Here is a 115343-nt window from a genome sequence, read left to right on the forward strand (position 1 = left end):
GTCCAGCGACGCACCCGGCGCCACGACGACCCCTTCGACCTGCGGGGACGCCGCGAGCACGGCGAGCGGACGGAGCACCTTGTCGGTGCCGGCACGCCCCTGACGCACCGACAGCACCAATTCGGCGCGCGGCCCCTTGACGGGGTCGGCGACCAGTGCCGTGGGGTCGGTCATGGGGTGCGCGGACATGCCGAGGGTGGCGTAGCGGACGAGGGGTCCTTCCTGGTCCTCGCCTCGAAAGCGCAGCACCTCGATGCGGTCCGTGCCGAGGAAGGTGACCGCGGCGCGCGCGTCCGGTTCGCCCAGCGCGGTACACAACCGGGCCTCGACCAGAGGAAGAACATCAGCCATGCGGCGAGCATAGAACTCGTCAGCAGCGGGCAAAGCGGCGCCTTGACACGCCGGGAAACTGATAGTCTTACCCGGTGGTTCGGGGCCGCATGCGCACGCATCGCGTCGGTTCCCGACGTCCCGAAGGAACTCCCTCACGAGGGACCGGCCGGAGGAGGTGGGGCTGTCATGGATCGAAGTCGACCGTGCAGTAGCACCCGCTCTTCCTGCCGCTGAAGCAGCTGGCTGTCCTGGCTCCGGCTGACCGCCACCTCTCGCCCGCGCGCCCTGGCGCGTGTCGCACGGAAGAGCACCTGGCCCGACCGGCCGCCCCTCTCGGCTCACCCGGTCGGCGCACCTGGTCCGTCCGATCCGAATCAGCGACGAAGACCGACACCGCGACGGTGCGGTGCTCCCCGCTTTGTGGACGTGCGAAACATCCTCCTTCCGCCGTGACCGGCCCCTGACAGGGACGGTCTCACGGCCCGTGTGCCGTGCGGGCGGAAGACCGTACGGAACGTCCTCATTCCGGGCAGTTCCAGCCGCCGTGCTGCGCCTCTTCGTCGCTCGTCGCGAAGGAGCCCTGCCATGTCCATGATCCGAGACCTGCGTGCCGTGGTCCGCCCGTCCCGCTCCACGCAGCGCAAGGACACCGGCCTCTACGACACCACCCGCGACTCCGCCACGCCCTCCGCCGTCGTCGACTGCGCCGTCTACCGCGACGGCGTGCGCGTGCCGTCCGACGGGCCGCTGTCGCCGCAGGAGGCGATGCGCCAGGTGCGGCGCGACGGCGGCTTCGTGTGGATCGGTCTGCACGAGCCCACCGAGTCCGAACTGGCGGGCATCGCCGCGGAGTTCGGACTGCACCCGCTGGCCGTGGAGGACGCGGTCAGCGCCCACCAGCGGCCCAAGCTGGAACGTTACGACGACTGCCTGTTCACCGTCTTCAAGACCGTCCACTACGTCGACCACGACCGGCTCACCGCCACCAGCGAGGTCGTCGAGACCGGCGAGGTGATGTGCTTCACCGGACGGGACTTCTTCATCACCGTCCGGCACGGCGGGCAGGGCTCGCTGCGCGCCCTGCGACGCCGGCTGCAGGACAACCCCGAGCTGCTGGGCAAGGGCCCCTCGGCGGTGCTGCACGCCATCGCCGACCATGTCGTCGACGGCTACATCGCGGTCGGCGCCGCACTGCAGGACGACGTCGACGAGGTGGAGACCGAGGTGTTCTCCCCGGGCCGCGGCGGCACCCCGCGCGGCACCGACGCCGGGCGGATCTACCAGCTCAAGCGCGAGGTGATGGAGTTCCGGCGGGCGGTGCTGCCGCTGCTGCGGCCCATGCAGCTGCTCAGCGAGCGCCCGATGCGGCTGATCGACCCGGACATCCAGAAGTACTTCCGGGACGTGGCCGACCACCTGGCCCGGGTGCAGGAGCAGGTCATGGGCTTCGACGAGCTGCTCAACTCCATCCTCCAGGCCAACCTCGCCCAGGCCTCCGTGGCGCAGAACGAGGACATGCGCAAGATCACCGCCTGGGCCGCGATCATCGCCGTGCCGACGATGGTGTGCGGGGTGTACGGCATGAACTTCGAGCACATGCCGGAGCTGCACTGGAAGTACGGCTACCCGGTGGTCATGGCCGTCACCGCCGCGATCTGTCTGGGCATCCACCGCACGCTCAAGCGCAACGGCTGGCTGTGACCGGCCTCGTTACCCTTCTGCCATGACCAGCGAGCTGCTCGACCAGGCCCTCATCGAGGAGGCCAGCAAGAAGTCCGGACTCGTCTGGGTCGCGGCGCCCGGCGCTCCGGCCCGTGCCGTCTGGCACGTCTGGCACGCGGGCGCGGTCTGCCTGGTCGGCGACGGGCCCGGCGAGCAGCCGCTGCACGGCCTGGGCGCCGGGGACACCGTCGAGGTGACCGTGCGCAGCAAGGACAAGGGCGGCCGGCTGGTCACCTGGGCCGCGACCGTCGAGGAGCCGGCCCCGGACTCCGAGGTGTGGCAGGAGACGGCGGCCGAGCTGAAGGGCAAGCGACTCAACGCCCCCGACGCCGCGGCGATGACCGAGCGCTGGGCCCGTGAGTGCCGGGTGCTGCGGCTGGTGCCGACCGGGCGGATCGCGCCGCTGCCGGACGGCTCGCTGGCCGCCGCGCCGCTGCCCACCCCGGCGACGACCCGTGAGCCGGTCCCGGCCGGACTGCCCCGGCTGCTGTTCAAGAAGCGCAGGCGGCGCGGCTGAGCAGCCGCCGCCCGCGGCGGCCGGCGGGTCAGGACGCGGGCAGCTGCTTGCCGTAGTCGACGGTCCGGCTCTTGTCCGGCTCCGTCAGCGACACGTTCTCGTCCCACTCCGAGAAGGTCAGGGTGCCCGCGTCGCCCGCCCGCACCAGGCGCAGCGGATACGGCGTGCCCTCGAGGGACACGTCCAGGGTGCCGCCCGACCCGTCGGAGCCGGTGATCCGGATGGTCCGCGTCCCCGACGCCTCGTGGTAGCCGTCCTTCTCCAGGGTGCCGTGCAGGGTCAGCAGCCCGCCGAGCAGCACCTCCTTGTCGGTGAAGCCGCGCAGCCGCTGGTAGGAGGGGTCGTCCTGGGGCACCTTGACGTACTTGCCGTCGAGTTTCGCGGCGGCGCCGGAGTCCGGGTCTCCGCCCTTGCCGCCGTCGGCGCGGCTCCAGAACGCGGCGTCCGCCTTCAAATACAGCTGCTTGTCCACCCGCAGCAGGTCGAACGTCGTCCCCTGGGAGGTGACCGACCCGGTGCCGCCCTGGGACGACAGCCGCATGTCGAGCTTGTAGGTGCGGCCCTTGGTGACCACGTTCCCCGACAGCCGCACCGAGCGGGCCGCGTCCGCCGCCGCCCGGGTGCGCTGCTGGATCTGTCCGGCGGACAGCTTCCCCACCCCGTTGGTGCCCTCGTCGGGATCCTGCCCCGCGCATCCCGCGAGCCCCGCACCGGCGACGAGGACCAGTGCGCACAGCGTGCCCCTCAGCGCGTTCCGGCGGGTTCGGCCCGGGGGAAGAGCAGTCACAGGTGGCGCTGCCTTTCTGACGTGCGGCGGACGGACGCGGTCGACGCGGAAACGGGGTGCGTCGGGCGGGACGGAGCAGCCCGGTGCGGCGTACGGCAGCGTACCGGTGGCCCGGAACCTTCCCGCGCGCACCCGGGTCCGGTCCGGACGGCCCCGCTCACCAGGGCGCGGCACAACGGAACGGACTAGCCTGAAGCCCGTCCGAGCGGGCAAGCGGAACAACAGGCGCATCACACCCGTCCGATGCCTCGCGCATCACGGATGCAGGCGGCATCACGGAGCAGGAAGCATCACGGAGCAGGCAAAGGAGGCGCGGCCATGGCAGCGGGCGCCCCGCGGATCTTCGTCTCTCACCTGTCCGGCGTCGCCGTCTTCGACCCGAACGGCGACCAGGTGGGGCGCGTACGGGATCTGGTCGTCATGCTCCGGGTCGGGCACCGGCCTCCCCGGCTGCTCGGGCTGGTCGTCGAACTGCCCACCCGGCGCCGCATCTTCCTGCCCATGACCCGGGTGATCGGTATCGAGTCCGGTCAGGTCATCACCACCGGGGTGCTCAACGTGCGGCGCTTCGAGCAGCGGCCCACCGAACGGCTCGTCTTCGGCGACCTGCTGGACCGGCGGGTGAAGCTGCGGGAGACCGGCGAGGAGGTGACCGTGCTGGACGTGTCGGTGCAGCAGCTGCCCGCCCGCCGGGACTGGGAGGTGGACCGGGTCTTCGTCCGCAAGGGCCGCAAGGGCGGCGCGTTCCGGCGCGGCCGGGGCGAGACGCTGACCGTGGAGTGGTCGGCGATCACCGGCATGTCCCTGGAGGAGCAGGGGCAGGGCGCGGAGACCCTGCTGGCCACCTTCGAACAGCTGCGCGCCGCCGATCTGGCGAACATGCTGCACCACCTGTCCGCCAAGCGGCGCGCCGAGGTCGCCGCCGCCCTGGACGACGACCGGCTCGCCGATGTGCTGGAGGAGCTGCCGGAGGACGACCAGATCGAGATCCTCGGCAAGCTGCAGAGCGAACGCGCCGCCGACGTGCTGGAGGCCATGGACCCCGACGACGCGGCCGACCTGCTGGGCGAGCTGCCCGTGGAGGAACGCGAGCGGCTGCTGGGCCTGATGAAGCCCGGCGACGCGGCCGACATGCGCCGGCTGATGGCGTACGAGGAGCGCACCGCGGGCGGTCTGATGACCACCGAGCCGATCGTGCTGCGCCCGGACGCCACCGTCGCCGACGCGCTCGCCCGGATACGCAACCCCGACCTGTCGCCCGCGCTGGCCGCCCAGGTCTACGTCTGCCGCCCGCCCGACGAGACCCCGACCGGCAAGTATCTGGGCACCGTCCACTTCCAGCGGCTGCTGCGCGACCCGCCCTACAGCCTGGTCAGCGCCCTCGTGGACGACGATCTGCAGCCGCTCGCGCCGGACGCGGCGCTGCCGGTGGTCGCCGGGTTCTTCGCCACCTACGACATGGTGGCCGCGCCCGTCGTCGACGAGTCCGGCTCGCTGCTGGGCGCCGTCACCGTGGACGACGTGCTGGACCACATGCTGCCGGAGGACTGGCGGGAGACCGAGTACCACCTGGACGAAGGGGCTGCCTGAGATGGCGGCCGAGCGCGACACCGCCCGGGAGAGACACCCGGCCGGGGCCACCGCCGCCGGACGGCCCCGGGGCGGCCGGCTGGACCAGCCGCGCGCGCCCCGGCGCCGACTGCTGCCCGAGTGGGACCCGGACGCCTTCGGCCGGATGTCGGAGCGCATCGCCCGCTTCATCGGCACCGGGCGCTTCCTGGTGTGGATGACGGTGGTCATCCTGGTGTGGGTGGTGTGGAACGTGGCCGCGCCCGAGCACCTGCGCTTCGACGAGTATCCGTTCATCTTCCTCACGCTGGCGCTGTCCCTGCAGGCCTCCTACGCCGCCCCGCTGATCCTGCTGGCGCAGAACCGGCAGGACGACCGGGACCGGGTCAACCTCGAGCAGGACCGCAAGCAGAACGAGCGGTCCATCGCCGACACCGAGTACCTGACCCGGGAGATCGCCGCGCTGCGCATGGGCCTGGGCGAGGTGGCCACCCGCGACTGGATCCGCTCCGAGCTGCAGGATCTCGTCAAGATCCTGGAGGAACAGCGCGCGGACGGCGACGGGCAGCACCGGCCGGAGGCATTCGGGACCATCGGGGCAGAACACCCCCGCGGGCGTGACCGGGACGACCGCTGACCGGGTCCCGGCGGCGCGGCCCCGGGCCGTACCATCGACGGTATGGCTACGGAAGACGCGGTGCGCGAAGCACTGGCGACGGTGAACGACCCCGAGATCAACCGCCCCATCACCGAACTCGGGATGGTCAAAGAGGTGCGGATCGGCGCCGACGGCGCCGTCGCGGTCACCGTGTACCTGACGGTCTCCGGCTGCCCGATGCGCGAGACGATCACCGAGCGCGTGCGCGAGGCCGTCTCCCGCGTCGAGGGGGTCACCCGGGTCGACGTCTCGCTGGACGTGATGAGCGACGAGCAGCGCCGGGAGCTGGCGGCGGCCCTGCGCGGCGGTCAGGCCGAGCGCGAGGTGCCCTTCGCCAAGCCCGGCAACCTCACCCGGGTCTACGCGGTCGCCTCCGGCAAGGGCGGCGTCGGCAAGTCCTCGGTGACGGTGAACCTGGCGGCGGCGATGGCCGCCGACGGCCTGAAGGTCGGTGTCGTGGACGCCGACATCTACGGCCACAGCGTGCCCCGCATGCTCGGCGCGGACGGCCGCCCCACCCAGGTCGAGAACATGATCATGCCGCCGTCGGCCCACGGCGTGAAGGTCATCTCCATCGGCATGTTCACCCCGGGCAACGCACCGGTCGTCTGGCGCGGCCCGATGCTCCACCGGGCGCTGCAGCAGTTCCTCGCCGACGTGTACTGGGGCGACCTGGACGTGCTGCTGCTGGACCTGCCGCCCGGCACCGGCGACATCGCGATCTCCGTGGCCCAGCTGATCCCGAACGCCGAGATCCTGGTCGTGACGACCCCGCAGCAGGCGGCGGCCGAGGTGGCCGAGCGGGCCGGCTCCATCGCGGTGCAGACCCACCAGAAGATCGTCGGCGTGGTCGAGAACATGTCCGGCCTGCCCTGCCCGCACTGCGGCGAGATGGTCGACGTCTTCGGCACCGGCGGCGGGCAGCTCGTCGCGGACGGCCTGACCCGCACCACGGGCACCTCGGTGCCGGTGCTCGGCTCCATCCCGATCGACGTGCGGCTGCGCGAGGGCGGCGACGAGGGCAAGCCGGTGGTGCTGAGCGACCCGGACTCGCCGGCGGGTGCGGCGCTGCGCGCGATCGCGGGCAAGCTCGGCGGCCGTCAGCGGGGCCTGGCCGGGATGTCCCTGGGCATCACCCCGAAGAACAAGTTCTAGCCTCCCTGCGGCCCGCACAGGGCGTGCGCAAGGGCGTCGTCCCCGCACCGGGGCGGCGCCCTTCGCCGTGCACCGGCGCGGGGCCGGACCCCGGCGGCACTCACCCGGGGCCGGACCCCGGGGGCAGCTCACGCCGGGCCGGACCCCGGGGGCAGCTCACGCCGGACCGGACCCCGGGGGCAGCTCACGCCGGACCGGACCCCGGGGGCAGCTCACGCGGGGCCGGGCCCCGGCGGCGGATCAGCTGTACGCGGTGAGGTCCTCGACCACGGCGAAGCCGAGGCCGTAGGCGCTCATGCCCCGCCCGTACGCCCCCAGGTGCACGCCTCGCGAAGTGGTCCCGGCGAGCACCCAGCCGAACTCGGACTCACGGTAGTGGAAGGAGGACGGGACCCCGTCCACGGGCAGGGTGAGCGTCGTCCATTCCGGCCCGGACAGGTCGTCGGCGAGCACCCACGCGGTCTCGGTCTGCTGCTCCAGCCAGTCGTCGCGCAGGGCGTGGTCCATCTGCAGCGGCCAGCTGAACGACAGCAGCCCCACCCCGGCCAGCCAGGCCGCCGAGGAGACGGAAGTGGCCTCCAGCTGGCCGGTGCCGTCGGACAGCCGGCGCTCGGGATGGGCGGCGACGGTGACGACGACCGCGAACTTGTCCCTGGGCTCCTCCGGGGAGCCGGAGACGAACTCGTTGCGCACCGTGGGCTCGTCGCCGTGCCCCAGCGACCCGTGCTCGACGGTTCCGTCGGCGGAGACGCCAACCTGCATCAGCCTGCGCGGGCCGGTGAAGGCCGCGTCCAGGCCGTACCAGGGGAAGGGCGCCAGCAGGTAGTCGTCGAGCGCACGCCGACCGGAGGGACGTGAGCCGTCCTCCTCCGCGGCCGGTGCCTGCGCGACCGCCCTCTGTGTCGTCTCCATCTGCCCGGACGCCTCCTCGCTCTCGCCGGACCGCGGCCACCCGCCCCCCTCGGGCGCATTGACGCGGTCCGCACAACAACTCGGCAGCATATCGAGCCCGCCTCGGGCATTCGGGCATACGCCCGGTACATGGGGCGCCGGACGGGCCGCGTACGCCCCCGGTGGCGCATCCCACCGGGTGACGCGGGCCCCGGACGGGTCAGGCCGTGCGCCTCAGGTGGCGTCGGCGTCGAAGGGCGGGTGGTCGTCGCGGGCGGGGCTCGCCGGCCTCTTGGTCAGCTCGACCCGGCCGCCGGACGCCGAGGAGGACGAGCCGGACGTGTCGGGGCCGGTGTCCACGCCGTGCACCGCGTCCGCGACCTCGGCCATCTCCTTCTTCAGGTCGAAGCCGCTGCGGATCTCCTTCAGCCCCAGGTCGTCGTTCTCCAGCTGCTTGCGGATGAACGTCTTCGGGTTGAGGTCCTCGAACTCGAAGTCCTTGAACTCCGGGCCCAGCTCCCGGCGGATGTCCTGCTTGGCGCTCTCCGAGAACTCACGGATCTTCCGGATCGTGCGCATCACGTCCTGGACGACCTTCGGGAGCTTGTCCGGACCGAACACGAGCAAGCCCAGGACGATGATCGCCGCCAGCTCGGGCAGTCCTATGTCGTTGAACACCTGAAGCTCCTTGCGATGTCCGTGGTCCTCGGGCCTCCGGTGGTCCGGTGGGTGCGGGATCTTTCCATGGTCCGGGCCGGGTCCACGGTACCCGGCCCGGGTGTCCCCCCGGTACTGTCCCGCAGGGTCGGAGTGCCGGTGCCCGACGAGGTTCGCCGCCCGTTCGCCTGCCGGACACCGCACGTTGGGCCGTTCGGCCCGCCGTGCGCGAGGAGCGTGTGACGTCGGCGTCAGTCACGGACCGGCACCGCCCAGGGGCGACGAGGGTCACCGCGCGGGTGCACGGGGACGTGTCCGCGGGCGCTCGGGAACGCCTCCGCGGCGGGTGACGCCGGATGCGCCGGCCGTGCACGCGGGCGGGCGGCCCGGCGCCGGTCAGCGGGTCGCCGTGGAGCCGGGCGACGTGGTGGGCGAGGGGGCGGCGGACGTGGGGAGCTGGGGCGCCGCGAGCAGTCCGGGTGCCGTCAACCGCGGGTCCCCCGACCACGCGGCCAGGCCGAACGGCGGCCGCATCAGCAGCGGGCGTATCTGCGACGACAGGGCCCCGGCATCGGCCGCCGGGAGGGACGGCGCGGCGAGGGGCTGTATCGCCTCCTGGGAGCGCTCACCGGCCGGCTGGGGGATGCCCGGGAGCAGCGGGGCGGACTGTGCGGTGGGCGCGGTCGTCTGCGCCTCGGGGGCGAAGACCCGTCCCTGTGCCGCCGTGGACGCCCCGTCGAGCGGGCGGCGCCGTGTCGTCTCCTGGGTCGTCGCGGCGGCCGTCCCGGCCGGGCTGGCCGGCGTGACATTGCTGCCGGAGCCCGAGCCGCCGCGGGCCTCCACGGCCGTGCCGCCCGCGGTGCTGCCGGTCACCCCGCCCAGGGCGATCGCGGCCAGCGACACCGCACCGGCGGCGACGAACGCCATCCGCAGGCCGCGCGAGGAGGAGCGCTCCGCATCGGGCCGGGCCACGGGGTGGACACGGAACCCGGAGGAGGGTTCCGGCTCGGGCTCGGCCGGATGCGGACGGGCCGGGAGGACGCCGAACGCGAACCGCTCACCGCGTCCGCCCCCGAACACTCCGTCGTCCCCGAGCCGTCCGGACGGCCCGGGGAACGGGCTGCGCAGTCCTCCTCCGCCCAGCGGTCCGCCGCCGCTGCCGGGGTCGCCCGCCCAGGCCAGCCCGTTGAGGCGGGCCAGGAGGCTCTCGGAGGGCGGCGGCGGGGCCGCCTGGGCGAAGACGCTCTTCAGCCGGCGCTGGGCGTCCACCTCCGCCTTGCACTTCGGACAGGTGGCCACGTGCGCGAGCACGCGTTCCCGCGCGTCGGGCCCCAGCTCGCCGTCCACCAGGGCGGACAGGCGGTCTCCCAGATGCTGCTCCGCGAGCCGCCGCGCGGCGGGCTCCGATCGTGATCCACTCACGCGGTCGCGCCCCCTCCCCCCAGTGCGGGAACGCGCGGCACGAAGCGGCGCCGCTGGGCGCGGGCCTCGGGCGAGCGGTGCGCCAGGGCCTTGCGCAGCTGGGAGCGGCCGCGGTGGATGCGGGAGCGGACGGTGCCGAGCTTGACGCCCAGGGTGGCGGCGATCTCCTCGTAGGACAGGCCCTCGATGTCGCACAGCACGACCGCCGCGCGGAACTCGGGCGCCAGGGTGTCCAGGGCCTGCTGGATGTCGGCGTCGAAGTGGGCGTCGTTGAACAGCTGCTGCGGGGTGGGTTCCCGGCTGGCCAGCCGCTCGGCCGCGTCCTCGCCGAGCGCGTCGAAGCGGATGCGCTGCTTGCGGCGGACCATGTCCAGGAAGAGGTTGGTGGTGATGCGGTGCAGCCAGCCCTCGAAGGTGCCCGGGGTGTAGGTCGACAGGGAGCGGAAGACGCGGACGAAGACCTCCTGGGTGAGGTCCTCGGCGTCGTGCTGGTTGCCGGTGAGGCGGTAGGCCAGCCGGTAGACCCGGCCGCTGTGGGTGCTGACGATCTCCTCCCAGGTGGGCGGAGTCCACGCCTGCCCGTCCGCGTCGGTGGTGAAGGTCGCGGTCTGGGCGGGGCGCTCGGCGTGGCTCGCGTCAGCAGCGGTGTCGTTCACGGATTTCGGCCTGCCCGCCGATCCGAGAAAGCGCCGCAGCACTCCTCCCCGATCCACAGGCACGGCCGCACCTCCCCTGTCGGCTCCGGTGATGTCCAGTGGAGCCCCTACCATAGCCACCTCGTCCGTTAGCTCCGGATAAGCGGTTTTACGAGAATTTGACACGCAAGGGTGCGGCTCGTGCGCCGCGTCCGTCGCCCGGGCATCATGTCCGTCCCCTCTGCGCTTCCACAGGCTCACACCGGCCCTCTGCGGCCGCCTGTCCCACCCTGGAAACGACCGGTCCCATCTGGGGGTTCCCGGTCCCAGCGGATACAGTCACGCCCAGGCACACACGGGGACAGGAGAGGGTCATTACCGGCAACCGGCAGGCGAGCTGGGCGTTCGCCGACGCCTATGCCGCCGAGGACGAGGCACTGCGCTGGGCCCGCGACCGAGCCCGCGAGGCGGGCCTGCGCTCGGTATCACCCAGTGCGGGGGCCACGCTGCGCCTGCTCGCCGCCGCCGTCGACGCCAAGGCGGTCGCGGAGATCGGGACCGGCACCGGGGTCTCCGGCATCCATCTGCTGCACGGCATGCGTCCGGACGGCGTGCTGACCACCGTGGACACCGAGCCGGAGCACCAGCAGTCCGCCCGCCAGGCGTTCCGCGCCGCGGGCTTCGCCGGCAACCGTGCCCGATTCATTCCCGGACCGGCGCTGGACGTGCTGCCCCGGCTCGCGGACGCGGGCTACGACCTGGTGTTCTGCGACGGGGACCGGCTGGAGTTCCCGGAGTACCTCACGGAGTCGCTGCGCCTGCTCAGGCCGGGCGGTCTGGTGGTCTTCGCGGGGGTCTTCGCGAACGGGCGGACGGTGGGCTCCGGCCCCCAGCCCACGGAGGTGCTGCGGCTGCGGGAGCTGCTGCGCATTGTGCGGGAGAGCGACGAGGTGATGCCGTCGCTGCTGCCGGTGGGCGACGGTCTGCTGTGCGCGGTGAGGCGCTGACGGCCGCACACCGGCCGCGTCGGGTCGCCGCACGGGGCACCGGTCTCGGGGTGCACCGATCACGGGCAGCGCGTGAGGAACGCACGGGCCGATCGCGGCCTGCCGGGGGCGGACCCGGCGACGACGGCCGCCCCGGCACCGCGTACGATGCCGGGGCGGCCGAAAAGGTATGGTCGTGTGCGCGTCAGCCGACGACCTTCTTGAGGGCGTCGCCGAGCGCGTCGGCCTCGTCCGGGGTCAGCTCGACGACGAGCCGACCGCCGCCTTCGAGCGGAACGCGCATGACGATGCCCCGCCCCTCCTTGGTCACCTCGAGCGGGCCATCACCCGTCCGCGGCTTCATGGCCGCCATGCTCGTTCCCCTTCCTGAAACCCAGCTCATCGTCTAAGCCGACGGCCCATCGAAGGGCACGCGCGCGGTCCTCGCCGCAATGGCCCCGGACACGCGTCACCGGCGTCGAACACATTGCTTCCCAGCCATTATCCCGCATCACAGGACCCGATGACCAACATCGGTCCGCATCGCTTGGACAACGCGCGCAGGCAAAACCACCCAATTCGGCGATGGAGCTGCGATACTTCGCCCCCGCCCGCGCGCCCGGCACCCGGCCGGGCACCGTTTTTCTTTGACGCAGGTCACACCGCGGCGTCACGCCAGGGCCGCCGATCTCCGCCATGCTGTCCTTCGACCACCCCGTACCGAGCGGTACGGGCCTGCCGTGACACCGGAGGGGATGCCCCATGGCCGACACCGTGCTCTACGAGGTCAGCGACGGACTCGCGACGATCGTGCTGAACCGCCCGGAGGCGATGAACGCGCTGAACATCGCGACCAAGAACGCCCTCCGGGACGCGGCCGAGGCGGCCGCGGCCGACGAGACCGTGCGCGCCGTCCTGCTGACCGCCGCCGGGGACCGGGCGTTCTGCGTCGGACAGGACCTCAAGGAGCACATCGGGCTGCTGCACGGCGACCGGGAGCGCGGTCAGGGGCAGACGATGACCACGGTCCGCGAGCACTACAACCCGATCGTGCGGGCGCTGGCCGGGGCCGCCAAGCCGGTGGTCGCCGCCGTCAACGGCGTGGCCGCCGGAGCGGGCTTCGGCTTCGCACTCGCCGCGGACTACCGGGTCGTCGCCGAGACCGCGTCGTTCACCACCTCCTTCGCGGGCGTGGCGCTCACCGCCGACTCCGGCGTCTCCTGGACCCTGCCGCGGGTGGTCGGGCCCAGCCGGGCCATGGACCTGCTGCTCTTCCCGCGCAGCATCAGCGCCCAGGAGGCGTACGAGCTGGGCATCGCCCACCGGGTGGTGCCGGCCGCCGAGCTGCGCGCCGAGGCCGAGAAGACGGCCCGCGCGCTGGCCGAGGGCCCGACGGTGGCGTACGCGGCGCTGAAGGAGTCGGTCGCCTACGGGCTGACGCACTCCCTGACGGAGACCCTGGAGAAGGAGGACGAGCTGCAGACCCGGGCCGGGCAGTCCGAGGACCACGCGATCGCCGTCCAGGCGTTCGTGAACAAGGAGAAGCCGGTCTACCGGGGCCGCTGACCGGGCACGGGCCGGCCGCCGTCCCCGGGGCCGCGCGCGGTCAGGGACGGCGGCGGGCCACGCAGCCGGCGAGGTGGTCGTCGACCAGGCCGCAGGCCTGCATCAGTGCGTAGGCCGTCGTCGGGCCGACGAAGCGCAGCCCGCGCTTCTTCAGCGCCTTCGCCAGGGCCGTGGACTCGGGTGTGACCGCGGGGACGTCGCCGAGGGTGCGCGGTGCCGGGCGGGCGTCCGGGCCGGGGGCGTGGGACCAGACGAGGGCGTCCAGCTCGCCGGGGGCCCACTCGGCGAGCACCCGTGCATTGGCGAGGGTGGCGTCGATCTTGGCGCGGTTGCGGATGATGCCGGTGTCGGCGAGCAGCCGCTCCCGGTCGGCGTCCGTGAACCGGGCCACCTTCGCGATCTCGAAGCCGGCGAAGGCGGCGCGGAAGCCCTCCCGGCGGCGCAGGATGGTGATCCACGACAGGCCGGACTGGAAGGCCTCCAGGCTGAGGCGCTCGTAGAGAGCGTCGTCGCCGTGGACGGGCCGGCCCCACTCCTCGTCGTGGTAGGCCACGTACTCGGGCGCGGACAGCGCCCAGGGGCAGCGCGGGGCGCCGTCCGGTCCCGGCACCGGACCGGTCCCGTCCGGCACGGGCGTCCCGGCGACCGGGCCCTCGGCCCCGGGCGGGGTGCGGTGCGCCTCGGTCACGGCTGTTCCTCGGTGCCGGGCTGCTCGGGGCGGGTGCGGGACGCGGCGGCGCGGGCACCGGCCAGCGCGGACTCCAGGTCGGCGATCCGGGCCTCGCGCTCGGCCAGTTCGGCGCCGAGCCGGCTCAGTGCGTCGTCGACGTCGGCCATGCGGTAGCCGCGGACCGCGAGCGGGAAGCGCAGGTTCTCCACGTCCGCGCGGCTCACCGGGCGGTCGGGCGGCAGCGGGTCGTGCAGCCGCTCGGGCGCGGCCTCGGGCAGCGGGCCGTCCCCCTCGCCCCCGCCCACCACGGCGAGCGTGACCGCGGCGACCACGACGGCGAGCGCGCCGACCAGGAACAAGAACATAACCATCGCTTCGGTCCCCACGGAGTCGTCGGACGGGTCGGGTGTGCCAGGGTCGATCGTGCCATGCGAGTCTGACAGTCGGGGTCTTGCGTCCGGATCGGGAAGGTCCGGACGGCAGTCCACAAGGCGGTCCCGCACCAGCGGGCCACAGGCAACGCGGGAAATGAGGTCACAGGGGATGCTCAGGCTGGGCAGGCGTGAGTTCGGCGCGAACGAGCCGGTGATCATGGCGATCGTCAACCGGACCCCCGACTCCTTCTACGACCAGGGGGCGACGTTCCGCGACGAACCGGCGCTGGCCCGGGTGGAGCAGGCGGTGGCCGAGGGGGCGGCGATCATCGACATCGGCGGGGTGAAGGCCGGGCCGGGTGAGGAGGTCACGGCCGAGGAGGAGGTGAGGCGCACGGCCGGTTTCGTGGCCGAGGTGCGGCGCCGCTTCCCCGACGTGGTGATCAGCGTGGACACCTGGCGGGCCGAGGTGGGCGAGGCCGTCTGCGAGGCCGGGGCGGATCTGCTCAACGACGCGTGGGGCGGCGTGGATCCGCGGCTGGCCGAGGTGGCGGCGCGCCACCGGGTGGGCCTGGTGTGCACCCACGCCGGCGGTGTCCAGCCGCGCACGCGGCCGCACCGGGTGACGTACGACGACGTCATGGCCGACATCCTCAAGGTCACCCTGGGCCTGGCGGAGCGGGCCGTGGCGCTGGGCGTGCCCCGCGAGTCGGTGCTGATCGACCCGGGGCACGACTTCGGCAAGAACACCCGGCACAGCCTGGAGGCCACGCGCCGGCTGGACGAGATGGTGGCCACCGGCTGGCCGGTGCTGGTCTCCCTGTCCAACAAGGACTTCGTGGGCGAGACGCTGGACAAGCCGGTCAAGGAGCGGCTGCTGGGCACGCTGGCCACGACGGCCGTCTCGGCGTGGCTGGGGGCCCAGGTGTACCGGGTGCACGAGGTCGCCGAGACCAAGCAGGTGCTGGACATGGTGGCCTCGATCGCCGGCCACCGTCCGCCCGCCGTGGCCCGGCGGGGGCTGGCGTAGGGCGCGGACACGCCGCGGGGCGGCCGCCCGGCCGCCCCGCTTCTGCTTCCCGGCCCCGGCTACTTCCCGGCCTCCTTGGACACCAGCGCCACCGCCTCGTCCACGTCGTCCGTCACGTGAAACAGGGTGAGGTCCGACGCGGACGCCTTGCCCTGGGCGATGAGGGTGCCGGTGAGCCAGTCCACCAGGCCGCCCCAGTAGCCGCTGTCGAACAGCACGATCGGGAAGCGGGTGACCTTCCGGGTCTGGACGAGGGTGAGTGCCTCGAAGAGTTCGTCGAGCGTGCCCAGGCCGCCGGGCAGGACCACGAAGCCCTGGGCGTACTTGACGAACATCATCTTCCGGACGAAGAAGTAACGGAAGTTGAGCCCGATGTCGACGTACGGGTTCAGGCCCTGCTCGAAGGGCAGCTCGATGCCCAGGCCCACGGAGATGCCGCCGGCCTCGCAGGCACCCTTGTTCGCGGCCTCCATGGCGCCCGGACCGCCGCCGGTGATCACCGCGAAGCCCGCCTCGACCAGGCCGCGGCCCAGCCGCACGCCCGCCTCGTACTCCGGGGAGTCCACCGGGGTCCGGGCGGAACCGAAGACGCTGATCGCGGGCGGGAGTTCGGCCAGGGTGCCGAAGCCCTCGATGAACTCCGACTGGATGCGCAGCACCCGCCAGGGGTCGGTGTGCACCCAGTCGGTCGGAGCGCGTTCGTCGAGCAGCCGCTGGTCCGTGGTGCTGGCCTGGACCTGGCTGCGGCGGCGGAGGACCGGTCCCAGGCGCTGCTCCTCAGGTGGCCGCTTGGTGCCCTCGGGGTTGCCCGTAGCCATGTGCGCTCCCTCCGTGTGCGGTCGTTCCGCTTCAGCGTAGATCTCCGCGGGTGACGGGAGGGGGACCTCGGCATGTCCCGCGCGCGGCGCCCCGGTGGATGCTTCCGGGGCGCCGGCCGCCGCCGTGCGGGCGGGGCGGGCCGGTCTCAGCCGGTCAGCCAGGTGCGCAGCCGCTCCTCGCAGGCGAGGATCTTCGCCGTCTCGACGCGTTCGTCCCGCTTGTGCGCCAGGTGGGGGTTGCCGGGACCGTAGTTGACGGCCGGGACGCCGAGGGCGGAGAAGCGGGAGACGTCCGTCCAGCCGTACTTGGGCTGCGGGGTGCCGCCGACGGCCTCGACGAAGGCCGCCGCGGCCGGGTGGTTCAGGCCGGGCAGGGCGCCCGGGCTGTGGTCGTCGACGACGAACTCCTCGACGCCGCAGTCCGCGAACACCTCGTGGACGTGGGCGACCGCCTCCTCGGGCGTGCGGTCCGGCGCGTAACGGAAGTTGACCGTCACGACGCACTCGTCGGGGATGACGTTGCCGGCCACGCCGCCCACGATCCGCACCGCGTTCAGGCCCTCGCGGTACTGCAGACCGTCGATGACCGGATGGCGCGGCCGGTACTCCGCGAGCCGGGCCAGGACGGGCGCGGCGGCGTGGATGGCGTTGGAGCCCATCCAGGAGCGTGCCGAGTGCGCCCGCTCACCCTTGGTCCTCAGCAGCATGCGCAGCGTGCCCTGGCAGCCGCCCTCGACCTGGCCGTCGGAGGGTTCCAGCAGCACCGCGAAGTCGCCCTGCAGCCAGTCGGGGCGGGCCTCGGCGACATGGCGGAGCCCGTTCAGCTCCGCGGCGACCTCCTCGTTGTCGTAGAAGACGAAGGTCAGATCGCGGTTCGGGTCGGGCACGGTCGCCGCGATGCGCAGCTGGACGGCGACGCCGGACTTCATGTCGCAGGTGCCGCAGCCCCACAGCACCCCGTCCTCGTCCAGGCGGGAGGGCACGTTGCCGGCGATGGGAACGGTGTCGATGTGGCCGGCCAGGATCACCCGCTCCGCGCGGCCCAGCCCGGTGCGGGCGACGATGTTGTTGCCCAGGCGGTCGACCGTCAGGTGGGGCAGGGCGCGCAGGGCGGCCTCGATCGCGTCGGCGAGCGGTTCCTCGGTGCCGCTCTCCGAGGGGAAGTCGACGAGCTGCGCGGTCAGCCGCGCGGCGTCCAGCGTGAGGTCAAGCGGGGTGTCGGCCATGTCCTCGACCCTAACCCGCGGTGCGGCCCGCGCCCGCCGGGCGCGCCCGTCGCCGGGCCCGGCGCGCCCCGGCCGGCTGCCGGGTGGCCAACGTCCGGCTCCCCCGGGCGCGTTGAGCTGGGAACTCCTGCCCCCACCTGGCTCGACAGCGGGCTCGTCTCCAGTACCTTGTACCGCGTGTCTGAGCCGTCCCCCACATCGAAACGTCGTGGCCGCCTCCTGAGAATCGGGGCGGCCGTTGCCGTTCTGCTCGCGCTCGCGGGATATCTCACGGTGCAGTACGTGACGGGTGGCGCTGCCCCCGGCTGCAAGGTGGTCGCCGCGCACGGCGACGCGTCGTACGAGTTCACCCCGGAGCAGGCGGTGAACGCGGCGACGATCGCGGCCGTCGGCACCGGGCGGGGCATGCCCGAGCGGGCCGTGACCATCGCGCTGGCGACCGCGCTGCAGGAGTCGGGCCTGCGCAACCTGAACCACGGCGACCGCGACTCCCTCGGGCTGTTCCAGCAGCGGCCGTCCCAGGGCTGGGGCACCCCGCAGGAGATCATGGACCCGACGTACGCCGCCGGGATGTTCTACGAGCACCTCGCCAAGGTGCCCGACTACACGGATCTGCCGTTGACCGTGGCCGCCCAGCGGGTGCAGCGCAGCGGTTTCCCGGAGGCGTACGCCAAGCACGAGCCGGACGCCACACTGCTCGCGGACGCCCTCACCGGGCACTCCGCCGCCACGCTGACCTGCCAGGGCCGCCCGAGCGCGACGGCGACCGCCGGTCCGCAGGCGGTGCGGGCGGCGCTGGTGCGCGACTTCGGGCGGGACGTGCTGCAGGAGGCCGGTGCGGTGGTGGACGACGACGGGGCGTCGCCGTCGCCCGCGGCACCGCACGCCTCGGCCGTGGACGACCGGACCGTGACGCTGCCGGTGTCCGCCGCCCCGCAGGACGGGCGCAGCGCGCGGCAGCGCGGCTGGCAGCTGGCGCACTGGGCGGTGGCCAACGCCTCGGCGCTGCACATCGAGCGCGTCTCCTACGCCGGCCGGGAGTGGACCGCCGGGCTCACCGACGGCGAGTGGCACCCGGTGGACGCCAAGAACGACGACCGGCCCGGCACCGGGGCGGACGCCGGCGCGGTACGGATCACCACCGGACACTGACAGGGCCGTCCCGTGGCCCGGCGGACACGGGGCGCGGGACGGCAGCGAGGAGTGTCGGACGCGTCTGCGCCCGTTCCCCCTGCCGGGTGATCCACGACCCCCCGGCCCGGCAGGGGGAACGGGCTCGCGCACCGCCCGTTCCCCTGGCCCGAACCGCCAGGGCACGCAAGGACGAAAGGATTCCGCAGGCACCCGCCGCGAAATTCCTTTCGTCCGTTTTTGTGTGCAGCAGATCATGCGATGCGCTGCCGATCCTTTACGTCGGCGCACCGCAACCTTTCCGCCCTTCGAGCGGTAGTCACAGCGTCCGTGCCCCGCCGTCCGGCGGGGTCGCGCACGCACGTGTTCACACCCGAAATCTTTCCGCCGAAGGAGCACCATGTCCCTCCCCCTGACCCGCCGGATCGCCCGTGCCGCGCTGCTCGTCGCCGCGGGAGCGGCCGCCGGGGTCGGTGCGGCCGGCTCCGCCTCCGCCGCTCCCACGCTGCCGGTCTCCCCGGACCTGGGCGGGCTGACCGCCCTGGACGGGGCGCGCGTCGGCGACACCGTGGACAGCGCGGCGCAGCACGTCACCGGGGCCGCGGGTGACACCGGCAGCAAGGTGCTGAAGCAGACGGTCCCGGCCGCAGGCAAGGCGGGCGGCGGGCTGGTGAAGAAGGCCGCGCCGGCGGCGCAGAAGACGGCCGGTGACGTCGCCGGCACCGCGGCCGGCGTGGTCGCGGACACCACCACGACGGCGGCCCGGAGCAGCCTGCCGACCCAGTCCCTGCCGTCGGCCGGCCTGCCCCTGGGCGGCTGAGCGGGGGCACGCCCGGCGCGCCGCGCGGACCGGATCCGACGAGCGGCGCGGCGCACGAAAGGCCCGGCGGCACGAAAGGGGCCCGGGGGACGATCCCCGGGCCCCTTCGCCGTTCACACCCTGCGGGGCGGCTACTGCGCCAGCCGGCGCGCCGCCGCCTCGATCCGCTCGTCGGTGGCCGTCAGGGCCACCCGCACGAACCTCTCACCGGCCGGCCCGTAGAAGTCGCCCGGGGCGACCAGGATGCCCCGTTCGGCCAGGTGGGCGACCGTGTCCCAGCAGGACTCGTCCCGCGTGGCCCACAGGTACAGGCCGGCCTCGCTGTGCTCGATACGGAAGCCGTGGTCGAGCAGCGCCCGGCGCAGCACGGTGCGGCGGGCGGCGTACCGCTCGCGCTGCTCGTGGACGTGGGCGTCGTCGCCCAGGGCGGCCACGGCGGCGGCCTGGGTCGGCGCCGAGGTCATCATGCCGCCGTGCTTGCGGATCTGCAGCAGCGGATCGAGAACCGCCGGGTCGCCGAGCAGGAAGGCGGCACGGTATCCGGCGAGGTTGGACCGCTTGGACAGGGAGTGCACCGCGACGACGCCGTCCAGCGAGCCGCCGTTGACGTCCGGGTGCAGGACGGAGACCGGCTCGGTCTCCCAGCCCAGCTCCAGGTAGCACTCGTCGGCGACGACGAGGACGCCGTGCTCCCGGGCCCAGGCGACGATCCGCGTCAGCTCCTCCTTGCCCAGCACCCGGCCGGTGGGGTTGGAGGGGGAGTTGAGCCACAGCAGCTTCAGGTTCGCCGGGTCCAGGGCCGTGGGATCGTCGTAGGCCTCGTGGTCCGCGCGGGCCAGGCGGGCACCGACCTCGTAGGTGGGGTAGGCCAGGCGCGGGTGGGCGACCTTGTCACCGGGGCCGAGGCCCAGCTGCGTGGGCAGCCAGGCGACCAGTTCCTTGGAGCCGACGACCGGCAGGACGTGCCGGTGGGTGATCCCGCGGGCGCCCAGGCGCCGCTCCGCCCAGCCGGTGATCGCGTCACGCAGCTCGGGCGTGCCCCACACCGTGGGATAGCCCGGGGAGTCGGCCGCCGCGATCAGCGCCTTCTGGACCAGCTCGGGAACCGGGTCGACCGGAGTGCCGACCGACAGGTCCACGATGCCGTCGGGATGGGCCGCGGCCGTCTTCTTGAAGGGCTCCAGCTTGTCCCAGGGGAAGGTGGGAAGCCGGTCGGAGACTGCGGACACGGGATCAGGCTCACTTTCTCGAACGGCGCGTGCGCGCGAAGGGGCGCGCCCACGCCAGCGTACGCCCGGGCGGCAGAACACCGCGGTCCCGTACGGAGACCGAACACCGGGGGCGTTCAGGCCGTACGGGACCTGCCCGCGGGACGTCCCGCAGGCGATCGTCCGAGCGGGGTGGCGGCACGCAGCGGCGGGCCGCCGGTGATCACTCGCTCTGCGGCGGCAGCGCGGCCACGAACGGGTGGTCGCGCTCGATCAGACCCAGCTTGCTGGCGCCGCCGGGCGAACCCAGCTCGTCGAAGAACTCGACGTTGGCCTTGTAGTAGTCCTTCCACTCCTCCGGCACGTCGTCCTCGTAGAAGATCGCCTCGACCGGGCAGACCGGCTCGCAGGCTCCGCAGTCGACGCATTCGTCCGGGTGGATGTACAAGGACCGCTGGCCCTCGTAGATGCAGTCGACCGGGCACTCCTCGATGCACGCCTTGTCCTTGACGTCGACACAAGGCTGCGCGATGACGTAGGTCACGCTGTCGTTCCTCCTCGATAGGGCGCTGGCGGGCCTCCTCAGGCTCCGCCGCCTGGCGCGCGGGAGCGCGGCGTCGTCGATGCCCGCCCCTAGTATCTCCGTTCCGTGGTGTGATCCGAACAGGAGGGGTGAACTGACCTGTGGAAATTGCGGCTACAGGACGCTACGAGGTCCGTATCACCGCTTCTGACGTGGGCAAACGGGTCTCCGTCCGGCGCTTGAGCGTACCCGGGGCGACCGGTGAGAGGTTCACCGACACGGTCGGAGTTCTCACATCATGGGACGACGGTGTGCTCGTGATCACACGGCGGAACGGAGAGAGTGTCCGGATCGCGGAGAAGGACCTGGTCGCCGGGAAGGTCGTGCCCGCCGCCCCGGCCCGCCGGCGCGGCCCGGCCGCGACCTGGGAGGAACTCACCCGGGTCACGGCGCGCGCCTGGCCGCCGGTGGAGCGCGAGCGGCTCGGCGAGTGGGAGCTGCGGGCGGCCGGCGGGTTCACCCGGCGGGCCAACTCGGTGCTGCCGCACGGCGACCCCGGCCTCCCGCTGGACGAGGCGCTGGCCGCCGTACGCCGCTGGTACGGCGAGCGCGGCCTGCCCGCGTACCTCCAGGTCGCCACGGGCGCGGAGGGCACCCAGGAGACGCTCGCCGCGCAGCTGGAGCAGCGCGGCTGGACCCGTGAGGTGAGCGTCGAGGTGTGGACCGGGGCACTGGCACCGGTCGCCGACCGGTCCGAGGGCTCCGAGGTGGTGCTGTCCCGCACGGCCGACGCCGCCTGGCGTGCCCGCTACGGGCGCACCGGGGCGGGCGAGGTGGCCGAGCGGGTCCTCCATGCGCGCGGCGCGCAGAGCGCGCCCGAGGTGTCGGTGTGGTGCGCGGCGGTGCCCGCGGCGGCGCCCGGGGAGCCGCCCGTCGCGATCGGCCGGGTGGCCGTGGACGGCCGGTGGGCCACGTTCTCCGCCGTGGAGGTGGCCCCCGAGCAGCGGCGGCGCGGGCTGGCCACCGCCGTCGTGGCCGCGCTCGCGCGCAAGGCCCTGGAGGAAGGCGCCTTCGCGGGTTGCCTTCAGGTGGAGAGCGACAACACCGCTGCGCGGGCGCTGTACGCCGGGCTAGGGTTCGCCGTGCACCACAGCTACCACCACTTCCGTGCGCCGGAGCCGGCGGAGCGGGACACGACCGGTTCGGGCCGCTGACGAAGGGGCACGAACCAGGCATGACTCTCCTTTCTCCTGCCCCTTCTCCCCCACCGCCGCAGCGCTCGGAGGAGCTGCGCCGGCGGTTCGCCGAGGAGGCGCGGTCCGAGCGGCCGGACGTGTCCGCGCTGTGCCTGCTGGTGGCCGCGGCGGCCGACGGCACGCTGGACGAGGCCGGCATGGACGCCGTGCAGGTGGAGCTGGACGATCTGGCCGGGCGGCTGCCGTACCGGCCGGGCGGGCCGCGCGCCTGGGCGCAGGCGCTGTGCGAGCTGCTCGGCGAGCGCTGCGGGTTCCACGGCTGCGGCGCCGACTACCAGCGGCTGCAGTCCTCGCTGCTGCACGAGGTGGTCAGACGGCGGCGCGGGCTGCCGATCCTGCTGTCGGTGGTGTGGATGGAGGTGGCGCGCCGGGCCGGTGCACCGGTGTACGGGGTGGCGCTGCCGGGTCACTTCGTGGTCGGGTTCGGCGCGCCCGAGGAGCAGGTGCTGGCCGATCCGTTCGACGGGGGCCGGGTGCTGACCGGGGCGGACGCCGAGCTGCTGGTGGTCGGGGCGACGGGGGCGCCGCTGCACCCGTCGATGCTGACGCCGGCGGCGCCGCTGGACGTGGTGCTGCGGATCCTGAACAACATCCGGGCGTGGGCGGCGGCGCGGCCCGAGCGGTCGGACGTGGCGCTGTGGGCGGTGGAGCTGTCGCTGCTGCTGCCGTCGCATCCGGCGCGGCTGCGCTACGAACGCGCCCAGCTGCTGGTGCAGCGCGGCGACTTCATCGGCGGGGCACGGGAGTTGGAGGCGTACGCGGACGTCGTCGCCGTGGTCGACGAGCCGACGGCCGAGCGGGTGCGAGGGCAGGCGGTGGCCGCCCGCGCGATGCTCAACTGAGCCCCAAGGCCGGGCGATCCGCTACAGCCAGCCCTTCTCGCGGGCGATGCGCACCGCCTCCGTCCGGTTGCGCACCGCGAGCTTCTGGATCGCCGTGGACAGGTAGTTGCGGACGGTGCCCTGGGACAGGTGCAGGGCCTTGGCGAGCTCGGCGTTGGTACGGCCGTCGGCGGCGGCGCGCAGCACCTGGCGTTCGCGTTCGGTGAGCGGGTTGGCGCCCTCGGCGAGGGCGGCCGCGGCGAGCGTGGGGTCGATGACGCGCTCCCCGGCGAGCACCTTGCGCACCGCCTCGGCGAGCTGGGCCGCGGGCGCGTCCTTGACCAGGAAGGCGTCGGCGCCGGCCTCCATGGCGCTGCGCAGATAGCCGGGCCGGCCGAAGGTGGTCAGCACGACCAGTTTCACCTCCGGCAGCTCCCGGTGGAGCAGGGCGGCCGCCTCGATCCCGGTGCACCCGGGCATCTCGATGTCGAGCAGGGCCACGTCGACGTCGTGGGCGCGGGCGGCCTCCAGCACCTCGTCGCCGCGCCCCACCTGGGCGACGACCTCGATGTCCTCCTCCAGCCCGAGCAGGGCGGCCAGTGCCTCACGGACCATCGACTGGTCCTCGGCGAGGAGGACCTTGATCGTGCTGCTCATGCCGGGGATCCTACGTGTCCGCCCCGCCCAGCGGTACGCGGGCGACCAGCCGGAATCCGCGCTTGACGCGGCCCGCCTCGAGCACGCCGCCGACCGTGCGCAGGCGTTCGTGCAGGCCGGTCAGGCCGTTGCCGGGGTCCTTGCCGGAGCCGCCCGAGCCGTTGTCCGTCACGCTCAGCTCGAGCAGGGGGCCTTCCAGGGTCTGCCGGCGCAGCACCTCGACGGTGCAGCGGTCGGCGCCGCTGTGCCGGATGATGTTGGTGACGGCCTCGCGCAGCGCCCAGGCGAGCGCGGACTCCTTCTCCGCGGACACCCCGTCGGTCGGCAGCTCGTCGGGCAGGTCGGCATGGACCCCGGCGGCGGTCAGGGCGAGCCGGGCGCCGGCGAGTTCCGCACCGAGCCGGGGCCGCCGGTAGCCGGTGACGGCCTCGCGCACGTCGACGAGGGCCTGGCGGCTGACCCGTTCGATGTCGGCGACCTGCTGGGCCGCCTTCTCCGGCTGCCCGGGCAGCATGCGGCCGGCCAGCTCGCTCTTGAGCGTGATCAGGGACAGCGAGTGGCCAAGCAGGTCGTGCAGGTCGCGGGCCAGGCGCAGGCGTTCCTCGTTGGCGGCGAGCTGGGCGACGGTGGCGCGGGCCTCGCGCAGCTCGATCGTGGTGCGCACCAGCTGCCGCACACCGGTCATGGCGAAGCCGACGAGCAGCACCACCAGCAGCATGTAGGACGCCACGGCCTCGTCGCCGCCCGCGAGCCCGGTGGCCACCATCGCCGCGGTGGTCAGCGGGATCGTCCAGTACGCGGTCCGCGCGGGGAAGGTGGCGCCGCAGGCGACGGAGACGTAGACGAACAGGCCGATCCACGCCGTGCCCAGGGTCAGGTTGAGCACGACGGCCAGCGCGCCCAGCACGGTGACGCCGCAGGCGACCACCGGCCCGGGGAACGGGCGGCCCATGTTCCGGTACACCAGGGCGAGATAGGTGGCGGTGAAGCACGCCAGTCCCGCCCAGCCGGCGGCCGTCCCGGCGGCCGTGTGACGGCCGGAGCACAGGTCGTTCACCGGCGAGCCGAGGAAGACCAGCCAGGGCAGGATCCACATCAGCTTGCGCCGGACGTCGGCCCGGTTGCGCGACGGCCGCCCCACGGGCACCTGCGGCTCGGGGACGACGGTCTCGTGGGGCTGCGCGTCGTGCGTCGTCACGCTCACGCCTTCAGCGTGTCCTTTCGATACAGCCAGGCCGCGCCGCCCGTGAACACGGCGAAGAAGACGACGAGGAGCACGACGTCCTTCGCCTGCGGGGCCCGGCCCTGTTCGATGGCCTGTCCGAGAGCAGCGTACGCGTGCGTCGGCAGCCAGGAAGCGATGTGCCGCAGCCACCGCGGGAAGGTGGTGGCGGGCATCCACAGACCGCCGAGCAGCGACAGGCCGAAGTAGACGAGCATCGTGATCGGGCGGACGGCGTCCCCGGTGGCGAGGTAGCCAAGGGCGACCCCGAGCGCGGCGAACACCAGGCTGCCGGCCCAGATCACCGCGGTGAGGGCGAGCCACTGCCAGGCGGCGAGCCGGACGTGTTCGACGGCGGCGGCCACCGCGAACACCACGACGATGGACGGCAGGCTCACCACGGCAGCGCTCGCGGTCTTGGCGAGGACGTATCCGTGACCCGGCAGCGCGGTCAGCCGCAGCTGGCGCACCCAGCCGTTCTCCCGCTCCCTGGCGATGCGTTCGCTGTTGCCGACGAGCACGGCGGTCAGCGCGCCGAAGGAGGCCATGGAGACCATCATGTACCTCGCCACGGTCGGACCGCCGCTGCCGTCGATCCGTGCCCCGGCACCGTACTGCGCGACCACGAGCAGAAACAGCAGGGACGGGTACAGCACCGACAAGAACAGGAACTTGCGGTTGCGCAGGGTGCGGGCGAGTTCCAGCTTGATCAGGCTGCGGGAGGCGAGGGCGTTCACCACTGCCGGGCCTCCTCCTCCGCCTCGGTGAGGGCGACGAACGCCTGCTCCAGTCCGAGCCCGGCGACCTCGAGGTTGCGGGGGTAGAGGCCGAGCCCGTACAGGGCGTGCACGGTGGCGTCGGCGTCGGACGACCGGATGCGCACGGTCTGTCCGTGCACGTCGAGCGTGGTGAGGAACGGCAGCGCGCGCAGGGCGGCCTCGTCGATGTCGCCGTCCAGGGCGAAGCTGATGCGGCGGACGCCGGCCTTGGCCTTGATCTCGGCGGCGGTGCCGTCGGCGAGCAGCCTGCCCCGGTGCAGCACCAGCACCCGGTCGGCCACGGCGTCGGCCTCTTCCAGGTAGTGGGTGGCGAACAGCACGGTGCGCCCCTGCTCGGCCTGTTCGCGCAGGGTGGCCCAGAACGCCCGGCGGGTGGTGACGTCCATGCCGGTGGTCGGCTCGTCCAGGACGATCAGGTCGCTGTCGCCCGCGGTGGCCAGCGCGAACCGCACCCGCTGGGCCTGGCCGCCGGAGAGGTCGTCGACCTTGCGGTCGGCGATCCCGGTCAGCCCGGCCCGGAGCAGCACCTCGTCCACCGGATACCGCCTCGGGTGCAGGTCGCAGGCGAGCCGCACCAGTTCGGCGACGGTGACGCCCTCCATCAGGCCGCCGCTCTGCAGCATGGCGCCGACCCGGCCGGCCACGATCGCCTCGCGCGGTGAGGTGCCGAAGAGGGTGACCGTTCCGCTGTCGGGGCGCTTGAGCCCGAGCAGCAGATCGAGGGTGGTCGACTTGCCCGCTCCGTTCGGGCCGAGCAGCGCCACGGTCTCGCCCGGGTGGAGGTCGAGATCGAGGGCGTCCACCGCCTTCACCGCCCCGTAGGTCTTGGTCACCCTCTCGAACGCCACCACCGCGCCCGCCGGGGCGTGCGCGGTGGTGGCCGAGGACGCATCCGTCGTCGTGCCTGCCGTTGTCATGGCCCCATGCTGTCCGCCGGGGCGGGACGGACGGCAGTGCCGTGCGTCCCGAGTGCCGTATGACAGATGTCATGCGGCCCGGGTGACGGACGGCCTCAGCTGGGGTTGGTGTCGATGACGGCGACCCGGTCGGTCTTGCTCATCAGGGCCGGGCGCATGGCGCTGATGACGTCCTGGACGGTGACGGGCGTCTTCTGCCCCGTGCCGCGGGTGATCAGCACGCCGTCGAAGGTGCCGCCGTACAGCTCCTTGAGCACCGTCTCGTCGTAGGAGTCCACCAGCTTGCCGTTCACCGCCTTGACCCGCAGGAACTTCCACAGCGACTTCTCCGGGCTGAACACCACGGAGTGCGCCGGGTCGGTCATGACGGTGATCTTGTCGGACATCGCCGGCTCGGCGAACTCCTTCATCATCCGGTCGACCTCGGCGTCGGAGACCGTCGGCCGGCGCGTGGTGGTGGGCACCTGGACGGTGGCGGGGGTGCCGGTGGCCACCTGGGTGCGGTACGCCTCCTCGATCGCCTGCACCGAGCGCTCCGGGTCGATGCCCTTGCCCGTCTTGCCGTACACGGGCACGGCCTTGCCCGGCTCGAACGTGATGGTGCCGTCGGACGCCGTCCCGGCGTCGCCCGCGACGGTGTTCAGGGCGGCCCGCAGCTTCTCCTCGTCCACGGGGATCCGCGGCTCGACCACCCGGTGGTTGCCGAACAGCGAGCCGATCACCGAGACGGGGTTGTAGTCGCTGGTGGCGGCCGCGCTGACCGTGGCCTGGGTGTCGAACTGCAGCCCGGCCTGGTCCGGGGTGAGAGTCACCGTCTTGCCGTCCACGGACAGCTTCATCGGCTCGTTGACCCGCTTGCCGAAGGCCTCGTCCAGCTTCTTCACCGCCTCGTCGCGGGTGCCGCCGCCGATGTCGACGCCCAGCACGGTGGTGCCCTTGGGCACGTCGGAGTGGTTCATCAGCAGCCCGGCGCCGTAGGCGACGGCGGCCACGACGACCACGCCGCCGGCGAGCAGCACCAGCTTGCTGCGGCCCTTCTTCTTGGCCGGCGTGCCGGACTGCGCGGCGGAGGGCTGTGGGGGTGTCGGCGCCGGCGGCTTCGCGCCGGGCTGGATGACGGGGATGCCGCTGGTGACGGTGTCCCCGGAGACGTTCTGCGGCCGGGGAGCGGTCGCCGCACCGCCGGGCGCGGGGGCCTGCCGCTGCGGGGTGAGGACCGCGGTGTCGTCGCTGAACCCGCCGTCGGGGCGCGGGGCGCCCGCACCGGCCGGAGCCCCCGGGGAGGCGAACGCGCCGTCACCGGTGACCGGTCCGCCGGTGGGACCGGCGGGGCCCTGCGGGCCTCCGCCCGGCCGCTCGCCGCCGAGGGTGTGGTCGCGTGCCCCGTCCGGGCCGGTGCCGGAGGCGTACGGCGGGTCGTCCCGACGCGGCTCGGCACTGCCGCCGGGACGGGAGCCGGCCAGGGCCTCGGTCACGTCGAAGGAGCCGGTGCCGCCGCCGTGGCCGGGGGCGACGGGGCCGCCGGTGGCGCCGGGCAGCCCGCCGCCCTTGCCGCCGGTGCGGGCGGCTCCGGGGACGTTCATGGAGCCGACGACGCCGCCGGGGCGCCGGCCGGCACCCGGCGCGGCCGTGTCGCCGGACACGGGACCGCCGGACGCCCCGGGGCCCGCGGCGGGCTCGCCCGGCCCGCCGGCGGAGGCGCCGGGGCCGCCCTGACCGCTCTTCTTGACCGGGGGCTTGCGGGGCTGGAACCAGTCGCTGGTCGTCTTCTCCGCCGGACGCTTGGCCGGTTCGGCGTCGCCCTGCGTCGCACGGCCGCCGCCCTGGCCGCCGGGCGTGCGCGCCTGACGGCTGTGGTCCGCCGCGCCCCGGGTGCCGGCGTCCGCGGAGCCGGCCCGCTCGTGCGCCGCCCTGCCCGCGCCGGACGCACCGGACGTCTTGTCCGCGCCGGCCCGCTCGCCCCGCACGGCCCCGCCGGCACCGTCCGTGTCGCCGCCGGACTCGGCGACGGGTTTGCGCACGACCACCGGCGGAATCGGCCGCGACCCAGGGATGTTGATCTTGACGCGGGTCGTCAGCGTGGTCTCGGTCTTGCGTTCCTCCGGCTGCGCGGCACCGCTGCCCGCGCCCGCGCCGTCGCCGGACCCCGACGGGACACCGTAGGGCGGGGTCCCCGACGGGTAGGCGGCTCCTCCACGCCCGCTGGGCCCGGAGGACGGAGTGTCAGTTTCACGACTCAAGGCAGGTTCTCCCGGTTGGCTCCGCCGCCCGTTACGACCTCACAGTACGTGGGAGTCCCCCGGCACGAGCGCAGTGGAGTGCTTGGGGGAGGCTCGGCGGCGCGCACCACCATACTGGCCGCTTCCAGCCTGTTTCCCTGGGCCGTTGGGCAAACCCACACCGGACCCGCACGGGTGCGAAGGGAAGAAGCGGTACGTCACTCGCCAAGTCGGGCGTCAGGGGCGTCCGGTTGCCTCACCCGGCCGAAAGTGGCGCAGACCACAGCGACGGCCATCCCTCCGAGCAGGAAGAGGTAGGATCCGGCGCCCGCCGCGAAGAGGAAGTCGCCCTCCGGGCGGCTGGCGGTGAGCAGCAGCACGGCGATCAGCCAGCCGGCCGCGCCCGCGACCGCGCCGCCCCGGCTGCGCAGCGCCTGCGTCCCGCCCAGGAACAGCCCGGCGGCGCCCGCGAGGGCCAGCAGCAGACCGCCGGGGAACCACGCGGCCTGCACCAGCGCCCCGGCCGCGCCGACCACCGCACCGAGCACGAACAGCCCCAGATACGCGGCCGCCCGGCCGGGCGACGGCGGCTTCAGCGGCTGCACCGGCAGCGGGCCCTGCGGCGGCGGGGACGCGGGACGCCGCTGAGGTCCGCGTCCCGCCGACGTCATGACGCCTCCTCGAGGCCGGCGAACAGATCGGTCAGGGTGCCCGTCCCGGCCGCGCTGCCGTCCCCGTCGCGCACCAGCTCGTAGTACTCGGTGGTGAACAGCGGCTGGGCGAGTTCGTTGGACAGCGCGAAGCAGGACCCGGCCACCTCGATCTGGGTGGCGTGCGCGCGCATCGCGGCGGCCTTGGCGGCAGCCGTCCGGGCGTCGCCCTCGATCCGGGCGGTGATCCGCTCGTCGGGCACCACCCCGGGGACGTCGTCCACCTCGGCGGACGTGTCGAAGGGCAGGTCCGGCAGGTCCGCGCGCAGCTGCGCGAAGGCGGCCTCGGCGACGGAGCGCGGCACCCGGTTCCAGAAGACGCGGGCGATCTGCCAGGGCGCTCCCAGGTCGGGCCGCACGGCCGGGTCGGCGGCCAGCTGCACGGCACGCATGGCGACGCGGTGCGCCTTGATGTGGTCGGGGTGGCCGTAGCCGCCGTTGTCGTCGTAGGTCACCAGCACCTGGGGGCGCACCTCGCGGACGACCGCGACGAGATGCTCGGCGGCCTCGTCGAGACCGGCCTGCCACAGGCAGTCGGGGTCCTCGTTGTCGGGCAGCCCCATCATCCCGGAGTCCCGGTAGCGCCCGGCGCCGCCGAGCAGCCGCACGTCGGTGACCCCCAGCTCGGCCATGGCCGCGTCCAGTTCCTGCCTGCGGTGGGTGCCCAGCGCCTGACCGGTCAGATGCCGCAGCTCGGGCGGGATCACCTCGCCCCGCTCCCCGAGCGTGCAGGTGACCAGGGTCACCAGCGCGCCTTCGGCCGCGTACCGGGCCATGGTCACGCCGTTGTTGATGGACTCGTCGTCGGGGTGCGCGTGCACCAGCAGCAGACGCCGAGCAGGCAGTTCGGTCATGGGTACCAGCGTACGAGGCCCGCCGCCGGCGTCCGCGCGCCCCGGTGACGGACACCGGAGCGCGTCGGCGCGACGACGGCGCCACGCAGGGACGTTCGCCGGCAGTCGCGGACGGGCCGACCGGTCCTCGACCGGTTCCACCCGTGCGCGGCCGCGACATGACGGCACCGGGGCTCGTCGACCGTGCGCGCGACGAACCCCCGGGCCGGCGAACCGCCTGCGGACACAGGCGCGTTGACCGGGCACCGGTGCGGGCGGACCGGAGCCGTACCGGAAGCGGCCGCGGAAGAACCGTTGACGACGCCGGCACGGCACGCGTGGACAGGCAGACGGACGCGCCCCGCCGGGCCGGACACCGCGGAGGATGCCGGCCCGGCGGGCGGCGGCACGGTCTTCAGCTCTGGTCCGTCCTGCGGCGCGGGGAGGCGCTCAGAACTTGAGGCTGCCGATCATCCCCGCGATGTTCGTGGTGAGTTGGCTGATCGTGGGCGCGACCGTGGAGGAGGCGAGATAGAAGCCGAGTAGCATGCACACGAGCGCGTGACCGGCTTTCAAGCCGGACTTCTTGATCAGCAGAAAAACGATGATCGCCAGCAGCACCACCGCCGAAATCGAGAGTGCCACGGCGGCTCACCTCCAAAGATCCCAGGGACGCGGGGGGTTAGGGGGGGTCGGGGTCTTGGTCGGACGGACTGGGAGCAGAAAGATCTGCACAACGGGCAGTGCGTTCATACCCACTATGCGCTAGTGATCATAACTATCCGCATGCGCGCGCAGGCCCGCGCACGGCCGCACAAGGGGGCGCATGGCCAATATGGTCGGGGCATGACGACCGAGCCCCTCTCCTTCCCCCGACGGCACGCCCGCACCCAGCGTTTCACCCTCGGCGCGCCCCGGGCGTTCACCGTCGCTCCCGACGCCTCCCGCGTCGTGTTCCTGCGCTCCGGCTCCGGCACGGACCGGGCGAACGCGCTGTGGTCCCTGGACCTTCGCGATCGCACCGAGCACCTCGCCGCGGACCCGCGGACCCTGCTCGGCGGCGCCGCGGAGGACCTCTCCCCCGAGGAGCGCGCCCGCCGTGAGCGCAGCCGCGAGGGCGGCGCCGGCATCGTCGGCTACGCCACCGACGCAGCCGTCGAATTGGCCGCCTTCTCCCTGTCCGGGCGGCTTTTCACCGCCGAGCTGCGTGCCGGCACCACCCGTGAACTGCCCGTTCCGGGGCCGGTGATCGACCCGCGGCCCTCCCCGGACGGGCGGCACATCGCCTACGTGGCGGGCAGCACCCTGCGCGTGGTGGGCGCCGAGGGCGAGGGCGACCGGGCGCTCGCCGAGCCCGAGGAGCCGTCCGTGACGTACGGCGTCGCGGAGTTCATCGCGGCCGAGGAGATGAACCGTTCGCGCGGCTTCTGGTGGGCGCCGGAGTCGGACCGGCTGTTGGTGGCGCGGGTGGACGATACACCGGTGGGGCAGTGGTGGATCTCCGATCCCGCCCACCCGGAACGTGACCCGGTTCACATGCGCTACCCGGCCGCGGGCACCGCCAATGCTTCCGTACAGCTGTTCGTCATCGGCCTGGACGGGCGGCGCACCGAGGTCGTCTGGGACCGGGAAAACTACCCCTATCTCGCGCGAGTGTGCTGGTCAGAGGAGGTTTCCCCGCTCCTCCTGGTCCAGGCGCGTCACCAGCGCCGGCAGCTGTACCTGGCCGTGGATCCGGACACCGGGGCGACCCGGACGGTGCACGCGGACGAAGATCCAATTTGGCTGGAACTTTTCCCCGGTGTTCCCTGCTGGAGCCCGTCCGGAGAGCTGGTGCGGATCGCGGACGAGGGCGGCGCTCGAGTCCTGATGGTCGGTGAACGGCCGTGGACGGGACCGGAGTTGCATGTGCGAGCGGTGCTCGACGTGGCGGACGGCGATGTGCTCGTGTCCGCCTCGGCGGGGGCCGGGGCGGCGGACGCGGAGATCGGCGAGGTCCACGTCTACCGGGTCGGTGCAGGGGGCGTCGAGCGGGTGAGCCGGGAGCCCGGTGTGCACTCCGCGGTGCGTGCCGGGGACGTGACCGTCCTGGTGTCCGCCACGCCGGACCGGCCGGGCACGCAGGTGCGGGTGCTGGAGGGCGGCACGCCCACGGCCTCGATCGCCGGCCGGGCGGAGGATCCGGGGCTGACCCCACGCGTGACCCTGACCCAGGGGGGCGCACGCCGAATTCCGTGCGCCGTGCTTATGCCTTCGGACTACCCCGATGACACCTCCCGCCGGCTGCCCGTGCTCCTCGACCCCTACGGCGGCCCGCACGGGGCCCGCGTCGTCGCCGCGCACAACGCCCACCTGACCTCCCAGTGGTTCGCCGATCAGGGCTTCGCGGTGGTCGTCGCCGACGGCCGCGGCACCCCCGGCCGCTCCCCCGCCTGGGAGAAGGCGATCCACCACGACTTCACCGCCACCCTGGACGACCAGATCGAGGCGCTGCACGACCTCGCCACGCGGTATCCGCTCGACCTGGACCGGGTGGCCATCCGCGGCTGGTCCTACGGCGGCTACCTGGCCGCCCTGGCGGTGCTGCGCCGCCCGGACGTCTTCCACGCGGGCATCGCGGGCGCCCCGGTCACCGACTGGCGCCTGTACGACACCCACTACACCGAGCGGTACCTCGGCGACCCGGCCGCGCACCCGGAGACGTACGCGCGCAACTCCCTGGTCACCGACGAGGGTCTGTCCGCGCCCGCCGAGCCGCACCGGCCGCTGATGATCGTGCACGGTCTCGCCGACGACAACGTGGTGGTCGCCCACGCCCTCAGGCTGTCCTCCGCCCTGCTCGCCGCCGGCCGCCCGCACGAGGTGCTGCCGCTGTCCGGGGTCACCCACATGACCCCGCAGGAGCAGGTCGCGGAGAATCTGCTGCTGCTCCAGGTCGATTTCCTCCGGCGGTCCCTGGGGCTGACCGGGCAGTCCTGAGGGCCGGGGCGGCGGGGGTCGGGCGCGGACGTGTGCCGTCCACGACGCGGGCCGCCGTACCGGAAGACGGGCCGCGGTACGCGGGACGGGCCGCTGTACAGGAAACGGGGTGCCGTATCGGGGCCGGCCGCCGTACATGGGACGGGCCGGGGCGGCATGGCAACCCCCGGCCCGTCCACGGCACCCGCACGGCCGTACGACGTCCAGCGTGACCCGCGTCCGTGTCGGTGCCGTTTCCGTGACGTTGCCCGCGCGTCAACGAGCCGGTGGCACAGATCATGGGGCGCTCGCCGCGCCGTGGCCGTCCGGCTCCCGGCGCGGGACCGGCCCCGGTGGCGGCTCGCGTTCCGCGGCGAAGTGGCAGGCGGAGTCGTGGGCGGCCGGGCCGCCCTCGGACCGGAACGCCTCGGGCACCGCCAGCACCGGCACCTCGACCGCGCAGCGCGGCCGGGCCTTGAAGCAGCGGGTGCGGAAGCGGCAGCCGGAGGGGATCGCGGCCGGGGAGGGCACGTCGCCGCTCAGCACGATCCGCTCCCGCCGCTCGCGCGCCTCGGGGTCGGGCACCGGGACCGCCGACAGCAGCGCCTGGGTGTAGGGGTGGGTGGGGTGCTCGTAGATCTCCTCGTCGGTGCCCGTCTCCACGATCCGCCCCAGGTACATCACCGCCACCCGGTCGGAGATGTGCCGGACGACCGACAGATCGTGGGCGATGAAGACGTAGGACAGCCCGAACTCCGCCTGGAGCCGCTCCATCAGGTTGATCACCTGTGCCTGCACCGACACGTCCAGCGCGGAGACCGGCTCGTCCGCGACGATGATCTCCGGGCGCAGGGCCAGCCCGCGGGCGATGCCGATGCGCTGCCGCTGACCGCCGGAGAACTGGTGCGGGTAGCGGTTGACGTACTCCGGGTTCAGGCCGACGACGTCCAGCAGTTCCTTCACCCGGCGGCGTCGGTCGCCCTTCGGGGCCACCTCGGGGTGGATGTCGAAGGGCTCGCCGACGATGTCGCCGACCGTCATCCTCGGGTTGAGCGAGGTGTACGGGTCCTGGAACACCATCTGGATGTTGCGGCGCACGGCCTTCAGGGCGCGCCCGGACAGCCGGGTGATGTCCTCGCCCCGGTAGCGGATCCGTCCCGCCGTGGGCCGCTCCAGGCTGCACAGCAGCCGCGCGACGGTGGACTTGCCGCAGCCGGACTCGCCGACGATGCCCAGCGTCTCGCCCCGGCGCAGCACGAAGTCCACGCCGTCGACGGCCTTCACCGCGCCGGTCTGCTTCCTGAACAGCACGCCCCGGGTGAGCGGATAGTGCTTGACCAACCCGCTGACCTCGAGGATCGGCTCCGGGGCCTGTGGGGAGGGCCGGTTCACGGGTTCAGGCACCGGTGCTCCCCTCCAGGCACTCCCGCCAGAAGTGGCAGGCGCTGCCCCGCGTCGGCGAGACCTCGTACAGCGGGGGGACGTCCGTGCGGCACACGTCCCTGGCGATCGGGCAGCGCGGGTGGAAGGCGCAGCCGGGCGGGATGTGCAGCAGGCTGGGCGGCAGGCCCCTGATCGCGTACAGTTCGCGGCCCTTGCGGTCCAGGCGCGGCACGGAGTCCAGCAGCCCCCGCGTGTACGGGTGGGCCGGACGCTTGTACAGCTCGTGCACCGGCGCCTGCTCCACGATGCGGCCCGCGTACATCACCGCGATCCGGTCCGCGACGTCGGCGACGACGCCCAGGTCGTGGGTGATGAGGATCAGACCCATGCCGTACTCGCGGCGCAGGTCCGCCAGCAGGTCCATCACCTGCGCCTGCACGGTCACGTCCAGGGCCGTGGTCGGCTCGTCGGCGATGATCAGGTCCGGCTCCAGGGCCAGCGCCATCGCGATCATGATGCGCTGGCGCATACCGCCGGAGAACTGGTGCGGGAAGTCCCGTACCCGCTGTGCGGCGGCCGGGATCCTCACCCGCTCCATCAGTTCCACCGCCTTCGCCCGCGCCGCGCGGCGGCTCAGGCCCCGGTGCACGGTGAACATCTCGGCGAGCTGGTCGCCGACGGTCATCACCGGGTTGAGGGCGGACAGCGCGTCCTGGAAGATCATGGCGATGGCGGCGCCCCGGATCCGGCGCCGCTCCTGCTCCGGCAGCGTGAGCAGGTCGCGGCCCCGGAAAAGCACCTGGCCGCCGGTGACACGGCCCGGCGGGGTGTCCAGGATGCCCATCACGGCCTGCGCGGTCACGGACTTGCCGGAGCCGGACTCGCCGAGCACGGCGAGCGTCTCGCCGGCGTCGACGGCGTAGCCGACCCCGTTGACGGCGTGCGCGACGCCCTCGCGGGTGCGGAACTCCACGTGCAGGTCGCGGACTTCGAGCAGCACGGCGTGCGGTCACCTCAGCTTCGGGTCGAGAGCGTCGCGCACCGCGTCGCCGAGCATGATGAACGCCAGCACGGTGACCGCCAGGGCCCCCGCGGGCCACAGCAGCGCGTGCGGGGCGTTGCGAACGTAGGGCGAGGCGGCGGAGATCTGGATGCCCCAGGAGACGCTGGGCGGTTTCAGTCCGACGCCGAGGTAGGACAAGGTGGCCTCCAGCGCGATGAACGTGCCCAAGGCGATGGTGGCGACCACGATCACCGGGGCGACGGCGTTGGGCGCGATGTGCCGCAGCAGGATCCGGGGGCCGGAGGCGCCCAGGGCGCGGGCGGCCTGCACATAGTCGTGCTGTTTGGCGGTGACGACGGCCCCGCGGGCGATCCGGGAGATCTGCGGCCAGCCCAGCAGCACCAGGAACCCGACGACCGGCCAGACGGTGCTGCTGGTGACCACGGACAGCAGCACCAGGCCGCCGAGGACGACCGGGACGGCGAAGAAGACGTCCGTGATCCGCGACAGCAGCGCGTCCCAGAACCCGCCCACGTAGCCGGCGAGTCCGCCGAGGACCGAGCCGAGGACGGCGACTCCGGCGGTGGCGCACACCCCGACCGTGACGGAGGCGCGGGCGCCGTGCACGGTGCGGGTGTAGACGTCACAGCCCTGCCCGTCGTAGCCGAAGGGGTGGCCGGGGCTCGGTCCGTCCTGGGCGCGGGCCAGGTCGCAGTGGAGCGGGTTGCCCGGGGCGATCAGCGACGGCCACAGCGCGATGACGACCAGGAAGCAGATCACCAGGGCGGAGACGACGAAGACCGGGTTGCGGCGCAGGTCGTGCCAGGCGTCGGACCACAGGGAACGGGGCCGGCCGGCCGGTGGGCCCGCCTCCGCGGCGCCCACGGTGGCCGCCTCGGCCGCCGCGAGATCCATGGCGGCGCCGGTCCCGGTGCCGGCGATCGCGCCTTCGGGCTCCTGGGGCTGGGGCAGCGACGGCTCAGGCATAGCGGATCCTGGGGTCGAGGACGGCGTACAGCAGGTCCACGAGCAGATTGGCGATCAGGAACACCAGAACGAGCACGGTGACGAAGCCGACGACGGTCTGCGTGTTCTGCCGGAGGATGCCCTGGTACAGCTGGTAGCCGACGCCGTGGATGTTGAAGATGCGCTCGGTGACGATGGCGCCGCCCATCAGGGCGCCGACGTCGGTGCCGATGAAGGTGACCACGGGGATGAGCGAGTTGCGCAGCAGATGCCTGACCACGACCCGGCGCCGCGGCAGGCCCTTGGCGACGGCGGTGCGCACATAGTCGGCGCGCCGGTTCTCGGCGAGCGAGGTCCTGGTCAGGCGGGTGACGTAGGCCAGGGAGACGGAGGCGAGGACCAGGCCGGGCAGGATCAGCTGGTCGAGGGGGGCCTGCGGCGGCACCGACGGTCTGATCCAGCCCCAGCGCACCCCGAGCAGCAGCTGCAGCAGCAGACCGGTGACGAAGGTGGGCACGGAGATCACGACGAGGGTGGCCAGCAGCACGGCGGTGTCCACGGGCCGGCCGCGGCGCAGCCCGGTCAGCACGCCGAGCGTGACCCCGACGACGATCTCGAAGACGACCGCGACCAGGGTGAGCCGGACGGTGACGGGGAACGCCGAGGCCATCAGCTCGAGGACCGGCCGGCCGTTGAACGCGGTGCCGAAGTCGCCGGTGAAGACGTTGCTCATGTAGGTCGCGTACTGCCGCCACAGCGGCTGGTCGAGGCCGAATTCCTGTTTGAGCTGGGCGGCGGTGGCGGTGTCGCAGGCGCGTTCCCCGCACAGGCCGGCGACCGGGTCGCCCATGACGTTGACCATGACGAAGAGCAGCGCGGTGGCGCCCACGAACACCGGGATCATCTGCAGCAGGCGGCGCACGACGTACCGTCCCATGACCGCTCAGCCCACCGTGATCTCGTCGTAGACGGGCACGCTGAACGGGTTGAGGGCCACGTCGTGCAGCCGGTCGGAGTAGCCGGCGCTGCCGTTCTGGTACCACAGCGGGATGGCGGCCATCTCGTCCCGCACGACGCGTTCGGCCTGCTGGAACAGCCGGATCGCGGTGGCCTGGTCGCGGGCGGCGTTGGCCTGGTCGACCAGCCGGTCGAAGGTCGCGTTGGACCACTTGCCGTCGTTGGAGGAGGCGTCGGTGTAGTACAGCGGCTGCAGGAAGTTCTGGATGAGCGGGTAGTCCATCTGCCAGCCGGCCCGGAAGGGGCCCGTCATGCGGTGCTGGGCGATCCGGTTGCGGAAGTCGGCGAAGGTGCCCACCGGGTTGCCGACGCAGGCGTGGTCGTCGCCGAGGGCGTTGTTGATGGAGTTGCACACGGCGTCCACCCACTCCTTGTGCGAGCCGGAGTCGGCGTTGTACGTGATGCGCACCTGGCCGCCGGGCAGCCCGCCGCCCTCCTGGACGAGCCGCTTGGCCTCGGCCGGGCGGTAGGTGCAGGCCCGACCGCACAGGCCGGCCTGGTAGCCGCCGGCCGTGCCGAGGACGGGCGAGGTCCAGTCGGTGGCCGGGGTGCGGGTGCCGCGGAACAGGGTCCGGGTGATGGTCTCCCGGTCGATGGCCATGGACAGGCCGATGCGGACCTTGCGGGCGCCCTCGGTGTTCCACGCCGGGTCCCAGAACGGGAAGGCGAGAGTCTGCAGAAGGCCGGCCGGGGTGTTGATGTAGCGGCCGTCCAGGTCCTTGCGCACGTTCTTCAGCTGGGTGGCGGGGATGTCGTCGACCAGGTCGAGGTTGCCGGCCAGCACATCGGTGTAGGCGGTGTTGCTGTCGGTGTACACCAGCAGGGTGACGCCGTCGTTGCGGGCCTTGTCCGGCCCGGGGTAGGCGTCCCACTTCTTCAGGTACATCTGGGCGCCCTTGGTGTACGACTCGATCCGGTACGGGCCGTTGCCGACCGGCTTGTCCAGCCAGGCCTTGTGGTCGGTGAAGAACATCCGCGGCAGCGGGGCGAAGGCGGCGTAGCCGAGGGTGTCGGGGAAGGAGGAGAACGGCTGGCTGAGCCGGACGGTGAAGGTGCGCTCCCCGGTGACCTTCAGCCCGGAGAGGGTGTCGGCGGTCTGCGGGCCGCGGGCGGGGTGGACCTTGTCGTAGCCCTCGATGTAGCCGAAGAAGTAGGCGTTCCTCTGCTTGTTCTTCAAGCTCGCGCCGTAGTTCCAGGCGTCGACGAAGCTGCGGGCGGTGACGGGTTCGCCGTTGCTGAAGCGCCAGCCGGGCTTGACGGTGATGGTGTAGGTGCGCGCGTCGGTGGTCTCGATCTTCTCGGCGAGCATGTTCTCGGCCTTGCCGGTGCGCGGGTTGTAGCGCTTGAGCCCGCGGAAGATCATGTCGAGCACCTTGCCGCCCTGCACCTCGTTGGTGTTGGCCGGCTCCAGCGGGTTCTGCGGGTCGCCCCAGGAGGCGCTGAGCACGCTGCCGCCGGGGACGCCCGCCCCGCTGCCGCAGGCGGCCAGCGGCAGCACGGCCGCCACCGCACCGGCCGCCCACACGACGCGCGCGGGTGCACGCATGGGCGCCTCCTCGAAAGGGTGCGGTACGGACCGGCGCGCCCGGCCCGGTGTCTGACGGCATGCCAGGTACCGGCCCGGCCTGCACACATATCAGCAGACGATCCGCCGGACGCCGTCGCGCCGCACCGGGAGGCGGCCCCCGGCCTCAGCCGTTCGGACGAGCGGTCCGCTCCCCGCACCGGTGCCGGAAAACGCCGGTTCCCGGCACCCTGACAGCGGGCGCCGGGAACCGGCGGGTGGTGCGGACGACTGCTCAGGCGGCGTGCACGACGTCCTTCTCCTCGGCGAAGTGGCAAGCCGACTCGTGGGCCGCGGGCGAGTTCGTGCCCTTGAACCGCTCCGGCACGGCCAGCACCGGGACCTCCGTGGCGCACTTCTCCTGGGCCTTCCAGCAGCGGGTGCGGAAGCGGCAGCCCGAGGGCGGGTTGGCCGGGGAGGGCACGTCACCGGTGAGGATGATCCGCTCGCGGTGCTCGCGGGCCTCCGGGTCGGGGACCGGGACCGCCGACAGCAGCGCCTGGGTGTAGGGGTGCGTCGGGTGGTCGTAGATCTCCTCGTCGGTGCCGATCTCGGCCATCTGGCCCAGGTACATCACGCCCACGCGGTCGGAGATGTGCCGGACGATCGACAGGTCGTGCGCGATGAAGATGTAGGACAGGTTGAACTCGTCCTGCAGCCGCTCCATCAGGTTGACGACCTGCGCCTGCACCGACACGTCCAGCGCGGAGACCGGCTCGTCGCAGATGATGATCTCCGGGTTGAGCGCGAGACCGCGGGCGATGCCGATGCGCTGGCGCTGACCGCCGGAGAACTGGTGCGGGTAGCGGTTGATGTACTCCGGGTTCAGGCCGACGACGTCCAGCAGCTCCTGGACCCTGCGGCGCCGGTCGCCCTTCGGGGCCACCTCGGGGTGGATGTCGAAGGGCTCGCCGACGATGTCGCCGACCGTCATCCTCGGGTTGAGCGAGGTGTACGGGTCCTGGAACACCATCTGGATGTTGCGGCGCACGGCCTTCAGGGCGCGCCCGGACAGCCGGGTGATGTCCTCGCCCTTGTAGTAGATGTGGCCGGCGGTCGCCTGCTCCAGGTTCATCAGCAGCTTGGCGACGGTGGACTTGCCGCAGCCGGACTCGCCGACGATGCCGAGGGTCTCGCCCTGGTACAGGTCGAAGGAGACCCCGTCGACGGCCTTGACCGCGCCGATCTGCTTCTTGAACAGGATGCCCTGGGTCAGCGGGAAGTGCTTCTTCAGGTCCCGCACCTGCAGGATCGGCTCGCCCCGCTTGACCGGCTTCTCGATCGCGGCGACCGCCTCGTCCTCGGAGCGGGCACCGGCGCCGTCCGCCTTGGAGACGTTCACCTTGGCGACCGGCTGCTCGTCCTTCTTGCTCAGCTCAGCCATGGATCGTCTCCTTCCAGAAGTGGCACGCCGCGGCGCGGCCCGGCAGTTCGGAACCGTCGCGCTCGGTGACCGGCTCCAGCTCGGGGATCTGCGTGCGGCAGATGTCCTGGGCCTTGGGGCAGCGCGGGTTGAACGCGCAGCCGGACGGGATGCGCAGCAGGTTGGGCGGCAGGCCCTTGATCGCGTACAGCTCCTGGCCCTTCTGGTCCAGGCGCGGGATGGAGTCCAGCAGCCCCCGCGTGTAGGGGTGGGCCGGACGCTTGTACAGGTCGTGCACCGGGGCCTGCTCCACGATGCGGCCCGCGTACATCACCGCGATCTTGTCGGCGACGTCGGCGACGACGCCCAGGTCGTGGGTGATGAGGATCAGACCCATGTTGTACTCGCGCTGGAGTTCCGCGAGCAGGTCCATCACCTGTGCCTGGACGGTGACGTCCAGGGCCGTGGTCGGCTCGTCGGCGATGATCAGGTCCGGCTCCAGGGCCAGCGCCATCGCGATCATGATGCGCTGGCGCATACCGCCGGAGAACTGGTGCGGGTAGTCGTCGACGCGGGCCTTCGCGGCCGGGATCTTCACCCGGTCCATCAGCTCCACGGCCCGGGTCCTGGCCTCCTTCTTGGACAGGCCCTGGTGGACCCGGAACATCTCGCCCAGCTGGTAGCCGACGCTGAGCACCGGGTTCAGCGAGCTGAGCGCGTCCTGGAAGATCATCGAGATGCGGCGGCCGCGGATCTTGCGGCGCTCCTCGGCGGACATGGTGAGCATGTCCTGCCCGCGGAAGCGGATCTCGCCCTGCGGGATCTTCGCCGGGGGCATGTCGAGGATGCCCATGATGGCCTGCGCGGTCACGGACTTGCCGGAGCCGGACTCACCGAGCACGGCGAGCGTCTCGCCCGCGTTCACGCTGTAGTTGACGCCGTTGACGGCCTTGACGACGCCGTCGCGGGTGTGGAACTCCACGTGCAGGTCCCGCACGTCCAGCAGCGGGCCCCCGTCCTCCTCGGCCTTCCGGGGCGACGGCACGGCGGAGACTTTCTGAATGGTGGTCACGTACGCCCTCCTCAGCGCGTCTTCGGGTCGAGGGCGTTGCGGACCGCCTCACCGAGCATGATGAACGCCAGGACCGTGACGCTGAGCATGATCGACGGGTACAGCATGATCCACTGCGCCACACGGATGGAGTTGCCGCCGTCGGAGATGTCGTTGCCCCACGACACACCGTTCAGGCCGAGGCCGAGGAACGACAGCGTGGCCTCGGCACCGATGTAGACGCCGAGCGAGATGGTGGCGACGACGATCACCGGTGCGATCGCGTTCGGCATCACATGGCGGAACAGGATGCGGCCGGTTCCGGCGCCGAGCGCCTTGGCGGCCTGCACATAGTCCGTGGACTTCACGGTGATGACCGCGCCGCGCATCACACGGGCCGTCTGCGTCCAGCCGAGGAAGGCCAGCGCGGCGATGACGACCGTGATGGAGCGGTCGGTGAAGGAGTTCAGCATCACCATCGCGCCGAGCAGGAACGGGATGCCCATGAACATGTCCGTCACCCGGGACAGCACCGCGTCGACCCAGCCGCCGAAGTAGCCGGCGATCATGCCGATCACGCCGCCGAGGATGACCACCAGCACGGTGGTGCCCGCGCCGACGAGCAGCGAGGCGCGGGTGCCGTAGATGGCACGGGCGTACACGCTGCGGCCCTGGGCGTCGTAGCCGAGCCAGTCCTCCTGGAACCAGTGCCCGTAGTTCGGGTGCTGCAGGTAGTGGTTGGCCAGGTCCTTGTTGTTCGGGTCGGCGTTGGTGAACAGGCCGGGCCAGGCGGCCATCACCAGCAGCAGCAGGATCAGCACCGCGGAGACGATGAAGATCCAGTTGGTGCGCAGGTCGCGCCAGGCGTCGCCCCACAGGCTGCGGGTCTTGTCCGGCTTGGCCTCGGACGCCTCGGCCCCCGCGGCCGCGGTGGTGGCGGAGGGCACCGCCTCGTCGGCGGACTTGGTCAGCTCAGGCATAACGGATCCTCGGGTCCAGGACCGCGTAGAGCAGGTCGACGATCAGGCTGCAGACGAGGTACACGAGGACCAGGATGGTGACCAGGCCGACCAGCGTGGTGCCCTCGCGACGGGTGATCGATTCGGCGATGGTGCCGCCGACACCGTGGATGTTGAAGATGCCCTCGGTGACGATGGCGCCGCCCATCAGGGCGCCGAGGTCGGTGCCGAGGAAGGTGACGACCGGGATCAGCGAGTTGCGCAGCAGGTGCACGCCCACCACCCGGCGCCGGGGCAGGCCCTTGGCGATGGCGGTGCGCATGTAGTCGGCCCGCAGGTTCTCCGCGACCGAGGTGCGGCTGAGCCGGGCGACGTAGGCCAGCGAGGCGCTGGCGAGCACGATGGCCGGCAGCAGCAGCTGGTTGAAGCTGGTGGAGTCGGTCACCGACGGCTCGAGCCAGCCGAGGTTGATGGCGAACACCGTCTGCAGGATGTAGCCGAGCACGAAGACCGGCACCGAGATCAGCAGCAGGGTGAAGAACAGGATCACGGTGTCGGCGGCCTTGCCCGCGCGCAGGCCGGCGATCACACCGAGCACGATGCCGATGACCGCCTCGATGACGAAGGCCAGCGAGGCCAGACGCAGGGTCACCGGGAAGGCCTCGCCCAGGATCTCGGTGACCGGGCGGCCGCTGGCGATCTGCTTGCCGAAGTCGAAGTGCAGCACGATGCCCTTCATGAAGTCCCAGTACTGGACCAGAACGGGCTTGTCGAGGCCGTACTCGTGCCGCAGCGCGCGGATCACCGACGGTGTGGTGGCCTTGTCGCCGAACAGTCCGCGCACGGGGTCGCCGGGCAGGGCGTAGACCATCAGGAAGATGAGCAGGGTTGTCCCGATGAAGACCGGGATCATCTGGAGCAGTCGTCGTGCGACATAGCGCCCCATGGTGCCTCCATGTCACTCACAGCGGCAGGCCCTTTTCGCCGCGCACGAGCCGGACGTGAAGCGGGTGTCCGTGCATACGCGGCGAAAAGGGCCCCCCGGCCGATCGGCCGACGCCGTGCCGCACCCCTCCCCGGAGTGCGGCACGGCACACGCTGTCGTTGTCAGCGGTTACTTCTTGACCTCAACGCCGGTCACGATCGGGTCACCCGACTGGTCGTACTTGACGTTGGTGACCTTCTCGGAGTAGCCCGCGTTGACCTTGTAGTACCAGAGCGGGATGCTCGGCATGTACTTCGGCAGTTCCTTCTCGACCTGCTGGTACAGCTTCTCCGACTCCTCCAGCGTCTTGGCCGAGTCGGCCTTGGCGATCAGGTCGTCGATCTCCTTGCTGGAGAAGCCGCCCTGGTTGCCGTCGGCCTTCGAGCCGAACAGGTCGCGGATGAAGTTGGCGATGAACGGGTAGTCGAGCACCCAGCCGGAGCGGTACAGGGACTTCACCTGGTGCGCGTCGCGCGCGTTGGTGTCGGCCTGGAAGTCCGCCTTGGAGTCACCGGTGCACTCCACGCCGGTGGCCTTGGTGATGGAGCCGCAGACCGCCTCCACCCACTCCTTGTGGCCGCCGTCGGCGTTGTACTGGATGGAGATCTTGTTGCCCGGGACGCCGCCGCCCTCCTTGATGAGCTGCTTGGCCTTGGCCGGGTCGTACTTGGTGACGTCGCCGGCGGCGTCGGACTGGTAGCCCATGACACCCTTGGCGACCCAGCCGGTGGCGGGCTCACGGGTGCCCTGGAGCACGGTCTTGGTGATGGTGTCGCGGTCGATCGCCATCGACAGGCCCTGCAGGACCTTCGGGTCGATGTCCTTCCACTGCTTGGTGTAGAAGGCCACCGCGATGGTCTGGATCGCCGAGTACGGCTGGTCCACGGCGCGGTCGCCGAGGTCCTGCTTGTACACGGGCAGGTCACGCGGGGCGACCTGGCGCATCACGTCGAGGTTGCCGGACTTCAGGTCCTGGTAGGCGGTCTCGAGCTTGGAGTAGTTCTTGAAGATCACGCCGCCGTTCTTGGCGGGGTTCGGGCCCTTGTAGTCGTCGAACCGGGCGACCTCGATCGACTGCTTGTGGTGCCAGCTGACGAACTTGTAGGGGCCGTTGCCGATCGGGTGCTCGCCGGCGGCCGCGGGGTCCTTGTAGAAGGACTCGGGCAGCGGGTCGAAGACCTCGTAGCCCAGCTTGTAGATGAAGTACGGGATCGGCTTGGACAGCGTGATGGTGAAGGTGTTGTCGTCGATCACCTTCAGACCGGACATGGTGTCCGACTTCGGCTTGCCCTCGGCCGGAGCGACGTCGTCGTAGCCCTCGATGTCGGCGAACCAGGCGCTGTTGGTCTGCTTGTGCTCCGGGTTGGCCGCCCAGTTCCACGCCTTGACGTAAGAATTTGCGGTGACGGGGGTGCCGTCGTGGAACTTCCAGCCCGGCTTCAGCTTGACCGTGAAAGTCTTGTTGTCGTCGGTGTCGATCGACTGGGCGTTGACCATGACGATCTTGCCGTTGCTGTCGTAATCGACGAGCCCGGAGAACAGGGCCTTGATGACGATGCTTCCGTTGGACTCCATGGTGTTCGCCGGCTGCAGCGGGTTCTGCGGCTCACCCACCTCGACCGAGAACTTGCCGTTCGGGTCGATCGCGGCCTTGCTGTCCCCGCCCTTGTCGCCACCGCCACCACAGGCCGTCGCGCCCAGCGCCACAACAGCGGCTATCGCAACCCACTTGGCGCTCTTGGCACCACGCATGGGGCTCCTCCTCATGAGTCCAATGGTTCACCGCATGGAGAGACACACGACCATCACCGTCAACCGGCGCCTGAAATGGTCAGGTGTCCCCGCGCTCGTGAGTCGGCGCCGACGGCGGCGTGACCCTTTGATCCGAGCATCTACGCGCCTAACTATCTGCCATCCGAACCAGACCAAACCACACCTTCAAGGTCTCGGTTCGATCACACCTGCCGCATACTTCTTCCAAAATCCGGACAAAGGGTTTGGTGAAAGATCCCTGCGAAACGGACTTGTTACACGAGTATCGGCGCACGGTGTCCGGATAGCGGACACACGGGCGTGAATAACCGGTTGCGGAATACGGCATGGCGGCATTACCGGTACCGCAGGCCCGCGAACCGGCCGTCCACGGCACCGGACACACCGGCACGAGCGCCCGGTCGGCCGCAGATTTCGGTCACTGTAGCAACGGCCCGGCCCCGTGCAGCGGCCCCGACCCTGCCTCCGTGCCGCGTTCGTAGGGAAAACCCTCTACGGCCCTGTCACCCCTCGGCGGCCGGGTCGCCGCGGCCGGTCGAGCGGCGGGCACGTCCCCGCGTCCGGCCCGCCGCACCGCCCCCGGCGCACAGAAGCACCGACAGCGCACACCAGGCCCTCTTCTCAGCCCCCGCCGGCCCTCGCGCGCACGCGCCCCGGTGTGCGCGAGGGCCCGCCCGGCGGATGCCGGACAGGCCCTCGTACGGTGATCGCGGTGCGGTGGCGCGTCAGTTGCTGTGCTTGGCCCGGGCGGCCGCACGGGCGCGCTCCCGCTGGTCGAGCACGACCTTGCGGATGCGAACGGCCTCAGGGGTCACCTCGACGCACTCGTCGTCCCGGCAGAACTCCAGGGACTGCTCCAGCGACAGCTTGCGCGGCGGCACGATCGACTCGGCGATGTCGGCGGTCGAGGACCGCATGTTGGTGAGCTTCTTCTCCTTGGTGATGTTGACGTCCATGTCGTCGGAGCGGGAGTTCTCGCCGACGATCATGCCCTCGTACACCTCGGTGCCCGGCTCCACGAACAGCACGCCGCGCTCCTGCAGGTTCGTCATCGCGAACGCGGTGACCACACCGGCGCGGTCGGCGACCAGCGACCCGTTGTTGCGGGTCTGCAGCGGGCCCGCCCACGGCTCGAAGCCCTCGTGGATGGAGTGGGCGATGCCGGTGCCGCGGGTCTGGGTGAGGAACTCGGTGCGGAAGCCGATCAGGCCGCGGGAGGGCACGACCCACTCCATGCGCACCCAGCCGGAGCCGTGGTTGGACATGTTGTCCATCCGGCCCTTGCGCACGCCCATCAGCTGGGTGACCGCGCCCATGTGCTCCTCGGGCACGTCGATGGTCATGCGCTCCACCGGCTCGTACGTCTTGCCGTCGATCTCCTTGGTGACGACCTGCGGCTTGCCGACGGTCAGCTCGTAGCCCTCGCGGCGCATGGTCTCCACCAGGATGGCCAGCGCCAGCTCGCCGCGGCCCTGGACCTCCCAGGCGTCGGGACGGTCGGTGTCCAGCACCCGCAGGGAGACGTTGCCGATCAGCTCGCGGTCCAGGCGGTCCTTGACCTGGCGGGCGGTGACCTTGCGGTCCTTGACGGCCGCCTTCTTGTCGGCGCCCTTGCCGCTGGCGCCCTTGCCGACCAGCGGGGAGGTGTTGGTGCCGATCACCATGGAGATCGCCGGCTCGTCCACCTTGATCAGCGGCAGCGCCACCGGGTTGTCCGGGTCGGCCAGCGTCTCGCCGATCATGATGTCCGGGATGCCGGCGACGGCGCAGATGTCGCCCGGGCCGGCCTTCTCGGCGGGCTTGCGGGTGAGCGCCTCGGTCATCATCAGCTCGGAGATCCGCACGTTCTGCACGGAGCCGTCCCGCTTGATCCACGCCACGGTCTGGCCCTTGCGCAGCTCGCCCTGCTCCACGCGCAGCAGCGCGATACGGCCGAGGAAGTTGTCCGCGTCCAGGTTGGTGACGTGGGCCTGCAGCGGGGCGCCCTCGTCGTAGGTGGGGGCCGGGATGTGCTCCAGGATGGTGGAGAAGAACGGCTCCAGGCTGTCGGAGTCGGCCGGGACCGTGCCGTTTGCCGGCTTGGTCAGCGAGGCGATGCCGTCGCGGCCGCAGGCGTAGACGATGGGGAACTCGATCTGCTCCTCGTCGGCGTCCAGGTCGAGGAACAGGTCGTAGGTCTCGTCGACGACCTCGTCGATCCGGGCGTCGGGACGGTCCGTCTTGTTGATGCACAGGATGACGGGCAGCCGGGCCTGCAGCGCCTTGCGCAGCACGAACCGGGTCTGCGGCAGCGGGCCCTCGGAGGCGTCCACCAGCAGCACCACGCCGTCGACCATCGACAGACCGCGCTCGACCTCGCCGCCGAAGTCGGCGTGGCCGGGGGTGTCGATGATGTTGATGGTGATGGGCTCCCCGCCGTCCTTGGGGTGGTACTTCACCGCCGTGTTCTTGGCGAGGATCGTGATGCCCTTCTCACGCTCCAGGTCGTTGGAGTCCATGACCCGGTCGTCGACCTGGTCCAGCTGGTGCGCGGCGAAGGCGCCGGCCTGCTTCAGCATGGCGTCGACGATGGTGGTCTTGCCGTGGTCGACGTGGGCGACGATGGCGACGTTGCGGATGTCGTGGCGCGTGGCCATAGAAGGCGTACTCCCGGGGTGAGCGATCGGCTGCGCGTACGTCCTCGCTTACGCGCGCCCTGCCGGGCTGAACACGCCACGGCCTCACCCCATGGTACGGCGCCCCGGCCGCAGACCCACCCGGTGGCCTCCGCACAGCCCCGCAGCAGCCGCGTGGCCTGCGCGACGGCCGGGGGAAGCGGCCGCGTGGCCCGCGCGACAAGCCGGAAGCGGCCGCGATGCCACCGCGACCGCTTCCCCGGGTGAAGTCCTGTCCGACCGCTACGACGACTTCGACGGCGCCGGCCCCGGCTGCGCCCCCTTCTTCAGGTAGCCCATGTCCTCGAAGACGGGCGTCTGGAAACCGAAGGCCCCCACGTTGGCCAGGGTGCTGCGGGTGGCCACCAGCTGGGGCCGCTGGTAGAGGGGGATGGACCCGGCGACCGCCCAGATCCGGGCGTCGGCCTTGCGGATCAGCTCCCGCTCCTTCTCCTCGTCCAGGGTGGACAGGGCCTGGTCGAACAATTGGTCGACCTGGTCGGTGCCGACCCGGGAGTAGTTCTGCTGGACGTTCAGCGAGCCGTCGGCGGCCGGCACCGGCTTGGCGTAGACGGGACGGGCGTCGGTGGCCGGGTAGGCGGTGGCGGGCCAGGAGTACAGCGCCAGGTCGTACTGGCCGGCCGCGATGTGGTCCCGGAAGAAGCTGGTGTCGGGCACCTTGGTGATCTGGGTGCCGATGCCGACCTGGTCGAGCATGACCCTGATCCGGTCGGCGACCTTCTCCAGGGTCTGCGAGCCCGGCCCGGAGGGCAGCACGAACCGCAGCGTCAGCGGCTTGCCGTCCTTGACGAGCGTCCCGGTCCCGGCCGGTGCCGCGGTGCCCTTGGGGGCGTACGCCCCGGGCGCGCCGCCCTGGGTGTAGCTCCGGCCGTCCCGGCCGAACTGCTGGGACCGGGCGTCCCGCGCCCCGTCCTGTCCCTGGCGTTCCTCCCCCTGCTGTCCCTCGTCGCCGGCCGCCCGGTCGCCGGGCCGGGTCAGCCCCTTGCCGTCCCCGTCGTGCTGCACCTCGTCGTCCCGGCCCACGACATAGGTGCCGTCGCCGCTCGGCCCGGCCGTCGCCGCTCGGCCCTCGGGACCGGCGGCCTTGTCGCCCTTCTTCTGCTGGGCGGCCGTGCCCTGCACCCAGCCGGCGTCCGAGAGCAGCGCCTTGGCCCGCGCGGTGTCCCGTCCGCCGAGGGCGTCGCTGTTGTCGGCGTAGGCGTCCTGTCCGGACAGGGCGAGGTGGCTGCCGACCGGCTGCGCGGGCAGGCCGAGCGGCTTCAGGGCGACCTCGGCCAGCTCCTTGCGGTCGATCGCGTGGGCGACCGCGTGCCGGACGCGTTCGTCGGCGAGGGGGCCGCTCGCACCGTTGAGGGCGAGCTGGGTGTAGGCGGGCTCCAGGGACTTGTGCAGGGTGAAGCCGCGCAGGCTCTGCTGCTGCCGTAGGTAGGTGCTCAGCTCGTCCCGGCCCTCCTGCACCGCCTGCCGTTCGGCCGCCGCGGCCTGCTGGTCGGAGCCGTGCCGCACCGCCCACGACCGCAGCGCCTGCGCGGCGGCACCGCCGTCGGGCAGGGAGAGCAGCGCCGAGCTGCCGGGAGGCCCGGCGGTCAGGGTGAGTTTCTGCACGTCGGCGGGGTCCAGCTCGGCCACGTCCACCGTGCCGTCGGCGAGCGCGTCGGCCCGCTTGTCGCGCGGCACCTCGTGCAGCACGATCTGATCGAGTTTGGCGCGATGGCCCCACCAGCGCGGATTGCGGACCAGGACGACGTCCTTGCTCTGGGCGTCGACCTTCTGCACGCTGAACGGCCCGGCGCTGACCTTCAGCTCCTTGCGGGCGCCGTCGTTGAACGCGGAGGCGCTGCCCGTGACCTCCTTCGGGTACAGCGGGGAGAACAGCGACTTCCAGTCGGCGTAGGGGCGGGCGAAGGTGACCCGCACCTCCTGGGCGTTCTTGCCCTGCTCGATCTTCTCGATGCGGTCGTAGCCGGCGTTGCGGGCGGTCCAGTAGGCGGCGTCCTTGCCGGACAGGGCGCGCCACTGCGCGGCGAAGTCGTCGGCGCCGATCGCCCGGCCGTTGCTCCACACGGCCCGCTGGTCGAGCCGGTAGACCACGACCTGCTTCGGCTCGGTGTCCACCACCTTGGCGTCCTCGAGGTAGTCGGCCACGCGCTGCGGCCGCCCTGAGGCGTCCATGCGGAACATGGCCGGCAGCACGGCCTGCACGACCCGGGTGGTGCCGGTGTCGGCACCGGCCTGGTAGGCGTTCAGGGTCTGCGGCAGGGCGTCCACGGCCCAGCGCAGCGTGCCTCCGTCGGCCATCTGCGCCCGGCCGGCCGCCGCGATGTCCTGGGGCGCCAGAGGCTTGCTGCCCTCGTCGTCGGAACCGCAACCGGCCAGCCAGGGCACCGTGAGCACGCCCGCGGCCAGGAACGCGATGGAGCGCAGGACCGCGCGCGACCCGACACCGTCGTACGACATCTGTGCAACCTCCGAGGAGCCGGTCCCGCCGGTGGGCAGGGCAGGCGACGCGGGCAGAGACATACGGGAGCTATGTCAACTTTCAGCGGTATGGGGCGGTGTGTTTCCAGCGATCGGTGGCGGTGATTCTTCAGCGGCAGGGGCGGTGATTTCGCGCTGATCAGATCTACGGCCAGATCTACGGCCCCACTGAAGAGGACGGGCTCCGCCGCCCGGAGGCGACACGGCGGCGCGGGGTGCGAAGGTCACCCGGGTGGAGCAAGGTGCCCGCGAGCCGGCGCGGGGCCACCCGAGGCGCGGGTGGTGCCCGGCCGGGCACGGGAGGCGCCCTGCTCGCTCATCCGCCGTGCACCCATCCCTCCCGGTACGCCGTCCAGTCCTCCTGCGTCGCGGCGAAGTCCACGTAGAGCGCGACCCCGAACCGGGTCCGCTCCCGGTCCGTCCGGGACAGCCCGAGCCGCACGCCGCGCACCGCGGCCGGCACCGTCTCGGCGTGCGCCCAGTGCCCGAACCGGTTCTCGTGGAAGAAGGGCAGCCCCATCAGCAGGTCGGTGCCGGCCGGGGTGACCTCCAGGGCGAGCGAGGTCTGCTGGGCGACGTACCCGCCGTACAGACCGGACAGCGGCTGCATGGTGTCGTAGGACATCACCGCGATCTGGTCCACCCGCCGGGCCACCTCGCCGAAGTACGCCTGCGACCACCACTTGGGGTGGTTCGTGAGCGTCCCCCACAGGCGGTGGAACTCCGGCAGCGGATCGATCTGGTGTGCGGCGACCGACAGCAGCGCATGGTGTTCGCGGGTCACGGCGTGCAGCGCGTCCAGCAGACCGAGGTAGTGCCGGTCGCCCGAGTGCAGCGGCTCCAGATCGACGTGGACGCCCTCGAACCCCGCGTGCAGCACCGCCCGGCCCGAGGCGACCACCGCGGCACGGGTCGCCGCCCGCTCCAGGTGCAGCCCGTCCGGGCTCTCCGTGGCCAGCACGTCACCGAGCCATGCCTGCACCCGCACCCCGGGCAGCTCCCGGTGCACGGCCCCGACCAGCCAGGCGGCGTTGCGGTAGGCCGCGCCCGGCAGCGTGCCGTCGTGCTCCAGGGGCCCGGCGTGCACATACAGGTCACGGATCCCGGTACCGCGCAGCCGCCGGGACAGGGCGGCGACATCGGCGTCGGTCTTCCGCCCGTCCACCCAGGCATGCCCGAGCCACAGCGCGTCCCGGCCCCGGGTGTACGTCCCGTCGGCCGGCTCACCGGCGTAGTTCACCCGCAGCGCGGCCTCGGCGGCGAGCAGGGGGACGAGGACGAGGAGCGGGAGGGCGAGGGTCAGGACGAGGCGGCGGGGGCGGCGGAGGCGGGCAAGGCCGCTCGGGGCGGGTCCAGGTGCGCCGGTCCCCTTGTCCGGTGCTGCGTGCTCCGCCGCACCGTTCGCGTTGTCCGAGGTCTGCTCTGCGGCACCGTTCGCGTTGTCCGAGGCCCCCTCCGCGGCACCGTTCGCCTTGTGCGACGTCTGCTCCTTGTGCGATGTCCGCTGCGCCTCCGCCGCACCGCCGCCCGTCCCCGGCCCCTGTCCCGCCGTGTGTTCCGCCCTACCGCTCCCCTGCTCCGAGTCGCGCTCCATGCTCTTGCTCCCCTCCCGTGTGACCGAGCCCGGCCGCCCCACCGCTGACGCAGCCCCGCTCGCACGCTCGACGGGGCGGCCCTACGCTCCCGAATGTGACGGCAACCCCTCCCCGGCCGGTCCGGGCACGGCGCGCGGCCCCGCGGTGGTCCGCGCGAGTGACACGTGCCGTGCTCGGCGGCACGGTGGGGATCGTGTGGCTGGTGTTCCCCACAACGACGGACGCCGGTACCTCCGTGGTTGCGGCGCCGGGTGCCGGACCGGTGGCTTCCGCCGCCGCACCGCAGCAGGACGGCACGTCGGCCGACGACCTCGTCCTGCCGTTCGTCGCGGTGGTCGCGGCGGGCGCCCTCGCGGGCTACAGCTGTGTGCGGCGCACCCGCCGCGCCCGGACCCGGACGACACCCGGCGGCGGAGAACGGGACGGTGGCGACGGCGCCGGGCATCGAGGCACACACATCGGGGCGAGCGGCCGGGCCGACACCCGGCCCGATACGGAGAGCCGGAGTGAATCCCGCAGGACCGGTGCACGCTCGACCGGCTCACCCTGGCCGGTCACCGCAACCGTCCCGAGCACCCCGGCCGGATACGAAGGCCCGTTCCCCCCGGGCGGCACCCCGGCCCGGCGCCTGCCCTCCGCCGCGCTCGAAGCACACACGTGCGCGGCGCTGGTCCTGGCCGACGACTGTCTCCGCACCTCACGGGAGGAGCTGGGCTTCGCCCAGGCAGGGTCCCAAGCCGGGGACTGTGCACCCTTCGCCCGCGCGCTGCACCGGGCCGAGGCGGAACTGACGGCCGCCTTCCGGCTGCGGCAACGCTACGACGAGGGCATACCCGACCCCGCGGACGGCCGGGCCAGACAGCAGGCGTTGGCCGAGATGAGGGCGCGATGCGAGGAGGCGGGACGACTGCTGGACGCGACGGCGGCGGAGTTCGACGCGCTGCGCGACCTGGACGGGGAGCACGGACTGACCCAGGCCCTCGCACTCGCGGAACGACGCCTGCACGACCTGTCGGACCGCGCGCCGGCGGCCGAGGCGCTCCTGGCCGGACTGCACGAGCGGTACGCGTCCACCGCCTGCGAACCGGTCCTGGGCTCTGTGGAACAGGCGCGGACCCGGTTGGCGTTCGCCACCGCCCACTTCGACCGGGCACGCCAGGCCGCTGCCGGAGGTGAGAGGAGCCACGCCGCCCGGGAACTGCGCGCCACCGAAGCAGCGGTGGCCCAGGCAGACGTGTTCCTCGCCGCCGTCTCACGCCTCGCCGCCGAACTGGACGAGGCGACAGGGCTGGTGGCGCCCTCACTGAGCGGTGCGGAGGCTGCCAGGGCAGGAGCGAAGGACGGACTGGCCGGGGTACCCGCCGGCGAGGTGCGAGCCAGGATCCTCCACGCCGACGCCGTGCTGGCCTCAGTGCGAAGGGAGTTGACGTCCGAGCGCCCTGACGACCCGCTGGCCGCCCTGCGCCGGATCGTGGCGGCGACGGCACCGCTGGGCGCGGGACGCACAGGGGTGCTGTCCGCTGCGGCCCTGCTCACCGCCCGCAGTGCCGCAGCGGCCGCGGAGGACTTCATCACCACCCACCGGGGCAGCGTGGGTGCCACGCCCCGCGTCCGCCTCACCGAGGCCCGGCGTCTGCTGGCCGCCCGCGATCCGGCCGTGCCGCCCCGCGCCGGCACTCTGGCCCGTACCGCCCGTGACCTGGCCGAGCAGGACGTGCGCACCCACGGCAACCCGTACACCGAGGCCGACGCACACGCCCCCGGCACCGCGAGCGCCATCCGCGGCGGCATCCTCCTGCCGAACGGCTCGTCCACCGGCACGGTCCTGTCCTATGGCGGCCCGGGCACGCGAACGAGGCGCTCGATGCGGGGGCGTTGACGCCCAGCAGGGCCGCTGCCCTCGGTGAGTGCCGTGTCGGTCACCACCGCTTCTCACCGCCGTACCAGAACGCCCTGTACCCGGCTGTGGCATGCCGAGAGCACGACCGTATCGACGAGGGTGAGGCTGCGGAGAGCAAGCGGCCCACCATCCGCCTTTCCTCTGCCCTTCACTGCACGGCTACGCCCCACGTGTGCACAGGAGTTGGAACACGCTGATCGAAGCCGCGCGACGAACTGATGTTCCGTTAGTGCGTTTGCATGATGACCGGAACCTGGCCACAGGTCGGTCCGGCTGTCAGACGGACGTACGGGGGCGATGCGGCGTGATCAAGCCGGAGGAGATCCCGCAGTTCACGGGGGATCTGGATGCGCTGGAGCGGGATTGTGCGGCGCTGACGAAGGATGCGGGTCACATCCGGGGGACGGGGTCGGACGTCCACAGCCGGTTCCAGGGGTTGTCGGCGTATTACAAGGCGCCCGAGCCGGAGCAGTTGTTCGCGACGACGTCGGGTTCGGTGGCTGGGAGGCGATGGGGCAGGCGTGGAAGGGCCTGGCCCAGCTCGCCACCGGTACCGCCCTGACCGCGATCCCCGGAGTGGGCGCGGCCTTCTGGCCCCTCCCCGACGACAAGCTGCCGTCCTGGATCCGTGACTCGCGCACCGCGATGAAGGAGACCGGCAAGGCCCTGGTCGCCTGGGACGAGTGGGGCAAGAACCCCGCCCGCGCCGCCGCAGCCGCCACCTTCAACGTCCTCACCACCGTCTTCACCGGTGGCGCCGGCGGTGCCGCCGCGGGTGCGGGCAAGGCCGGCGCGGCCGCCCGGGCGATCTCACTCGCCGGCAAAGCAGGCCACTTCATCGACCCCATGACCTACATCGCCAAGGGCGCGGGCGCGGGACTGTCGAAGATCGGCGACATCACCAAGGGGCTCAGGGGCGTCGGCAACATCGACATCCCCACCCTCCCGGACAACGCCATCCCCCCTGCCCGACGGCACCGTCCACCTGCCCGACGGCACCGTCCACCTGCCACGACGTGCCGAGCAGCGGAGGCGACTCATTGCCGGGCCACGGCGCCCACACTTCCACGGGTGGGAGCGTCTTGGATGACGCAGGCGGGTTCGGTGACAACACTCTCGACACAGCCCAGCATGTGCCTGGCGGTTCGGAACCCGGTGCGCCTTCGGGTGCCACGCGCCCCAGCTTCATGTACGACGGCGACAACCCGTACGGCCCGAAGGGCGCGCTCGCCCCGGAGCAGATCCACGAGATCCAGGTCTACCGCGCCAACCACGAACCCGGGTATTTCGAGGAGTTCTACAAGAAGAACGGAAACCGGAAAGACCTGGACCTCGTCGACGAGAGCGGTACGACACCGCCCCAGCTGACACGGGAGTCGGAGCAACACCCCTGGGTCGCAGCCAAAGACGCGCCTGAGCCCCTCAGGCCGCGTTACCTTGGCGACTGGATCAAACGCGGCCCTGATGGTCTGCCTCCCGAGTCCCTCGAGACGCTGCATTCCGCTGCGCAGGAACGCCACTTCGCCATCCACCATGACACGGTCATGGAGCGATGGAAGCAGGATGCATCTCACGCCCACGAGCAGAACCCGACGTGGGAGACGGAAACGGAGATGCACGAGAGCAAGGCCGCATACCGCGAGTCGCACGTCCGCATGCGGGACGCCTCGGAGGCCTTCGGCGAAGCCGTAGCGGAGCACCACGTCATTCCGGAGCACTACCCGAACGCCGTCCCGGAGCAGCTCGACGGCCCGCTCAACGGAAACGACCAGTTCGACCAGGTATGGCGCCGCGAGGACGGCGGTTATGTCGTGGTCGAGGCCAAGAGCAGCGTCAACACTGAGTTGGGGGCTCGCAATCTACCGGACGGCAGGCGAGTGTCCCAGGAAACAAGGGAATACTTCCTCGGCATCATCCGTGAAATGGAGGACCGCGGAAGGAAGAACCCCAGTGAGAGAGAATTGGCGCGGAATCCGCGGAAGGCGCTACGACAAGGGAAAGTGGACTACATAGTCGTCAAGGGCGAGAAGAACGCAGGTCGGTACACTGGCTACCACATGCGCCAGTTCGACATTTCTCCCGAAGGGAAAGCTTCGTGACAGTCACCATCCCTCGTCACAGCTCGCCGGGACCGGATGACGAGGGCTACGCTGCCGATCTGGGCCGTCACGTCCTCGAAATCGTCGATCGGCTGGAGAAGTCGCCGACAAGCCTGGACTTGGTGCTGAGCACAGCCGAACTCCATGTTCATGCCCGCTGTACCGTGGACCCGCGAGCGGCCAAACTGGAGACGTGGGAAGCGGTGGTCACCGCCCTGCAGATCTACTCCGCCCTCTTCGCGGTGACCAGCGCGAACGAAGGCACCGTGCAGTGCCGCATCGTCCACAAGGTCCGCACCCTGCCGGCCATCGGACCACGCACCTACGCAGACGCCGGCAACTGGCTCACCGCCTTCTGGCTCGCCGTCATCTGCCGCGACCAGAACCGCCTGACCCAACTGTGCGAAGTACCCCTGGACCGCCTGCGGCCATCCGACGGCACATACGACGAGTACATCTACCACTGGATCGCAGCACTACAGGCCTACTGGCTACAACGCCCCGGACTGGTGGAACACCTCACAGAAGCACTGCGCCGCTCCCACCCCGACACCGCCCGCATCGCCCCCAGCGAACTGCTGCAGCACATCCTCTACCCCCCGATCAACCTCTTCTACCGCTTCCTCCAGCACGACACACCCGGCTTCAACCAAGCCCTCGCAGAAGCCGTACACCTCCACAAGGCCTACTGGACCGCCGACGAAGACCGAACCGACGACCCGGCCGGCATGGTGGCACTCGCACCCCTGGCCATCGCCTGTCTCGCCCACGACGGCACCATCCCCATCGACGTCCAGACCGACTACCTCCCCACACACCTCCTCGAACGCAGCTGGCTCGGCGAATTCGAGACCTGAGGTGGTAAGGCCGCGGCACACCTGTCGCGCGAGGCTGCTTCCGTCCTGCACCACACGTTCGCCGAGACGTGCGCGAGATTCGCAGCATGCCCGGCGGTACAGGCTCGACTGGAGAATGCCTTGATCTCGGCTGTCCCGCGCCATCCGGTGGCGACAGACAAGGCCGATGAAGGCCTTGCCATCCTTCAAGAGAGCTTGCAGAAGCTGATCGACGGACTCGAGGCGGATTCGACCGACCTGGGTGACGCCTTTCAGCTCGCGCTTACGTTGGCCCGGACCAGGTCTGTACTCGACCCGCGAGCGGCGATCTTCCCGTCCTGGGACGCCTGGGTGACCGCCATGCAGCTCGGCTCCGCCGCTTTAGCTGCCGCGACCACGACCGACACCCACGTTCAGTGCCGTATCGCCCACAAAGACCGCACCCTGCGAGCCACCGGGCCCCAGTGGTACATCACCCCGGCTTCCTGGATCAACGCCCACAATCTGGCTGTGGCGTGCCGTGAAACGGACCGGATCCGCGCCGTGTGTGACGTACCCGTGTCACTGCTCCGGGAACATGGCGCGCGTTTCGAAGGGCACCACTTCGCCTGGGTCGAAACGCTGCAAGCGTACTGGCGGGGCGACCGAGACCTCGTCCCGAAGTTGGTGCGGGCAGTCGACGCCACCGACCCTCAGTCCGTCGCCGACCCGGAGACGGTGAGCAAGCCCATCTACCCGCCGATGGAGCTTTTCCACCAGAAAAGCGGAAAGCGCTCCTGAACTGCAACATGGCTGATGCAGCGCACCGGCTGCCGGCTGCCACACGGCACCGCATCGCGCCCGCCCAGCGGCCGAGTGCAGATCACATGGCCGCTTGGCGGGGGCGATGCGACACCGAGTCAGAAGAGGTTCAGCAACGCCTCCGCCGGATCCGTCAGCGGGGTGTCCCCGTCGGGGAGGGGGAGTTCGAACCAGACCGTCTTGCCGTGCGGGGTGCGGCGTGAGCCCCAGGCCGCGCTGAGCAGGCCGACGAGTTGCAGGCCGCGGCCGCCCTCGTCGGTGTCGCGGGCGCGGCGGCGGCGGGGCTGGACGAGGCCGGCGTCCCAGACCTCGCAGACCAGGGTGCGGTCCAGCAGGAGGCGGAGTCTGATCTCGCCCTCGCCGTAGCGGAGGGCGTTGGTGACCAGTTCGCTGACGAGCAGCTCGGTGGTGTCCACCAGGGGTTCGAGGTCCCAGGAGAGAAGCTTGCCGCGGGCCAGTTCGCGGGCGCGGCCGACGCTGCGGGGCTCGCGGGGCAGGACCCAGTCGCCGACGGATGCGGCGGGCAGGCCCTGGACGCGGGCCATGAGCAGGGCGATGTCGTCCTCGCCGTGGTGGCTGCCGAGGGTGTTGAGGACGTGGTCGCAGACGTCCTCCAGGGGGCGGTCGGACTCGGTGAGGGCGCCCACGAAGGCCTGCAGGCCCTCGTCGAGGGGGTGGTCGCGGGATTCGACCAGGCCGTCGGTGTAGAGGGCGAGCAGGGAGCCCTCGGGGAGTTCGACGGTGACTTCCTCGAAGGGTTCGCCGCCCACGCCGAGAGGCATGCCGGGCGGGACGTCGAGGGTCCGGGCCCGTGCGCCCGGTTCGACGAGGACCGGGGGGAGGTGGCCGGCGTTGGCGAAGGTGCAGCGGCGGGTGACGGAGTCGTAGACGGCGTAGATGCAGGTGGCGAGGTACACCTCGGACAGGTCGGCCTCGCGGGGGCGGCGGGCGGCGCGGGTGGCCTGCTGGATGCCTCCGGGGGCGCCGAGGCCGCGGGCGATCTCGTCGAGGTGGGAGAGCACCTCGGCGGGTTCGAGGTCGAGCTGGGCCAGGGTGCGTACCGCGGTGCGCAGTTCGCCCATCGCTACGGCGGCGCGCAGGCCGCGACCCATGACGTCGCCGACGACGAGGGCGGTGCGGTGGCCGGGGAGTTCGATGACGTCGAACCAGTCGCCGCCGACCTCGCTGGGCCGGCCGGTGGCCGCGTTGCCGGGCCGGTAGCGGCAGGCGATGTCGAGGCCGGAGGCCTCCGGGTCGCCGGGCGGGAGCAAGGAGCGCTGCAGGATGAGCGCGCGTTCGTGTTCGCGCCGGTACAGGCGGGCGTTGTCGATGCACACCGCGGCGCGCGCGGCGAGTTCCACGGCCAGGTCGCGGTCGCGCTGGCCGAAGGGTTCGCTGCCCTTGGTACGGGCGAACTGGGCGAGTCCGACGACGGTGTCGTGGGCGACCATCGGGACGGCCAGGGTGTGCTGCACCAGGCCGCCTTCCTCGCCGGGCACCAGCTGCGGGCGGGCGGTGCGCAGGGCGTGGGCGCAGCGGGAGTGGAAGGGGTAGTGGTGGACGGAGCCGACTTCGACGGGTTCGCCGGTGGCGGCGAAGGGGGCTCCGGCGACGGCGCTGGCGTAGGCGACGCGACGCAGTTCGGCGCTGCCGTCGGCGAGTCCGGGCGGGGTCTCGTCGCCGGTGAGCAGGCCCTGGTAGAGGTCGACGGTGGCCAGGTCGCAGAAGCCGGGGACGACGACGTCCAGCAGTTCGCGGGCGGTGGTCTCCAGGTCGAGGGAGTTGCCGATGCGGGCGCCGGCCTCGTTGAGGAGGGCCAGGTTGCGGCGTGCGGCGGCGGCCTCGCGGGCGGCGGCGCGGCGGGCGGTGACGTCGGTGGCGAGCCAGGCGATGCCGATGGGCTTCCCGCTGCCGCTGTGCACCCGGTAGAGGTTGACGGACCAGTGGCGGCGTTCGTCGCTGCCGGGCACGAAGCCGGTGACGCTCATGTCCGTGATGGACTCGCCGGTGCGCAGGACCCGGCGCAGTATGGCGGTGACCCGCTCGCCCTCGGCGCGGGGGAGGTAGTCGTGGACGCCCTTGCCGCGGTGGTCGTCGGGGGTGCCGCCGAAGAGGGAGGCGAAGCGTTTGTTGGCGCGGCGGATCCGCAGGTCGGTGTCGATGAGCAGGAAACCGAACGGAGATTGACCGAAAATGGCCTGTGAGGCGGCGAGGTCGGTCTCGATGCTGCGCAGGGTGTGGACGTCGACGACGATACAGACGGCGCCTCGGTCGCCTTCGGCGGTGCGCGTCGGCATGACGTACACCTCGGCCAGTCCGCGCAGGCCCTGCCGGGTGCGGTCCGGACGGTGGGTGCCGCCGGTGCGCGGGCCCCGGGTGCCGTACCGGCGGTCGGGGAACCGGAAGGGGACGATGCCGGTCCACTCCCGTCCGTCGAGGATCTCGGCCATCTTGCGCTGTCCGCGCTCGCGCAGGTCGGGGTCGATGAACGCCTCGATCGGGTCCATGCCGAGGGCGCGCTCGGCGGGGATGCCGAACAGCTGCTCGGCGCGCAGGCTCCACTGGTCGACGAGCCCGTCCGGGCCGATGGAGAAGGACGCCGCCTTGATGTAGTCGTAGATGGAGCCGGGCGGGCTGCTCTGCCACATCGTGTCCGCGGGCGGCGTCCGACCGACGCTGCCCGCGGTGTTCCTCGCGCCGTCCGACGGGTCCTCGGACTCCGTGGCCTTCGCTGGTATCTCGCTCACGCGAACCGTCCCCTCCAGCTCACCGCGTCCGGCACCGGTCACCGGGGGCGGCTTTCCGCAGTATCCAGCACTACGGCGCCGCGGAACACGGTGTTCACGATCACAGGACCGTCGCGATGCATTTCGGTCCGTTCTGTGACGACACAAAGAGTCTTCTAACCAGGTGACAGCCGGTCGAATCCCGCCGCGGTTCCTCCGTCATCGAGCTGCGGACCGGCGGCCCCGGCCCGGGGTGCGCAGGTCGCCTGCGCAGACGGCCCGCCGGTCGCGGTCGGCGTGCGCCGCCGGGGGGCGTACGCCGTCGCGTCGTCAGGTGCTGTCGCGCCTTCCGGCGCGGTGCATGCGCCGGGTGGTGTCGAGGGGCGGGGCCTTGAGGGTCATGGGTCCGGCGGGAGTGGGGGACCTCCGGATCACGGGGCCGACGAGGGAGGGCCCTGCGGGTTCCGGGTCCGAATCCGGTGGGTGCGCGGCCGTCAGGTGTCGCGCGGGACTGTCAGGTGTCGCGCGGGCCGTCGTCCAGGGCGGCTTTGCCGTCGGGCGCGTGGGCGTCCCCGTCGGGGGGCACGGTCAGTTCGAACCAGACCGCTTTGCCCGTTCCGTCCGGGCGGGTTCCCCAGCGGCGGGAGGACGAGGCGAGCAACTGCAGGCCGCGTCCGCTCTCGTCGTCCGGGCGGGGCCAGCGTTCGCGGGGCGGGTCGGGCCGTGTGTCGGACACCTCGACGAGCAGCGCCTCGCGCGTCCCTGAGGGGCGCACCAGCCGCAGGCCGATGGGGCCGGAGGCGTGCCGCAGCGAGTTGGTGACCAGCTCGCTGACCAGGAGCACGGCGGTGTCCCCGACGCTGGTGTCCAGCTCCCAGCTGCGCAGCTGCCCCCGGACGGCGGCACGGGCCGAGCGCACCGCGCCGGGGTCCGCGCGGAAGGTCCACTCGGCGCGGTCTTCTTCGGTGTCGATCACACCGATCACTTCCCAGGCCAGCGACCCCACCCATGTCTCGCCACATGGGGACTAACAGGGACATACCCGGCATACGGTGCTCAGTACCGCTCGGGTCACCGTTCCGTGGGACTCATCGCCCGCTCGAGCACCGCCCGCACCGCGGGCACGTCCTGGGGCAGCCAGGGGACGCTCCAGATCTCGGACGGCTGGAGCCAGCGCAGCTCGTCGTGGTCCTGCAGCGGTCGTGGAGCGGCGGAGGCGGGGAGCAGGCGAGCGGTCCACACCCACATCTCGTACGGGGGTTTCAGGGGCCAGCTGCCCGGTATCCGGTCGACGGTCTCGGCGTCGACGCCCAGCTCTTCGTGCAGCTCGCGCACCAGCGCCGCCTCGGGCTTCTCTCCGGGCTCCACCTTGCCGCCGGGCAGTTCCCAGCCGCCGGCCGCCTCGACGGGTGCGCTGCGGCGTGCGGCGAGCAGCCGGCCGCCGTCGAGAAGGGCGGCACCCACCACCAGGATTCGTTCGGTCACGCCTGGAGCCTACGCAGAGGGCGCCGGCCGCCGCGAGGAACCGGCCGGTGAGCGGCCGGAGGCGGCGGATCCGCGGGTGACCGCCGGGTGCGGCCGGCGGTCGGATCCAAAGCGGTCAGCCCTCGGTGTCCGGTCCGGAGCCGTTCTGCCCGATGCGCTCGACCCAGTAGAGCTGCTTGTGGCCGCGCCGGTCCAGGCTGTCCGCCATCCGCTGGGCCTCGGCGCGGGTGGCGTACCTGCCCACGCTGTAGCGATTGCCGTTGTCGTCCTGACGGACGACGAGCCAGGGAAGAGTGATCGTGCCGTCGTTCATCCCGCCCCAATGCTCCTTCCCGCCCCGCGAGCCCCGCGCTCGCGAGCGGCTCCGCCGCGCCGTGCCCGCGACGGAAACCGCATTACGCATATGCCCGAGCCTACGCCTGGCCTTCACTCAGCGAACACGACTTTTCACGAACGGGTCGGCAACCGGCCACGAGGAGGGGGCGCACACAACCAAGCGCGCCGCCCGGCACATGCGCGGACGCTGTTCCGAATGCGCCCCGCCAGGTAGCAGCGACCTGCGAGAACGACCGGAATCCTTCGCCCCGCGGGCGCGCCGCGGCGGAACGGGACGGTGAACGCACGGCAGCCGACGCGGGAACGGCGCGCGCCGGTGGCATAAGGGGGCGCACGATGCATGGGGCCGCGCTCGGGGCACGGAGGCCAATCTCGGGGGATGCGGAGGGCGCCCGAGGCACGGGGCGGGGACAGGTTCGCCGGAGCGCCGCGGCCGGGAGGCCTTCGGGGCGCCGCGACCGGGCGGCCTTCCGGTCATGCGGGGCCCTCGCCTTCCGGCCGCACGAGGTCTTCCGGCCGCAAGGTTTCCCGGTCGCGCACGGCTTTCCGGGCACCCGGTCGCGCAAGGCTTCCCGGGCACCCGTGGGCGCGGGCCCTCGGGTCGTGCGACGGCTGCGCGCGGGGTCTCAGCGCACGGGCAGGTGGTAGGCCACCCGGTAGCGGTCCGCGGGGATCACCACGTCCGCGGTCTCCACGGGGCGGCCGGAGGCGTAGAAGGTGCGCTGGACGACCAGGACCACGTGGCCGGGCACACCGCCCAGGGTGTGCAGTTCCTCGGCGAGGCCGGGGCGGGCACCGACCTCCTCGGTGACGTTGTCCACGATCACATCGATGGCGCGCATGCGCTCGACCACGCCCATGCCGCCCAGGGGGCCTTCCTCGGGAAGCATGACGGGCGTGCGGCCGGTGAGGGCGAGGGGTTCCCAGGAGGTGGAGAGCATCATCGCCTCGCCGGCGGTGCGGAAGACGTACTTGGTGCACATCACGCGGTCGCCGGGCTGGATGCGCAGACGCTCGGCGACGGCGGGGGTCGCCTCGGTCTGGGCGCTGCTGGCCTCCCAGGTGCCCCGCATCTCGGGGGATGCCTGCTCCTGGCGGAAGGGACTGGCTCCCGTGGCGGGGCGGAAGCCGGAGCGGGCGATGCGGCGCGGGGTGGGCCGCTCGCGCACATACGTCCCCGAACCGGAGCGGCCCTCGACCAGGCCCTCGGCCATGAGCACCTTGCGTGCCTCCAGGGCGACGGTGTCCGAGACGCCGTACTCCTCGCGGATCCTGGCCTGGGAGGGGAGGCGGGTGTGCGGCGGCAGCAGCCCCTCGACGATCTTCTTGCGGAGGTCACCCGCGACCCGCAGATACGCCGGCTGCTCACCGAAAGCCACTGGCCACTCCCCTCGCGTCTGCACGGACAGCAACAGCGTGACAACGACGCGTTGTGACGTGCAAGCAAAGGCCAGAGAATCACCCGAAGTGATGACACGGCGTCCCTGTGGTCTTCCCCGGGGCGTCGGCGGGCGCGTTGCGTACTCTGCGCTCATGACACCTCTGCCGGACCGTTACTGCCCCGCCGACGGCGTCCGCATCCCCAGTGACTCGCTCGCCTGGCGCTGCCCCAACTGTCACGGCCCCCTCGACCTGGACTTCTCCCCCACCCCGGCCCCTTTGAAGTCCCTCACGGGACGTGTGAACTCCCTGTGGCGGTATGCGGAGACGCTGCCGCTGGCGTCCCCTTCGGTGTCGCTCGGCGAGGGCCGCACGCCGCTCGTGCCCCTCACCGACACGGTGTCGGCGAAGCTGGACTTCCTGATGCCGACCCTGTCGTTCAAGGACCGGGGCGCGGTACTGCTCGCCGAACTGGCGCGGCGCATCGGGCCGCGCCGGGTGGTCGCGGACAGCAGCGGCAACGCGGGCACGGCGATCGCCGCCTACTGCGCCCGCGCGGGCCTGGCCTGCACCGTGTACGTGCCGCTGGGCACGTCCGCGAAGAAGCTGGAGCAGATCGAGGCGTACGGCGCCCGCGCCGAGGAGGTCGACGGCGGCCGGGAGGCGGCGGGCGCGGCCGCCCGCCGTGCCGCGGACGAGCCCGACACCTTCTACGCCTCCCACGTCCACAACCCGTACTTCCTGCACGGCACCAAGACCTATGTGCACGAGCTGTGGGAGGACATGGGCGGGCGGCTGCCCGATGTGCTGGTGCTGCCGGTGGGCAACGGCACGCTGCTGCTCGGCGCGGCCCTGGCGGTGGCCGAGCTGTACGGGGCCGGGCTGCTGGACAAGCGTCCGGCGCTGTGGGCGGTGCAGGCGGCGGCCGTGGCCCCGCTGGCCGAGGCGTGGGAGCGGGGCGCCGACGAACCGACCGGCACCACACCGGTGGCGCCGACGTACGCCGAGGGCATCGCGATCCCCCGGCCGCCGCGGGCCCGGCAGATCCTGCGCGCGGTACGGGACTCGGGCGGCACCTTCCTGACCGTCACCGAGGACCGGATCCGGCACGCCCAGGCGGACCTGGCCTCCCGCGGGCTGTACGTGGAGGCCACCGCGGCGGTGTGCTGGGCGGCCGTGCGGGAGGGCGCGCTGGCGGGCAAATCGGCGGTGGTGCCGCTGTGCGGGGCCGGGCTGAAGTCGGGCCTCGCCCGCTGAAGGGACGGCTCCGGCCGGCGGGGCCGGGCCGTGCGCGGCCTCAGACCGTCACCGCGGCCGGCGGCGGCGCGCTCACGGCGGACTCCGGCGTCGGCGGGGCCGGCACGCGGCCCGGCTGTGCGGCGCCGACGCCGGCCCACCGGGCCCGCTCGTGCTCCACGGCGGCGTGCCCGTGGGTTCCGTCGGCCTGCTCCCCACCGGCGTCGCCGGCGCGCAGGTCACGGGCGCAGTCGCGGAGCAGGGTGTGCAGAAGGAAGCGGGCCGGGGCTTCCTCGCGGACGAGGTTGTGCTCGAGCAGGACGTCGAAGTGGTGCTCCACGTCGCCGACGGGCAGTCCGGTGAGCGCGGCCGCCTCGTCGACGTCGCAGACGGGCGCCGGGTGACGGCTGATCAGCCGGCTGAAGCGGCGCAGAGCGGGGTCGAGGTGCCGGAAGGAGGCACGGAGCACCGACATCACATCGCGGTCGGCGGTCTGCAGGAAGCGGGCCCGGCGTGCGGCGCCCGCCAGCCGGTCGACCAGGTCGGCGATCCGCCAGGCGGGCCGGCCGCGCAGTCGGCAGGCGGCGATGCGGACCGCGAGCGGCAGGTGGCCGCAGAGTTCCACGGCGCGGGCGACCTGATCGGGTTCGCGGGCGGCGCGCCGTTCCCCCACGATGCGGGTGAACAGCGCGGCGGCGTCGGCGGGCGGCAGCACGTCCAGCCACTGCGGCACCGCGCCGTCCAGCGCGGTCAGCTTGCGGCGGCTGGTGACCAGCACCAGGCTGCCACCGGTGCCCGGCAGCAGGGGCGCGACCTGCGCGGTGCCGACCGCGTCGTCGAGCACCAGCAGGCAGCGCCGGCCGGCCAGCCGCGACCGCCACAGGGCGCTGCGCTCCTCCAGGGTGCGCGGGTGCGCCTCGGGGGGTACGCCCGCGGCCTGCAGCAGGGCGGCCAGTGCCTGCTCCGGCGGCAGGGGCGGCCGGTCGGCGCGGTGGCCGTGCAGGGCGACGTAGTACTGCCCGTCCGGGTAACGGTCGGTGACGCGGTGGGCGACGCGGACGGCGAGGGCGGTCTTGCCGACGCCGCCCATGCCGTCGACGGTGATCACCAGTGGGGTCGTCCCGTGCTCCTGCCCGGCGAGACCGAGCAGGGTCGTCAGCTCGGTCTCGCGCCCGGTGAAGTCGGGCAGGTCGTGGGGCAGGTCGTTGCGGCCGGCGGGGTGGGAGGCGCGGACCGCGGCGTGCGGTAACGGGACGCCGGTGTCCGCGGCGGGTGCACGGCCGGACGGTGGGAGGCCGGTGGTGGACCGGGCGGATCCCACGAGCGCGCGGACCGCCTCGTCGGCCGGGGTCTGCCCGCGGGCGACCGGGGAGTCGGCGAGGATCTCGGCGTGCAGGGTGCGCAGTCGGCTGCTGGGTTCGAGACCGAGCGTGTCGGCGAGGAAGCGGCGACCCTCGTCGTAGACGGCGAGCGCGTCGGCCTGGCGGCCGCTGCGGTACAGGGCCAGCATCAGGCTGCCGCGCAGGGAGTCCCTCAGCGGGAACTGTGCGAGCAGGGCGCGCAGTTCGCCGACCAGCGAACTGGTCTCACCGATCCGCAGCCGCAGGGCCATGAGGTCCTCCAGGGCGGTCAGGCGCTGCTCGTTGAGCTTCACCGCGGCCGAGGCGACGGAAGGGCACTGGATGCCGGCGAAGGCCTCGCCGCGCCACAGGTCGACCGCCGACTGCAGCGAACGGATGGCGTCGGCGCAGCGGCCCTCGTATTCGGCGGTGCGGGCGGCGCGCACCCGGGCGGTGAAGCGGTGGGCGTCCACGGCGTCGTCGGGCACCACGAGGCGGTACCCGACGTCCATGGTGACGAGGCTGGTCTCCTCGTCCGCTGACAGGATGCGGCGCAGGTCGCGGATGGCGTTGTGGACCTGGGGGCGGGCCGAGGTCGGCGGGTCCTCCCACAGCTCGTCCACCAGCACGTCCACCGGGACGACCCGGTTGGCGTGCAGGAGCAGCAGGGCCAGGAGCTTCTGCTGGCGCATGCCCCGGACGCGGACCGGCTCACCCGAGTGGCGTGTCTCCAGGGCGCCCAGGACCAGGAATTCCATGTGGTTCGTTCCCCCGATGAGCTGTGCAGGCGGGTTCCGGACGGAATGCGACGGGATGCGCGGGGCGGCCGCGCATTTCTCCGCCGTCGCCTGCGAGCGAGTCGTCCGTCACTTCCCCCACGTGACGTCGTCGGCGGCGAAGACGGGATCGTCCATGTCCTTTCCGTGGCGGGCCTCGACGATTCCGGAAACGTTCCGCCCGTGGTCCGCGACGGCCACCGAAAAGGCCGCGGCACCGACGGAGAGAAGAGCAGCGGCGGTCATTCTGAGAACACGGGAGGTCAGCATGATCAATACTCCTTCTATTCGCGGTCGGACATCCGGTGACTTTCCCCGGGGAGCGACGCTGGATTTCCGCTCCCGGCGTTGCCTCCACTGTGGCTCGGCCGGCGGCCCGGAGGGAACGGTCGACGGGTGGACAGAACCTGCACTGTCCTAAGGCGTCCACCGCGACCTGCGGTGACGCCGGGATGCTCAGCCGATCCACCAAGGTCCGGGCACGAGCGCTCCCTGGGACTCCAGCACGCGGAACTCGCTGAGCGCCGGATGGCCGGAAACGGCCTGTCCCGCCACCCGGGCGGCGCTTTGCTCGGCGGCCGCAAGGTCGTTCGCGAGCAGGAAAAGCCCTAGTGTGACGTCTCCGCACGGACCCGGGTGGACGGTGACGTGCTCCAGGCCGTCGGCGTTTCCCGCGCACGATGTGACGATCGTGGCCAGATCCGTTCGGCCGGTCGTACGGCCGGGCCCCTTGAGACGCACATGGACGAGATACATGCCACCATTGTTCGCCCGTGAAAAGACAAACGGCACCGGCAACGGGTGGACACTTTATGCCATGACAGAAACCGTCATGCGCGCAGACACCGCCCGCGCCCTGCCGTGACGCGGTCGCGCGGCGCGCGCGAAAGGACGGTCCGGGCGGCGCGGCGGCGCCCGTGGAAGGGCCGCCCGACACCCAAGAAGATTCAATACGCAACTACCTGTTCGTAAAGTGTTGTTAAACCGCCGGGCGGGAACAGCCGCCTGGCGTCGTAGACTCCGCCCGCACGGATCCGTTCGAATCCACTCCGTCCACCCTGCTGTGCCACCGCTTTGACCGGAACCGGCCTCGCCGACTTCCGGATCAGGCGCACTTCGGCATCAGTAAGCTCAGGGGGCACTGACTTTCGAACACGGTGAGTTCCTGCCTGCTGAGGAAGCTACATGTTGGACGTTCTGGGGCTCGACGCCGTGGCCGAAGCTGTCTATCGGGCAATGCTGACCGATCCCGAGGACGGTGTGGCGGCTCTGGCGGCTCGGCTGGACCTGACGGAGGACCAGGTACGCAGAGGTCTCGACCGTCTCAGCGAGCTGGCGTTGATCCACCCCTGCGGCAGGAAAGGCAGCGGGGGCGTGGGGTTCCGGGCCATCGGTCCGGAAACCGCGATGGAGGTGCTGCTCGCCCGGCAGCAGGCGGAACTGGCCGCCCAGCAGATGAAGGTGGAGGCCTCACGGGCAGCCGCGGCCCAGCTGATCGCCGAGTGCTCGGCCCTGCGGCCGCGGCCCCTCGACCACGACTCCGAGCAGCTGATCGGTCTGGAGGCGATACGGGTGCGGCTGGCCGAACTGGCCAGGTCCGCGCGGGTCGAGGTCGCCACCTTCGCACCGGGTGGCGCACACGACGAGGAGGACCTGGCGGCCAGCCGCGAACCCAACGCCGACCTGCTCGAGCGGGGCGTGCGGATGCGGACCGTCTACCTCGACAGCGTGCGCAACCATCCGCCGACCCTGCAGCACGTCCGCTGGCTGCACCAGCACGGCGGGCAGGTCCGCACGGTGCCCGACCTGCCCATCCGCATGGTCATCTTCGACCGCAAGCAGGCGGTCCTGCCCATCGACACCGCCGATGCCCGGGCGGGCGGGGTGGTGCTGCGCGGAGCGGGCACGGTCGCCGCACTGTGTGCGCTGTTCGAGAGCGTGTGGCAGACCGCGGTGCCGCTGGGGACCGTCCCGAAGTGCGGCGCGAAGGACATGCCGCCGCAGGAACGCGCCGTGCTGAAGATGCTCGCCCAGGGCTACACCGACGAGGCCATCGCCAAGCGCCTCGGTGTCTCACCGCGCACCGCCCGCCGGATCGCCGCCAGCCTGATGGAGCGCCTCGACGCCCGCAGCCGCTTCGAGGCCGGCGTGCACGCCGTCCAGGACGGCTGGCTGCCCGCGACCCGCTGACCACGGACACCGCACGGCGTCGCGGACCGGGCCGGCGGCACGGGCCCGGGGTTCCTGCCCCGCGGACCGGTGCCGCCGGCCCTCGTCTCACGCCGTGCGCCCGGCCCGGCGCGCCTCGCGGCGGTCCGCCACGAGCAGCGCCAGCGCGGGCAGCAGCGTGACGGCGTAGACGGCCAGCAACCGGCCGAAGGAGTGGGCGAAGGCGCCGGGCACCAGCCCGTGCCGCTGCCGCGCGGCCCCCTCCAGGATCACCGTCGCCACCGCCAGGGCGACGGCGCCGCCGATCCGCTGGATGAGATTCAGCTGCGACGAGGCGTCCGGGATGGACTGCGGCCGGATCGACTGGAAGGCCCGGGTCATCGCGGGCACGATGGTCAGGCCCGTGCCCAGGCCGCGCACCGCCAGGCTCGTGCACAGCAGGACATAGGAGGTGTCGGCCGACAGCCGGGTCAGCGGCACCGTGGCGAGCATGGTCAGGACGATGCCGACGACGACCGTGCCGCCCCCGCCCAGCCGCTTCATCAGCACCCTGCACAGCCAGGCCGCCAGCACCACGCCGATGCCGCCGGTGGACATCAGCAGCCCGGTTGCCACCGCGCTCTCGCCGCGCGCGGTCTCGAAGTACAGCGGGATGAGCATCATCGGCGAGTAGAGCACGAAGCCCAGGCAGAAGATGGTGACGGCGGCCGTGCGGTACACGCCGTGCGCGAACAGGCGCAGGTCCAGCAGGGGGAAGGGGGCCCGCAGCTGCCGCACCACGAACACCGTGCCGCTGACCACGGCGACGGCCGACGGCACCAGCAGCGACGCCCGCGCCTCCAGTCCGGCGCCGGAGAAGGCGTGGATGGCCAGGACGGTGGCGACCGTGCAGGCCGCGGAGGTGACCAGGCCCACCGCGTCCAGCGGCTTGGCCCGGCGGGAGCCCGGGGCCTCGCCGGGCACCCGGCGCAGCGTGACGGCGAGCAGCGCCGCGCACAGCGGCACGTTGACCACGTAGACCGCCGACCACCCTCCGGCCGCGACCAGCAGGCCTCCGACCGTCGGGCCCAGCAGCGGGCTGATCAGCATGACGCTGCCGTTCAACGCCTGCACCCGGCCCAGCTGTTCACGCGGCACGCCGTGGGTGAGCAGGATCGTCGACACCGGGGTGAGGACACCGGCGGCGGCCCCGGCCACCCCGCGCGCCGCGATCAGCTCCCACAGGGTCTGGCTCAGCGCGCACGCGGCCGACGCCAGGCCGAACACCACGGTGGCCCCCGTGAAGACCCGCTTGACCCCGAACCGGGTGGCCAGCCAACCGGTCGCCGGCATCAGCGCGGCCAGCGCCACCAGATACGCCGTCACCACCCACTGCACCTGGTGGATGGCGCCGAACCGGGCGGTGGTGTCGTCCAGGGACACATTGACGATGGTGGTGTCGAGCTGGGCGAGGAACCCGCCGGTGATCGCGACGGCGATCTTGGCGAGGGCGGCGGAGGAGGGCCGGCCCGCAGGTGTTCCGGACGGCGCGCCGGAGGAGTCGGCCGCCTCGCCGGCGGCGGGCTGTCCGGCGGACTGTGGTGCCGGCTGCCGGGTGCCCGGGTCCTCGGTGCCCGGCTCGTCGGCGGACCGGTGCTCGGCGGCCGGCTGCCGCGCGGCCGGGTCCCCGGTGTCCGCGGGCCCAGGCGGCCGGGGTGCTACGGCCGCCTCCGGCTCCGTCGCCGTCCCGGCGCCCGGGTCCGGTGGCGGGCTCGCGGTGACACCTTCATCGGACTGATGTTCGGTCAGGGGCATGGGGGTGCATCCTCGTGAGGTGACGTGGTCGGGGCGGGCGCGGGTCGGTCCGCGCCGGCGAGCGCGTGCTCCAGGGCGTCCAGGAGGGCCTCGCCGGCCTCGCGGGCGCCGGGCCGGTCGCGGCAGGACAGGGTCAGCTCGGTGACCTCCCCGATCCGGCAGGCGCTGAGGAACATCTCCGCGTAGGGCACGAGCATCGGCAGCGTGCGGAAGGCGGTGGGCCGGAACTCCGCGGTGCTCAGCTCGTCGGTGTCGACCTGGCCGTGGTCGGTGATGATCGCCGTACAGGGAAAGCTGCTGCCGTCCAGCTCCTGGGCCTCGCGCAGGCTGTTCGCGAACGGGTTGTCCCGCAGGAAGTCCCGGCTGAGGGCGGCCACCTCCCGCTTGTGCACCAGGGCCCGCACGATCCGGCCGTGCAGCGTCCGCCAGTCGTCGTCGCGGGCCAGGTCGAGGACGAGCTGCGCGGTCAGGTTGGCGGTGGAGCGCACCTCGCGGTCGTGCCGGCGCAGGTCGACCGGGACGATCACCCGGCCGGTGTCGCCGGGCAGATGCCGGGCGAGGACGGCGGCCACGCGGGCGGTGACCGCGGACGGCGTCCCCGCGACGGTGCGCCCCAGCCACAGGGCTGTGCCGTCGGCCGGCCCGGTACCGAGGATCGCGGGCAGTCTGGGGATGCGAGCCGGCGGCGGCGCGGGCGGCACGGTGCCCGCGGCCGTACGGAAGTGGGTGTCGTCGACCACCGCGTCCGCGCCGAGAGGGTCCTCGCCGCGCAGCACGCGGAACACGTCGGCGAGCCACATCCGCAGCCCGCGACCGTCGGTGACGATGTGGCTGGCCCGCACCACCAGCCGGGTGCGCGGGCCGTTCACCAGGCCCACCTCGCAGACCGGGCCGGTGACGACGTCCAGGTCGCGGTGGAAGAACGGCGCGTCGAAGCCGCCTGTCCCCGCGGGGAGTTCGGTGACCGGCGGGAGGGGGCCGTCGGCCCGCCACAGGGCCGCCCGCCGCCGCACCGCGAGACCGGGGTTGGCCCGGGTGGCGGTGGCCACGGCCGCGCGCAGGGCGTCCGGGTCGATGGGTCCCTCGCCCTCGACGACCATCTGGATCAGCTGCGGGGTGCCGGTGGCCGCCGCGTTCAGATAGCCGCGCTCGATCTGCGAGATGCGGCGGGTGTACGGCCGGTGCGCGGTGGATGGCGTCGTCATGCCGCCTCCCGGGTCGGGGCGTCCAGGCACGGGACGCCGGTACGGACGGCCGCCTCGGCGCCCTCGCGCCGCCACCAGTAGCGGACGTCGGCGGGCGCACCGGCGGCCAGGGCCAGGTGCATGCCCCGGCCGACCAGGGTCGAACACACCTGGTACGGCGGGACGTCGGTGGGTCGCCAGGCCGGCCGCCAGGGCGGCAGCCGGACCCGGGCGAAGGCGTCCTTCGTCAGGTGCGAGGCCTTGATCAGCGCCTCGCACTCGGCGAAGTCCCGGATGCTCGCGGGTCCGTCCCGGCCCAGCAGCCCGCCGAGCCAGCGCAGCGCGTCCGGGCGGTCCCGCTCGTCCTGCAGGTCGACGCCGACGTGCGGGCCGCGCGCCACGGCGACGGCGCTGTGGGCGGCGCAGTGCGCCACCGAGACGCTCAGGCCGAGCGCCGGCACGCTCCACCGGCGGTGCTCGTCACGGGCCAGGTCGCGCCAGGTGACGTCCAGCCCGTGCACGGCCCGGAGCGCCGCGAGGATCACGGAGCGTCCGGAGCGGTTCATACGGTGCCCCATGCGGTCGCGGGGCAGGCGCGGGTGGTGGGTGACGAGGCAGTCGATCACGGCCTCGTCACCCGCCGGGCGGTCCGGGCCGGCGGGCAGCGCCCGCCCGTCCGGCGTCCGGACCGCGTCCCGCGCCCGCCCTGCGCCGGGCACGGGGCCGGGCACCGGTGGCGTCGGGGTCATCACGCCTCCGTGTCGAACACGGCCGCCGCGTAGCTGCCGCCGTAGGCGAAGCTGGACAGCAGCAGCCGGCCCGCGGGGCGGTCCCCGGCGAGCGCGGCGACCAGGCCGAGGGCTCCCGCGCTGCCGTAGGTCTCCCCGAGCAGCGCCTTCGGCGCCACCTGGGGCCGCCCGTCCAGGCCGGCCAGGCGCAGGGCCCGCGTCTGGGCGATGTCGACCAGGCTGTAGCCGGAGGCGGCGGAGACCACGGTGTCGATGCCGTCGGGGCCGGTGCCGGCCTCGGCCATCGCCGCGCGCAGCGCCCGCGCCCAGGCCTCGCCGTCGCGTCCCAGGCGGCCGATGCCGACCGGCTCGCCGGCGGCACCCCAGCCGCGGACCCGGGCCAGGACGTCCGCGCCACGGGCGGCGGCCGACTCCCGGCTCTCCAGCAGGATCGCCGCCGCGCCCTCGCTGAGGACCATCCCGGTGCGGCCGCCGGGCACCACCCGCGCACTGCGGGCGTAACCGGGCAGTGAGGCCTGGGTGGCCAGGGCCTGCGCGGGGAACTCGTCGGCGATCACCACCATGATCCGCTCGGCGGCGCCGCGGGCGATGACCCGGGCCGCGAGCTGCAGCGCGAGCACCGAGCTGGTGCCGCCGTTGGCGATGGTGGCGGTGTAGCCGCGGTAGCGGTGCAGCATCGCCACGTGCCCGGCGGCGGCGTTGACGACCGTGTTGGCGAACAGGGCCGGGTTGGCGCCGCTGATGCCCCGCTCCAGCACGCCCTGGTGGAACTGCAGGACGGAGGTGACGGGACCGTAGCCGGTGGCGAAGACGATGCCGGTGCCCTCCGCCTCGGCGCGCGACGGCTTGCCGTGCCGGCCGTACAGGTCGGCGACCGCGGCCGCGGCGAGCAGGCTGAGCGGGTCCATGCGGCGGGCCCGGCTGGGGTTGATGCCGCGGGCGGCGGCGCGCACGTCGATCCGGCCGACGGGCACCTCCCCGACGCCCGCGACCTGTTCCGCGCCGGTGAAGCAGGGCCGGCCCTCGGCCAGGGCGGCGAGCAGGTCGGCGGTGGAACCGGCCGCACCCGCCAGGCCGGCCACGCCGGTGACCACCACGTCGTGCACGGACTCGGTGCGGCGCTCGGCCGAGCCGGGACGGCCCGGGCGGTGCAGGACGACGGAGGCGTTGTTGCCGCCGAAGGCGAAGGAGTTCGACAGCACCACCTCGGGCGTCTCCGGGCGGCCGGTGTCCGGGACGATGTCCAGGCCGAACGGCTGTGCCACCCCGCGGGTGTTGACGGTGGGCGGCAGGATGCCGCGGTCCAGGGCCAGGGTGCTGACCACCGCCTCGACCGCGCCGGCCGCGCCCAGGGTGTGGCCGATCATCGACTTGGTGGAGCTGGCCGGCGGCAGCTCCGCGCCGAACAGCAGCTTGACCGCCTTGGGTTCGCTGGCGTCGTTGGCGGGGGTGCCGGTGCCGTGCAGATTGAGGTAGTCGACGTCCTTCGGCCCGAGACCGGCGGTGCGCAGGGCCTGGGCCATGGCCGCGCAGGCGCCCTTGCCGCTGGGGTCCGGGGCGGTCTGGTGGTAGCCGTCGCAGGACAAGCCGTACCCGCCCAGCTCGGCCAGGGTGCGGGCGCCGCGCGCGGCGGCCCGGTCGGCCGACTCCAGGATCATGAACCCGGCGCCCTCGCCGAGGGTCAGCCCGGTGGAGGCCGACATCGGCGAGCACGGCTCCGGGTCGAGGGCGCCGAGGGCGCTGAACCCGTACGCGGACAGGGAGGCCAGCGGGTCGACGCCACCGCAGACGACGTGGTCGACGTCGCCCTTCCACAGCAGCTCGGCGGCGTAGCCGAGGGCGACGGCGCTGGCGGCGCAGGCGTTGGAGAGCACCACGCGCGGGCCGCGCAGGTCGAACTCGGCGGCGATGAAGTCGCCGACGCAGGGCAGCTGGGAGGCGGCGGCCGCCTCGGCGTCCAGCCGGCCCTCGTGGACGTATCCGGCGTGGACGGACTCCAGGGTGGGCATGGCGCCGAGGCTGGAGCCGACCACGACCGCGACCCGGTCCCGGTCGACGGTGTCCAGGTCGAGGCCGGCGGTGCGCAGTGCCTCGCGGATGGCGCCGGCGGCCAGCGCGTAGCAGCGGTCCAGGCCGGCGGGCTGCTCGGCGGTGACCATGCCGGCCCACTCGGTCAGCAGCTCCGAGGTGTCGAAGAGGGTGTTGGTGCGGATGCCGGAGATGCCGGAGGTGATGGCGGCCCAGCTCTTCTCGACGTCGTCCCCGGCCCCGGTGATCAGGCCGAGGCCGGTCAGGGCGATGCGCGGCGTGGTCATCAGGAGATCCTCGTGGTGAGCGAACGGGCGATGACGCGGGGCAGGGTGGCGGTGCGCAGCGGACGCTCGGCGCCCTGCTCGTCCTGGGCGGCCAGCTCCAGACCGGGCACCCAGAACGGGGCGTCGAGCAGGGCCAGGACCAGCTCCTCCTCCGGGTTGGCGGAGGGCGCCTGCCACAGGACGGTGCCGACGGACCGTCCGGCAGCGGTCACCTGCGTGCCGGCGGTGAACCGGCTCGCGGCGGGGGCGGCCAGCGCGGTCAGCCGGGCGGTGTCCGTGGTCGGCGCCACGAGGCCGTCGGAGCCGTGGAACTCGCCGACGCGACTCCAGTCGATCATCCAGGACAGGTCGGCCTCGGCGACCGACAGTCCGGCGAAGCCGGCCGCGTACACGCCCATGCCGGCCTCGGCCTGCACCCGGGCCAGGCCCTCGGGGCCGACCGGGGCGCCGCCCTGGGCGGTGACGGCGGCGAGCACGGCCTCGTGGGCGGCGTCGGGGGCATGGGACAGCAGCAGGTAGCCGTACTCGCCGGTGGTGCCGACCCGCGCCAGGTGGGCGAGGGCGGACGGCTCCGCCTCCAGGGACGCCTCGGTGACCGAGTGCAGGGTCAGGCCGGAGATGTCGAAGTCGACGAAAGCGGCGGCAGCGGACCAGGCGGTGGGGCCCTCGAAGGCGCTGGCGCCCCAGCCGTCCGGCTCGACCTCGACTATGACGCCCTCGGGCCGTTCCTGCTGCTCCAGGTAGGCGCGCAGCTCGTCGGCGCTCACCCGGGTGCGGGGCAGCAGCCAGGCGTCGTCGCCGATCTCGAAGTGCAGCAGGACGGCGAAGGGGCTGCCGTCGGCGTTCAGGGCCAGCGCCTCGCGGACGGTGTCCGGCTCGACGAACTCGCCGGACTTGGCGAGGAAGCCGTCCAGGTACGTGATCCGCTCGTCGCCGGTGATCCGCACCAGCGGGGCGGTGATCCGGTAGGCGCCGACGGTGGTACGCAGGGTGGTGTAGTCGTCCGTCTCGGTGCGGAGCGGGGCGGTGGTCATGGACGGTGTTTCCTTTCGGCGTGGTGCGTGGTGTGTGAGGTGCCGTCGGCGGTCACGCGGTCGGTGACCGGGCGCCGGCCGGGTGCCAGCCGTCGTGGACGTGTGGCGCTCAGGGCGCCGCGCCGCCGGCGACGGACAGATGCCAGGCGTGCTCCCCGCCTGCCGGGGACACGCAGCCCACGAGCAGTCCGGCGTCGGTGGGGCGCAGGACGACCTCCGCGCCCGGGGCGGCGCCGGGTGCGGGCCGGCAGTGCAGCCAGGTGCCGTCGGTGAGGCGTACGGCGGCCGCGGCGGCCCACACCTGCCGGAAGCCCCGGGAGTCCAGCTCCCGGCGACTTCCGGCGCAGTCCAGCACGACGGTGGTGTGGCGTGGGGTGTGCGGGGTGAGCCAGAGGACGACGTCCTGCTCGGCCTCGGGTGCCTGGACGTCCGCGCGCACGGGGACGGCGGTGTCCTCGGGCGCGGTCAGCTCCAGGCCGAGACGCTCCGCCGGGCCGTACAGCCCGAGCGGGTGCTTCTCCTCCCAGCCGGCAAGGGGGCGCACGCCCCAGCCGAGGCCGGCGGCCCGGTCGTACCGGCTGCGCTCGGTGGTCACCCACATCCCGGCGCTCCAGCGGGGGTTGTGGCCGAAGGCCCGGGTGCGCGGGAAGGGGCTGCGCAGGACCTTGGTGGTGCCCTCGGTCCAGGCGGTGACACCGCCGGCGGCGGCGTCCAGCTGGATGCGACGCGGCCCCGCGACCGGCGGCACGGGTGCCGCGGCGGGCGTAGCGGGCGCCGTGCGGCGGCCGAACTCGGTGCGCAGCCGCACCTGCCCGTCCGGGCCCGCGGCCAGCCCCCGTTCCAGCAGCGTGCTGTGGACGAGCCGGACGGGTTCGCGCACGGGTATCCGCACGCTCCAGGCGGCGCCGTCCCAGACGAGATCGGTGCCGGGCGCGGCCGGCTGCGCGGCGGCGACCACCTCGGAGGCGTCGCGGACGCCGAGGCCGAGCCCGATCGGGCAGGGCTGCTCGGTGCCGCGGGTGAAGGTGCCCTGGCGCAGGCCCACGGTCTGGAAGATCCGGCCGGGCGGGCGGGTGAACGCGATGTGCTGCTCCAGGACGCCGTCGGCCAGGGTGACGGTGCCGCGGACCTCGTCGTCGCCGCAGCGCTCGGTGATCCGCACGCCGTGGTCGACGGGGGTGAACTCCAGGTCGCGGGGTTCGCCCTCGCGCCAGCCGGCCGGGCGGTCGGCGGCGCAGCTGGGCCAGGTGGAGACGAACACCGGACCGTGGTGGTCGTCGGCCAGCACCCGCACGGTGCCGTCGTCGCCGTCCACCTCCACGGTCAGCCCGTTCGAGCCGAACCGGTACGGATCCCGGCCCCGCGGCAGGCGGATCCGGTACGGCGGCTCGGTCAGCCGCAGGGCGCGCCGGGTGCCGTCGGGCCCGGTCAGCTCGGCGTGTCGCACGGTGCCGCGGTCGACGTCGACGCTCGCGGTGAGCGTGAACGCGCCGACGCTGAGCCGGTAGTCGACGGTGCGGACACCGTCGACGAGGCGGACGTCGCTGCGCAGTTCGTCGTCCCGGGACTCGGTGACGGTGCCGAAGCTGGTGAGCTGCCCGAGGGCCGCCTTGACCTCGTCGCCGAGGTCGGCGAAGACGCTGCGCAGGATCAGCGGGATGTAGTTGTGCAGTTCGACGTTGCCGTCCTCGCCGGGCACGGTCTGCCCGACGCTGACGCAGCCGACGCGCCGGTACAGCCGGAACGCCACCGTGTTGGCCGGGTTGACGGTGAGCCGGAGCACGAGGCAGCCGGTCCGCACCATCCACTCCACGGCCTCGGTGAACAGCCGTCCGGTCAGCACGCCGTTGCGGTAGGCCGGGGCGACGAAGAACATGTCGGCGATCAGCTCGCCGGCCCGGGCGGAACGCCGGCCGGTGTGGTGGAACAGACCGAAGGTGCCCACCACCCGGCCGTCGTCCACCGCCACCAGGAACGTGGCCGTGCCGCGCTCGGCCAGCTCGCGGGCCAGCTCGTCGCCGGTGATGCCGCCGGCCACCGGGTTGGGGTTGTCGCGGTGGCGGTTGTACAGCTCCGCGACGGCGTGCGCGTCGCCCTCCTGGTAGGGGCGGACGGCGATGGACATGGCACACCTCCTTCTCGTCGGGTCGTTGCGTTGGGGGGCGGGTCAGGCCTTGCGGCCGGTGGTGACGATGAGGGAGCCGGAGGCGGCGAGTTCGCTGCCGACCGAGGCGCGGACGGAGACCTGCCGCAGGCCGCCGAGGCGCTGGCCGAGCCGGGCCTCCAGGGTCAGCTGGTCGCCGGGGACCACCAGCCGGGAGAACTTCATGTTGCTGATGGACCCGAGGTAGCCGACGGCCTGCGAGGGGTCGGCGTCCTGCGGTGCCTCCGGCGACTCGATCAGCTCGGCGACGTAGACGACGGCGACCAGCTGGGCCATCGCCTCGACGATCATCACGCCGGGCATGATCGAGTGGTCGGGGTAGTGGCCGGCGAAGAACGGCTCGTTGACGGAGACGGCCTTCACTCCCCGCCCGCGCACGCCGGGGACGACGTCGTAGGCCCGGTCGATCATCAGCATGGGCCAGCGGTGCGGCAGCATGCGCTTGATGTCGTCGGAGGAGTAGGAGAACGTCCTCGGTTTCGTGCCCGTTGTGCCCCGGGCGTCCGCGGCAGGTGCCTCGGAGGTGACCGACATGCTCACACCTCGCGGGCTTCGACGAAGTCGACCAGGGCGTTGATGGAGCCGAAGGCCTCGAAGTCGTCGTCGCTGATCAGCACGTCGAACTCGTTGTTGACCATGACGACGATCTCGAGGGTGTCCAGGGAGTCCATCTCCAGGCCGCGGCCGAACAGCGGCTGGTTGTCGGAGACGACGGCCGCCTCCACGTCCAGGCCGAGCCGGTCGATGATCATCGACTTGACCTTCATGTTCTTCTCCAGGCGTGCCTGGGCCTGGCTGCGGATGTCCTCGAAGGTGGCGACGGACACAGGTGTTCCTTTCGATGAGCGATGCACGGGTGTGCACGACAGGTGTGCACGACAGGTGTGAGGTGGCCCGGGGCGTGCGCGCGCGGACGTGTGCGCGGGACGGGCTAGTCGGGGATCATTCCGCCGTCGACGGTGAGCACCTTGCCGGTGATGTAGGAGGCGGCGGGGCTGGCCAGGAACGCGGTGGCCTGGGCGACCTCCTCGGGTGCGCCCATGCGTCCCAGGGGGATGGCCTGCAGGGCCTCCTTCATCTGCGCGGGCGGCACCTTCTTGACCATGTCGGTGTCGATGAAGCCGGGCGCGACCACGTTGACCCGGATGCCGCGCGGGGCGACCTCGTACGACAGCGTCTTGGCCATCGCGATCACCCCGCCTTTGCTGGCCGCGTAGTTGGCCTGCCCGGCGCGGCCGGCGATGCCGCTGGTGGAGGCGATGAACACGATGGCGCCTCCGGTGGCGTACATCTGCTTGGTGGCCTCCCGGGCGGTGTAGAAGGTGCCGGTGAGGTTGGTGCCGACGACCTGCTGCCACTTGGCGGCGCTCATGGCGGCCAGGTGACCGTCGGCGGTGACACCGGAGTTGAGCACCGCGACGTCGAGGCCGCGCCAGGTGCTCTTCACCTCCTTGAACAGGGCGGCCACCTGGGCCTCGTCGGAGATGTCCGCGGGCAGCAGCAGCACCTCGCGGCCCAGGGCGCGGATCCGCTCGGCGACCTGTTCGGCCTTGGCGGCGCTGGAGCGGTAGTTGAGGGCGATGTCGCAGCCGTGGGCGGCCAGGGTGGTGGCGACGGCGGCGCCGATGCCGCGGGAGGCGCCGGTGACCAGGGCCCTGGTGCCCTCGGGGAACAGCGGGCCGGGTGCGCTCATGCGGTGCTCCCCAGCATCGCGGCGGTCACCCGGTGGCTGCCCGGGTCGAAGCCGGCGACCTCGGTGCCCAGGCCCGCCCCGTCGGCGGCCCGCACCACGGCCCGGGCGACCGCGAGGTCGAGGACGCCCAGGCCGAACGGCGAGAAGACGACGGTGCGGTCGGTGGCCGGCGGCTCGGTGGAGCCCAGCACGGAGGCGATCTCGGCGTGCACGAAGTCGCGGTGGCCCATCTGCTGCTCCGCCCGGTGCAGGGAGGTCTGCTCGCGCAGGACGTGCTCGATGTCGTCGACCACGTTGTACGCGGCGAGCACCGAGTCCGTGCTCAGGTCGCGCAGGGACAGGTGCAGGATCACCTGGCCCGCGGGCCGGTCCGGGTGGGCGGCGAGGTCGAGCCAGTACGTGGAGTCGGTGGTGGCGATGGACACCGTCTGCGCGGCGAGCGCCTCGCCGACGTCTCCGGTGCGGAACCGGAGCGCCGGATATTCAGACTCCAGTTCGGCAGCGAGCACCTCGGCACGGCCCGGGACGACGTCCTGGAGCACCACGGTCTCGAGGTCCGGGTGGGTCAGGGTGAGGAAGGACAGCACCCGCTGGTTGATGGTGCCGCAGCCGATCAGGGCCGCGGTGTGCACCGGGCGGCCGCCGTGCAGGGCGCCGGCCGCCAGGGCGGCGCTCGCGGCGGTGCGGGCGGCGGAGATCTGGCTGCCCTCCAGCAGCGCGATCGGGTAGCCGGTGGTCAGGTCGTTGAGGATCTGCACCGAGCTGGCCCGCTGCAGGCCCCGCTCGACGTTCGCCGGGAACGACGAGATCCACTTCAGGCCCATCACCGGCTCGGGGCCGCCCAGGTAGGCCGGCAGGGAGATGATGCGGCTGCCGGCGGGCTGCGGCGGGCGCAGGAAGCTGGAGAAGGGCACCCGGGTGTGTCCCTGGCCGTGCAGCACGTACGCGGTGCGCACCGCTTCCAGGACGGTGGCATCCAGCCCCGTCAGGGCCCGTCGGACGTCGTCCCGTCCGAGGATCTTCACGGCTCGCTCCTTTCTTGGTCGCGGTGGAGTCCCTCGTCCTCGCCGGAGGGGATCTCCCGGTCGGTGTGCGGTTCGTGGCCGGCGTGCCCCTCGTCGCCCGGGTGCAGCGGCGGGTTCTCGTCCTGGAAGCGGCTCTCGACCCAGGCGTCGCTGTAGATCGTGTCGAGGTAGCGGTCGCCGCCGTCCGGGAGCACCGCGACACAGGTGGTGCCCGGCTCCAGCCAGTCGGCCGCGCCCTCCAGGGCGGCGATCACCGCGCCGGAGGATCCGCCGGCGAGGATGGACTCCTTGGCGAGCAGCCGACGGCAGCCGCGGACGCAGTCCAGGTCGGTGACCTTCACCACCCGGTCGGCCAGGTCCGGCCGCAGCAGCGGCGGCACCACGGCCGCGCCGTGCCCGGGGATGGTGCGCCGGTGTCCCTGCTCCCACGGCTCGGGCGGGCCGAAGATGACACTGCCGACGGCGTCCACCGCGACGACCCGGGTGGCCAGGCCGCTCTCGCGGATGTACTCGGCGCAGCCGCGCAGCGTGCCGGTGGTGCCGGCCGCGACGAACAGGTAGTCCGGCCCGCCGGGCAGGGCCTCGCAGATCTCCCGCATGGTGTGGTGGTGGGCGCGGGCGTTGTACTCGTTGGCGTACTGGTTGGGCCAGTAGGCGTCGGGCACGGTCCGCAGCAGGGTGCGCACCCGCTCCAGGCGCGCCGGCAGGTACTCGCCGGTGGCCGGGTCGCGGTCGACGACCTCGACGGTCGCGCCGTAGGCCCGCATGATGGCGGTGTTCTGCCGGGTGGTGCGCGGGTCGACCACGCAGATGAACTTCAGCCGGTAGAAGTTGCACAGCTGGGCCAGGGCGATGCCGAGGTTGCCGGAGGAGGACTCCACGACGGTGGAGACCCCGGGCACGAGCTTCCCGCTGCGGATGGCGTGCTCGATCATCGACTTGGCGGCGCGGTCCTTGATGGAGCCGCCCGGGTTGAAACGCTCGCACTTGGCGTACACCTGGAACCGCGCGGGCGGGAACAGCCGGTCGAGGGCGACGAGCGGGGTGGAGCCGATGGTCGCCACGATGTCGGGCTCCCGGGTGCGGGTGGCGCCGAGCGCCGGCGTCCTCCCGCCGGAGGCGACGACGGTCATTCCGGCACCTTTCTGCTGATCTGGAGCCGCAGTTCGCTGACGTAGCGCTCGCCGTCGGCGTCGGTCAGCCACGAGTCCTCCAGGGCGGGCAGCACCTCGCTGAGGGTGACGTCGGCATCGGGGTCGTGGCGGCGCGCGGCGCGCGCCAGACCGGCGAAGGCGAGCACGAGGGTGGGGCTGGTGAAGTCCATCAGGGACGGTTTGGTCTCCTCGGGGAACTTCACGAAGAGCCGCTCGGGCAGGCCGCTTCGGGCCACCCAGCGACGCACGGCGAGGTAGTCGCGTTCCCGGTCGGCCTTGTCGGGCAGCGCGATGCCGGACACCGGCAGCCGCCAGGTCTCCCGGAACAGCACCAGGTCGTCGAGGGTGACGCGCGGAGCGTGCTCCCGGTCCAGACCGATCTTGAAGGCGTCGGCGGCGACGATGGACACCGGCACCGCGAGCAGTTCGCCGGCCGACCAGGTGCGGCCGTCGGGGGTGGTCGCGGTGACCGTGCCGTCCTTCTCGGTGAGCGTGATGGCGGCCGCCGCGTGGACGCGTCCGCGGTCGTCCCACGGTGCCCGGGTGAACCCGATCAGCCGGTCCCCCGCGCCGATCGGGGCCGGGACCATGCGGCCGCTGTTGCGTCTCCACTCCACCGGCAGCAGGGGAACCAGGCGCGGGGCGTCGATCGCCGCGTTGACCTTGTCCCGCAGCGAGCCGCTGTCGCAGGTCCAGTCGAGGAACGGCAGGTCGAGGGTGGCCAGGCAGGCGTGCAGTTCGCCGAGGACGACGGTGTACCGGCCGGCGGCGACCGCCTCCGGCGAGGCCGCCGCCACCTGCAGGTCCGGGCTGTGCACGGCGAGGTGCGCCGAGCGCACCGGACCGGTGGCGAAGACGGCGCGGGCCCGTGGGGCGACGTCCACGACGTCCAGGCGGACCGGGAGGGATCCGGGGGCCGTGTCGTCCAGGCCCAGCACCTCGCGCCATGTGGCGGCCAGTTCCCGGGTGGCTCTGTCCACCGGGGCGGCGTGCTCTCCCCAGAACAGGTTGAGCACCTGGGGCCAGATGTCGGCGAGGGTCACGGTGGCGCGGCGGGCGGCCGCCTTCCGCACCAGGCCGGCGACCTCCGCCTCCACCAGCTCCACCAGCCGGTTGCCGAACCAGTCGGCCGCGTCCAGCACCAGCGCCAGCGGGCGGGCGATACCGTCCAGGAAGTCCTGTCCAAGGTCCATCCGCACATCGCGCAGGCTGTCCTGGTAGCACAGCGTGCGCCCGGCGTACGCCTTGCCCTGCTCGCGTTCGGCCTCCTGCCCGGTGGTGCGCACGAAGAACGCGTCCAGCCGGTCCAGGGCCGCGACCAGGTCCTCCGCGGTGCCGGCCCGGTCGATGTCCGCGCGCAGCCGGTCGAGTTCGTCCAGCACGGCCCGGCAGCGGACGGACAGCTCCGGGTCGCCGATGCCGGCCACGCGCCGCCGCAGGACCTCCTCGGCCCGCACGTCCACGGGGATGTTGGCGTCCCAGGTCAGCACCCGCTGCTTGAGCATCCGGGTGAGGACCTTCTCCACCCGCTGCCGGGCGGTGGCCGCGTCCCAGCCGGTGGCCTCGGTGACGGCCTGGGCGCTGCGGTCGCCGTCGGCCAGGCGCAGCACCGTCACGTCGTCCTCGCGCAGGCGCAGGGTGCGGCCGCCCGGCAGGACGAGCCGGTCGCCGTCGAGGTGGACGTCGGGCCGCAGCACGGGCGGGAACCACCAGCGGGCGCCGGGCAGCTCCGCCATCCGGTCGGCCAGGGCGGCCAGGGCCCACCGTTCGAAGAAGGTGCGGCTGCGTGCGGTGAGCGCCGGGCCGTGGTCGACGTCCATGGCCCGCCGGCCCCGCCCGACGGAGATCCAGGCGCCGGGGCCGAAGAAGCCGATGGTGTCGGCCTTGGCGCAGTACCGCAGCCAGTACATGGCCAGGGTGCGTTCGCGCTGCCGCCGCTTGGACTCCTTGCCCTTGCGGGCGGCGAGCGAGTCGAGGATCCGGTGGACGGTGCGGTTCTGCCAGGCGATCGCGGTGCGCACCCGGTCGTCGCGGGCGAGCCGGGCGAGCCGCAGGGACTCCTCCTCGCTGTCGGCGCGGTAGGCGGCGCGGAACACCTCCAGGGCCTCCGCGTCGCCGTCCGCGCAGGCCGCCGCCGCGCGGGCCGCGCCAGGGCCGCCGAGCAGGTCCAGCCCGGACACCGGGAACCCGGCGCTGCGCAGCAGGCCCACGCCCCACACCCGCCAGGGGCTGTCGCCCAGCGGGTGCACGGGGGCGAACGCGGACCAGTCGACGGTCTGCCGGGTGTCGAGTGCCGTGGTCATCAGGCCGCTCCCCGCTGCTCCGGTGCCGGGGCCGTGAGAGCGGCGGCCAGCCGGGCGGCGCCCTCGGCGATCCGCTTGCGCGGCACGTTGGAGAAGCACAGCCGCAGCGCGTCGGCGTGCTCGCCGTCGAGGCCGAAGTGGCTGCCGGGCACGAAGGACACCCCGTGCGCGGCCGCGGTCTCGGCGAGGCGGGTGGTGTCGACGCCCTCGCGGTGGCGCAGCCAGAGGTAGAAGCCGCCGGCCGGCCGCTCCCACTGCCAGGGCCCGTCGGTGCCGAGTTCGGCCTCCAGGGCGTCGGCGAGCAGGGCGCACCGCTCCCGGTAGCTCGCCCGGTAGGCCTCGAGCAGTTCGGTCCAGCCGGAGCGGGTGTAGAAGGCGGCGATCGCGGACTGCGCCAGTGCCGACGGCGACAGGGACATCACCTCGGTGGTGTTGCGCAGGGCCGGCACCAGCGGCTCGGGCGCGGCGATCCAGCCGCAGCGCAGGCCCGGTGCGAACACCTTGGAGAAGGTGCCGAGGTAGACGACCCGGTCGGGATCGAGGGCGTGCAGGGCGGTGGTGGTGTGCCCGTCGAAGCCGAGCAGGCCGTAGGGGTTGTCCTCGACGACGACGAGGTCCAGCTCGCGGGCCGCGGCGAGCAGGGCGCGGCGGCGCTGCTCGGACAGGGTGGCGCCGGTCGGGTTCTGGAAGGTGGGGTTGCAGTACAGCAGCCGTACCGTCCGGCCGTCCGCGCGCAGCCGGGTGACCGTCGCCCGCAGAGCCTGCGGGTCGACTCCCTCGCCGTCCTCGGGTGCGGCGTGGAGGTCCAGGCCGGCGGTGCGGAAGGCGGCGGTGGCGCCGGGGTAGGCGGGGGTCTGGACGAGGACGGTGTGCCCGGGGGAGGCCAGGGCGAGGCCGACGGCCATCAGGCCCATCTGCGAGCCACCGGTGGGCACGAGGCGGTCGGCGACGGCGCTGCTGCCCTCACGGGCCATCAGGTCGTCGATCGCCGGGACGAGGGCCCCGGCGACGTGCGGGGTGGTGTACTGCAGGGCGAGTCGTCCGCCGAGCCGCACGAGCCGTGACAGCTGCGCGGAGACCGTCTCCAACGGCAGCACGTCCAGGTCGGGCAGGCCGCCGGCGAAGGACACGACGTCGGCGCCGCGTTCGAACAACCGCGGCATCTCGACCGCGGGGCGTATCTCGGTCCACATGGCGGTCAGCTCCCGGCTCTGGCCGGCAGCGAGGCCGCCAGCTGGTCCTGCACCGAGCGCCACAGCCCCGCGGAGGAGGTGAGCGAGGGGTCGCCGATCACCTCGGGGTCGATCTCGATCCCGTACCGCTCCTCCACCGCCATCACCAGGGCGACGGTGTGCAGCGAGTCCACGCCGAGGTCCACCAGCGGGGTCTCGGGGTCGGTGACCGTGACGGCGCAGATCTCCTCGACGAGCTCGACGAACTGGGACTGGGTCGGCTGCTCAGACGACGACGGGTTCATGGCTGGTCCTCGGGTGGGTGGTGGATGTCTTGTCGTGCGCGGCGGGAGCGGTGGGGCCGGCGGGCGGGTCGACCAGCTGCCGTACGGCCGCGCGGTCCGGTTTGCCGTTCCGGGTGAGGGGGACGGTGTCGATGCGGCTGATCCGGTCGGGCATCCGGGCCCGGTCGAGCCGGAGCATCAGCCGGGCGCGGACCTCCTCGGGGGTGAGAGTGCCGCTGACGACGAGGTGCAGCGGTGCGTCCTCCGGCTCGGGCCGCAGCGCGACGGCGGCGTCCACGCCGGGGATCCGCTCGGCGGCGTCCTCGATCTCGCTCAGGCCGAGGCGGACGCCGCGCCGTTTGATCATGTCGTCGTCGCGGCCGACGAAGTAGAGCCGGCCGTCCTCGTCGAGCCGGCCCTGGTCGCCGGTGTGCAGCTCCAGCGAGCCGTCGGCGCGGCGCACGAACCGCTGCTGACGCTCCAGCGGGACGCCCCAGTAGCCGGCCATGACCGTGCTGCCCCGCACCACGATCTCGCCGGTCCGCCCGGGCGGCAGGTCCGTGCCGTCCGGGCCGGCGATCCGGACGTGCAGGCCGGGGATGGGCCGGCCGACCGAGTCGGGGTGGGCGGCGTACTCGGCGGGGTCCAGGATCGAGATGCGCTTGCACTCCGTCATGCCGTACATCGAGGCGAACACCGCCCCGGGGAAGGCGTCGAGGAGTTCCGACATCACGGCCCGGCCCATGCGCGCGCCCGTGTTGGTGAACAGCCGCACAGCGGTGGGCCCGGGGTGCTTGCGCCGCAGCAGGGTGAGGATCTGCGCGAGCGAGGGCACCAGCGGCACCACGGTCACGCCGTGCTCCTCGATGACCCGCAGCAGGGCCAGGTCCGAGGCCCGCTCGGCGAGGACCAGGGTGGCCCCGGTGAGCGCGCACAGCAGCGCCTGGTACAGCCCGTAGTCGAAGGAGAGCGGCAGCCGGCACAGCACCACGTCGTCGGCGCGGTAGCCCAGGCAGCTGTTGACGGCGTGCAGCGCGGCGAGCATCTGCCGGTGGGGGCAGACGACCCCCTTGGGACGGCCGGTGGTGCCGGAGGTGTAGATCAGCACCGCGACGGCGTCGTCGGCGACCTCGGCCGTGAAGCCGTCCGCGTCCGTCCGCTGGATCTCCTGCCAGGCCGTGGCGGGCGCGACGGTGCGGCAGGCGGGGCCGGCGGCCCCGAGGTCCGCTCCGGCCTCGAGGCCTTCTCCGGCCGCGGGGGCGCAGATGGCCAGGGCGGCGGTGCAGTCGTCGGCGATGTGGGCGAGTTGAGGGCCGGTCAGCTCCGGGTGGACGGGGACAAAGACGGCACCGATGCGCAGGGTGGCCCAGAACAGGGCGAGGAACGACCGGTCGTTGGGCCCGGCGTGGACGACCCGTTCGCCGGCGGTGACGCCCTGGGCACGCAGCCAGCCGACGGCCCGGTCGACGGCCGTGCCCAGTCCGGCGTAGCTGAGGGCGCCGTCGCCGTCGACGACGGCCGGGTGCTCGGCGCGGTCGGCACGCCGCTCGGCGAGGAGATCAGACACCGGCACGGACGCTCGCCTCCTCCCGTACGGCGGAACCGGAGGCCTCGGCGGCCTGGGCGGCTTGGAGGCGGTCCTGGACCTTGCCGAGGTCCCGGGCGGTGGCCACGGGCAGGACGGCGAGCTCCGGGTGGCGGCGCCGCAGGATGTTGGTGAGGGTCTTGGCGGGCGGCAGGGACACCGTCAGCGCGGGCGAGAGCCGGGCCAGTGTTTCCAGGCACTTGTCCCAGCGCACCGGACGGACCACCTGGTCCACCAGGCGCCGGCGGATCTCCTCCGGGCTGTCGGTCGCCTCGCCGTCGGCGTTGGACAGCAGCAGCCCGCGGGGCGCGGCGAAGCCGGCGTCCTGCGCGGCGGCGGCGAAGGCCTGCCGGGCCGACTCCATGTACGGGGTGTGGAAGGCGCCGGCGACCCGCAGCGGACGGACGGTGGCGCCCGGCGGGGGTGCCGCGGCCAGCCGCTCGAGGTCCTCGGCGAGGCCGGCGGCGACGATCTGGCCGGGGCCGTTGAACGTGGCGGCGTGCAGGCCGAGTTCGGTGATGCGGTCGAGCACCGCCGCCTCCTCGCCGCCGACCACGGCCGCCATCGAGGTGGGTGCCTCGGCGCAGGCGGCGGCCATGGCCCGGCCGCGGACGGCGGCGAGCCGTACGGCGTCGGCGGGCGTGAGGACACCGGCGTAGGCGGCGGCGGTCAGTTCGCCGACCGAGTGGCCGGCCGCCACCACGGTGTGGGCGGCCGCCCGACGGGCCAGCGCCTCATGGGCCAGCAGACCCGCGGCGACCAGCAGCGGCTGGGTGTTCTCGGTCCGGGCGATGACCGCGGCCGGGGCCTTGGTGCCCAGCTCGGCCAGGTCCACGTCCGCGGCCTCGGACCAGGCCCGTATGTGCTCGGCGCACACCGGGTCGCGCAGCCAGCCGGCCAGCATGCCGGGCGTCTGGGACCCTTGGCCCGGCGCGATGATGGCGAACACGTGTGCTCTCCCCCTTGCGTGTCGAGTACCTGGCGCGCGGCACGGGGCCGGCGGGCGGCGGTACGGCGGTGTGGTGCGAACGGTGCGGTGGCACGTGGCCGGTGGGGGTGGAACGTGGGGGGTGAGGACCAGGCGGGTTCACGGGGCGGCGGGCCGGCGGACGGAGGGAGGTGCCGGCCCGCCGCCCCGAGCGGTTACTGCCGGCCCGTGCTCTTGGCGAACCGACGGATCGCCACGAAGGAGAAGGCGGCGAACCAGGCGACGATGTTGATCACCGCGCCGGACAGGCTGCAGTGCTCGCCGCTGAAGGTGTAGCCGTCGGTGAGCCAGTAACGGGCGAGCGTGGAGACGCCGTACATCGGGGTGTACCGCGAGATCTCCAGCATGGTGCCGCTCAGCGGGATGAACAGGTTGCCGAGGAAGGCCAGCGCCGTCATGGTCAGGCCCGGCATGTGCATCACGACCTCGGGCTTCATCATCAGGCCCATCGCGATGCCGAGCGCGGCGAACACCGCGGCCCCCAGCCAGGCGATCACCAGGGAGGTCACCCACACCGTGGCGGTGGTGTGCGCGCCGGTCAGGACACCGAGGACGCCGACGATCGCGACCGGCACGGCGGCCATGACGACCGAGCAGACGACCTTGACCAGCAGGTATCCGGGCGGGGCGAGCGGGCTGAGCGCGATGGTGCGCATCCACCCGGCGGCGCGCTCGACCGAGATGGTCGCCGCGGAGCTGGTGGCGGCCATGGCGGCGCCGTACACCGCGAGACCGATCATCATCCAGGCGGCGAAGTTGCCGTGCGGGAGTGTCCCGTCGGACGGGGCGGTGCGGAACAGGGCGAGGTAGAGGACCGCCGGCAGCAGCAGGGTGAAGATCGTGGTCTGCCGGTTGAAGCGGCGCCGCAGCTCGTAGCCGAGGAAAGTCGGATTGACACCGCTGAAGGGCGAGGTGCGGGCGCGGGCGGCGGGCGGCGCGGTCACGGTGGTCATCGCGAGGCCTCCTGGGAGTCACGGCCCTGGTGGGTGAGGACCATGAAGGCCTCCTCCAGGCTGCGCGGGGTGACCTCGATGTCGGTGGCGGAGGTCCGGGAGACCAGCTGGCGCAGCAGGGCGTCGGAGTCGGTGGCGTCGAAGTAGTGGCGGTCGCCGCGCACCACGCAGGAGCGCACCACGGGCAGGGCCGCGACCGCCTGGGCGTCGGCCGGGCTGATCAGGCAGGAGACGGTGCGTCCGCTGAGCGAGGCGCGGATGGACGAGGCGGAGCCGTCGGCGACGAGGCGGCCCCGGTCGATCATCACGACCCGGTCGGCGAACTGGTCGGCCTCCTCCATGTAGTGGGTGGCGAACATGACGGTCATGCCGCGCTGCGCGTCCTCGCGGACCGTGGCCCAGAACTCGCGACGGGCGGCGACGTCCATGCCGGCCGTCGGCTCGTCCAGCACCAGGAAGTCGGGGGAGGACAGCAGGGCGACGGCGAACCGCAGCCGCTGCTGCTCACCGCCGGAGCACTCGGCGACCCGCCGGTGGCGCAGCGCGGTGATGCCGGCGCGGGCCATGACGCCCTCGACGTCGGCACCGGGGTGCAGCGAGCCGAGCATCCGCACGGTGGCCTCGACGGTCAGGTCGGGCAGCAGCCCGCCGGACTGGAGCACCGCGGCGACCCGCCCGGCGCGCACCGCCTGCTGCGGCGTCGTCCCGAACAGCTCGACGTGACCGGAGTCGGGGCGGGTGAGTCCCAGCAACATGTCGATGGTGGTCGTCTTGCCGGCGCCGTTCGGACCGAGGAACGCCACGACCTCACCGCGGCGGATCCGCAGGTCGAGTCCGTCGACGGCGGTGAACTCCTCGCCCTTGGCGTTGGTGAAACGCTTGACGACCGTGCTGAGCACGGCGGCATCCGGGGACGTCACCTCCCTCGCCGAGCAACGGGGACGGGCTTCGATACTCATGTCAGTCCTCACCGAATTCCGTGGCCGTGGCCGAGGCCGTCTTTCCCGGCCGTGTTGTTGGCGAGAACCAATCTCCCGTGTCCCGCTATCGGCGCGGACCGATGCCGCTACGGGGCCGCTATCCGGGGCCTATCGGCGCAGGTCAGCCGCCCTTTTCCCCACCCGGACGAGACGCGGACCGCAAGGTCACGGCCTACCCGGCCGACGGGCGGCGCACACCCGGACAAGCGCTGCGTGCACGCTCGTTGACCGAAAAGTAACGGACGATATCGCTCCGGATCCTGGGAGGCCGCGCCGAAGCATCGACCACCCGGCAGGCATCCGACGGCGCGGCCGAAGGACGCGGACGCGTCGCCTGGCGTCGGGATGACCGTCGCCGAGATCTTCGGGCCGCTGGTGCTCACCGGGCCGATCGTCTGCTGGGGCGTGGGCGGCTGGATCGCGCTGGCGGTGGTGTTCGTGACCGTCTCCGCGGTGATGCGACCGGTGGTCCTGCGGGGCGGCCGCCTGCGCGACGAGGCCACGCGGCGGGAGGAGGGAGCGCGGGGCGGGGCCGAGGGTGAGGGTGAGGTTGCGGGTGAGGCGGTCGGGAGCTGAGCGGGGTACGGCCGGGCGTACCCGTTCTGCTGCGGGTGCACGGACGTGTTCCTGCGGGTGCACGGCGGACCGGGGGTGCACGACGGACCGGGGTGCACGACGGACCGGGGCGGGACCGAGTCGGGCACGGAGCGCCGAGCGGAGTCGGGCAGGGCACGCAGCGGGCGAGCGCGCCACGGAAAGGGGCCAGGTCCTGCGACCTGGCCCCTGACGCCCCGACGTGCGGCGTCGTGCCTTCGACCTGTGGTCCTGCGCACCGGCGGCCCGCACGACCGTCGGCCCGGCGACCTGCCGGGCCGACGGGTGGGCACGTCGGCGGACGGCCTGAACGGCCTCAGACGTTGAACCGGAACTCCACCACGTCCCCGTCCTGCATCACGTAGTCCTTGCCCTCCATGCGGGCCTTGCCCTTGGCGCGGGCCTCGGCGACCGAGCCGGCCTCGACCAGGTCCTCGAAGGAGATGACCTCGGCCTTGATGAAGCCCTTCTGGAAGTCGGTGTGGATCACACCGGCGGCCTCGGGGGCGGTGGCGCCCTTCTTGATGGTCCAGGCGCGGGCCTCCTTCGGGCCCGCGGTCAGGTACGTCTGCAGGCCGAGCGTGTCGAAGCCGACGCGGGCGAGGGTGGCCAGGCCGGGCTCGTGCTGGCCGACGGACTCCAGCAGCTCCAGGGCCTCCTCCTCGTCCAGCTCGGCGAGGTCGGCCTCCAGCTTGGCGTTGAGGAAGATCGCCTCGGCGGGGGCGACCAGCGCGCGCTGCTCGTTCTTGAAGTCCTCGTCGACCAGCTCCTCCTCGTCGACGTTGAAGACGTAGAGGAAGGGCTTCGTGGTCAGCAGGTGCAGGTCGTGCAGCAGCTCGGCGCGCTCGCTGCCCTGGACGATGCCGTGCGCGAAGAGCGTGTCGCCCTTCTCCAGGATCTCCTTGGCCTCCTCGACGGCCTTGACCTTCGGCGCGACGTCCTTCTTGACGCGGGACTCCTTCTGCAGGCGCGGCAGGACCTTCTCGATGGTCTGCAGGTCGGCGAGGATGAGCTCGGTGTTGATCGTCTCGATGTCGTCCTTGGGCGAGACCTTGCCGTCGACGTGGACGACGTTCTCGTCCTTGAAGGCGCGGATCACCTGGCAGATCGCGTCGGACTCACGGATGTTCGCGAGGAACTTGTTGCCCAGGCCCTCGCCCTCGCTGGCGCCGCGCACGATGCCCGCGATGTCGACGAAGTCGACGGTGGCCGGGACGATCCGCTCCGAGTTGAAGATCGAGGCGAGCTGGGCGAGCCGGCCGTCCGGGACGCCGACGACGCCGACGTTCGGCTCGATCGTGGCGAACGGGTAGTTGGCCGCCAGCACGTCGTTCTTGGTCAGGGCGTTGAACAGGGTCGACTTGCCGACGTTCGGCAGACCGACGATTCCGATCGTGAGCGACACGTTGCGAACTTCCCGTAGCTGAGGAGACTGGGGGCCTGGGCCATGCCCGGAGGCGGCCTGGCGGCCGATCCACCAGTCTACGGCGTGCCGCGCCCCGGCTTCCCGGCGGTTCGCACGCAGGACCGAGCCGGCCCGTGCGGCGTGTCAAACGGCCTATTCAACACATAAGCAGACCTAGGTTGGTCCAATGGAGCAGCCCAGGACGCGACATCAGCCGTACGGACCCCGACCTCAGCCGTACGGACCCCGACGTGACAGGACACCGGGACCGGCCTCCGCGCCGCCGCACGGAAGAGGCCGCGAGCCCCGGCCGGGCGCACCGGTCGGGGACGGCCGGGCAGGAGGACGGCGGCCGCCCGACGAGCGGCGGCCGGGCGGCTCACCTCCCCCGGCGGTGCGGGAGGGGCGGCCGGGCGGCGGCGCGGCGAGCGCCGGCGGGGCCATACACGGGCCGCGGCTGCCGCAGGTCCGGCTGACCGGGCTCGGCGCCGGACTGTTCTGCGCGGCTGTGATGAGCGCGCTGGGCGGGCTGCTCGCCCTGCTGGGCGGGGCCGGGGCCGTCTACGGCGTGCTGTATCTGCTGGTGTGCGGGGCGACCGCGCTGTGGGTGCGCCACGCCGACCTGCTGGCCGCGCCGGTCGCCGCCCCGATCGCCTTCACCGCGGGCCTGCTGCCCCTGGTCGAGGGCGACGGCTTCCTCGGCACCCTGCTGGGCGTGGTGACCGCCCTGGCCGGGCAGGCGCTCTGGCTCTACGCGGGCACCGCGCTGGCGGGTGTCACGGTCCTGCTGCGCCGGGCCGCCGCCCGGCGAGGAGCCGGGGCGCGAGGGCCGGTCCGGTGAGGGGGTCGGTGGTCACGCCGGACCAGCGGTGCGCCCGCACCGGTACGCGCCGGGCCGCCCGCCGTCGGGCGGTCAGGCGAGGTCCGCGGCCCGCATCGCCGCGCCGACGATGCCCGCGTTGTTCTGCAGCTCGGCGGGGACGATCTCGGCGCGGATGCCCTTGATGCGGGGCAGGAACTTGTGGGCCTTGCGGCTGACGCCGCCGCCGATCACGAACAGTTCGGGGCTGAAGAGCATCTCGACGTGGGCGAGGTACTTCTGCACGCGGTGCGCCCACTGCTCCCAGGACAGGTCGTGGTCGTCCCTGGCCTTGCTGGAGGCGTGCTTCTCCGCCTCCCGGTTGTCCAGCTCCAGATGGCCCAGCTCGGTGTTGGGCACCAGGGTGCCGTCGACGAACACCGCGCTGCCGATGCCCGTGCCGAACGTCAGCACGATCACCGTGCCGCGTCGGCCCCGGCCGGCTCCGAACCGCATCTCGGCGACGCCCGCGGCGTCCGCGTCGTTCACCACGGTCACCGGCAGGCCCCCGAGCCGGTCGGTGAACAGGGCGCGTGCGTCGGTGCCGATCCAGCTCTTGTCGACGTTGGCGGCGGTGCGCACCGTGGCGCCGCCGGTGACGACGCCCGGGAACGTCAGCCCGACCGGCCCGCTCCAGCCGAAGTGCTCGACGACCTGCCGGACACCGTCGGCCACCCCTTCGGGGGTCGCCGGGTGCGGGGTGAGCACCTTGTGGCGCTCCTCGGCCAGGTCTCCCCGCTCCAGGTCGACCGGGGCGCCCTTGATACCCGACCCGCCGATGTCCACACCGAAGATCTGCATGCTTCCCACGGTACGCCGGGTCACCGGCCGTCACGCCCGGTATGCCCGGATCCGCTCGGCGGCCGACGGCCGAGGCGGGGTCAGGCCTCCGCGACGCCCGCGCCGCCGCGCTCGGCGACCAGCTCGGCGGCCTCCGCGCGCAGGTCGCGGCGCAGCTCCTTGGGCAGGGAGAAGGTGATGGACTCCTCCGCCGCCTTGACGATCTCCACGTCCTCGAAGCCGCGCTCGGCCAGCCAGGCCAGCACCTGCTCGACCAGGACCTCCGGCACGGACGCGCCCGAGGTCACGCCGATGGTGGTGACGCCCTCCAGCCAGGCCTCGTCGATCTCGTCCGCGAAGTCCACCAGGTACGCCTGGCCCGCACCGGCCAGCTTGGCGACCTCGACCAGCCGCTTGGAGTTGGAGGAGTTGCGCGAGCCGACCACGATCACCAGGTCCGCCTCGGCGCCCATCTTCTTCACGGCGAGCTGGCGGTTCTGCGTGGCGTAGCAGATGTCGTCGCTGGGCGGGGAGACCAGCTGCGGGAACCGCTGCTTGAGCGCGTCGACGGTCTCCATGGTCTCGTCGACCGACAGCGTCGTCTGGGACAGCCACACCACCTTCGACGGGTCGCGCACCTCGACGTTGGCGACGTCCTCGGGGCCGTCCACCAGCTGGATGTGGTCGGGGGCCTCACCGGAGGTGCCGATGACCTCCTCGTGGCCCTCGTGCCCGATCAGGAGGATGTCGTAGTCCTCCTGGGCGAACCGGACGGCCTCCTTGTGGACCTTGGTCACCAGCGGGCAGGTGGCGTCGATGGTGGCGAGCCGGCCGCGCTTGGCCTCCTCGCGGACGGTCGGGGCCACGCCGTGCGCCGAGAACATCACGATGTTGCCCGGCGGCACCTCCTCCGTCCGCTCGACGAAGATCGCGCCCTTCTTCTCCAGGGTCTGCACGACGTACTTGTTGTGGACGATCTCGTGCCGGACGTACACCGGAGCCCCGTACTGCTCCAGGGCCTTCTCGACGGCGATCACGGCGCGGTCCACACCGGCGCAGTAGCCACGGGGGGAGGCGAGCAGGACACGGCGGCCAGACGAAGCAGTCATGGGCCCATCGTACGGCTGCCCCCGGCGCCGCAGAGATCGCCGGGGTGGTATCGGAGCGGGATCGCCGTCAGCGGTGTCGGGGCGGCGCGGCGCGGGGTGCGCGTGCGTCGCCGTGCCCGCACGGCCACGGTCCGTGCGCCGACCGGTTCCGCCCGCCCGGCGTGTGCCGCGGGCCGGACGTGTTGTCGGTGCCGGCCGCTACCCTCGCGGGCATGGCTGTCTCCACGTCCCCCGAAGCTCCGCTGCCCGTCGGCGAGGTCTCCCGGCTCATCGGCGGCTGGATCGACCGGCTCGGCGCGGTGTGGGTCGAGGGCCAGATCACGCAGCTGTCGCGGCGGCCGGGGGCGGGCGTGGTGTTCCTGACGCTGCGCGACCCGTCGTACAACATCTCCGTCTCCGTGACCTGCTATCGCGCGGTGTTCGACGCCGTGGCCGACGTGGTCGGGGAAGGTGCCCGCGTCGTCGTGCACGCCAAGCCCGAGTGGTACGCGCCGCGCGGGCAGCTGTCGCTGCGCGCCGCCGAGATCCGGCCGGTCGGGGTGGGCGAGCTGCTGGCCCGCCTGGAGCAGCTGAAGAAGGCGCTGGCCGCCGAGGGGCTGTTCGCGCCGGAGCGCAAGAAGCCGCTGCCGTTCCTGCCGCAGCTGATCGGCCTGGTGTGCGGCCGGGCCTCGGCCGCCGAGCGGGACGTGCTGGAGAACGCCCGGCACCGCTGGCCCGCCGTCCGCTTCGAGGTCCGCAACGTCGCCGTGCAGGGCGTGCACGCGGTGCCGCAGGTGATGCAGGCCGTCAAGGAGCTGGACGCGCTCGACGAGGTCGACGTGATCATCGTGGCGCGCGGCGGCGGCAGCGTGGAGGATCTGCTGCCGTTCTCCGACGAACAGCTGGTCCGCGCGGTCGCGGCCTGCCGTACGCCGGTCGTCTCCGCGATCGGGCACGAGCCGGACACCCCGCTGCTGGACTACGTCGCCGATCTGCGTGCCTCCACGCCCACCGACGCCGCCAAGAAGGTCGTGCCGGACGTGGGCGAGGAGATGGAGCGGGTCCGGCAGCTGCGCGACCGGGCCCGGCGGTGCGTGCACGCGCTGCTGGACCGGGAGGAGCGGGGGCTCGCCCACGCGCTGGCCCGGCCCTGCATGCAGGAACCGCACCGCATGATCGACGAGCGGGCCGAGCAGGTGACCGCGTTGCTGGACCGCTCCCGGCGCACCCTGCGGCATCTGCTGGACCGGGCCGACTCCGAGCTGGCGCACACCCACGCCCGGGTGGTGGCCCTCTCCCCCGCCGCGACCCTGAAGCGCGGCTACGCGGTGCTGCAGAAGGCGGACGGCCAGGTGGTGCGCGACCCGGCGGAGGTGGCGGCCGAGGAGCCGCTGCGGGCGCGGGTGGCCGAGGGCGAGTTCACGGTACGAGTCGACACACGAGGGTTGGGCGGATGACGAGCAACACACGGCCGGCGGACGAGACGCTCGGCTACGAGCAGGCGCGGGACGAGCTGATCGAGGTCGTCCGGCGGCTGGAGGCGGGCGGGACCAGCCTGGAGGAGTCCCTGGCGCTGTGGGAGCGCGGCGAGGAGCTGGCGAAGGTCTGCCGGCGGTGGCTCGAGGGCGCACGGGAGCGGCTGGATGCGGCCCTGGCCGAGGAGGCGGCCGCTCAGGGCGAGGGCGGCGAGAGCGCCGAGTAGCGGGGCGCGCGAGCGGGCCCGCCAGGGCTGCGGCGCGCTCACGGGCGTGAGGCGTGGCCCGCGCCGACGAAGGGGGCTCGCCTCCGGCTGGGGGAGGCTTCCGGGCCCGCAGCCGCCCGTGGAGCGCCTGTGAGAGCCCCCTCGCGCCCCCCTCGAGCCCCGACGGCTCCCGGGGCCTCAGGGGGACCACGGCCTCAGCGGGCCCCTTGCGGCCGTGCTCAGTCCTTCTCCATCACCAGCGCCTCGACCATCTTGGTCAGCTGGTCGAAGGAGGCCGTGCCGACGACCACGGTGGTGGAGTTCTCGTCGCCGTCCCAGACGAGGGCGTCGTAGCGGCCCCCGGTGTAGCGGGTCCAGGTGCGGCCGTCGATCTCCTGGGTCACCTTGGTGGCATGTGCGCCTTGGCTGGCGTCGTCGATGAAGTCCTTGCGCTTCTGCGTGGACTGCTCGACGGCCACGTACTGCCCCTCCGGGTCCAGGAATCCCAGGTGCCAGCGGTTGTCCTGCTCGGCCTGGTAGCGGACGGAGGTGGCCTTCCACGTGTCGGGCAGACCCTCGGGCGCGGCCACCGGGTAGGGGGCGGCGCGGCGCGCCGTGAGGAGTTCGACGCGGTAGTCCACCCGCTTGATGTCGGGAGCGCGATCGTCGTGCGGGACGAAGAGGTACACGACCCCTGCCGCGAGGACGACCACGGCCAGCGAGAGGATGATGCTGCTGACCGACTTCTGCTTGCCGTTCGAACCTGCCACGCCCTCTATGGTCGCAGGTGTCCGGAGCGCTCATCCGTGGGGTCCCCTGCTCATTTTGTCAGCTCGGGGTTACAGTCGAGGCCACACCCTCATTCCGGCCGTCGTCGTATCAGAAAGGTGCGCTCCGATGACCGAGCATCATCACTTGCCCTCCGAGCTGGAAGTTCCCGAGGAGGCTCCCGACCGCAACATCGCCCTGGAGCTCGTCCGGGTGACCGAGGCGGCGGCGATGGCCGCGGGCCGCTGGGTCGGGCGCGGCGACAAGAACGGCGCCGACGGCGCCGCGGTCCGTGCCATGCGCACCCTCGTGTCGACCGTCTCCATGAACGGAGTCGTCGTGATCGGCGAGGGCGAGAAGGACGAGGCGCCGATGCTCTTCAACGGCGAGCGCGTGGGCGACGGCACCGGCCCTGAGGTCGACATCGCGGTCGACCCGATCGACGGCACCACGCTCACCGCGAAGGGCATGCCGAACGCGATCGCCGTGCTGGCGGCGGCCGAGCGCGGCGCGATGTTCGACCCGTCGGCCGTGTTCTACATGGACAAGATCGTCACCGGCCCGGAGGCGGCGGACTTCGTCGACATCGACGCGCCGGTGTCGGTGAACATCAAGCGGGTGGCCAAGGCCAAGCGGGCCACGCCCGAGGACGTCACCGTGGTCATCCTGGACCGGCCGCGCCACGAGGGCGTGATCAGGGAGATCCGGGAGACGGGCGCGCGCATCAAGCTGATCTCGGACGGCGACGTGGCCGGCTCGATCCTGGCGTTGCGCGAGGGCACCGGGGTGGATCTGCTGCTGGGCATCGGCGGCACCCCGGAGGGCATCATCTCGGCCTGTGCCGTCAAGTGCCTGGGCGGCGTCATCCAGGGCAAGCTGTGGCCGAAGGACGACGAGGAGCGGCAGCGCGCGATCGACGCCGGGCACGACCTGGACCGGGTGCTGACCACCGACGATCTGGTGTCCGGCGAGAACGTCTTCTTCGTCGCCACCGGCATCACCGACGGCGAGCTGCTGCGCGGTGTGCGCTACCGGGCGGAGACCGCGACGACCGACTCGATCGTGATGCGCTCCAAGTCCGGCACGGTCCGCCGGATCGACTCCGAGCACCGGCTGAGCAAGCTGCGGGCGTACAGCGCGATCGACTTCGACCGCGCGAAGTAGCCCCTGCCCCGGCGGCGCCCCCGGTGCGGCGGGGGCGCCGCCGCACACCGGGTCAGCCGGCTATGCGCCCCGCGGCCGTGGCGCGCGCGGCCTTCTTCAGCTCCAGCTCGCGCCGGCGCCGCCGGGCCAGGACGACGCGGCGCTCGGCCGCGGTCAACCCGCCCCAGACGCCGTAGGGCTCGGGCTGCATCAGCGCGTGCTCGCGGCACTCCACCATCACCGGGCAGCGCGCGCAGACCCGCTTGGCCGCCTCCTCGCGCGAGAGCCGTGCGGCCGTTGGTTCCTTGGACGGGGCGAAGAAGAGGCCGGCCTCGTCGCGCCGGCACACCGCCTCGGTGTGCCAGGGCGCGTCCTGACTCCTGTTGCGCTCGGGCACCCGCTGGGCCGGAACGGCAGCTACCTGCAGGGACGAATGCGGCGTGTGCAGCACGGTCTTCTCCTGACGACGGCTTCGCGAGCGAGAGACGATGCGTCAAGGCCTACCCGCTGTGCGTGCGCCTATGCACTGGGTTCCGGACCGTACGGTTGGTCGGCCGCACTCATGGGGCGCAGGAGGTCACAGATGTTTGTGCACCTTCTCCTGGACCTTGCGCTGCACCCGGTCGAGGATGTCCGCGATGCGCTTGCCCCGCTTGGGCCGCGCCTCCACATTGCCGAGCACGGCCCAGCCGTCGACGTAGACCACGGGCGCGTCGGGCTCGGCCGAGTCCGACGTCTCCACCTCGAAGTTGCCGAGGACGCCACCGCCGGTGCCGCGCAGCGTCACGTTCTCCGGGACGCGTATCTGCACGTCGCCGAAGACGGAGACCGCTTTGATCACCACCTGCTGGTACTCGAAGAGCGCCTCGCTGAGGTCGATCTCCACGCTGCCGAAGACCGAGTAGGCATGCACCCGCTGCCCGGCACGCCAGCGTCCCCTGCGCGTGGCCGAACTGAGGACCGCGACCACGTTCTGCTCGGCCCGGACCGGGACGGGGTCGGGCCGGGGCGGCACCACGGAGTGCGCGGCACTCTGCCGGCGACCGGCGGGCAGGTCCTGGACGAACCGCTCCAGCTCGCCGACCGTCTTGGCGTTCAGCACGCCCTCGACGCGCTCGGCGTGCTCCTCGGCGGTCAGGCGCCCCTCCGCCAGGGCCTCGCGCAGGATGTCGGCGACGCGGTCACGGTCGGCGTCCGAGGCGCGCAGCTCCGCGGCGCCGGCCGGGGCCGGCACGTCCGGCCGGGACTGCCGGCCCGTCTCGCTCTGCTTCTGAAGGTCCACGCCAGCAGGGTACCCAAACGCGATAGATCGCGACTACCCCTCGGGGTGACCTGTGGACGGACGGCGCAGGCTCCCTGCGGACGGACCGCCGCACCGCCCCGCGGACGGGCGGCAGGGTGCTCTGCGGACGGACGACCGGGCAGCCTGCCGACAGGCGTCGAGGCAGCTCCCGGACGGACGGCCGGGACAGCCCGCGACCGGACGACCACGGCAGCCCGTGGACTCACGACCGAGCCCGCCCGTGAGCGCACGACGACCGAGTCGGCCCCCTGGACGAGCAACTGAGCGGGACCTCACAGGTCCGCCGGTTCCGGCAGGTTCTACGCTGTTCGGAGCCCGCCGACGGAGGCGGGCGGCCGTCCGTGTGAGCGTCGGCAGCCGTGCGTCAAGTGAGGAATGGGCCGAGATGCCTGAATTCGCGTACACCGATCTGCTCCCCCAGGGTGAGGACACCACCCCGTACCGGCTGGTGACGTCCGAGGGCGTCTCCACCGTCGAGGGGCCCGACGGGCGTACGTTCCTCAAGGTCGAGCCCGAGGCCCTGCGCAAGCTGGCCGAGGAGGCCATCCACGACATCCAGCACTACCTGCGCCCGGCCCACCTCGCGCAGCTGCGCCGCATCATCGACGACCCGGAGGCCAGCGCCAACGACAAGTTCGTCGCCCTGGACCTGCTGAAGAACGCCAACATCGCCGCGGCCGGTGTGCTGCCGATGTGCCAGGACACGGGCACCGCGATCGTCATGGGCAAGCGCGGGCAGAACGTGCTCACCGAGGGCGAGGACGAGAAGGCGCTCTCCCGCGGCATCTACGACGCCTACACCAAGCTGAACCTGCGCTACTCGCAGATGGCGCCGCTGACCATGTGGGAGGAGAAGAACACCGGTTCCAACCTCCCCGCGCAGATCGAGCTGTACGCCACCGACGGCGACGCCTACAAGTTCCTGTTCATGGCCAAGGGCGGCGGCAGCGCCAACAAGTCCTTCCTCTACCAGGAGACCAAGGCCGTCCTGAACGAGTCCTCCATGATGAAGTTCCTGGAGGAGAAGATCCGTTCGCTGGGCACGGCCGCCTGCCCGCCGTACCACCTGGCCATCGTGGTCGGCGGCACCTCCGCGGAGTTCGCGCTGAAGACCGCCAAGTACGCCTCCGCGCACTACCTGGACACCATGCCCACCGAGGGCTCCCCGCTCGGTCACGGTTTCCGTGACAAGGAGATGGAGGAGAAGGTCTTCGAGCTGACCCAGCGGATCGGCATCGGCGCGCAGTTCGGCGGCAAGTACTTCTGCCACGACGTGCGCGTCATCCGCCTGCCGCGGCACGGCGCGTCCTGCCCGGTCGCCATCGCCGTCTCCTGCTCGGCCGACCGCCAGGCCCTGGCGAAGATCACGCCCGAGGGCGTGTTCCTGGAGCAGCTGGAGACCGACCCGGCGCGCTTCCTGCCCGACACCACCGACGAGCAGCTGGACCAGGACGACGTCGTCAAGATCGACCTGAACCAGCCGATGAAGGCGATCCTCGCCGAGCTGACGAAGTACCCGGTCAAGACCCGGCTGTCGCTGACCGGCCCGCTGGTCGTGGCCCGGGACATCGCCCACGCGAAGATCAAGGAGCGGCTGGACGCGGGCGAGGAGATGCCGCAGTACCTCAAGGACCACCCGGTGTACTACGCCGGCCCGGCCAAGACCCCCGAGGGCTACGCCTCCGGTTCCTTCGGCCCGACCACGGCCGGCCGCATGGACTCCTACGTGGAGCAGTTCCAGGCGGCGGGCGGCTCGCTGGTGATGCTGGCCAAGGGCAACCGCAGCAAGCAGGTCACCGACGCGTGCGCTGCGCACGGCGGTTTCTACCTCGGCTCCATCGGCGGCCCGGCCGCCCGCCTGGCCCAGGACTGCATCAAGAAGGTCGAGGTCCTGGAGTACGAGGAGCTGGGCATGGAGGCCGTCTGGAAGATCGAGGTCGAGGACTTCCCGGCGTTCATCGTCGTCGACGACAAGGGCAACGACTTCTTCCAGGACCCGTCGCCGCAGCCGGTGTTCACCTCCATCCCGGTGCGCTCCTCCTGACCTCGGCGGCCTGGGACCGCCAGGGGAGAACCGGCACCGCCCTCGCCCGAGCGGGGGCGGTGCCGGTCCGCCTCCACGGGAACAGCGGCCGCGTCGGGGACGCTGTGACACCTGGAGGTGATCGTCGATGACCGACGAGCAGACCGGGACCGAGTACCGCACCGAGCACGACTCCATGGGCGAGGTGCGGGTGCCCGCGCACGCCAAGTGGCGGGCACAGACGCAGCGGGCCGTGGAGAACTTCCCCGTCTCCGGGCAGCGGCTGGAACGCGCCCACATCGAGGCGCTGGCCCGGATCAAGGGCGCCGCCGCGAAGGTCAACGCGCGGCTGGGCGTGCTCGAGGAGGACGTGGCCCGCGCGATCCAGGAGGCGGCCGAGGAGGTCGCCGAGGGACGCTGGGACGAGCATTTCCCCGTGGACGTGTTCCAGACCGGCTCGGGGACCTCGTCCAACATGAACGCCAACGAGGTCATCGCCACCCTGGCGAGCGAGCGGCTGGGCCGCGACGTGCACCCCAACGACCATGTCAACGCCTCCCAGTCGTCCAACGACGTCTTCCCCTCCTCGCTGCACATCGCGGCGACCGCCGCCGTCACCCGTGATCTGATCCCGGCGCTGGAGCACCTGGCCGCCGCGCTGACCCGCAAGGCCGAGGAGTTCGCGGACGTCGTCAAGTCCGGCCGCACCCATCTGATGGACGCCACGCCCGTGACGCTCGGCCAGGAGTTCGGCGGGTACGCCGCCCAGGTCCGTTACGGCGTCGAACGGCTGGCCGCGTCCCTGCCGCGCCTGGCCGAACTGCCGCTCGGCGGCACCGCGGTGGGCACCGGCATCAACACCCCGCCCGGGTTCTCCGCGGCGGTCATCGAGGAGGTGGCCCGCACCACCGGGCTGCCGCTGACCGAGGCCCGCAACCACTTCGAGGCGCAGGGCGCGCGCGACGCGATCGTGGAGACCAGCGGGCAGCTGCGCACCATCGCGGTCGGCCTGACGAAGATCGCCAACGATCTGCGCTGGATGTCCTCCGGGCCGCGCACCGGGCTCGCCGAGATCTCCCTGCCCGACCTGCAGCCCGGGTCGTCGATCATGCCGGGCAAGGTGAACCCGGTCGTCCCCGAGGCCGTGCTGATGGTGTGCGCCCAGGTGATCGGCAACGACGTCACCGTCACCACCGCGGGCGCGGCCGGCAACTTCGAGCTGAACGTGATGCTGCCGGTCATCGCCAAGAACGTGCTGGAGTCGATCCGGCTGCTGGCCAACGTCTCCCGGCTGCTCGCCGACCGCACCGTCGACGGCATCGTCGCCCACCGGGAGCGGGCCCGGGAGTACGCCGAGTCCTCGCCGTCCGTGGTCACCCCGCTCAACCGCTACATCGGCTACGAGGAGGCCGCCAAGGTCGCCAAGAAGGCCCTCGCCGAACGCAAGACGATCCGTCAGGTCGTGCTGGAGAGCGGCTATGTCGAGCGCGGCGACCTGACCCTGGAGCAGCTGGACGAGGCGCTGGACGTGCTGCGCATGACACATCCCTGACGGTTCGTCCGGTTGTCGCTCGCCGCGCCGGTGCACGGACGACGCCCCCTAAGATCTGGTCATGGCGAAGGACTCAGCGACAGGGCACGTGGCCGTGGACGGCGCGACGGGCCGCTGGGCCGCGGGAACGCAGATCCTGTGGCGGTACCGGGAGAACGGCGGCCGGCGTTTCCACATCGCGCGACCGGTGACGGTGGTGCGCGACGACGCCGAGGTGCTGGCGGTGTGGATGGCGCCGGGCACCGAGTGCGTCAGACCGGTGCTCGCCGACGGCACACCCGTGCACGACGAACCGCTGGCCTCCCGGTACACCAAGCCGCGGACGGTGCATCGCACCCGCTGGTCCGGCACGGGTGTGCTGAAGCTGGCCCAGCCCGGCCGGCCCTGGTCGGTGTGGCTGTTCTGGGAGCCGGGCTGGCGGTTCAAGAACTGGTACGTGAACCTCGAGGAACCGCTGACCCGCTGGGCGGGCGGTGTGGACTCCGAGGACTACTTCCTGGACATCGCCGTGCAGCCGGACGGCAGCTGGCAGTGGCGGGACGAGGACGAGTTCGCGCAGGCCCAGCAGGACGGGCTGATCGACGCGGAGCTGGCCGAGCGGGTGCGCGAGGCGGGCCGGTGCGCGGTGGAGGTGATCCGGGCCTGGGGGCCGCCGTTCTCCGAGGACTGGCAGCACTGGCGCCCCGACCCGGCCTGGACGGTACCGCCGCTTCCGCAGGACTGGGACCGTATACCTGAGCGGATGTCGCCCTGAGCCCCTTGATACGCCCCCGGGCAGGAAACGTAGGATCTTCCTCCGCAAGGGCGCAGGGAGGTACGGGGCAGGGCAACTCCCGAGCCACGCAGTCAGTCTGACCGATCGTCACCGAGGGGCGGCACGACGTGAGCGAGGGGTACGAGGGCATCAGGGCCGGTGCCGGACATCCGTTCTGGGGGCACGTATTCCGGGTATCGGCTCTTCGACGGGACCACCTGCGCGCCCGGCGCGCAGCCCCGGACGGATGGATGCGACACCCGTGACGGAGCAACCGACCTCGTTCGAACGCGCCCAGGCGGGCGCCGAGCCCACGGACGCCCGTGGGTCGCTGCTGGACGCTCCCGAGCCCGCGCAGACTTTACCGCTGCAACCGCGCCCCGCCGACGACGCGCCGTGCGCGCCGGCGGCGCCCCCGGCGCAGGGCGAGCCGTCGTCCGACGACGACCCGGCGTCCGCCGAGCACGCGCAGCCCGCGGTGGCCGAACCCGACCCGCACCGTCCGCGTCCGGTGCCGGAGAGCATCCCGGCCCAGCCGGATGCGGCGTCCCGGCAGGCCGCGGCCGGTGACGTCCCGGGCACGGGCGCGGACGACACGGCCTCGGGCTCCAAGGCGACGGACGGCAAGGGCGCGGACGACAAGGGCGCGGCGGAGCACGACGGTGCGCGGCCGGAGCGGCGCACCGGTCGCGGTCTGCCGGGCGGTCGTGCGCTGCCGATGCGCCGGCAGGGCGACCGGCTGCGGTTCGTGGGCGCCGCCACCCGCCGCATCGCCCGCGGCATGGACCTCGACGAGATCGTGCTGGGGCTGTGCCGGGCGACCGTGCCGACGTTCTCCGACGCGATCCTGGTCTATCTGCGCGAGCCGCTCCCGGTGGGCGACGAGCGGCCGGTGGGCCCGCTCGTGCTGCGGCTGCGCCGCACCGACCGGATCCCGGCGGAGCGCGACCCGGAGGTCGGGTTCACGCCCGCGCCGACGCCCGAGCAGCCCGCCGAGCTGTCCCAGGTCACCAACGAGCTGTGCGAGGTGGAGCCCGGCAGCGCGCTCGGCGAGGTGCTGCGCGGGGTGCGGCCGGTGTTCACCGACGCCCCGCAGGCGCATGCCGCGCTGAGCGAACTCCTCGGCCCGGACAGCGGCCTGACCCTGCCCGACGGGCAGCGCACCATCCTGGCCCCGCTGCGGGGCCGGCGCCGTGTGATCGGTGCCGCGCTGTTCCTGCGGCTGCCCGAGCGGTCGGCGTTCGAACCGGACGACCTGCTGGTCGCCGCCCAGCTCGCCACGCACAGCGCGCTCGGCATCGACAAGGCGGTGCTGTACGGGCGCGAGGCGTACATCGCGGACGAGCTGCAGCGCACCATGCTGCCGGAGACCCTGCCGCGCTGCACGGGCGTGCGGCTGGCCTCGCGCTATCTGCCGGCCGCGGAGACCGCCCGGGTCGGCGGCGACTGGTACGACGCGATCCCGCTGCCCGGCAGCCGGATCGCCCTGGTCGTCGGCGACGTCATGGGGCACTCCATGACCTCGGCGGCGATCATGGGTCAGCTGCGCACCACCGCGCAGACCCTCGCCGGACTGGACCTGCCGCCGCAGGAGGTGCTGCACCACCTGGACGAGCAGGCGCAGCGGCTGGGCACCGACCGCATGGCGACGTGCCTGTACGCGGTGTACGACCCGGTCTCGCACCGCATCACCGTCGCCAATGCCGGTCATCCGCCGCCGCTGCTGCTGCACGCGGGCGGCCGGGCCGAGGTGCTGCAGGTTCCGCCGGGTGCGCCGATCGGCGTGGGCGGGGTCGACTTCGAGGCGGTGGAGCTGGACGCGCCGGCCGGTGCCACGCTGCTGCTGTACACCGACGGCCTGGTCGAGTCCCGGCTGCGGGACGTGTGGACCGGCATCGAGCAGCTGCGGGAGAAGCTCCAGGCCACGGGCCGGCTCACCGGTCCCGACCATCCGCCGCCGCTGGAGGCGCTGTGCGACGACGTGCTGGACACGCTCGGCCCCGGTGACCGGGACGACGACATCGCGCTGCTCGCGGCCCGGTTCGACGGGATCGCGCCCAGCGACGTGGCGTACTGGGTGCTGGAGCCGGAGGACTCCGCACCCGGCCGGGCCCGCCGCCTGGCCCGGCGCGCGCTGGACCGCTGGGGGCTGGAGGAGCTCAGCGACTCGGTGGAGCTGCTGGTCAGCGAGGTCGTCACCAATGCCGTGCGGTATGCCTCGCGTCCGGTGACGCTGCGGCTGCTGCGCACCGAGGTGCTGCGCTGCGAGGTCGGCGACGACGTGCCCCAGCTGCCCCGGCTGCGTCAGGCCCGGGCCACGGACGAGGGCGGCCGCGGCCTGTACCTGGTGAACCGGCTGGCCCGGCGCTGGGGTGCGACCCGGCTGAGCACCGGCAAGGTGGTGTGGTTCGAGCTGAACCGATCGTGAACCGGTCCTGAAGAGCTGTGCACCGGCGGTGCACGGCACGACGGCGGATCACCGACGACACATCAGGGGCGCCCGGCTTTCACCGGGCGCCCCTGATGTGTCCTGTGATCCGGCGCGTGCGCGGGTCTAGCGGCTCGGTTGACGGTCCTCCAGCTGGTCCCGGTTGCCGAAGATGCCCCCGTCGCCGTCCTCGCCGTCGTCGGGCGGCTCAGAGGTCGACGGCGCCGTGCCGCTCGGGGACTGCGACGGCGTCTGGCTCGGCGCATCGGACGGCGTCTGGCTGGGCGACTCCGACGGCGGCGCGGAGGTCGTCGGCGGAGCACTGGTCGGGGTTTCGGACGGCGTCTCGCTGGGCGACTGGGTGGCCGACGGCGTCCAGCTCGGCTGCACGGCCGCGCCCTGGGTGGTGTCCAGGTCGAACGTGCTGGTCTTGTCCAGCACGCCGAAGGTGTACGCGGCCCAGATCTGCGCCGGGTAGCCGCCGCCGTTGATGCGTCCGCTGCCCGGGATCAGGCCCGTGGCGCCGGCCAGCGAGGTGTGCGCGTGGGTCTTCGCGTCCTCGCCGAACAGACCCACCGACGTCACCAGGTCGGGGGTGTAGCCGGTGAACCAGGCCGACTTGTTCTCGTCGGAGGTGCCGGTCTTGCCCGCGACCTGCTGGCCGCGGCGCAGCGGGTTGTCCCGCACCGAGGCGCGGGCGGTGCCGTCGTCGACCACCCCGGTGAGCACCGAGGTGACCGTGTCGGCGGCCTCACGGCTGATGACCTGGTCGCCGATGGGGTCCTCGATGTCCGCGGTGCGGGACCTGTTCGAGGCGGACTTCAGGATGCTCGGGGTGACCTTCTTGCCGTGGTTGTCGAGGGTGGCGTAGATCGCGGCCATCTCCAGGGGGCTGGCGCCCATGGAGCCGAGCGTCTGCGCGGGCACCGGCTGCATGCCCTCGGTGTCCATGCCGAGCTTGGCGGCGACGTCCATCACCTTCTGCATGCCGACGTCGACACCCATCTGCGCGAAGACGGAGTTGACGGACTTGTTCATCGCCGTCTGCACGGTGATGTCGCCGTAGGAGACGTCGTCCTCGTTGGGCGGGCCGAAGCCGACCTTGGTGCCGTGGTCCACGACCTGGCGGCCGCTGGTGCCGTCGTAGATCGTGTCGGCGTTGATCGGCTTGCCGTCCTGGGTGGTGGCGCCCTCGTCCAGGGCGGCGGCCAGGATGACCGGCTTGAACGTGGACGCCGGCTGGTAGTCCTTGCGGGTGGCGTTGTTGTAGTAGTGCTTGAAGTAGTCCTCGCCGCCGTAGAGGGCGACGATGCCGCCTGTCTTCGGGTCCACCGAGACCGCCGCGGCCTGGACGTCGGCGTCCACCTTCCGCTTCTCGGGGTCGAGCTTGCTGGTGAGCTGCTGCTCCACCGCCTTCTCGAGCGCGGCCTGCTTCTTCTTGTCGATGTTCAGGGTGATGGTCCAGCCCCGGCCGACGACCTCGGCCTCGGCCTCGGCCTGGGTGATGCCCTCCTGCTTCATCAGCTGGGCTTCCAGCTGCTTGTCGGCCAGGTCGATCAGGTAGCCCTTCTGGCCCTCCAGGCCGGGCGCACCCTGCGGCTCCTTCGGCACCGGGAACTTCATGGCCTGCCGCTTGGCGGCGTCCAGCCAGTGCTGCTCGACCATGTTGTCCAGCACGTAGTCCCAGCGCTGCCGCACCAGCTTCTTGCCGGTGTCGCTGGCCACCGCCCAGTCGTACTGGCTGGGCGCCTGCAGCAGCGCGGCCAGGTAGGCGCCCTGCTCGACGGTCAGGTCCTTGGCGTCGACGCGGTAGTAGGCCTGCGCGGCGGCCTGGATGCCGTAGGCGCCGCGGCCGTAGTAGCTGGTGTTGATGTAGCCGGCCAGGATGTCGTCCTTGGACATCTGCTGGTCGACCTTCAGGGAGATGACCAGCTCCTTCAGCTTGCGCGTGACGGTCTGGTCCTGGTTCAGGTAGTAGTTCTTGACGTACTGCTGGGTGATCGTCGAACCGCCCTGGGTGCCCTTGCCGGTCAGCGTGTTGAGCAGACCGCGGGCGGTGCCCTTCAGGTCGATGCCGGCGTCGTGGTAGAAGGACTTGTTCTCCGCCGCGACGAAGCAGTGCTGGACCGCTTTGGGCACCTGTTCCAGCGAGACGCTCTCACGGTTGACCTTGCCGGCACGGGCCAGGATGGTGCCGTCGCTGTACTTGTAGACGTTGCTCTCCTGCTGCGCGACCGCGTTGCCCTGCGGCACGCCGACCATCATGTAGAGCACGATGAAGGCGCCGATGCCCAGCAGGCACACGCCGAGGGCCGCGCCCAGCAGCTTTTTCCAGGTGAACAGCCGGCGTATGCCGCCCTTGCCGGTCCTGCCGCGCCGAGCGGCGCGGCGCGCCGCGGCCCGGCCCGACGCGGCGCCGCCCGTCGGCGCCCCGGACGAGCGCCGCGGCGCCGCGCGGCGGCCACCGCGCTGCCGCGCTCGTCTCTCTTCCGCTCGTCCCATTCGTCCGTTCGCTCCGCTTCCCGTCTCGTTCGCCACCGATGTACGTGGCTCAGGTCAGCTCAGAAAGCTAACACCGCCCTCTGTGACACAGGGGCGGCGAGCCCGGTCCGGACCGGCGTGACACTGCGCACCCGCTCCATGGGAACCGACGAGCCGGGAGGGTTGAAGGTTGCTGCGGCGGGAAAAAATGATATCACTTTGCTAGGTGCCGAACCCGGCACCGGACGCAGGACCGACACAGGAACGGGGGACCTTCATGTCCGCACACACCTCGTCACCGGCCCGCACGGCGCCCGACGCGCCCGAGATGCCCGAGCCCCGGATCCGGGAGTTCCCCGCCCGCAGCGTGAGCGGCGGACTGGCGCTGCTCGGCGGGCTGGTGGGCCTGCTGGCCGGGGTGGTACTGCTCGCGGCGGCCGCGAACACCATCGAGACGGGCGCGAAGGCCGGGCTGATCCTGGCCGGAGTGCTTGTGCTCGTCGCCTCCCTGATCGCGACGCGGGGGCTGAGCATGGTGGCGCCGGGCGAGGCGCGGGTCGTCCAGCTCTTCGGCCGCTACCGGGGCACGATCCGCGAGGACGGCCTGCGCTGGGTGAACCCCTTCACCTCCCGGCAGAAGATCTCCACCCGGGTGCGCAACCACGAGACACCCGTGCTGAAGGTGAACGACGCCTACGGCAACCCGATCGAGCTGGCCGCGGTCGTCGTCTGGCGGGTCCAGGACACCGCGCAGGCGACCTTCGAGGTGGACAACTACCAGGAGTTCGTGGCCACCCAGACCGAGGCCGCCGTCCGCCACATCGCCATCGAGTACCCCTACGACGCCCACGACACCGACGAGCTGTCGCTGCGCGGCAACGCCGAGGAGATCACCGAGAAGCTCGCCGCCGAGCTGCACGCCCGCGTGGAGGCGGCCGGCGTGCAGATCATCGAGTCCCGCTTCACGCACCTCGCCTACGCTCCGGAGATCGCCTCCGCGATGCTCCAGCGGCAGCAGGCCGGCGCGGTCGTCGCCGCCCGCCGTCAGATCGTGGACGGTGCGGTCGGCATGGTCGAGGCGGCCCTCGCCCGCATCGCCGAGGAGGACATCGTGGAACTGGACGAGGAACGGAAGGCGGCGATGGTGTCCAACCTGATGGTGGTGCTGTGCGGTGACCGGGCACCCCAGCCCATCGTGAACACCGGGACGCTCTACCAGTGAGCGAGGAGGCACCCGCCCCCCGGCGCCGGCCGCAGCAGCGCAAGCAGGTCCTGCTGCGGCTGGACCCCTCGGTGTACGAGGCGCTGGCCCGCTGGGCCTCGGACGAGCTGCGCTCGGCGAACGCGCAGATCGAGTTCCTGCTGCGTCGCGCCCTCGCGGACGCCGGCCGGCTGCCCCGCGAGGCCGGCCCGCTCCCCCGCCGCGGCCGCCCGCCCCGCAGCCCCCGGTGACGACACCGGCGGTGATCCGACCGCCGCCGGCCCAATCACCCGGCCCGCCGATCCGCCCGTCCGGCCGATCCGATCAGCCGCTCGATGCGAACGGCCGGCCGATCCGCCCGTCCCATCCCTCACCCGGCCGCCGACCGGGCCGCCACTCAGTGCGTTCAGCCCCGTCTCCGGCTCACCCCGCGCCGCTCCCGACGCGCCCACGGAACACCCCCTGCGCCCCGTTCCGTCACACGGCACGCCCGCCGCACTCCCCCGCCCGGCCACCGCCGGCGTCAGGCCGCCACCCCGCCCCGGCCGGTCCGCCCGGCCGCACGACCTCCCCGAGACACCGGCTTCTCGGACTCCCCACCCCCGCTATACACACCGCGTATACACGCGCCGCACACCCCCGCGCAGATCCTCACCGGCACCCTCCCCGGACACGCTCCACACGCAGCGCCCCCACACGGTGAAGACCCGTCTCCGCCACTGTGCACCCCGTCTATACACACGACGTATACACGGGGTGTAGAGTGCAGGGCATGTCCATCGGTCACATCGGTCACACCCTGCTCGGGCTCCTGGAGTCCGGCCCCCGCCACGGTTACGACCTCAAGCGGGCCTTCGACGAGAAGTTCGGCCACGACCGGCCGCTGCACTACGGCCAGGTCTACTCGACGATGTCGCGGCTGCTGAAGAACGGTCTCGTCGAGGTCGACGGCATAGAGGCCGGCGGAGGCCCCGAACGCAAGCGCTACGCCATCACCGACGCCGGCATCACCGACGTCGACCGGTGGCTGGCCACCCCCGAGAAGCCCGAGCCCTATCTGCAGTCGACCCTGTACACCAAGGTCGTCCTCGCCCTGCTCACCGGCCGGAACGCGGCCGACATCCTGGACACCCAGCGGGCCGAGCACCTGCGCAGCATGCGGATCCTGACCGACCGCAAGCGGAAGGGCGACCTGGCGGACCAGCTGATCTGCGACCACGCTCTGTTCCACCTGGAGGCGGACCTGCGCTGGCTGGAGCTGACCGCCGCCCGTCTGGAGAAGCTCCGTGAGGAGGTGGCCCGGTGACTCCTCCTCCCGGTTCCCTGCTGGCCGCCCAGGACCTGCACAAGACCTACGGCGCCACCAAGGCGCTGGACGGCGCCGAGTTCTCCATCCACCCCGGCGAGATCGTCGCGGTGATGGGCCCCTCCGGCTCGGGCAAGTCCACCCTGCTGCACTGCCTGGCCGGGATCGTCGTCCCGGACTCCGGCTCCATCACCTACGACGGCCGTGAGCTGGCCACGATGAGCGACGCCCAGCGCAGCGCGCTGCGGCGCAACGAGTTCGGGTTCGTCTTCCAGTTCGGCCAGCTGGTGCCCGAGCTGACCTGCGTGGAGAACGTCGCCCTGCCGCTGCGGCTGAGCGGCACCTCGCGCAAGGAGGCCGAGCGGGCCGCGCTCGGCTGGATGGAGCGGCTGGAGGTCGCCGACGTGGCCGGGCACCGGCCCGGTGAGGTCTCCGGCGGTCAGGGCCAGCGCGTGGCCGTGGCCCGCGCCCTGGTCACCCGGCCCCGGGTGATCTTCGCCGACGAGCCGACCGGCGCCCTGGACTCCCTGAACGGCGAACGGGTCATGGAGCTGTTCACCGACGCCGCCCGGTCCACCAACGCCGCCGTCGTCCTGGTCACGCACGAGGCGCGGGTGGCCGCGTACTCCGACCGCGAGATCGTCGTGCGCGACGGCAAGTCCCGCGACATGGAGCGAGCCGTATGAGTGCGGGTACGAGCGTCCGCTCGTGGGCGCGCGATCTGACGCTGGGCGTCAGGTTCGCCGTCACCGGGGGACGCGAGGGATGGGTGCGGCTGGTGCTGACGGCCGTCGGTGTCGGGCTCGGCGTGGCGCTGCTGCTGCTGACCACCGCCCTGCCGAACGCGCTCGCGGAGCGCCACCGACGCGAGGCGGCGCGGCTCGACCACACCTACAGCGAGCACATCCAGCCCAAGGCGGACAACACCCTGCTGATCGCGGACGTCGACAGCACGTTCCGCGACAAGAACGTGCTGGGCCGCCTGGTGGAGCCCGAGGGGCCGGACGCCCCGCTGGCCCCGGGCGTGACCCGGTATCCGGGCCCGGGCGAGATGGTGGTCTCGCCGGCGCTGAAGCGGCTGCTCGAATCCGACGACGCCGAGCTGCTGCGCGAGCGGCTGCCGTACCGGGTGGTGGGCACGATCGGCGAGCAGGGACTCATCGGCTCGAAGGAGCTGGCGTACTACGCCGGTGCGCGCGGTCTGGAAGCGCACATCGACGGCTGGCGGGTCGCGCGGATCACCGAGTTCGGGCCAAAGGAGCAGACCGAGGAGACCTGGGACCCGGTCCTGCTGCTGCTGGTGCTGGTCATGTTCGTGGTGCTGCTGACGCCGGTGGTGGTGTTCATCGCCACGGCCGTGCGGTTCGGCGGCGAACGCCGCGACCGCAGGCTGGCGGCGCTGCGGCTGGTGGGCGCCGACCGCCACATGACGCGCCGTATCGCGGCGGGCGAGGCTCTGGCGGGCTCGCTGCTCGGTCTGGTGGCCGGTGCGCTGTTGTTCCTGGTGGGCCGTCAGGTCGCGGGTGGAGTGGAAGTCGCGGACGTCAGCGTCTTCCCCGACTACCTCGACCCGTCGCCCGGGCTGGTCGCGCTGGTCGCCGTGGCGGTCCCGGTCACGTCGGTGCTGGTGACCCTGATGGCGATGCGCGGAGTGGTCATCGAGCCGCTCGGTGTGGTGCGCACCACCAAGCCCGCGCGGCGTCGGCTGTGGTGGCGGCTGCTGATGCCGGTGGTCGGTCTGGCGCTGCTGCTGCCGATGGTCGGTCAGGGACGTGACCACGGGGGCTTCAACCGGGTCATGGTGATCGGCGGTGTGCTGCTGCTCCTGATCGGGGTGACCGCGCTGCTGCCGTGGGTGGTGGAGACGGTCGTCGCCCGGCTCGGCAGGGGCCCGGTGTCCTGGCAGCTGGCGGTGCGGCGCCTCCAGCTGAGCAGTGGTTCGGCGGCCCGTATGGTCAACGGCATCGCGGTCGCGGTGGCCGGTGCGATCGCTCTGCAGATGCTCTTCTCGGGGGTGCAGGGCGACTACCGTCAGGCCACCGGGAAGGACCTGGATCTGGCCCAGATGCGAGTCCGTGTGTCGGGGGACGTGCCGCTGCAGAAGGCCACCGCGGAGTTCGACGCGACGCGCGGTGTGGACAAGGTGCTGGCGTTCGGCCAGACCGTCGTCGCCGACACCCACTGGAAGGACAACGGCGACCCCGACCACAGCGCCGACCTGACCGTCGGCACCTGCGCGGCGCTGCGCGAGGTGGCGAAGCTGCCGAGCTGCCACGACGGCGATGTGTTCGTCGCGACCGGCGGCCACTGGGACACCGATCCCGCACAGCTCGTCGTGCCGGGCCGCCGGCTGTACGTGCGCGACGCCAACTTCTCCCTGGTCACCCGCGAGGTGGCCTGGACGGTGCCGCAGGGCCTGAAGAAGGCTGTCGCCATCAAGGCTCCGGACGGCTGGGAGCACGCCGGAGTGCTGATCACTCCGGGCGCGCTGCCGAAGGTCCTCGACGGGGTGACCGTCGGCCAGGTCTTCCTGTCGGTCGACGAGTCCGTGCCGGACTCGTTCGACCGGGTCCGCACCACGGCCGCGCGCCTGGACCGGTTCTCCGTCGCCGAGGTGTGGCGAAGCCACCAGGAGTCCCGTGAGTTCCATGCGATCCGCACCGGACTGCTCGTGGGTGCCGTCTGTGTGCTGGTGCTGATCGGCGCGAGCCTGCTGGTGTCGCAGCTGGAGCAGCTGCGCGAGCGGCGCAAGCTGCTGTCGACGCTGGTGGCGTTCGGCACCCGCCGCAGCACGCTGAGCCTGTCGGTGCTGTGGCAGACGGCGGTTCCCATCGCACTGGGCCTGCTGCTGGCGATGGCGGTGGGTCTGGGGCTGGGCGTGGTGCTGCTGAAGATGACGGCCACGCCGGTGCACGTGGACTGGGCGAGTGCGCTGACGATGACCGGCATCGGCGCGAGCGTCGTCGTCGCGGTCACGCTGCTGAGCCTGCCGCCGCTGCTGCGGTTGATGCGGCCGGACGGACTGCGCACCGAGTGACACGCACCCGCGCGCGGCGAGGGGCCCCGTTCCTGCACAGGGACGGGGCCCCTCGGTCCGTTCAGGCGGCGTCCGGGCTCTGCCCGTAGGGGTCGTCCTCGATCACCCGGACGGGCAGCACCCGCAGGGCCGAGCGCAGGGCGGCGGCCAGCTGCCGGTACTCGGCGGCGCGCGCCGCGCCGGTGCGGATCGCCAGAGCGATCCGGCGGGACGGCGCGGGGTGCGCGAAGGAGCCGGTGAGCAGTTGGTTGCTGCGGGAGGTCTCCACCTTCAGCGCGGTGCGCGGCAGCAGGGTGCAGCCGAGTCCGCCGGCCACGAGCTGCACCAGCGTGGACAGTCCCGCGGCGGTGGTGGTCACCGGGGCGTCCTCGCGGCCGGCCTCGCGGCAGATCTCCAGGGCCTGGTCGCGCAGGCAGTGCCCCTCGTCCAGGAGCAGCAGGTTCAGTTCCTTCAGCGCCTCGCGCGGTATGCCCGCACGCCCGCCGAGCGGGTGATCGAGCGGGGTGACCAGGACGAAGTCCTCGTCGAACAGCGGGATCTCGGTGACGCCGGGCATGCCGACGGGGACGGCGAGCAGCAGCAGGTCCAGGCGTCCGG

At 72.6% G+C, this 115343-nt stretch carries 101 protein-coding genes (2 of these 101 cut by a window edge); 33 read left to right on the forward strand and 68 right to left on the reverse strand.

Annotated features, from left to right (window positions below):
* Nucleotides 1–351, reverse strand: the 5' portion of a protein-coding gene (locus tag OG899_RS08525; RefSeq protein ID WP_406310973.1) for a suppressor of fused domain protein. 246 nt of this gene lie to the left of the window's left edge; the window shows 351 of its 597 coding nt (coding positions 1–351); it begins with the start codon at nucleotides 349–351; its stop codon lies off the left edge, out of view.
* 567 nt (nucleotides 352–918) lie between these two features.
* Here OG899_RS08525 and OG899_RS08530 point away from each other — a divergent pair.
* Together OG899_RS08530 and OG899_RS08535 are read left to right on the forward strand one after the other, a co-directional pair.
* A complete protein-coding gene (locus OG899_RS08530; protein ID WP_406310974.1) occupies nucleotides 919–2034 on the forward strand; it encodes a magnesium and cobalt transport protein CorA in 1116 nt (371 codons plus the stop codon).
* Between the two features lie 22 nt (nucleotides 2035–2056).
* Entirely contained in the window at nucleotides 2057–2572 is a 516-nt protein-coding gene (locus OG899_RS08535) for a hypothetical protein (RefSeq protein ID WP_125496650.1), read from the forward strand.
* Between the two features lie 28 nt (nucleotides 2573–2600).
* On the opposite strand, the gene OG899_RS08540 is transcribed toward OG899_RS08535, so the two are convergent.
* Nucleotides 2601–3359: a hypothetical protein gene (locus OG899_RS08540; RefSeq protein ID WP_168131595.1), complete on the reverse strand. Its 759-nt coding sequence runs from the start codon at nucleotides 3357–3359 to the stop codon at nucleotides 2601–2603.
* Nucleotides 3360–3677: 318 nt separating this feature from the next.
* On the opposite strand from OG899_RS08540, the gene OG899_RS08545 reads away from it, so the two are divergent.
* The 3 genes from OG899_RS08545 to OG899_RS08555 are packed head-to-tail and all read left to right on the forward strand — an operon-like array spanning nucleotide 3678 to nucleotide 6741.
* Nucleotides 3678–4949, forward strand: coding sequence for a magnesium transporter MgtE N-terminal domain-containing protein (locus tag OG899_RS08545; RefSeq protein ID WP_125496648.1), 1272 nt, complete (start codon nucleotides 3678–3680; stop codon nucleotides 4947–4949).
* A gap of 1 nt (nucleotide 4950) precedes the next feature.
* Nucleotides 4951–5565 (forward strand): DUF1003 domain-containing protein, encoded by a 615-nt coding sequence (locus tag OG899_RS08550; RefSeq protein WP_125496647.1) that lies wholly within the window; start codon nucleotides 4951–4953, stop codon nucleotides 5563–5565.
* A 42-nt stretch (nucleotides 5566–5607) separates the two neighbouring features.
* On the forward strand, nucleotides 5608–6741 hold the full coding sequence (locus OG899_RS08555) for an Mrp/NBP35 family ATP-binding protein (RefSeq protein ID WP_168131596.1): 1134 nt from the start codon (nucleotides 5608–5610) through the stop codon (nucleotides 6739–6741).
* A gap of 240 nt (nucleotides 6742–6981) precedes the next feature.
* Here the strand turns inward: OG899_RS08555 and OG899_RS08560 are convergent, their stop codons facing one another.
* The 4 genes from OG899_RS08560 to sigE form a co-directional block, all read right to left on the reverse strand.
* Nucleotides 6982–7653: a hypothetical protein gene (locus tag OG899_RS08560; RefSeq protein WP_168131597.1), complete on the reverse strand. Its 672-nt coding sequence runs from the start codon at nucleotides 7651–7653 to the stop codon at nucleotides 6982–6984.
* 213 nt (nucleotides 7654–7866) lie between these two features.
* Nucleotides 7867–8310 carry a sec-independent translocase gene (locus tag OG899_RS08565; RefSeq protein WP_125496644.1) on the reverse strand — a complete coding sequence of 148 codons (444 nt, stop codon included), beginning with the start codon at nucleotides 8308–8310 and terminating at the stop codon, nucleotides 7867–7869.
* Nucleotides 8311–8685: 375 nt separating this feature from the next.
* Nucleotides 8686–9711 (reverse strand): anti-sigma factor, encoded by a 1026-nt coding sequence (locus tag OG899_RS08570; protein WP_168131598.1) that lies wholly within the window; start codon nucleotides 9709–9711, stop codon nucleotides 8686–8688.
* Complete coding sequence (gene sigE, locus OG899_RS08575) at nucleotides 9708–10409, reverse strand: RNA polymerase sigma factor SigE (protein WP_125496664.1); 702 nt, start codon at nucleotides 10407–10409, stop codon at nucleotides 9708–9710. Before sigE ends, OG899_RS08570 begins: the two co-directional genes overlap by 4 nt.
* Before the next feature lie 245 nt (nucleotides 10410–10654).
* On the opposite strand from sigE, the gene OG899_RS08580 reads away from it, so the two are divergent.
* Entirely contained in the window at nucleotides 10655–11353 is a 699-nt protein-coding gene (locus OG899_RS08580; RefSeq protein ID WP_125496663.1) for an O-methyltransferase, read from the forward strand.
* Between the two features lie 184 nt (nucleotides 11354–11537).
* Here OG899_RS08580 and OG899_RS08585 read toward each other — a convergent pair whose 3' ends face one another.
* Nucleotides 11538–11705 (reverse strand): DUF3117 domain-containing protein, encoded by a 168-nt coding sequence (locus OG899_RS08585; protein WP_003966491.1) that lies wholly within the window; start codon nucleotides 11703–11705, stop codon nucleotides 11538–11540.
* A 389-nt stretch (nucleotides 11706–12094) separates the two neighbouring features.
* Here OG899_RS08585 and OG899_RS08590 point away from each other — a divergent pair, with 389 nt between their 5' ends.
* Nucleotides 12095–12898: an enoyl-CoA hydratase/isomerase family protein gene (locus OG899_RS08590; RefSeq protein ID WP_125496642.1), complete on the forward strand. Its 804-nt coding sequence runs from the start codon at nucleotides 12095–12097 to the stop codon at nucleotides 12896–12898.
* A gap of 40 nt (nucleotides 12899–12938) precedes the next feature.
* Here OG899_RS08590 and OG899_RS08595 read toward each other — a convergent pair whose 3' ends face one another.
* Together OG899_RS08595 and OG899_RS08600 are read right to left on the reverse strand one after the other, a co-directional pair.
* The gene (locus OG899_RS08595) at nucleotides 12939–13529 is read right to left on the reverse strand and encodes a DNA-3-methyladenine glycosylase I (protein WP_125496662.1); all 591 of its coding nucleotides are present in this window, start codon (nucleotides 13527–13529) and stop codon (nucleotides 12939–12941) included.
* A 53-nt stretch (nucleotides 13530–13582) separates the two neighbouring features.
* On the reverse strand, nucleotides 13583–13939 hold the full coding sequence (locus OG899_RS08600) for a DivIVA domain-containing protein (protein WP_125496641.1): 357 nt from the start codon (nucleotides 13937–13939) through the stop codon (nucleotides 13583–13585).
* Nucleotides 13940–14111: 172 nt separating this feature from the next.
* Between OG899_RS08600 and folP the strand changes: the two genes are divergently transcribed.
* On the forward strand, nucleotides 14112–14972 hold the full coding sequence (gene folP / locus OG899_RS08605; protein WP_125496640.1) for a dihydropteroate synthase: 861 nt from the start codon (nucleotides 14112–14114) through the stop codon (nucleotides 14970–14972).
* Nucleotides 14973–15031: 59 nt separating this feature from the next.
* Here the strand turns inward: folP and OG899_RS08610 are convergent, their stop codons facing one another.
* Entirely contained in the window at nucleotides 15032–15790 is a 759-nt protein-coding gene (locus OG899_RS08610; RefSeq protein WP_125496639.1) for a TIGR00730 family Rossman fold protein, read from the reverse strand.
* Nucleotides 15791–15936: 146 nt separating this feature from the next.
* Nucleotides 15937–17016 carry a succinyl-diaminopimelate desuccinylase gene (dapE, locus tag OG899_RS08615; RefSeq protein ID WP_125496638.1) on the reverse strand — a complete coding sequence of 360 codons (1080 nt, stop codon included), beginning with the start codon at nucleotides 17014–17016 and terminating at the stop codon, nucleotides 15937–15939.
* A gap of 177 nt (nucleotides 17017–17193) precedes the next feature.
* Between dapE and OG899_RS08620 the strand changes: the two genes are divergently transcribed.
* Complete coding sequence (locus OG899_RS08620; RefSeq protein WP_125496637.1) at nucleotides 17194–18168, forward strand: heavy metal transporter; 975 nt, start codon at nucleotides 17194–17196, stop codon at nucleotides 18166–18168.
* Nucleotides 18169–18547: 379 nt separating this feature from the next.
* The gene (locus OG899_RS08625; protein WP_125496636.1) at nucleotides 18548–18967 is read left to right on the forward strand and encodes an ATP-binding protein; all 420 of its coding nucleotides are present in this window, start codon (nucleotides 18548–18550) and stop codon (nucleotides 18965–18967) included.
* 131 nt (nucleotides 18968–19098) lie between these two features.
* Here OG899_RS08625 and OG899_RS08630 read toward each other — a convergent pair whose 3' ends face one another.
* Both OG899_RS08630 and fdxA read right to left on the reverse strand, forming a co-directional pair.
* Complete coding sequence (locus OG899_RS08630; protein ID WP_125496635.1) at nucleotides 19099–20196, reverse strand: bifunctional succinyldiaminopimelate transaminase/glutamate-prephenate aminotransferase; 1098 nt, start codon at nucleotides 20194–20196, stop codon at nucleotides 19099–19101.
* Nucleotides 20197–20398: 202 nt separating this feature from the next.
* The gene (fdxA, locus tag OG899_RS08635; RefSeq protein ID WP_125496634.1) at nucleotides 20399–20719 is read right to left on the reverse strand and encodes a ferredoxin; all 321 of its coding nucleotides are present in this window, start codon (nucleotides 20717–20719) and stop codon (nucleotides 20399–20401) included.
* A gap of 140 nt (nucleotides 20720–20859) precedes the next feature.
* On the opposite strand from fdxA, the gene OG899_RS08640 reads away from it, so the two are divergent.
* Nucleotides 20860–21912, forward strand: coding sequence for a GNAT family N-acetyltransferase (locus OG899_RS08640; protein ID WP_125496633.1), 1053 nt, complete (start codon nucleotides 20860–20862; stop codon nucleotides 21910–21912).
* 20 nt (nucleotides 21913–21932) lie between these two features.
* Nucleotides 21933–22796, forward strand: a complete 864-nt coding sequence (locus OG899_RS08645; RefSeq protein ID WP_125496632.1) for a transglutaminase-like domain-containing protein — start codon at nucleotides 21933–21935, stop codon at nucleotides 22794–22796.
* Between the two features lie 21 nt (nucleotides 22797–22817).
* Here the strand turns inward: OG899_RS08645 and OG899_RS08650 are convergent, their stop codons facing one another.
* The 8 genes from OG899_RS08650 to OG899_RS08685 form a co-directional block, all read right to left on the reverse strand.
* Nucleotides 22818–23432 carry a response regulator transcription factor gene (locus OG899_RS08650; protein WP_125496631.1) on the reverse strand — a complete coding sequence of 205 codons (615 nt, stop codon included), beginning with the start codon at nucleotides 23430–23432 and terminating at the stop codon, nucleotides 22818–22820.
* A 10-nt stretch (nucleotides 23433–23442) separates the two neighbouring features.
* A complete protein-coding gene (locus OG899_RS08655) occupies nucleotides 23443–24636 on the reverse strand; it encodes a sensor histidine kinase (protein WP_373296700.1) in 1194 nt (397 codons plus the stop codon).
* Complete coding sequence (locus OG899_RS08660) at nucleotides 24633–25394, reverse strand: ABC transporter permease (protein ID WP_125496630.1); 762 nt, start codon at nucleotides 25392–25394, stop codon at nucleotides 24633–24635. The genes OG899_RS08655 and OG899_RS08660 overlap by 4 nt, the downstream gene beginning before the upstream one ends.
* Entirely contained in the window at nucleotides 25388–26350 is a 963-nt protein-coding gene (locus tag OG899_RS08665; RefSeq protein ID WP_168131599.1) for an ABC transporter ATP-binding protein, read from the reverse strand. Before OG899_RS08665 ends, OG899_RS08660 begins: the two co-directional genes overlap by 7 nt.
* Nucleotides 26351–26445: 95 nt before the next feature.
* Nucleotides 26446–28590: a peptidoglycan binding domain-containing protein gene (locus tag OG899_RS08670; protein ID WP_125496628.1), complete on the reverse strand. Its 2145-nt coding sequence runs from the start codon at nucleotides 28588–28590 to the stop codon at nucleotides 26446–26448.
* Between the two features lie 197 nt (nucleotides 28591–28787).
* Nucleotides 28788–29240 carry a DUF6113 family protein gene (locus OG899_RS08675; RefSeq protein ID WP_125496627.1) on the reverse strand — a complete coding sequence of 151 codons (453 nt, stop codon included), beginning with the start codon at nucleotides 29238–29240 and terminating at the stop codon, nucleotides 28788–28790.
* Entirely contained in the window at nucleotides 29237–30133 is an 897-nt protein-coding gene (mshB, locus tag OG899_RS08680) for an N-acetyl-1-D-myo-inositol-2-amino-2-deoxy-alpha-D-glucopyranoside deacetylase (protein ID WP_125496626.1), read from the reverse strand. Before mshB ends, OG899_RS08675 begins: the two co-directional genes overlap by 4 nt.
* Before the next feature lie 429 nt (nucleotides 30134–30562).
* Nucleotides 30563–30757 (reverse strand): hypothetical protein, encoded by a 195-nt coding sequence (locus OG899_RS08685; RefSeq protein WP_125496625.1) that lies wholly within the window; start codon nucleotides 30755–30757, stop codon nucleotides 30563–30565.
* 201 nt (nucleotides 30758–30958) lie between these two features.
* On the opposite strand from OG899_RS08685, the gene OG899_RS08690 reads away from it, so the two are divergent.
* The gene (locus tag OG899_RS08690; RefSeq protein ID WP_251503800.1) at nucleotides 30959–33091 is read left to right on the forward strand and encodes a S9 family peptidase; all 2133 of its coding nucleotides are present in this window, start codon (nucleotides 30959–30961) and stop codon (nucleotides 33089–33091) included.
* Nucleotides 33092–33367: 276 nt separating this feature from the next.
* Here the strand turns inward: OG899_RS08690 and OG899_RS08695 are convergent, their stop codons facing one another.
* The 13 genes from OG899_RS08695 to OG899_RS08755 all read right to left on the reverse strand — a co-directional run bounded on the left by OG899_RS08695 (nucleotide 33368) and on the right by OG899_RS08755 (nucleotide 51881).
* Nucleotides 33368–34474 carry an ABC transporter ATP-binding protein gene (locus tag OG899_RS08695; RefSeq protein WP_308293316.1) on the reverse strand — a complete coding sequence of 369 codons (1107 nt, stop codon included), beginning with the start codon at nucleotides 34472–34474 and terminating at the stop codon, nucleotides 33368–33370.
* Nucleotides 34467–35453, reverse strand: coding sequence for an ABC transporter ATP-binding protein (locus OG899_RS08700; protein ID WP_125496618.1), 987 nt, complete (start codon nucleotides 35451–35453; stop codon nucleotides 34467–34469). Before OG899_RS08700 ends, OG899_RS08695 begins: the two co-directional genes overlap by 8 nt.
* Before the next feature lie 9 nt (nucleotides 35454–35462).
* Entirely contained in the window at nucleotides 35463–36443 is a 981-nt protein-coding gene (locus OG899_RS08705; RefSeq protein WP_125496617.1) for an ABC transporter permease, read from the reverse strand.
* On the reverse strand, nucleotides 36436–37359 hold the full coding sequence (locus OG899_RS08710) for an ABC transporter permease (protein WP_168131602.1): 924 nt from the start codon (nucleotides 37357–37359) through the stop codon (nucleotides 36436–36438). The genes OG899_RS08705 and OG899_RS08710 overlap by 8 nt, the downstream gene beginning before the upstream one ends.
* A gap of 6 nt (nucleotides 37360–37365) precedes the next feature.
* A complete protein-coding gene (locus tag OG899_RS08715; protein ID WP_125496615.1) occupies nucleotides 37366–38985 on the reverse strand; it encodes an ABC transporter substrate-binding protein in 1620 nt (539 codons plus the stop codon).
* 253 nt (nucleotides 38986–39238) lie between these two features.
* Entirely contained in the window at nucleotides 39239–40387 is a 1149-nt protein-coding gene (locus OG899_RS08720; protein WP_125496614.1) for an ABC transporter ATP-binding protein, read from the reverse strand.
* A complete protein-coding gene (locus tag OG899_RS08725; protein ID WP_125496613.1) occupies nucleotides 40380–41438 on the reverse strand; it encodes an ABC transporter ATP-binding protein in 1059 nt (352 codons plus the stop codon). Before OG899_RS08725 ends, OG899_RS08720 begins: the two co-directional genes overlap by 8 nt.
* Before the next feature lie 11 nt (nucleotides 41439–41449).
* Complete coding sequence (locus OG899_RS08730) at nucleotides 41450–42397, reverse strand: ABC transporter permease (RefSeq protein ID WP_125496612.1); 948 nt, start codon at nucleotides 42395–42397, stop codon at nucleotides 41450–41452.
* Nucleotides 42390–43322 carry an ABC transporter permease gene (locus OG899_RS08735; protein ID WP_168131603.1) on the reverse strand — a complete coding sequence of 311 codons (933 nt, stop codon included), beginning with the start codon at nucleotides 43320–43322 and terminating at the stop codon, nucleotides 42390–42392. Before OG899_RS08735 ends, OG899_RS08730 begins: the two co-directional genes overlap by 8 nt.
* Before the next feature lie 168 nt (nucleotides 43323–43490).
* Nucleotides 43491–45113 (reverse strand): ABC transporter substrate-binding protein, encoded by a 1623-nt coding sequence (locus OG899_RS08740; protein WP_125496611.1) that lies wholly within the window; start codon nucleotides 45111–45113, stop codon nucleotides 43491–43493.
* Nucleotides 45114–45859: 746 nt separating this feature from the next.
* The gene (typA, locus tag OG899_RS08745; RefSeq protein WP_125496610.1) at nucleotides 45860–47770 is read right to left on the reverse strand and encodes a translational GTPase TypA; all 1911 of its coding nucleotides are present in this window, start codon (nucleotides 47768–47770) and stop codon (nucleotides 45860–45862) included.
* Nucleotides 47771–48031: 261 nt separating this feature from the next.
* On the reverse strand, nucleotides 48032–50266 hold the full coding sequence (locus tag OG899_RS08750) for an ABC transporter family substrate-binding protein (protein WP_189428024.1): 2235 nt from the start codon (nucleotides 50264–50266) through the stop codon (nucleotides 48032–48034).
* A 337-nt stretch (nucleotides 50267–50603) separates the two neighbouring features.
* Complete coding sequence (locus OG899_RS08755; RefSeq protein ID WP_406310975.1) at nucleotides 50604–51881, reverse strand: hypothetical protein; 1278 nt, start codon at nucleotides 51879–51881, stop codon at nucleotides 50604–50606.
* A 263-nt stretch (nucleotides 51882–52144) separates the two neighbouring features.
* Between OG899_RS08755 and OG899_RS08760 the strand changes: the two genes are divergently transcribed.
* From OG899_RS08760 to OG899_RS08775, 4 genes are all read left to right on the forward strand, one after another.
* Nucleotides 52145–53761 carry a hypothetical protein gene (locus OG899_RS08760; RefSeq protein WP_125496608.1) on the forward strand — a complete coding sequence of 539 codons (1617 nt, stop codon included), beginning with the start codon at nucleotides 52145–52147 and terminating at the stop codon, nucleotides 53759–53761.
* A 1208-nt stretch (nucleotides 53762–54969) separates the two neighbouring features.
* A complete protein-coding gene (locus OG899_RS08765) occupies nucleotides 54970–55881 on the forward strand; it encodes a hypothetical protein (protein ID WP_406310976.1) in 912 nt (303 codons plus the stop codon).
* A complete protein-coding gene (locus tag OG899_RS08770) occupies nucleotides 55878–56738 on the forward strand; it encodes an immunity 49 family protein (protein ID WP_125496606.1) in 861 nt (286 codons plus the stop codon). The genes OG899_RS08765 and OG899_RS08770 overlap by 4 nt, the downstream gene beginning before the upstream one ends.
* 120 nt (nucleotides 56739–56858) lie before the next feature.
* Nucleotides 56859–57497, forward strand: a complete 639-nt coding sequence (locus OG899_RS08775; protein WP_406310977.1) for an immunity 49 family protein — start codon at nucleotides 56859–56861, stop codon at nucleotides 57495–57497.
* A gap of 119 nt (nucleotides 57498–57616) precedes the next feature.
* Here OG899_RS08775 and OG899_RS08780 read toward each other — a convergent pair whose 3' ends face one another.
* The 5 genes from OG899_RS08780 to OG899_RS08800 form a co-directional block, all read right to left on the reverse strand.
* A complete protein-coding gene (locus OG899_RS08780; RefSeq protein WP_168131854.1) occupies nucleotides 57617–60265 on the reverse strand; it encodes a SpoIIE family protein phosphatase in 2649 nt (882 codons plus the stop codon).
* A 493-nt stretch (nucleotides 60266–60758) separates the two neighbouring features.
* Nucleotides 60759–61250, reverse strand: a complete 492-nt coding sequence (locus OG899_RS08785) for an ATP-binding protein (protein ID WP_125496604.1) — start codon at nucleotides 61248–61250, stop codon at nucleotides 60759–60761.
* A 65-nt stretch (nucleotides 61251–61315) separates the two neighbouring features.
* Nucleotides 61316–61729, reverse strand: a complete 414-nt coding sequence (locus OG899_RS08790) for a (deoxy)nucleoside triphosphate pyrophosphohydrolase (RefSeq protein ID WP_125496603.1) — start codon at nucleotides 61727–61729, stop codon at nucleotides 61316–61318.
* 115 nt (nucleotides 61730–61844) lie between these two features.
* The gene (locus OG899_RS08795) at nucleotides 61845–62042 is read right to left on the reverse strand and encodes an SPOR domain-containing protein (protein WP_125496602.1); all 198 of its coding nucleotides are present in this window, start codon (nucleotides 62040–62042) and stop codon (nucleotides 61845–61847) included.
* A 649-nt stretch (nucleotides 62043–62691) separates the two neighbouring features.
* Entirely contained in the window at nucleotides 62692–63444 is a 753-nt protein-coding gene (locus OG899_RS08800; RefSeq protein WP_125496601.1) for a GntR family transcriptional regulator, read from the reverse strand.
* A gap of 154 nt (nucleotides 63445–63598) precedes the next feature.
* Here OG899_RS08800 and OG899_RS08805 point away from each other — a divergent pair, with 154 nt between their 5' ends.
* Nucleotides 63599–64702, forward strand: a complete 1104-nt coding sequence (locus tag OG899_RS08805; protein ID WP_168131855.1) for a pyridoxal-phosphate dependent enzyme — start codon at nucleotides 63599–63601, stop codon at nucleotides 64700–64702.
* Nucleotides 64703–64742: 40 nt separating this feature from the next.
* On the opposite strand, the gene OG899_RS08810 is transcribed toward OG899_RS08805, so the two are convergent.
* From OG899_RS08810 to OG899_RS08820, 3 genes are all read right to left on the reverse strand, one after another.
* Entirely contained in the window at nucleotides 64743–66779 is a 2037-nt protein-coding gene (locus OG899_RS08810; RefSeq protein WP_125496599.1) for an AfsR/SARP family transcriptional regulator, read from the reverse strand.
* A gap of 108 nt (nucleotides 66780–66887) precedes the next feature.
* A complete protein-coding gene (locus tag OG899_RS08815; protein ID WP_125496598.1) occupies nucleotides 66888–67067 on the reverse strand; it encodes a hypothetical protein in 180 nt (59 codons plus the stop codon).
* Between the two features lie 186 nt (nucleotides 67068–67253).
* Nucleotides 67254–67553: a hypothetical protein gene (locus tag OG899_RS08820; protein WP_125496597.1), complete on the reverse strand. Its 300-nt coding sequence runs from the start codon at nucleotides 67551–67553 to the stop codon at nucleotides 67254–67256.
* A gap of 429 nt (nucleotides 67554–67982) precedes the next feature.
* Between OG899_RS08820 and OG899_RS08825 the strand changes: the two genes are divergently transcribed.
* A complete protein-coding gene (locus OG899_RS08825; RefSeq protein WP_125496596.1) occupies nucleotides 67983–68987 on the forward strand; it encodes a LuxR C-terminal-related transcriptional regulator in 1005 nt (334 codons plus the stop codon).
* A gap of 87 nt (nucleotides 68988–69074) precedes the next feature.
* Here OG899_RS08825 and OG899_RS08830 read toward each other — a convergent pair whose 3' ends face one another.
* From OG899_RS08830 to OG899_RS08915, 18 genes are all read right to left on the reverse strand, one after another.
* Complete coding sequence (locus OG899_RS08830) at nucleotides 69075–70760, reverse strand: DHA2 family efflux MFS transporter permease subunit (protein WP_229814243.1); 1686 nt, start codon at nucleotides 70758–70760, stop codon at nucleotides 69075–69077.
* A complete protein-coding gene (locus OG899_RS08835; protein ID WP_406310978.1) occupies nucleotides 70751–71965 on the reverse strand; it encodes a hypothetical protein in 1215 nt (404 codons plus the stop codon). The genes OG899_RS08830 and OG899_RS08835 overlap by 10 nt, the downstream gene beginning before the upstream one ends.
* Entirely contained in the window at nucleotides 71962–72693 is a 732-nt protein-coding gene (locus OG899_RS08840) for a hypothetical protein (RefSeq protein ID WP_185867789.1), read from the reverse strand. Before OG899_RS08840 ends, OG899_RS08835 begins: the two co-directional genes overlap by 4 nt.
* A complete protein-coding gene (locus tag OG899_RS08845; RefSeq protein WP_125496594.1) occupies nucleotides 72693–75008 on the reverse strand; it encodes a beta-ketoacyl-[acyl-carrier-protein] synthase family protein in 2316 nt (771 codons plus the stop codon). Before OG899_RS08845 ends, OG899_RS08840 begins: the two co-directional genes overlap by 1 nt.
* Nucleotides 75008–76042 carry an aminomethyltransferase family protein gene (locus OG899_RS08850; RefSeq protein ID WP_125496593.1) on the reverse strand — a complete coding sequence of 345 codons (1035 nt, stop codon included), beginning with the start codon at nucleotides 76040–76042 and terminating at the stop codon, nucleotides 75008–75010. Before OG899_RS08850 ends, OG899_RS08845 begins: the two co-directional genes overlap by 1 nt.
* A 109-nt stretch (nucleotides 76043–76151) precedes the next feature.
* Nucleotides 76152–78167: a GNAT family N-acetyltransferase gene (locus OG899_RS08855; protein WP_168131857.1), complete on the reverse strand. Its 2016-nt coding sequence runs from the start codon at nucleotides 78165–78167 to the stop codon at nucleotides 76152–76154.
* Between the two features lie 42 nt (nucleotides 78168–78209).
* A complete protein-coding gene (fabZ, locus tag OG899_RS08860) occupies nucleotides 78210–78740 on the reverse strand; it encodes a 3-hydroxyacyl-ACP dehydratase FabZ (RefSeq protein WP_168131858.1) in 531 nt (176 codons plus the stop codon).
* Nucleotides 78741–78742: 2 nt separating this feature from the next.
* Nucleotides 78743–79033, reverse strand: coding sequence for an acyl carrier protein (locus tag OG899_RS08865; protein WP_125496590.1), 291 nt, complete (start codon nucleotides 79031–79033; stop codon nucleotides 78743–78745).
* Nucleotides 79034–79137: 104 nt separating this feature from the next.
* Nucleotides 79138–79899, reverse strand: a complete 762-nt coding sequence (locus OG899_RS08870) for an SDR family NAD(P)-dependent oxidoreductase (RefSeq protein WP_125496589.1) — start codon at nucleotides 79897–79899, stop codon at nucleotides 79138–79140.
* Entirely contained in the window at nucleotides 79896–80924 is a 1029-nt protein-coding gene (gene sbnB / locus OG899_RS08875; RefSeq protein ID WP_125496588.1) for a 2,3-diaminopropionate biosynthesis protein SbnB, read from the reverse strand. The genes OG899_RS08870 and sbnB overlap by 4 nt, the downstream gene beginning before the upstream one ends.
* The gene (gene sbnA / locus OG899_RS08880; protein ID WP_125496587.1) at nucleotides 80921–82057 is read right to left on the reverse strand and encodes a 2,3-diaminopropionate biosynthesis protein SbnA; all 1137 of its coding nucleotides are present in this window, start codon (nucleotides 82055–82057) and stop codon (nucleotides 80921–80923) included. The genes sbnB and sbnA overlap by 4 nt, the downstream gene beginning before the upstream one ends.
* Nucleotides 82054–84381, reverse strand: a complete 2328-nt coding sequence (locus OG899_RS08885) for a lantibiotic dehydratase (protein ID WP_406310979.1) — start codon at nucleotides 84379–84381, stop codon at nucleotides 82054–82056. Before OG899_RS08885 ends, sbnA begins: the two co-directional genes overlap by 4 nt.
* Entirely contained in the window at nucleotides 84381–85574 is a 1194-nt protein-coding gene (locus tag OG899_RS08890) for a PLP-dependent aminotransferase family protein (protein WP_125496585.1), read from the reverse strand. Before OG899_RS08890 ends, OG899_RS08885 begins: the two co-directional genes overlap by 1 nt.
* 5 nt (nucleotides 85575–85579) lie before the next feature.
* Nucleotides 85580–85858 carry an acyl carrier protein gene (locus OG899_RS08895; RefSeq protein ID WP_125496584.1) on the reverse strand — a complete coding sequence of 93 codons (279 nt, stop codon included), beginning with the start codon at nucleotides 85856–85858 and terminating at the stop codon, nucleotides 85580–85582.
* Complete coding sequence (locus OG899_RS08900; RefSeq protein WP_125496583.1) at nucleotides 85839–87410, reverse strand: class I adenylate-forming enzyme family protein; 1572 nt, start codon at nucleotides 87408–87410, stop codon at nucleotides 85839–85841. The genes OG899_RS08895 and OG899_RS08900 overlap by 20 nt, the downstream gene beginning before the upstream one ends.
* Nucleotides 87397–88371 carry an ACP S-malonyltransferase gene (locus tag OG899_RS08905; RefSeq protein WP_168131862.1) on the reverse strand — a complete coding sequence of 325 codons (975 nt, stop codon included), beginning with the start codon at nucleotides 88369–88371 and terminating at the stop codon, nucleotides 87397–87399. The genes OG899_RS08900 and OG899_RS08905 overlap by 14 nt, the downstream gene beginning before the upstream one ends.
* A gap of 194 nt (nucleotides 88372–88565) precedes the next feature.
* The gene (locus OG899_RS08910) at nucleotides 88566–89363 is read right to left on the reverse strand and encodes an ABC transporter permease (protein ID WP_125496581.1); all 798 of its coding nucleotides are present in this window, start codon (nucleotides 89361–89363) and stop codon (nucleotides 88566–88568) included.
* Entirely contained in the window at nucleotides 89360–90322 is a 963-nt protein-coding gene (locus OG899_RS08915) for an ABC transporter ATP-binding protein (RefSeq protein WP_125496580.1), read from the reverse strand. Before OG899_RS08915 ends, OG899_RS08910 begins: the two co-directional genes overlap by 4 nt.
* 366 nt (nucleotides 90323–90688) lie before the next feature.
* On the opposite strand from OG899_RS08915, the gene OG899_RS08920 reads away from it, so the two are divergent.
* Entirely contained in the window at nucleotides 90689–90919 is a 231-nt protein-coding gene (locus OG899_RS08920; RefSeq protein WP_125496579.1) for a hypothetical protein, read from the forward strand.
* Nucleotides 90920–91253: 334 nt separating this feature from the next.
* On the opposite strand, the gene ychF is transcribed toward OG899_RS08920, so the two are convergent.
* Nucleotides 91254–92342, reverse strand: a complete 1089-nt coding sequence (gene ychF / locus OG899_RS08925; protein WP_125496578.1) for a redox-regulated ATPase YchF — start codon at nucleotides 92340–92342, stop codon at nucleotides 91254–91256.
* A 394-nt stretch (nucleotides 92343–92736) separates the two neighbouring features.
* On the opposite strand from ychF, the gene OG899_RS08930 reads away from it, so the two are divergent.
* Nucleotides 92737–93183 carry a DUF6542 domain-containing protein gene (locus OG899_RS08930; protein ID WP_125496577.1) on the forward strand — a complete coding sequence of 149 codons (447 nt, stop codon included), beginning with the start codon at nucleotides 92737–92739 and terminating at the stop codon, nucleotides 93181–93183.
* Between the two features lie 72 nt (nucleotides 93184–93255).
* Here the strand turns inward: OG899_RS08930 and ppgK are convergent, their stop codons facing one another.
* Both ppgK and OG899_RS08940 read right to left on the reverse strand, forming a co-directional pair.
* Entirely contained in the window at nucleotides 93256–94002 is a 747-nt protein-coding gene (gene ppgK, locus OG899_RS08935) for a polyphosphate--glucose phosphotransferase (RefSeq protein WP_125496576.1), read from the reverse strand.
* A gap of 80 nt (nucleotides 94003–94082) precedes the next feature.
* On the reverse strand, nucleotides 94083–95090 hold the full coding sequence (locus OG899_RS08940) for a 4-hydroxy-3-methylbut-2-enyl diphosphate reductase (protein WP_168131864.1): 1008 nt from the start codon (nucleotides 95088–95090) through the stop codon (nucleotides 94083–94085).
* Nucleotides 95091–95302: 212 nt separating this feature from the next.
* Between OG899_RS08940 and xseA the strand changes: the two genes are divergently transcribed.
* Nucleotides 95303–96526, forward strand: a complete 1224-nt coding sequence (gene xseA / locus OG899_RS08945) for an exodeoxyribonuclease VII large subunit (RefSeq protein WP_189428205.1) — start codon at nucleotides 95303–95305, stop codon at nucleotides 96524–96526.
* Nucleotides 96523–96771 (forward strand): exodeoxyribonuclease VII small subunit, encoded by a 249-nt coding sequence (locus OG899_RS08950; RefSeq protein ID WP_125496573.1) that lies wholly within the window; start codon nucleotides 96523–96525, stop codon nucleotides 96769–96771. The genes xseA and OG899_RS08950 overlap by 4 nt, the downstream gene beginning before the upstream one ends.
* 218 nt (nucleotides 96772–96989) lie before the next feature.
* Here the strand turns inward: OG899_RS08950 and OG899_RS08955 are convergent, their stop codons facing one another.
* A complete protein-coding gene (locus tag OG899_RS08955; RefSeq protein ID WP_125496572.1) occupies nucleotides 96990–97520 on the reverse strand; it encodes a DUF4245 domain-containing protein in 531 nt (176 codons plus the stop codon).
* 127 nt (nucleotides 97521–97647) lie between these two features.
* Between OG899_RS08955 and glpX the strand changes: the two genes are divergently transcribed.
* A complete protein-coding gene (gene glpX / locus OG899_RS08960) occupies nucleotides 97648–98682 on the forward strand; it encodes a class II fructose-bisphosphatase (RefSeq protein ID WP_125496571.1) in 1035 nt (344 codons plus the stop codon).
* Between the two features lie 52 nt (nucleotides 98683–98734).
* Here glpX and OG899_RS08965 read toward each other — a convergent pair whose 3' ends face one another.
* Nucleotides 98735–99112 (reverse strand): WhiB family transcriptional regulator, encoded by a 378-nt coding sequence (locus OG899_RS08965; RefSeq protein ID WP_125496570.1) that lies wholly within the window; start codon nucleotides 99110–99112, stop codon nucleotides 98735–98737.
* A gap of 126 nt (nucleotides 99113–99238) precedes the next feature.
* Nucleotides 99239–99943 carry a DUF1707 domain-containing protein gene (locus OG899_RS08970; protein WP_125496569.1) on the reverse strand — a complete coding sequence of 235 codons (705 nt, stop codon included), beginning with the start codon at nucleotides 99941–99943 and terminating at the stop codon, nucleotides 99239–99241.
* A 406-nt stretch (nucleotides 99944–100349) separates the two neighbouring features.
* Here OG899_RS08970 and OG899_RS08975 point away from each other — a divergent pair, with 406 nt between their 5' ends.
* The 4 genes from OG899_RS08975 to OG899_RS08990 all read left to right on the forward strand — a co-directional run bounded on the left by OG899_RS08975 (nucleotide 100350) and on the right by OG899_RS08990 (nucleotide 106721).
* The gene (locus tag OG899_RS08975; protein ID WP_125496568.1) at nucleotides 100350–102008 is read left to right on the forward strand and encodes a fumarate hydratase; all 1659 of its coding nucleotides are present in this window, start codon (nucleotides 100350–100352) and stop codon (nucleotides 102006–102008) included.
* A gap of 127 nt (nucleotides 102009–102135) precedes the next feature.
* Nucleotides 102136–103539, forward strand: coding sequence for an aspartate ammonia-lyase (locus OG899_RS08980; RefSeq protein ID WP_125496567.1), 1404 nt, complete (start codon nucleotides 102136–102138; stop codon nucleotides 103537–103539).
* A gap of 61 nt (nucleotides 103540–103600) precedes the next feature.
* Nucleotides 103601–104293, forward strand: coding sequence for a DUF402 domain-containing protein (locus OG899_RS08985; protein ID WP_125496566.1), 693 nt, complete (start codon nucleotides 103601–103603; stop codon nucleotides 104291–104293).
* A gap of 247 nt (nucleotides 104294–104540) precedes the next feature.
* Nucleotides 104541–106721, forward strand: a complete 2181-nt coding sequence (locus tag OG899_RS08990; RefSeq protein WP_206345638.1) for a SpoIIE family protein phosphatase — start codon at nucleotides 104541–104543, stop codon at nucleotides 106719–106721.
* Between the two features lie 126 nt (nucleotides 106722–106847).
* On the opposite strand, the gene OG899_RS08995 is transcribed toward OG899_RS08990, so the two are convergent.
* Complete coding sequence (locus tag OG899_RS08995) at nucleotides 106848–109223, reverse strand: transglycosylase domain-containing protein (protein ID WP_125496564.1); 2376 nt, start codon at nucleotides 109221–109223, stop codon at nucleotides 106848–106850.
* A gap of 256 nt (nucleotides 109224–109479) precedes the next feature.
* On the opposite strand from OG899_RS08995, the gene OG899_RS09000 reads away from it, so the two are divergent.
* The 5 genes from OG899_RS09000 (at nucleotide 109480) to OG899_RS09020 (ending at nucleotide 114746) form a co-directional block, all read left to right on the forward strand.
* Nucleotides 109480–110424, forward strand: coding sequence for an SPFH domain-containing protein (locus tag OG899_RS09000; protein ID WP_125496563.1), 945 nt, complete (start codon nucleotides 109480–109482; stop codon nucleotides 110422–110424).
* Entirely contained in the window at nucleotides 110421–110654 is a 234-nt protein-coding gene (locus tag OG899_RS09005) for a hypothetical protein (protein WP_168131868.1), read from the forward strand. The genes OG899_RS09000 and OG899_RS09005 overlap by 4 nt, the downstream gene beginning before the upstream one ends.
* Nucleotides 110655–111175: 521 nt before the next feature.
* Nucleotides 111176–111709 carry a PadR family transcriptional regulator gene (locus OG899_RS09010; protein WP_125500590.1) on the forward strand — a complete coding sequence of 178 codons (534 nt, stop codon included), beginning with the start codon at nucleotides 111176–111178 and terminating at the stop codon, nucleotides 111707–111709.
* Nucleotides 111706–112395, forward strand: a complete 690-nt coding sequence (locus OG899_RS09015) for an ABC transporter ATP-binding protein (RefSeq protein ID WP_125500589.1) — start codon at nucleotides 111706–111708, stop codon at nucleotides 112393–112395. The genes OG899_RS09010 and OG899_RS09015 overlap by 4 nt, the downstream gene beginning before the upstream one ends.
* Complete coding sequence (locus tag OG899_RS09020; protein ID WP_125500588.1) at nucleotides 112392–114746, forward strand: ABC transporter permease; 2355 nt, start codon at nucleotides 112392–112394, stop codon at nucleotides 114744–114746. Before OG899_RS09015 ends, OG899_RS09020 begins: the two co-directional genes overlap by 4 nt.
* A 61-nt stretch (nucleotides 114747–114807) precedes the next feature.
* On the opposite strand, the gene OG899_RS09025 is transcribed toward OG899_RS09020, so the two are convergent.
* A protein-coding gene (locus OG899_RS09025) for a hydrogen peroxide-inducible genes activator (protein ID WP_125500587.1) crosses the window boundary here: on the reverse strand, nucleotides 114808–115343 show its 3' portion. Its footprint extends 448 nt past the window's final position; the window shows 536 of its 984 coding nt (coding positions 449–984); its start codon lies off the right edge, out of view; the stop codon is at nucleotides 114808–114810.

The organism is Streptomyces thermoviolaceus, from assembly GCF_045209695.1.
GTDB lineage: Bacteria > Actinomycetota > Actinomycetes > Streptomycetales > Streptomycetaceae > Streptomyces > Streptomyces thermoviolaceus.

Bases quoted from the DNA above. Each gene is read 5' to 3' on its own strand.
- OG899_RS08530 (WP_406310974.1), top strand. From the start codon at position 919: ATGTCCATGATCCGAGACCTGCGTGCCGTGGTCCGCCCGTCCCGCTCC.
- OG899_RS08535 (WP_125496650.1), top strand. From the start codon at position 2,057: ATGACCAGCGAGCTGCTCGACCAGGCCCTCATCGAGGAGGCCAGCAAG.
- OG899_RS08545 (WP_125496648.1), top strand. From the start codon at position 3,678: ATGGCAGCGGGCGCCCCGCGGATCTTCGTCTCTCACCTGTCCGGCGTC.
- OG899_RS08550 (WP_125496647.1), top strand. From the start codon at position 4,951: ATGGCGGCCGAGCGCGACACCGCCCGGGAGAGACACCCGGCCGGGGCC.
- OG899_RS08555 (WP_168131596.1), top strand. From the start codon at position 5,608: ATGGCTACGGAAGACGCGGTGCGCGAAGCACTGGCGACGGTGAACGAC.
- OG899_RS08560 (WP_168131597.1), bottom strand. From the start codon at position 7,653: ATGGAGACGACACAGAGGGCGGTCGCGCAGGCACCGGCCGCGGAGGAG.
- OG899_RS08585 (WP_003966491.1), bottom strand. From the start codon at position 11,705: ATGGCGGCCATGAAGCCGCGGACGGGTGATGGCCCGCTCGAGGTGACC.
- OG899_RS08590 (WP_125496642.1), top strand. From the start codon at position 12,095: ATGGCCGACACCGTGCTCTACGAGGTCAGCGACGGACTCGCGACGATC.
- OG899_RS08600 (WP_125496641.1), bottom strand. From the start codon at position 13,939: ATGGTTATGTTCTTGTTCCTGGTCGGCGCGCTCGCCGTCGTGGTCGCC.
- folP (WP_125496640.1), top strand. From the start codon at position 14,112: ATGCTCAGGCTGGGCAGGCGTGAGTTCGGCGCGAACGAGCCGGTGATC.
- OG899_RS08610 (WP_125496639.1), bottom strand. From the start codon at position 15,790: ATGGCTACGGGCAACCCCGAGGGCACCAAGCGGCCACCTGAGGAGCAG.
- dapE (WP_125496638.1), bottom strand. From the start codon at position 17,016: ATGGCCGACACCCCGCTTGACCTCACGCTGGACGCCGCGCGGCTGACC.
- OG899_RS08625 (WP_125496636.1), top strand. From the start codon at position 18,548: ATGTCCCTCCCCCTGACCCGCCGGATCGCCCGTGCCGCGCTGCTCGTC.
- OG899_RS08645 (WP_125496632.1), top strand. From the start codon at position 21,933: ATGACTCTCCTTTCTCCTGCCCCTTCTCCCCCACCGCCGCAGCGCTCG.
- OG899_RS08650 (WP_125496631.1), bottom strand. From the start codon at position 23,432: ATGAGCAGCACGATCAAGGTCCTCCTCGCCGAGGACCAGTCGATGGTC.
- OG899_RS08665 (WP_168131599.1), bottom strand. From the start codon at position 26,350: ATGACAACGGCAGGCACGACGACGGATGCGTCCTCGGCCACCACCGCG.
- OG899_RS08675 (WP_125496627.1), bottom strand. From the start codon at position 29,240: ATGACGTCGGCGGGACGCGGACCTCAGCGGCGTCCCGCGTCCCCGCCG.
- mshB (WP_125496626.1), bottom strand. From the start codon at position 30,133: ATGACCGAACTGCCTGCTCGGCGTCTGCTGCTGGTGCACGCGCACCCC.
- OG899_RS08690 (WP_251503800.1), top strand. From the start codon at position 30,959: ATGACGACCGAGCCCCTCTCCTTCCCCCGACGGCACGCCCGCACCCAG.
- OG899_RS08705 (WP_125496617.1), bottom strand. From the start codon at position 36,443: ATGCCTGAGCCGTCGCTGCCCCAGCCCCAGGAGCCCGAAGGCGCGATC.
- OG899_RS08710 (WP_168131602.1), bottom strand. From the start codon at position 37,359: ATGGGACGGTACGTCGTGCGCCGCCTGCTGCAGATGATCCCGGTGTTC.
- OG899_RS08715 (WP_125496615.1), bottom strand. From the start codon at position 38,985: ATGCGTGCACCCGCGCGCGTCGTGTGGGCGGCCGGTGCGGTGGCGGCC.
- OG899_RS08720 (WP_125496614.1), bottom strand. From the start codon at position 40,387: ATGGCTGAGCTGAGCAAGAAGGACGAGCAGCCGGTCGCCAAGGTGAAC.
- OG899_RS08730 (WP_125496612.1), bottom strand. From the start codon at position 42,397: ATGCCTGAGCTGACCAAGTCCGCCGACGAGGCGGTGCCCTCCGCCACC.
- OG899_RS08735 (WP_168131603.1), bottom strand. From the start codon at position 43,322: ATGGGGCGCTATGTCGCACGACGACTGCTCCAGATGATCCCGGTCTTC.
- OG899_RS08740 (WP_125496611.1), bottom strand. From the start codon at position 45,113: ATGCGTGGTGCCAAGAGCGCCAAGTGGGTTGCGATAGCCGCTGTTGTG.
- typA (WP_125496610.1), bottom strand. From the start codon at position 47,770: ATGGCCACGCGCCACGACATCCGCAACGTCGCCATCGTCGCCCACGTC.
- OG899_RS08750 (WP_189428024.1), bottom strand. From the start codon at position 50,266: ATGTCGTACGACGGTGTCGGGTCGCGCGCGGTCCTGCGCTCCATCGCG.
- OG899_RS08755 (WP_406310975.1), bottom strand. From the start codon at position 51,881: ATGGAGCGCGACTCGGAGCAGGGGAGCGGTAGGGCGGAACACACGGCG.
- OG899_RS08765 (WP_406310976.1), top strand. From the start codon at position 54,970: ATGTACGACGGCGACAACCCGTACGGCCCGAAGGGCGCGCTCGCCCCG.
- OG899_RS08795 (WP_125496602.1), bottom strand. From the start codon at position 62,042: ATGAACGACGGCACGATCACTCTTCCCTGGCTCGTCGTCCGTCAGGAC.
- OG899_RS08805 (WP_168131855.1), top strand. From the start codon at position 63,599: ATGACACCTCTGCCGGACCGTTACTGCCCCGCCGACGGCGTCCGCATC.
- OG899_RS08810 (WP_125496599.1), bottom strand. From the start codon at position 66,779: ATGGAATTCCTGGTCCTGGGCGCCCTGGAGACACGCCACTCGGGTGAG.
- OG899_RS08815 (WP_125496598.1), bottom strand. From the start codon at position 67,067: ATGCTGACCTCCCGTGTTCTCAGAATGACCGCCGCTGCTCTTCTCTCC.
- OG899_RS08820 (WP_125496597.1), bottom strand. From the start codon at position 67,553: ATGTATCTCGTCCATGTGCGTCTCAAGGGGCCCGGCCGTACGACCGGC.
- OG899_RS08825 (WP_125496596.1), top strand. From the start codon at position 67,983: ATGTTGGACGTTCTGGGGCTCGACGCCGTGGCCGAAGCTGTCTATCGG.
- OG899_RS08830 (WP_229814243.1), bottom strand. From the start codon at position 70,760: ATGCCCCTGACCGAACATCAGTCCGATGAAGGTGTCACCGCGAGCCCG.
- OG899_RS08835 (WP_406310978.1), bottom strand. From the start codon at position 71,965: ATGACGACGCCATCCACCGCGCACCGGCCGTACACCCGCCGCATCTCG.
- OG899_RS08840 (WP_185867789.1), bottom strand. From the start codon at position 72,693: ATGACCCCGACGCCACCGGTGCCCGGCCCCGTGCCCGGCGCAGGGCGG.
- OG899_RS08845 (WP_125496594.1), bottom strand. From the start codon at position 75,008: ATGACCACGCCGCGCATCGCCCTGACCGGCCTCGGCCTGATCACCGGG.
- OG899_RS08850 (WP_125496593.1), bottom strand. From the start codon at position 76,042: ATGACCACCGCCCCGCTCCGCACCGAGACGGACGACTACACCACCCTG.
- OG899_RS08855 (WP_168131857.1), bottom strand. From the start codon at position 78,167: ATGTCCATCGCCGTCCGCCCCTACCAGGAGGGCGACGCGCACGCCGTC.
- fabZ (WP_168131858.1), bottom strand. From the start codon at position 78,740: ATGTCGGTCACCTCCGAGGCACCTGCCGCGGACGCCCGGGGCACAACG.
- OG899_RS08870 (WP_125496589.1), bottom strand. From the start codon at position 79,899: ATGAGCGCACCCGGCCCGCTGTTCCCCGAGGGCACCAGGGCCCTGGTC.
- sbnA (WP_125496587.1), bottom strand. From the start codon at position 82,057: ATGACCGTCGTCGCCTCCGGCGGGAGGACGCCGGCGCTCGGCGCCACC.
- OG899_RS08885 (WP_406310979.1), bottom strand. From the start codon at position 84,381: ATGACCACGGCACTCGACACCCGGCAGACCGTCGACTGGTCCGCGTTC.
- OG899_RS08890 (WP_125496585.1), bottom strand. From the start codon at position 85,574: ATGTGGACCGAGATACGCCCCGCGGTCGAGATGCCGCGGTTGTTCGAA.
- OG899_RS08895 (WP_125496584.1), bottom strand. From the start codon at position 85,858: ATGAACCCGTCGTCGTCTGAGCAGCCGACCCAGTCCCAGTTCGTCGAG.
- OG899_RS08910 (WP_125496581.1), bottom strand. From the start codon at position 89,363: ATGACCACCGTGACCGCGCCGCCCGCCGCCCGCGCCCGCACCTCGCCC.
- OG899_RS08915 (WP_125496580.1), bottom strand. From the start codon at position 90,322: ATGAGTATCGAAGCCCGTCCCCGTTGCTCGGCGAGGGAGGTGACGTCC.
- OG899_RS08920 (WP_125496579.1), top strand. From the start codon at position 90,689: ATGACCGTCGCCGAGATCTTCGGGCCGCTGGTGCTCACCGGGCCGATC.
- ppgK (WP_125496576.1), bottom strand. From the start codon at position 94,002: ATGCAGATCTTCGGTGTGGACATCGGCGGGTCGGGTATCAAGGGCGCC.
- OG899_RS08940 (WP_168131864.1), bottom strand. From the start codon at position 95,090: ATGACTGCTTCGTCTGGCCGCCGTGTCCTGCTCGCCTCCCCCCGTGGC.
- xseA (WP_189428205.1), top strand. From the start codon at position 95,303: ATGGCTGTCTCCACGTCCCCCGAAGCTCCGCTGCCCGTCGGCGAGGTC.
- OG899_RS08950 (WP_125496573.1), top strand. From the start codon at position 96,523: ATGACGAGCAACACACGGCCGGCGGACGAGACGCTCGGCTACGAGCAG.
- glpX (WP_125496571.1), top strand. From the start codon at position 97,648: ATGACCGAGCATCATCACTTGCCCTCCGAGCTGGAAGTTCCCGAGGAG.
- OG899_RS08975 (WP_125496568.1), top strand. From the start codon at position 100,350: ATGCCTGAATTCGCGTACACCGATCTGCTCCCCCAGGGTGAGGACACC.
- OG899_RS08980 (WP_125496567.1), top strand. From the start codon at position 102,136: ATGACCGACGAGCAGACCGGGACCGAGTACCGCACCGAGCACGACTCC.
- OG899_RS08985 (WP_125496566.1), top strand. From the start codon at position 103,601: ATGGCGAAGGACTCAGCGACAGGGCACGTGGCCGTGGACGGCGCGACG.
- OG899_RS08990 (WP_206345638.1), top strand. From the start codon at position 104,541: ATGGATGCGACACCCGTGACGGAGCAACCGACCTCGTTCGAACGCGCC.
- OG899_RS08995 (WP_125496564.1), bottom strand. From the start codon at position 109,223: ATGGGACGAGCGGAAGAGAGACGAGCGCGGCAGCGCGGTGGCCGCCGC.
- OG899_RS09000 (WP_125496563.1), top strand. From the start codon at position 109,480: ATGTCCGCACACACCTCGTCACCGGCCCGCACGGCGCCCGACGCGCCC.
- OG899_RS09010 (WP_125500590.1), top strand. From the start codon at position 111,176: ATGTCCATCGGTCACATCGGTCACACCCTGCTCGGGCTCCTGGAGTCC.
- OG899_RS09020 (WP_125500588.1), top strand. From the start codon at position 112,392: ATGAGTGCGGGTACGAGCGTCCGCTCGTGGGCGCGCGATCTGACGCTG.